Here is a 115343-nt window from a genome sequence, read left to right as displayed (position 1 = left end):
TAAGATTTGCGGAGGAGATGATATGGATGAGTACTCGCCGAAACGGCATGATATTGCTCAACTCAAATTCTTGTGTGAAAATCTGTACGATGAAGGCATTGCGACGTTGGGCGACAGCCATCACGGCTGGGTTAACGATCCGACTTCGGCCGTCAATCTGCAGCTGAATGAGCTGATCGAACATATTGCTTCGTTTGTGATGAGTTATAAAATAAAATACATGGACGAAAGTGACTTTTCAGAATTAGTCGAAGAGTACCTCGACGATACCTATACGTTATTTAGTAACTACGGTATTAACGATTCCGATCTGCGTCGTTGGCAAAAAACTAAACGGCGACTATTCAGAATGTTCTCAGGAGAGGTTTGCTGTACGAAAATGAAAACTTAGGGGATAATTACCCCAAACTATTTAACAATTTAAATAAGATTAGTAACTATAAGGCTATCATGACAAAAACCGACTACCTGATGCGTTTACGTAAATGCACCACTATCGATACGCTTGAAAGAGTGATTGAAAAAAACAAGTACGCGCTCTCTGACGATGAGCTCGAGCTGTTTTACTCCGCAGCCGACCACCGTCTGGCTGAACTCACCATGAATAAGCTGTATGACAAAATCCCGACGTCTGTTTGGAAATATGTAAGATAATCAGTCGTTCAACTGCGTTGAGCCGATGTCGCAGTCGGCCTCAATGGTAAATACTCCCTGGCTATCTTCTTATTTCCTCTCTAACCGTCCCGGCTTTGCCCCTGAAAGTTTTGTAAGAATAATTGGAAGCACGCTTCAATTAGCGGCGAACGAATTCCCTGTTTGGCGCGCATCAGTGCGACGCTGCGGCTCAGTAGCGGCTGCTGTAAATGGATGACCGTTAATTCATCATCATGCAAATGCGTGGTGTAAAGCTGCGGCAAAATGGCGATCGCCAGTTTCGAACGCACCAGCCCATATAGGGTCTCCAGAAAATCGACCTGATAACGGGCGGTGACATTAAGCCGCTGGGTTTCCGCCAGCGCCGTGACCAGGCGGCTGACGTTGCCTTTGGAAAAGAGCGCAATATCCCGGCCGATTAACTGCCGCCAAGGTAAATGATGGGATTCCGCCAGGGGATCGTCGCGACGCATCACCGCGACAAACGGATCTTCCCGCAGCGGATAAACCTCCAGCGTTGCCGGCACCGAGCGATCAAGGGCACCGATACCAAAATCAATTTGCCCATTCTGCAACTGCGTCAGCAACGCATCGTTGGTTTGATCGTGATATTCCACCTGCAGACGGGGAAAATGCTGCGCCAATAGCTGCGGCGCCGCAGGAAACAGCAGGCTGCCCACCGACGGCACCAGGCCAATACGCAGCGTCCCGTCGCCGCCGTCCTGCATGATTTTCTGCATATCGTCAAAGGTGGCCTGCGCCACATTCAGCAGCCGTTCGGCATGCGGCAAAATTGCCGCCCCCAGCTCGGTCAGCGTTACCGCCGACGCGGTGCGATTAACCAGCCGCCCGCCCAGCACCGACTCTGTCTGGCGTAAAGCGCTGCTCAGCGCCGGCTGGCTGATCGCCAGCCGGTGAGCAGTATCGGTAAAGTGCCGCAGCTTGGCCAGCGTGACAAAATACTGAATCTGTTTCAGGGAAAGCGCAGGAAGCCGGCGCCAGGGTTCAAACATCGCAACAGTCCGCCACATTGCAGGTAAACGTTTGCTACAGCATAAACGTTTCTTATCACGCGATAAAATAAATCATCTGTGCAAACTCAGCGCCGCCCCCTAGAGTAACAACCCTGTTATTTTGCAGGGTAATTATCATGACCGCTTCCTCCGTCAGCGCCCACGACCGCCAGCGCGCCATTGCCGCCGCGCTGGGAAAAACGCCGTTCGATCTGTTGCTGACCAACGCCCGCATCGTCGATATGGCAACCGGCGAAATCCGTCCGGCCGATGTCGGCATCGTCGGCGTCCTGATCGCCAGCGTACACCCCTGCGGCGCCTTCTCCGCCGCTCACGACACGCAGGATTTAAACGGCGCCTATCTCAGCCCGGGGCTGATCGATACCCACGTGCACGTTGAAAGTTCCCATTTACCGCCGGCGCGCTACGCGGAAATCGTTGTCGCACAAGGCACCACCACCATCTTCTGGGATCCGCACGAACTGGCCAACGTGCTGGGCGTCGCCGGCGTGCGCTACGCCATTGACGCCAGCCGCGATCTGCCGCTGCGGGTGATCTGCGCCGCACCGTCAAGCGTGCCGTCAACCCCCGGCCTGGAGATGTCCGGGGCGGACTTCGCCGGGCAGGAGATGGAAACCATGCTGGGCTGGCCGGAGGTGGCCGGCGTCGCCGAAGTGATGGATATGCACGGCGTGCTTAACGGCAGCGAACGAATGGTGGAGATCCTCAACGCCGGCCTCAACAGCGGCAAACTGATTGAAGGCCATGCCCGTGGCCTGAGCGGCGCGGAGCTGCAGGCGTACCTCGCCGCCGGCGTGACCTCTGACCATGAGCTGACCTCGGCCGATGACGCGCTGGAAAAACTGCGCGCCGGCCTGACGCTGGAGATCCGCGGCTCTCACCCTTATCTGCTGCCGGATATCGTCGCGGCGCTGAAAACCCTGCCCCATCTGTCATCACAGATTACCGTCTGCACCGACGACGTCCCGCCGGATATGCTGCTGGAAAAAGGCGGCGTTATCGCCCTGCTGAATCTGCTGATCGCACACGGCCTGCCGGCCACTGACGCCCTGCGGATGGCCACGCTTAACGCCGCCATCCGCCTGCAACGCAACGATCTGGGGCTGATCGCGGCCGGACGGCGCGCCGATCTGGTGGTGTTCGACAGCCTGGAACAGCTCTGCGCCCGCCGGGTCTACGTTTCCGGCCGCTGCAGCGCCCAGAACGGCAAGATGCTGACGCCGGTGGCCGCCAACCCGCAGCTTTGCGTACCGCGCGATACCCTGCGCCTGCCGCCGCCGACGCCGGAGGCGTTTGTCCTGAAGGTGGCAGGCATCAAACACGGGCAGGCCACGCTGCGCCATATCAAAGGCGCGCGCTTTACCCAGTGGGGTGAAACCACGGTAGAAGTACGCGACGGTCAGGTGCAGCTGCCGGCCGGCTTCAGCCTGATCTGGGTGCAGCACCGCCACGGCCGCCATCCGGCTGCGCCGCAGCTGGCGCTGCTGGAAGGCTGGGGAGAACTGCGCGGCGCCATCGCCACCAGCTATTCCCACGATTCGCACAATCTGGTGGTGCTGGGGCGCGATCCGCAGGATATGGCGGTAGCGGCCGATGCGCTGATCGCCAGCGGCGGCGGCATGGCGCTCAGCCAGAACGGCGAAATACTGGCGCAAGTCGCCATGCCGATCGCCGGCATGCTGTCGGACCTGCCGCCAGCCGAGCTGGCGCAGCAGTTCAAAAACCTGCGCGACCTCAGCGCACGGATTGCCGACTGGGAACCGCCTTACCGGGTCTTCAAAGCCATCGAGGGCACCTGTCTGGCCTGCAACGCCGGGCCGCACCTGACCGACCTCGGCCTGACCGACGGCACCACGCGGCAGATTGTCGATCCGCTGATCGCCTGCTGGGAAACCCCGGCCTGAAGATAAACATAATAATGATGATAGATACCCGGCCGCCACGGTGCGGGTAACAGTACAGGAGAGCCATAAATGGCCGACAATTCAGTGAATGCTCCAACACCAGGGAGCTGGTTACAACGGTGTTTTCAACTGCACGCCCGGCGCAGTACGGTCAAAAGGGAGTGTCTGGCGGGCGTCACCGGCTTTCTCGCCGCCGCCTATCTGCTGGTGGTGATCCCCGGCCTGCTGGCGGTCGGCGGTATGGATAAAGGCGCGGCGACCACCGGCACGATCCTGGTCTTTGTCGCCGGTACGCTGCTGATGGCGTTTTACGGCAACCTGCCGTTTATCGTCGGGCCGGGCATCGGCGGTTCGGTGCTGGTCGGCGTGACGCTGGCCGGCAGCGAGGGCATCAGCTGGCAGATCGGGCTGGGGATCGCCTGCTGGTCAGGCATCCTGTTCTTTGCGCTGACCCTGTTCGGGCTGCGGGAAGTGGTCACCCGTTCGGTGCCGCAGTCGATAAAGCTGGGCCTGACCGCGTCGATCGGCCTGTTTGTCGCCGTGCTGGGGTTCCGTAACGCCGGGCTGGTGCTGACCAACGCCAAATCCAACGCCCTGATGCTGGGAGATTTCACCGCGCCGGGCGCGCTGGTGGCGCTGGCCGGGCTGTTTTTAGCCATCGCCCTGCAGGCAAGGAAAATCCCCGGCGCCATCCTGTGGGCGATCCTGTTCGCCACGCTGATCGGCATTCCGTTCGGCGTCACCCAACTGCCCGGCAATTTTATCGCCGCACCGCACGCGTTGACGCCGGTCTGGGCGCAGGTGGATATGCTGGGAGCGCTGAACATCGCCTTCCTACCGTTCCTGTTCGTCTTTTTCGCCTCTGAGTTTTTCTCCACCATGGGCACCACGCTGGCGGTCGGCGGCGAGGCCGGCTTACTGGACGAACATGGCAATATGCCGCAGATTAACCGCCCCTTTATGGTGGATTCCATCGCCGCCGCGCTCGGCCCCTGGGTCGGCATTCCGGCGGCAACGGCGCTGATCGAATCTTCCGCCGCCGCCGAAGCCGGCGGCAAAACCGGGCTGACCTCGCTGGCCGCCGCCGTGATGTTCCTGCTGATGCTGCTCTTTACCCCGGTGGCGCTGATGATCCCGAAAGAGGCGACCGCCCCGGCGCTGATCCTGATCGGTCTGAATATGTTCAGCGGGCTGCGCAAGGTCGATTTAGCCAACTTTACCGACGGGCTGCCGGTGCTGATGATGGTGATGATCACCCTGATCGCCAACAGCTTCGGCACCGGGATCGCCGGCGGGCTGCTGTTTTATATCATTATCAAGGTGATTGCCGGGAAATGGCGCGAGGTGCCGGCTGGTCTGTACCTGCTGGCGATCCCGCTGATCTACTACTTTGCCACGCTGGTCAGGCATTAATCTCAGCGGCATCGGTGCAGACCGATGCCGTGATTTAATACTGCGCCGCCGCCTGCAGCACGCCGCCGTTATCCCGCCATACGGAAAACTGCACGGAAAAATCACGCCGGTGAGGAGTGATGTGTTTTTTTACCTTATCGGCGGAATAGAGTTCGACGGCAACGTTATACGCCCTGTCCGGTATAAACAGATAGTTTGCCGTGGGCACGCAGTTGTCCGCCGATACAACCGGCCGCTCGCTGCCGTTTTCCCCAAACCGCTGATCCAGCTTGCGGCTAACGTTGCCGACCTCTTCAATATAGATAGCGCCGATCGTTTCATCCCCTTCCGGTTGCACCCTGATGCATACCTGATTCGCCACGGCGCTGACCGTCGCCCGCTCCATCGGCGGCCGCGGATCGTTCAGCTGGCAGCCGGACACCACGACGGCTAGCAGACACAAGAGAGATTTTTTCATCCCTAATTACCTTTGGGTAAAGAAAAACGTGCCGCTATCAGATGATTTCCCCCGGCCGCTGTCAATCCGCAAAAGCTTTATGTTTCATCGTTAATTGATTGCATTACGCGTTTTTAAAACACCGTTTTTGCATGGTCTCAGACGATGGCAACAGCGCCCACCGCGCTAACGATAACAGGGCCGGCCGGCCCTGTTATTTCAATCAGGTATTACAGACTGCGTTCTAACGCGAGGTAGCGCGCTTCCTTCTTCTGTTTTATACGCCAGAACATCCACAGCATAATAAACCACACCGGCGTGGCGATCAGCGCCTTGCGGGTATCGGGATCAAACAGCATGATGAAGATGGTAAAGGCAAAGAACAGCAGCGTCAGCCGGCTCATCAACACGCCCGCCGGCATCTTGAAGATCGAGCGCTCATGCAGCTCGGGGGATTGTTTGCGGTACGCCAGATAGGCAAGCAGTATCATCATCCAGCTGTAAACCACCATAATCGCCGCCAGCGTCGAAACGATGGTGAACAGCGTCATCACGTTGGGCACCAGAAACAGCAGCAGCGTGCCGCTTAACATACAAAAACAAGAGAACATCAGGCTGCGCACCGGAATGCGCGTGGTGCGCGACAGGATGCGAAACTGCCAGTGGGCGTGCTTTTCCACCGACAGGCCGTACAGCATGCGCGTGCTGGAATAGACGCCGCTGTTCGCCGACGACATCGCCGACGTCAGTGCGACAAAATTGATCATCGCCGCCGCCGCCGGCAGGCCGGCTTTGTCAAACAGCGTCACAAAGGGGCTGCTGTCGGGGGAAATCCCCGACCATGAGGTCACGCCGATAATCACGATCATCGACAGCAGATAAAAAATAATGATCCGCAGCGGCAGCGAATTAATCGCACGCGGCAGGATCTTCTGCGGATCTTTGGTTTCCGCGGTCATCGTCCCCAGCAGCTCAATGCCGGTGCAGGAGAATATCGCAATCTGAAAGCCCGCCAAAAAGCCGCTGATGCCATGCGGCATAAACACCTGCGGATCGGTGATGTGGCTCAGCGAGGCCTGCACGCCATCCGGCGATGTCCAGCCGGAGGCGATCATCCAGCCGCCGGTCAGAATCAGCGCGATAATGGTGACCACCTTGATCAACGCAAACCAGAACTCCGCCTCGCCGAACATTTTTACCGACAGCAGGTTAAACAGACACAGCAGGCCAAGGGTGAATAACGCCGGGATCCAGGCTGACATTTCCGGAAACCAATACTGCATATAGCTGCCGCACACCACCACGTCGGCAATGCAGGTCACCACCCAGCTCAGCCAGTAGGTCCAGCCCAAAAAGAAGCTGGCGCGCGGGCCAAGGTAATCACCGACAAAGTCGGCAAACGAGCGGTAGTCCAGCTTTGACAGCAGCACTTCCCCCATCGCCCGCATCACCATATAGGTAAAGAAACCGACCAGTACGTAAATAATCAGGATCGACGTGCCGGAGATGGCAATATTTCTGCCCGCCCCCATAAACAGGCCGGTGCCAATCGCGCCGCCCAGCGCGATCATCTGGATATGACGCTCACCGAGGCCGCGCGTCAGTTTCTGCGGGGCAGAGGTCGCCCGCCCTTCAGGTGTATGGTGTGTCATGGCTATTCCTTCATCAATCTGGCAAAGCGAGATGCGGCGCGGCGGAGCGCAGCTGCAAACAGGTTGGTGATAGCGCGGTCAGCCCGGCGTGACGCCGTCGACCGCTCAATGCATTTCCGGCGCCCTAGCGCTGGAAATCATAGATGGAGCCAAGGCGTAAAATTTGCGTGAGCTCGTCAAGCGCCTGCCGCACCTCATACAACAGGTGGGGATCGGCCAGGTCGCGAGCGTGCAGCCGGTCGCGATAATGCTTTTCGACCCACTGCGTCAGGCGCTGGTAGCGCTCCTCATTCATCAGGCTGGCGGCATTGACGACGGCCAGTTCGGCATCGTTCAACGCCACCCGCAGGCGCAGGCACGCCGGCCCACCGCCGTTGCGCATACTCTCGCGCAGGTCAAAAACGGCGATCTCATCAATCGGCGAACGTCCGCCGCGCGTCAGCTCGCAGAGGTATTCCCAGACGTTGGCGCGCTGACGGCACTCTTCCGGCACCACAATCAGCATTTTCCCGTCCGGTTTGCTGAGCAGCTGGCTGTTGAACAGATATGACGCCACCGCATCGTCCAGGCTGACCCGCTCCTGCGGCACTTCGACGTTGATAAATGGCAGTTCCAGCGCATCGGCCTTTTCCCGCAGCTCCGCCAGCAGCGCCTGCTGGTGCAAAAACGCATGCTGGTGATGAAACAGCACGTTGCGGTTGCTGACCGCAATCACATCGTTATGAAACACCCCGCTGTCGATGGCGGCCGGGTTCTGCTGCGCATAGATCGTATATTCCGGCCGGAGCCGATGCAGCCGCGCCACCGCCTGGCTGGCCTCCAGCGTCTGACGGGCCGGATACCTGGCCGGCGCCGGTCCGCCGCCAAAAGCGCGACGGCCGTAAACGAACAGCTGCAGCCCCTGCTGGTGATAAGCCTGACACAGCCGGTTGTGGTTCGCCGCCCCCTCATCGCCGAAGTCGCTCTGCTGCGGCAGGGCATCGTGGTGGCAGAAAAAACGCTCATCGGCGAAGGTCGCGCGCAGGATTGCCGAGGTGACCGGCGCTTCCTGTGCGCGGTGCAGCTTGTTATTCAGATTGGCGACGGTGAAGTGCAGTTTGCCGTCCGCGCTGTCGGCGGAAGGGGACACCGTCGCGGCGTTGGCGGTCCACATCGACGAGGCCGACCCGTAGGCCGACAGCAGGTGCGGCGCATCAGCAGCGGCGCGCTGCACAACCTGCACATCCGTCCCGCTGAACCCCAGCGCGCGCAGCGCGGCGACATTGGGCCGCGGCTGCGGCGGCAGAATGCCCTGAATATATCCCCGGTCAGCCAGCGCTTTCATTTTATGCAGCCCCTGCAGCGCCGCCTGACGCGGGTTGGACAGCCCGTCGCGGTTGTTTTGCGAGGCCTCATTGCCGACGGAAAGCCCGGCGTAGTGATGCGTCGGCCCGACCAGGCCGTCAAAGTTGGCTTCAGCGCCCGACATCCGCTGCGTTTTTTCGGTCATAAGTATCTCTTTCTTAAGGGTTAAGTGTGAGCACGTGGAGCGGGTCCCGTTCGCCGCTTTGCAGCGCATCCAGCAGCGGCTGGTCAAGCGTCTGCGGCTCTTCCGCGGCGATCAGCAGCGCGCGGAAATGGGCAAACTGGTTGTTGGCGACAATCACCGGCGACTGCGGTGTGAGCGTCAGCTGATGCGCCGGCATGCACTGCGCGCGGCGAATCGCCTTGAGCTTATCGGTTTCGGCCTCCAGCACCGGGCCGGCATCAAAAATATCGACCGACCCTTCCCAGCGGAATCCCTCTTTTTCCAGGATGGCTCTGGCCGGCGCCGTCTGCGCGTGCACCTGCCCGATGGCCTTTTTGGCGCTGTCGGGCAGCAGAGTGACGTAAATCGGGTAGGACGGCATCAGTTCGGCAATGAAGGTTTTCATTCCGCTGCCGCTGAGACGGTCTGCTTCGGCGAAAGGAATAGCAAAAAAATGGTGGCCCAACGCATCCCAGAACGGAGAACCGCCGTTGTCATCAAGCAGGCCGCGCAGTTCGGCAAAAATATGGGAGGAGAACCAGCTTCTGAAGGCTGAAATAAACAGGAAACGCGCCTTGGACAGCAGCAGGCCATTACGATTTTTTTGATATTCCGGATCGAGGAACAGGGTGCAAAGCTCGCTGTGGCCGGTATGGTCATAGCTCAGATTGAGCAGCTCAATGTTCTTATAAACGCCCAACTCTTTTGAGGCGCGCACCGTACGCTGCAGGCGGAAATTGTAGAACGGTTCATCCAGCCCCACCGCGACCTCAATCGCGCTGACGCCCGCCACGCGCGCGGCCTCGGTGTCTTCCAGAACGAACAGAAACCCTTGCTGCGCACGCGGTAACCTACCGGCGAAGGTATCGATACTGCGGCGGATGCGCGCCGCCAAGCGCGCCCGGTCGTTGGGCAACGACGTCAGCCCGACGCCCGCGCGTGATGCCAGCCGCATGATGTCATTCAGGTCGTCTTCCCGTACGGGTCGAAAAATAATCACTAATGCGCTCCCAAACCAACCTGACGGAACGTAGCGACACGTCCGGCAGGAATAAAAAAAGCGGGTAACAAGCACCAACCGCGTCTTCGTACCCCGATTGCAGCGCGCTCCTTTCCATGATGAATGCCCACAGTCAAACCGTCGGCATCCCGGAGAGACGGAACGCCGCATGCGTTTTTTAATGCGCGCCAACCCATTGCGCTGAAAGACAATTTTCATCGCCACGGAGAGGGAACAGGAAAAACCAGACGGTCAGCAGGTCATTACCAATACCTTTTTGGTTGCGTACCTTAATGCTGTGTCGGCTAACGAAATAAAGTCAATATGAAAAAACACCAATTTATTCACTTTTTGATAACCTTCAATATTCTGAAAAATAGGCATAATTTCACAACTTATTCACTAAGTAGCGCGCAAAGTGAATGAATATGCGCACATGATGGGCGATATATATGACTTTTTATTCACTTAATCGTGCTGTCGGATGGCTTAAACGCAGTTATTTTCTCTACAAGGTGATAGCATATTTTTAAAATAGTGCTAACGTTAAGCGCGTATCGCTTATTGCACTAACTTTCCACGTCTACACAACATAATTTTTGGTAAAACAGGCCTATTATGGAAAAGTTATCTTACGCTTCCGACAGCTCCACCTCTCCTTGGGTAACCTATCTGCGCCAAATTGACCGCGTCGCGCCCCATCTGGGCGACCTGGCCCATTGGATCGAAACGCTGCGCCACCCTAAGCGCGCACTGATCGTCGATATTCCACTGCAAATGGATGACGGCACCATTCGACATTTCGAGGGCTACCGCGTACAGCACAACCTGTCGCGCGGCCCGGGTAAAGGCGGCGTGCGTTATCATCCCGATGTGGATCTCAACGAAGTGATGGCGCTTTCCGCCTGGATGACTATCAAGTGCGCAGCCCTAAACCTGCCGTACGGCGGCGCCAAAGGCGGCATCCGCGTCGATCCTTTCTCGCTGTCTGAAGGGGAACTGGAACGCCTGACGCGCCGTTACACCAGCGAAATCGGCCTGATTATCGGCCCGCAGAAAGATATTCCGGCTCCGGACGTCGGCACCAACGGCAAGGTTATGGCTTGGATGATGGATACCTACTCCATGAACCACGGCACCACCATCACCGGCGTAGTAACCGGCAAGCCGATCCACCTGGGCGGTTCTCTCGGCCGTGAAAAAGCCACCGGCCGCGGCGTATTTATTACCGGCTGCGAAGTCGCCAAGCGTTCCGGCATTGAGATCGAAGGCGCCAAAATTGCGCTGCAGGGCTTCGGCAACGTAGGCAGCGAAGCGGCTCGCCTGTTCGAGAAAGCAGGCGCACGCGTTGTGGCCGTGCAGGATCACTCGGCCACGCTGTACAACGAAGCCGGCATCGATTTAACCGAGCTGACCGTATGGCAAACCGAGAGCAAGCAGATTGCCGGCTTCCCGGGCGCGCAGGAAATTGCCAAAGAGGAGTTCTGGACGCTGCAGATGGATATTCTGATCCCGGCGGCGCTGGAAGGACAGATCACCCGTGAACGGGCAGAGAACCTCAGCTGCAAACTGATCCTGGAAGGCGCGAACGGCCCGACTTATCCGGAAGCGGATGACGTGCTGGCCGAGCGCGGAATTCTGGTGGTGCCAGACGTTATCTGTAACGCCGGCGGGGTAACGGTCAGTTACTTCGAGTGGGTGCAGGATATGGCCAGCTTCTTCTGGAGCGAAGAAGAAATCAACCAGCGCATGGACAAGATCATGACCGACGCCATCGCCCATGTGTGCGATAAAGCCGAAGAAAAGAACTGTTCCCTGCGCACCAGCGCCTATATCGTCGCCTGCGAACGTATCCTGCTGGCCCGTAAGGACCGCGGTATTTACCCGGGCTGATTGGCGCCACGCCGTCAGATGTCACACAAGGGCGCGGATCGCGCCCTTTTTTGTTGCCCGCCATTCAGCCATTATTACGCATCACGGCCCGTTGATAAGCCTCCCGCGCCTGACAACGCTGCAGGTACGCTTCCAGCGCCAGCGGCAGGGATATTCATCCGCCGTCCTTTTTCCAATAGGTTAATGATGAAACAGGCTACTCAGGGAGAACAGCACCAACAGCGTTCCCCCGCCGATATTGATGTACTTTTTCAGCGTCAGCGGATCGGCCTTTCTGGCGGAAAACACCAGCGCATAGCTGACGGCAATCAGCCAGGTGCACATCACGGCGATATGTACGGAAGCCAGCAGTAAATAGTTACCGATATCGCCATGCTGCCCGGCGAACTGCGACACCACCGTCAGATAAAACATAATCGCTTTGGGGTTCAGCACGTTGAGCAACCAGGCGCTCTTTAGCGTTACGCGCGTGCCGCCGCTGTTCAGCGCCAGCCGCCGCGCGGCAACGCCGCTGCGGATCAGTGAAATCCCCAACCAGAGCAGATACAGGCTGCCGACGATGCTCAGCACGCCGAACGCCGCCGGCGAAGCCACCAGCACGGCGGTAACGCCAAGGCCGATCAGTAATGCATGGGTGTAGATGCCCAGCGCCGTACCCAGCAGCGTGCGCAGCAGCCCCTGACGCCCGTCCGCCAGCGCGCCGTTCATCGCCAGCGTGAAACTCGCGCCGGGAGAAAGCGCAACGGGTAGCAGCGCAGGGATAAAACCAGGCAGGTTAATGTCCATAGACGAAGGATAATAGGTAACCGCCTGCGGCTTGGCAAGCCGGCAGAATATGCGTGCGCGCAGTGCAGAAGAACGGGAAAGTCCGTGGTGCCAGGCTAAAAAATAGGGGGAAACAGCGATTGGATGGCAGAAATGGTGGAGGCCCTGCCAGCTACATCCCGGCACACACGTCACCTGCTGCGGCTGCTTCCTTCCGGACCTGACCGAGTTCACAAGTTAGTGTTGCGGGAGAACCAACAGGGCCCCCATTGACGGCTTCCGTACTGCGAAGCGGTGGGCATTATCAATGATGATATCTGAAATAGCAAGCCAACCGGGGCCAACCGCTGTTTTCTTACCCAGCCGGCCTGTGGCACACTGCCACTCCGACAGCAACACGGCGTACTTATCTCTATGACATCCACAGATCCGACTTTCCGCCAGCGCGTCTTTCACGTCGTCGCCGCCATTCCCTGCGGCAAGGTGATCGCCTACGGCGAAGTGGCCGCGCTTGCCGGTTCGCCGCGCGCAGCGCGGCAGGTCGGCGGCGTTCTGAAGAAACTGCCGCCGGGCAGCACCCTGCCCTGGCACCGGGTGATCAACCGGCACGGCAAGATCTCGCTGCGCGGCGAGGACTTTCAGCGGCAGCGGCAGGCGCTGCTGGCGGAGGGGATTATGTTTGATGCCGAGGGCGCGGTGGACTTTGCCCGCTTCGGCTGGCGGCCATAAGCAGGCTGCCTTTAGCCGGCCGGCTAAAGGCAGCGAAAACGGTCAGGCCGCAGCGGTTACGGCATGGCGGCCGATGCCGCCTGTACCGGTACGTTCTGCACCGGCACCAGCTGCAGGTCGGCGCGCGTGCCATTGCGGTTGACGACTTCCTGAATCGTGTCGGTGATAAAGCTCAGCTGCCCGTTGACGGTGACCGCCGCGCTCAATATGACGCGGGCGTTCGGCTGAATGTCCGCCGGGTTATAGGGCACGGCGAAAGTGAACGGCGCCTGCTGGCCTTCGGTACGGATAGTGCGCTGGGCGATCACCTTGGACGGCGCATCCGCCAGCGAGGCATCGGACAGCGTGACCGTCAGCACCGCATGCGGCGGCAACGCGATGCGCTGGGCGATATTCACCGTCCCCGTCACCGCAGGACCGGTCACCTGCATTTGCTGTGCGGTCGCCGGGCTTCCTGCTGCCGATGTCGGGGCATCTACGCCATTCTGGGCGCAGCCGGCCAGCGTCACGGCAGCGGCCCCAGCAAGGATTTGCCAGAATTTCATCGAGCTGTCTCCTTCTTTATTATCAACAAATTGGCGGCTTACGCCGTCTTACCTCTTAAACCTAGCACAAAACTCTGAGACATTCCCACCCGTCTGCCGATTAATCAGCCGGCGCAACGGTGGGCCGTACGCGCACGCACATTGACACTGACAGCAGGAAAACGGGGTTGTACTATTGCCCGCAACGATCACCAGCCGGTACGAACGCGATGAAAAGTGATATGAACAGCATTCCGGTTTTTCTGGCCGCCGCTGAAGCCGGCAGCTTCTCGCGCGCCGCGGAAAATCTCTACCTGACGCGTTCCGCCGTCACCAAAACCATCGCCCGGCTGGAGACCCGCCTGGGCGTCACCCTGTTTAACCGCACCACCCGCAGCCAGAGCCTGACCGAGCAGGGCATGCTGTATTACGAGCACTGTCGGCGCGCCGTTAACGAGATCCAGCAGGCGGAAGATCTGCTGGCCGGCGATGGCCTGCAGCTCAGCGGACGTCTGCGGGTGTCGATGCCGGTACTGTTCGGCCACCTCTGCATCGCGCCGCTGCTGACCACGCTGGCGCAGCAGCATCCCGGGCTGCGGCTGGATATGGCGTTCAGCGATCGGGTGGTCGATCTGGCGGAAGAAGGGTTCGATCTGGCGATCCGCATCGGCGAGCTGGCCGACAGCAGCAGCCTGATCGCCCGCCGGTTGGCGGCGCACAGCATGGTGTTCTGCGCCGCGCCCGCCTATCTGGCGCGGGCCGGCGAACCAACATCAGCGCAGGATCTTGAGCAACACGCCGCCATTGCCTATACCCGCGCCGGCCGGCTGCAGAAATGGCGCATCGGCAGCGCGCAGGGAAAGGTGCTGGAAATCACGCCGCAGGCGAAACTGATGATGGATGATATGCAGGCGATCAAAGATGCCGCGCTCGCCGGCTGCGGCATTGCCTGGCTGCCCTACTGGCTGGTGCGCGATGCGTTAAGTACCGGCGCGCTGCAGGCCATTCTGACGGCAAACGACGGCGGCAGCTGGCCGGTTTATGCCGTCTGGCCGCGCAACGCACGGCTGCCGCTCAAGGTCAGAGTGGCGGTTGATCGCCTGATCAGCGAGCTGCCCGCCAGAATGGCGGCGGCGGAAGCCCCGTCGCCGGATGCGTAACGCTTACGCCAGCTGCGCAATAGTGGTCTGCGCCTGCGCGATCCCCTGCGCCCGGCCATGCGGTCTGGCATCCAGCCCCTCCGCATAAATAAACTCGACATCGTTCACGCCAATCAGCCCCAGCACGCCGCGCAGATACGGCGTCACCGCATCCGTCAACTGGCCGACATGCACCCCGCCGCGCGAACTGACGACGATCGCCTTCACCTCTGCAACCAACCCCACCGGATAATGAGCGGTATAGTTGAAGGTCATACCGGCGCGGGTCACCAGATCGAACCAGTTTTTCAGCTGCGTCGGCACATTCAGGTTATACATCGGCGCGCCAATCAGCAGCAGATCGCTCGCTTTCAGCTCGGCAATCAGCCGGTCGGATAGCGTCACCACCCGCTGCGCCCGCTCGCCAATCGGCTGGGCGCCGCGCAGGGCGGCGAACAGTTCACCGTCCAACACCGGTAACTCCAGGGCCGTCAGGTCATGTTCGATAATCTCGTCATCCAGCCCCTTTGCCCGCCGCGCCGCCAGAAAGTCATCAATCAGCGCGTTGCTCTGGGAGGCGTCCCCCATAATGCTGGATTTAAGCACCAGTAATTTACTCATCATATTTCCCGAATTTATTGTCTCTCACGGCTGCGCGCCGTACGGCGCAGGCCTCCATAGCGCTAGGCTAACACCGAAATAATGGAAACATTGTTGATATAACAGCACGACAATGGTGCCTAAAAGGCAACAATTTGCGATTACCGGGAATCGCTTTGCGACTCGCCGCGCGAAGTTCATACTAGAACGATGGCGGTTAGATTTAGCCTGTTGACGACTTAACGTGATCTTCCGCACACTACACAAAACAATTATTAGAAGGATCATCTTTTATGAGCCAGGCATTGAACAACCTTCTTGAGCTGCTCAAGTTGGAAAAAATCGAAGAGGGCCTGTTCCGCGGGCAAAGCGAGGATCTGGGCCTGCGTCAGGTATTCGGCGGTCAGGTCGTCGGCCAGGCGCTCTACGCCGCCAAAGATACGGTGCCGGCCGAGCGCAGCGTGCACTCGTTCCACAGCTACTTTCTGCGTCCGGGCGACAGCAGCAAGCCGATCGTTTACGACGTCGAAACGCTGCGCGACGGCAACAGTTTCAGCGCCCGCCGGGTCAGCGCTATCCAGAACGGCAAGCCTATCTTCTATATGACCGCCTCGTTCCAAAGCCCGGAAGCGGGTTTTGAACACCAGAACACCATGCCCGACGTGCCGCCGCCGGAAGGTCTGATGTCCGAATCAGAAATCGCCCAGCAGCTGGCGCATATGCTGCCGGAGAAAGTGCGCGATAAATTTATCTGTCAGAAACCGCTGGAAGTACGCCCGGTTAAATTCCATAACCCGCTGCAGGGCAAGGTGGACGAGCCGTATCGCTACGTCTGGCTGCGCGCTAACGGCGCCATGCCGGACGACGCGCGCATTCACCAGTATCTGCTGGGCTATGCCTCCGATCTGAACTTCCTGCCGACGGCGCTGCAGCCGCACGGCGTCGGCTTCCTGGAGCCGGGCATGCAGGTGGCGACCATCGACCACTCCATGTGGTTCCACCGTCCGTTCCGCATGGACGACTGGCTGCTCTACGCGGTGGAAAGCACCTCGGCGTCCGGCGCGCGCGGCTTTGTGCGCGGGCAGTTCTATACCCGCGACGGCGTGCTGGTCGCCAGCACGGTGCAGGAAGGGGTCATGCGCCGCCATACGGCATAACGCCGGCCACAAAAAAAGGCGATGTTTCCATCGCCTTTTTTGCTTCATCACTATTTTATTATCGATTTACTGGTTGTAGGCGCTCTCGCCATGGCTGTTGATATCCAGCCCTTCGCGCTCCTGCTCTTCCGGTACGCGCAGCCCCACCAGCACGCCGGCAATCTTGAAGGCGATAAACGCGGCGACGCTGGACCAGATCAGCGTAATGATCACGCTGAGCAGCTGGATCCACACCTGATGTCCCATGGTGACGCCTTCCGCATAACCGGAACCGCCCAGTGACGAGGCGGTGAACACCCCGGTCAGCAGACAGCCGACGATGCCGCACACGCCGTGTACGCCGAATACGTCGCAGGTATCATCCACATTCAGCCATTTCTTCAGCGTCACCACGCCCCACAGGCCGGCGATCCCGCCGACCAGGCCGATAATCAGCGCGCCGCCGACGCCGACGGTACCCGCGGCCGGCGTAACGGCAACCAGCCCGGCAATACAGCCGGAGCAGGCGCCCAGCAGCGACGGTTTACCGCGCACCAGCCATTCGGCAAACACCCAGGAGAGGATGGCGCCGGCGGTGGCGACCACCGTGTTCAGGAAAGCTAATGCGGCAACGCCGTTGGCCTCGCCGGCGGAACCGGCGTTAAAGCCGAACCAGCCGATATACAGAATCGAAGTACCGGTAAAGACCATCGGCAGGTTGTGCGGTTTGAACGCCTCCTTGCCAAAGCCCGCGCGCTTGCCCAGCAGATAGGCGCCGATCAGGCCGGCGCTGGCGGCGTTAATATGCACCACCGTGCCGCCGGCAAAATCCAGCGCGCCGTCGGCCGCCAGGAAGCCGCCGCCCCACACCATATGGGCAATCGGCAGATAAGAGAGGGTGAACCAGATCGCCGCAAAAATAATCACCGCGGAAAAGCGGATGCGCTCGGCAAACCCGCCGACCACCAGCGCCACGGTAATACAGGCGAAGGAGCACTGGAACGCCACGTGCACCAGCTGGCTATAGGAGCCGGTAATGCTGTCAATGCCGATGCCTTTCAACATTGCGGTGCCGAAGCCGCCGTAAAACGCATTGCCCTCGCTGAACGCCAGACTGTAGCCATACAGCACCCACAGTACGCACACCAGCGCAAAGGTCACCATCACCTGAGTGAGCATCGACAGCACATTCTTACCGCGCAGCAAGCCACCATAGAATAATGCGATACCTGGTAAAGTCATAAACAGCACCAATGCGGTGCAAATCATCATAAAGGCGTTATCGGCCTTATCGAGGGCCGCCGGAGCCGCCTGAGCCAGAGAGGGCGACAAGGCTGCCGCGCTCAGGCCCAACATGGATAAACGTTTTTTCATTATTGTCTCATCCCCATTTCAGTCGCTGAGTCGGTATTTACAGCGCGGCTTCATCGGTTTCGCCGGTACGTATGCGAATCACGCGTTGCAGTTCAGCCACAAAAATTTTGCCGTCGCCAATTTTGCCGGTGTAGGCGGCCTTGCTAATCACATCAACCACCTCATCCAATTGATCGTCGGCAATGGCAATATCGATTTTGACTTTGGGTAAAAAATTGACGCTGTATTCGGCGCCGCGGTACAGCTCGGCATGCCCTTTCTGGCGGCCAAACCCTTTGACTTCGGTGACGGTCAGCCCCTGAATGCCTACTGAGGATAGGGCTTCACGCACGTCCTCCAACTTGAATGGTTTGATTACCACGGTAACCAGCTTCATATTGCCCCTCCACAATTAAACCCAAACTCACCCCTGGTATCACTGGGTAAAGCAAAGGCTGTGCCATAAGTTGTGTTAGGAAAAAACGCAGCGGAGGAAACGGCTGCCGACGACGGCGGCAGGGAGAGAGGAGAGAATCGATCGTTTTTTGCGCACCACGATGGTGCGCGTTGGCGCATAAAGGTGCAAAGCACGGCATACAACCGCCAGCGCTGCCTGATCGTGGTGCGTTCCCCTGCGGCTACGCCGGGAAACGCACCGGGAGATTCAGGCCGGCTGGTCGTCTTCGCGGGTTGCCGCCGCCAGCTCTTCGCCCGCCAGCTGCAGCTGATACATCTGGTAATAGCGGCCCTGCTGCGCCAACAGCTGCCGATGGTTGCCCTGCTCCAACGCATGGCCGCGGTGCAGCACCAGAATGGTATCGGCATCGACGATGGTCGATAAACGGTGGGCGATCACCACCAGCGTGGTGTGCTCGCGAATCGCCCGCAACGCATGCTGAATCGCCTGTTCGGTACCGGAATCAATATTGGCGGTCGCCTCATCCAGAATCAGGATCTGCGGCGCCTGCACCAATACGCGCGCCATCGCCAGCAGCTGTTTCTGGCCGACCGACAGGTTATTGCCCTGCTCACCCAGCCGGGTATGGATCCCCTGCGGGAAGCCGCGCACCAGCTCCGCCAACTGCACCGTCTCCAGCGCCTGCCACACCGCCTCTTCGCTGATAGTGCGCCCCAGCGTCACGTTAGCCAGCACCGACTCGGCAATCACCACCGGATCCTGCTGCACCATGGCGATCCCCTGTCGCAGCGTACGGTGCGACAGGTTGGACAGCGGCCGGCCATCCAGGCGAATCTCGCCTTCGCTCACCGGGTAGTAGCCCATCAGCAGGTTGGCCAGGGTGCTCTTGCCGCTGCCGGTATGGCCGACCAGCGCCACAAAGCCGCGCGACGGCACGCTGAGCTGAATATTTTGCAGTACCTTCTTATCCGCACGGTAGGCAAAGCTCAGGTTATCGATATCGATGCGGCCGCTCTGCAGCGGGCGCTCATCGGCGCCATAGCGCTGCTGGCTGCGATCCATCAGCTCAAAGATACGCTCGCCGGCCACCACCGCCTGCTGCAGAATCGACTGCTGCGAGGTCAGCTCAATCAGCGGCTCATTCAGCCGGCCCAGGTAGTTGATAAAGGCGTACAGCACCCCGACGCCGATGCTGCCCTCGGCGCTAAAGCCGAACAGCATCAGCAGCCCGCATAACACCAGGGCGGAGAACAGGCTCAGCAGCGGCCGCAGCAAGAAGCCGTCCAGCCGCAGCGTCTGCATGCGGGCGGTATAGTGCGACCAGCTGGCGTTGCTCATCCGCTCGCCAAAACGCACCTGCTGGCGGAACTGCTGGATCACCCCCATGCCGTTAATCACTTCGTTAAAACCGTCGTTGATATCCGCCAGATAGCTGCGCACCCGCCGCACAATCGGCGTGCTGTAATACTGGTAAATCGCCATCACCAGCAATACCGCCGGGAAGATGCAGATCGCCACCAGCGCCATGCGCCAGTCGAGACTGAACATCGCCACCAGCATCGCGCCGATCAGCGCCGCGCTTTTCAGCACGGTGGACACCACCATCACGTACAGATCCTTGATCACCTCGGTGTCATTGGTGACGCGGGAGATCAGCTGGCCGACCGGCTGGGTGTCGAACGCGCTGAGCGGCTGGCGCAGCGCGGCATCCATCACGTCGGTGCGCAGACGCTGCACCACGCCGACCGCCGCGCGATTAAACAGCAGCGCCTGAAAGTAATGCAGCGCCGCCGCCAGCATCTCCAGCAGGACGTAAGCGCCCGCTAACCCGCAGACGATCATCAGCGGCAGCTGCCCTTTGGCAACGTAGTTGTCGATAAAGTAGCTGATAAGGACCGGGCCGGCCACTTCCGCCGCCGCCGCCACCCACAGCATCAGCACCGCCAGCCCCAGCGGTTTGCGATACGGCGAGCCGTAAGCCAGCAGCCGTTTCAGCGTCGGCCACAGCTTCTGAACTTTACTCATTGGTTAACATCTCCACGCCGATTTCCGGCGCCTCATCCAGCGCGGCCTCCAACTGCTGATAGCGATACATATCGCGATACCAGCCCGGCTGCGACGCCAGTACGGCGTGCTGGCCGCGCTGCGCCACGCTGCCGTGCTGCAGGACCAGGATTTCACTGGCCTCGGTCAGCGCCGACAGCCGGTGCGCGCTAATAATTACCGTGCGGTTCTGCCCCCAGCTGCGCAGGTTGTGCAGGATCTGGTGTTCGGTGCGGCCATCCACCGCCGACAAGGCATCGTCGAGGATCAGAATTTCAGCGTCCAGCAGCAGCGCGCGCGCAATGGAGATCCGCTGTTTCTGTCCGCCGGACAGCATCACGCCGCGTTCGCCCACTTCAGTTTCATAGCCCTGCGGCAGACGCAGAATATCGTCGTGCACGCTGGCCAGCCGCGCCGCCTGTTCAATCTCCGCCTGCGTCGCATCCGGTTTACCGAGCGCGATGTTATTCGCCACGCTGTCGGAAAACAGGAACGGCGTCTGGCTGACCACCGACAGGCGGGCGCGCCAGGCGTCCAGCTTCAGCGTCGTCAGCGGTAGCGCGTGGTAGCAGATCTGGCCGTCATCAATATCGAACTGGCGCTGGATCAGGGAAAGCAGCGTGGTCTTCCCGGCGCCGGTCGGGCCGCACAGGCCGAGCATCTGCCCCGGCTTAAGCCGCAGGGCGACGTCATGCAGCGCCGCGTGCTGATTTTCCGGGTAATGAAAACGGCGGATATCCACCGTCAGCTCGCCGCGTCCGGCGGGCAAATCACGCCCGCCGTCCACCACCGCCGGTGCCTCATCCAGCAGGCTGCGCAGACGGCTGTAGGCGGCGCTGCCGCGTTCGACGATATTAAACATCCACGCCAGCGCCAGCATCGGCCAAATCATCAGCCCCAGATACATAACAAAGCTGGTCAGTTGCCCCAGGGTCAGTGTCCCGTTCACCACCATCCAGCTGCCGCCGCCGATCGCCAGCAGGTTGGCCGCGCCGATGGCCAGATAGATGGTCGGATCAAAACGCGCGTCGACGCGCGCCACATGCATATTCTTCGCGCCGGTGCGCGCCGCCACCTCGGCAAACTGGTTGGACTGGTGATCCTCCAGCCCAAAGGCCTTGATCATGCGGATGCTGGTCATGCTCTCCTGCGCCTGGTCGTTCAGGCTGGAAAATGCCGCCTGCGCCGACTTAAAGCGCTGGTGCAGCTGGTCGCCGTAATACTTGATGACGATCGCCATAATCGGCATCGGGATCAGCGACAGCAGCGTCAGCTGCCAGCTGATTTGGGTGCTCATCACGATCAGCACCACCAGCCCCATCACCAGCGAATCCACCAGCGTCAGCACGCCTTCACCGGCGGCGAACACCACCCGGTCGACGTCATTGGTGGCGCGCGCCATCAGGTCGCCGGTGCGGTGGCGCAGATAAAACGCCGGGTTTTGCCGGCTCAGCTGGCGGTAGAAATTTTCCCGCAGCTCAACCGCCAGCTGATAGGAAGCGCCAAACAGCAGGACGCGCCAGACATAGCGCAGCAGATACACCAGGATTGCGGTGGCGATCATCAGCCCCAGCCATGCCAGCAGCACGCCGGTAGACATATGCTCTTTGGTTACGCCGTCCACAATCACGCCGACCAGCTTCGGCGGCAGCAGTTGCAGAATGGCAATAATGATCAGCAGCGCCACCGCACCCAGATAGCGGCGCCATTCGCGGCGGAAATACCAGCCGATTTGAGCAAATAATCTCACGCAGTGTTATTCCAGATATTTTGGTGTTGTCGACTCTGTCGTGTTCGGATCGTCACGCGTTACATGACGGTTAGCCGAGTAGGATACCACCGTTTCCCGGCCGATTTGGTGAACTTTTCACTCCGGTAACGGCAATGCGGTAGTATATTTGATTTTCTCCATGGCAAAACTCGAAGTAACATCAATCAATCCCGGTATGCCATTCACCAGACGTTTATAAAAACGGTCAAAGCTTTTCATATCCGCCACCTGCACCTGCAGCAGATAATCAAACTCCCCGGCCATGCGATAAAACGCCAGCACCTCCGGCATCTGGGCGGCCAGGTCAACAAACTGCTGATACCACTCGCGGCTGTGCTGCTGGGTTTTAAGCATCACAAACGCCGTCAGCCCCAGCCCCAGTTTTTCATTATCCAGCAGCGCCACCCGCCCGCGGATATAGCCCTCATCCTCCAGCCGCTTGATCCGCTTCCAGCACGGCGTCGAGGTCAGGTTTACCGCATCCGCCAGCGCCTGCAGCGACAGGGTGCTGTCCTGCTGCAGCATCGACAACAGCTTAAGATCGGTTCTATCTAACATTTGGTCACCACGGAGAAATATTTTCTCCTATTTGGCCGATATAAAGGCTAAATGGCAATCTTTTTCTCTTGGTATCCACGTAATGTATCTGATGCCACGATACTTGCCGACAGGACGCCGAGATGGACAACACGCTGAGAAATACCGGAATCATTATTATCCTGTTCGCCCTGGTCGCGCTGACCTGGGGCACCACCTGGATGGCGATGAAAATCGCCGTCGCCAGCGTGCCGCCCATTTATGCGACCGGGCTGCGCTTTCTTGCCGCGTCGCCGCTGTTGCTGCTGCTGGCTTATTTCACCCGCACGCCGCTGTTATTTCCTAAAGGCAGCCGCGGGTTCCAGCTGCTGGTCTGCCTGGCTTACTTCGCCATTCCCTTTACGCTGATGATTTACGGCGAGCGCTACGTCAGCTCGGCGCTGGCGTCCATCATCTTTGCCAATATGCCCGTCGTCGTGCTGATGGCCTCGGTGCTGCTGCTGGGAGAGCGCGTCAGCATCGCGCAGCTGATCGGCCTGATCGTCGGCGTCGCCAGCCTGTCCGGTATTCTGTGGCAGGAATCCAGCGTCAGCGGCGAGACCCGCTGGCCCGGCGTGGTCGCCCTGCTGGCGGCGGTGCTGATCCACGCGGTGATGTACGTGCTGAGTAAGAAGCGCGGTGAAAAAATCTCGGTGCTGACCTTCAATGCGCTGCCCTGCCTGGGTGCCGGTATCCTGCTGTTTATCGTCGGCTATCTCACCGAAAAACCGGATACCGCCGCGTTTACCAGCGCCTCACTGCTGTCCGTGCTTTACCTCGGCGTGGTGGCCGGCGTATTCGGCATCATGGCCTACTTTGCCCTGCAGCAGAAAGCCACAGCGTTTCAGGCTTCGCTGGTGTTCCTGGTGTTTCCGCTGATTGCCATCGCCGTCGAGAAAGCGGTGGATCACACCACCATCAGCACCGTCTCACTGTGGCTGCTGGCGCCGCTGCTGGCCGGCATCCTGCTGACGCTCTACAGCGCCAAGGGCGCAAAACCGGCCCGCAGCCTGCAGCGGCTGGAAACCTCATCCCAACAATAAAAAAAGCCGGGTAGCGAACTGCCCGGCCTGCTGCAAGGGGAACGCCCGCTATACGGGGGTATAAGGGGCGTAAGGTGAATGCAGCCAATGTGCCAAATAGTGAGCCACCGCCTGATCTTCGCAGTGGCCGATAACCGGCAGGTGGGGCAGCTGCACCTTAAGCTGCGGCAGCGCATTGCCCATCACCACACCATGCCCGACCGACGCCAGCATTTCCTTGTCGTTCATCGCGTCGCCGAACGCCATACACGCCTCCAGCGTCACGTCCAGATGCTCACTCAACAGGGCCAGCGCGCTGCCCTTGTTGCATCCCTGCGGCAGCACCTCCAGACAGTCATGGGCGGACAAACACAAATCCACCCGTTCGCCAAAATAGGCCCGCAGCCGTCCCTGCAGCGCCAGCAGTTCCTCATGCTCGCCGACAAAACAGATTTTGCTGTTGCCAAACGCTGGCAAGCGCCGCGGGTCAGTCAGCTGATAGCCAAAACCGCTCAGGTGGTGCGCCTGCAGCATCGCCGGCGTCGCGGCCTCGGTCAGCCAGCCTTCATCGCGAAAAACATGCATGCCGGCGGTGGTCTGCCAGTGGCGATGGATCACCGCTTCGGCCACCTCTGGCGGCAGATCGGTGGCCTGCAAGCACTGCCCGTGCCGATCGTAGATGCGGGTGCCGTTGCCGGTGATCAAAAAGCCCTGCAGGCCCAGCTGCGCCATAATGGGCTGCGCATCAAGATAATGGCGGCCGGTGGCAAAGGTTACGGTTATCTGCCGCGCCACCAGCTGGTTCAGCACCGCCAGCGTTTCCGGGCCGACCCGGTGATCCGGCATCAGCAGCGTCCCATCCATATCAAAAGCAGCCAGGCGATACATAACAACCTCGATCGTATGCAGAAGATGACAATGTCTGCAGTATGTGATGGTATTTACGGAACTAATAGTGAACAATTTATCAAAACCGTTCCGGATTTATCGCCATGCGTCTGATTCATCGCCTTAGTCAGTATCAACGCCTGTACCAACAGCTGGGAAGCGAGCCGGCGGCCGTCACCATGGCGCAGCTGGCGGCGCTGTTTTACTGCAGCGAGCGCCACGCCCGCACTCTGGTGCAGCAGTTTCAGGAGCAGGGCTGGCTCAGCTGGCGTTCACAGGCCGGCCGCGGCAAACGGGCACGGCTGCACTGTCTGAAAACGCCGGACGAACTGCGCGCCGCCCTGTTGCAACAGCTGCTGCTGCAGGGCGATCATCAAAACGCGCTGGAGCTGGCCCGTTTAGACCCGCAGCGTCTGCAGCAGCTGCTGGCGCCGCATTTGGGCGGCCAGTGGCAGGCGGGCAGTCCTACGCTGCGCATCCCCTACTATCGTCAGCTGGAATCCCTCGATCCGCTGGCGCTTAGCGGCCGTGCCGAACAGCATCTGGCCTCGACGCTGCATGCCGGCCTGACCCGCTTTATCACCGGCAATCCACAGCCCCAGCCGGATCTGGCTCACCACTGGCAGGTTGAGGACGATGGCCTGCGCTGGCGCTTCTTCCTGCGCAGCCAGCTGCGCTGGCATAATGGCGAGCCGATCACCGGCCAGCAACTGCTGCAGACGCTGGAAAAACAGCGTCGGCATCCGCGCGGGCAGGCCAGCCTGGCGAATGTCGCCGCTGTCAGCCTGCCGCACGCGCTGTGCCTGCAGTTCGATCTGCATAGCGCCGATTACTGGCTGCCTTACCGCCTGGCGGAGCTGCCCTGTCTGATGACCCACCCGGACGATGCCGCCATCGGCGCCGGCCCGTTCAAACTGGCATTGAATGAAACGCATCTGGTGCGGCTGGAGCAGCACCCGTTCTACCACCTGCAGCATCCCTATCTGGACAGCATTGAATATTGGATCACCCCCGAGCTGCAGACGGACGGCAATGGCAACACCACCAGCTGTCAGCATCCGGTGCGCATCACCATCGGCCAGCAGGACGATCTGGCGCTGGCGCGCCCGGTACAGCGCAGCATGAGCCTGGGCTGGTGCTATCTGGCGCTGAATCTGCGCCGCGGCGTGCTGAGCGAGGCGCAGGGGCAAAAACTGCTGATGTTAATCCAACGTTCGGGACTGCTGGCCGATCTGCCGCTGCCGAACGGCGTGATCATTCCCAGCCAGGAGATGCTGCCCGGCTGGGGGATCCCCAGCCATCAGGCCAGCGACGAGACGCCGCTGCCGGCCAAACTGACGCTGCTGTACCACCCGCCGGTTGAGCTGATCACGGTCACCGAGGCGCTGCAAGCGCTGCTGGCGGAACAGGGCTGCGAACTGGAGGTGCGCTATTTCTCCGGCAAACGCTGGCAGAGCAGCGAACAAATCGCCCAGGCCGACCTGCTGCTGGCGGATAACCTGATCGGCGAAGCGCCGGAGTCGACGCTGGAAAGCTGGCTGCGGCAGGACGTGCTGTGGCAGGGAATTCTGCCGCCTCGCCGCTGGCGGCAACAGCAACAAACGCTGCTGCGCATCCAACAGTTCCCGGATGAACAGCGGCGGATCCGCGAACTCAAAAGCTACTACCAGCAGTTGATGAGCGCCGCCATCATTACCCCGCTGTTTCACTATCAATATCAGATCAGCGCGCCGCCGCGCATGCAGGGCGTGAGGTTAACCGCGCATGGCTGGTTCGATTTTGGCCAGGCGTGGCTGCCGCCGCCGCTGAACTAATCCCGCAGCTACGCGGTTTTCCCCGCGTCTGCTACCATAGTGGTTCATATTTTTGGCCTCCCGAATGTGCATCGGGCCTGGCCGCAGCAAATAAGGTTTATTCTATGAAACGCGCAGTCGTTGTTTTTAGTGGTGGGCAAGACTCCACGACCTGCTTAATTCAAGCCTTACAGCAGTATGATGAAGTTCACTGCGTCACGTTCGATTACGGCCAGCGTCACCGCGCGGAAATTGATATCGCTCGTGAGCTGTCGCAGTCACTGGGCGCCAAGGCGCATAAAGTGCTGGATGTCGGCCTGCTGAATGAACTGGCCATCAGCAGCCTGACGCGCGACGATATCCCGGTGCCGGCGTTCAGCGCCGAGCAGGACGGGCTGCCCAGCACCTTTGTACCGGGACGCAATATCCTGTTCCTGACGCTGGCGGCGATTTACGCCTATCAGGTCGAGGCGGAAGCGGTGATCACCGGCGTGTGTGAAACCGACTTTTCCGGCTACCCGGACTGCCGCGACGAGTTTGTCAAAGCGCTCAATCAGGCGGTGGTGCTTGGCATCGCCCGCGATATTCGTTTTGAAACGCCGCTGATGTGGCTGAACAAGGCCGAAACCTGGGCGCTGGCCGACTATTACCAGCAGTTGGATCTGGTGCGGCAGCAGACGCTGACCTGCTACAACGGCATCAAGGGCGACGGCTGCGGTGAATGTGCCGCCTGCCACCTGCGCGCGAACGGCCTGCAGCAGTATCAGGGCAACCGCCCGGCGGTGATGGCCGAGCTGAAGCGCAAAACCGGCCTGGCCTAAACGCTGGCGGCAACGGGCGGCCCAGCGGCCGCCCCTCTTGCCGCTTTACAGCGCCTGCAGCTTTTCACGCAGCTCGCCGTCAATCGGCACCGCGCGCTGGGTAGTCAAATCCACGCAGACAAACGTCACCAGCGCATCCGCCACCTGAGCGCCGTCGCTTTCCCGGGTAATCCTCTGGCTTAACACCCCGCTTTTACCGTTCAGCTGCTCCAGCTGGCTCTCCACGCACAGCTTATCGCCCAGCAGCGCCGGCACGCGGTAGTTAATATTGATGTTCACCACCACAAACGCGATATTGTTGGCCATCATCCAGCGAAACTCTTCGCGGTTATCCAGCCAGTCCCAGCGCGCTTCCTCCAAAAACTCCAGATAACGGGCGTTATTCACGTGCTGATAAACATCAAGGTGAAAGCCGCGAACTTTGATATAGGTTTGCATAGTGGTGCTCCAGCCTGGTAATCGCCAAACGGGCGGGCGCCTTACCGGCCCCTGCCGCTGTTATTATAAGGTCGCACCAACTGGTACGACCTGTAAAAGGTAGCAGAGGAACGCGGCCGCCGAGTTTTTTTGCCCTGCGGCCGCGATCGGGATCACATTCTCAACCGCTCCCGGTTTCTCTCCAGCAGCGCCAGCCCGATGCCCGGCACCTCCTGCAGCTGTTCAATATCGCTAAACGGCCCGTTTTGCTCGCGATAGCGGACGATGGCCTCGGCCTTTTTCAGGCCGACGCCGTTCAGCGCCTCGGCAAGCTGCTCTGCGCTGGCCTGATTGATGCTGACCGTCTCCTGCCCGCCCGCCATACCGGCCGTCGCCGTCGGCTGTGCCCGTACCGCCGATGAGGTCTGCACCACGCCCGGCTTTTCCGCCGCCGCAGTCAGTGAAGGGAACAAGCACAGCGCGATGCTCAGCAGCGCGCCGGCGAGGGTTTGATGGCGTGCAAGCGCCAGGTTTTGGGTTAATGACATAGCTGTATCCTCCTTGTGTTGTACAGCCCGTCCACCTTGCGGCAAACCCCAAACGACGGCAAACGGCAAACCGCAGATATGGAAAAGGCCGCGAAAGCGGCCTTTGTCAGTTACATCAGGTTGCAAAGAAATGCGTGGCTTATTGCGGCTGTTGCTCCGCGCTGCCCATTTTGATCTTGGCGTCCTTACGCAGATTCGCCAGCAGGGAATCGAAGGTGACGCCGACCGAACCTTCCTGCATTTTATCGCTGAAGGTTTTCATCTCTTCCGCCGACAGCGAACCCGGTTTGACCGTATCCAGCGCGATCAGCACCACGTTGTCCTGGCGATCCTGCGACATGCCGTAAACCGGCTTGCCCTGCTGCGGATGCGGCAGCGCAAAGACGCTCTCTTCCAGCTGCACGCCCTGCCCGCTACGGGTCATCTTCTGCTCCGCGCCAAAGCTCAGGCCGGCCGCTTGCAGCGCCTGGTCGCCTTTACCCTGTTTCAGCTCGGTCAGCAGTTTCTCGCCCTGCAGCTTGGCCGCCTGCTCTGCCTTGTTGCGCTTCACCAGCTCGGCAACGCGCTCTTTCACCTTGTCGAACGGCTCTACGCCTTCCGCTTTGTGGCCGGTAACGCGCACCACGAAGGCGCGGTCGCCCTCAACGGTGATCACATCCGAGTTGCTGCCCGGCGTGCCGTTCTCGCCAATCAGCGAACCGTCGAAGACCGCCTGCACGACAGGTTTGAAGTTCAGCTCGGCCGGAACGTTATCGCGGGTAAACCAGGCGGTCTGCACCGCTTTGACGCCCGCAGCTTCTTCCGCCGAGGCCAGCGATTCATTATCGTTGGTCGCCGCTTCACTCACCTTCTGCTGCAGCGCAAAGTAGGCGTCCAGCCCTTTTTCCTGCTTCACCTTGGCGGCGATCGCGTCATGCACTTCGCTCAGCGGCTTCAGCTTCTCCGCTTCGATGTCGTTCAGACGCACAATCAGGTAGCCCACGGACGATTTCACCACGCCGGAAGTCTGGCCTTTTTCGGTCAGGTCGGCCTGCTTCAGTTCGTCGGCGGTGGTATCCGGCTCCAGCCAGCCCAGCTCGCCGCCGTTGCGCTTGGAGATGATATCGGTAGATTTCTCTGCCGCCAGCTTGGCGAAATCGGCGCCCTTGTTCAGCTCATCCAGCACCGCTTTGGCTTCCGCCTCGGTTTTCAGCTGAATCACGCTGTAGTTCTTGCGCTCCGGCTGGCCGAAGCTGCTCTTGTGCTGCTCGTAATAGCTGCTGATATCCGCATCGCTGACCGTGACTTTGCCCTGCATCGCCGCGGCGTCCATCGGGATATAGCTCACCTGCACCTGTTCAGGGGCGATGAAGCTGTTCTTGTTCTGCTCGTAATACGCGCTGAGTTCGTCATCGCTCACGCTCTGCTTGGCCTGCAGCGCCTTGAGATCGATGGTCGCCAGGCGAACGTCGCGCTCTTGCAGCATCAGCGCCGCCATCGCGTCAGACTCGGCCGGCAGTACAAAGCCGGAGTGGCCGAACGCCTGAATAACCTGCTGGTTCACCAGCTGCTGACGCATCGACTGCGCATAGTTATCGGCGCTGTAGCCCATGCGGGTAATCAAATCGAGATACTTGGCGTTATCAAACTGACCGTTGGTCTGGAAGTAAGGCGCTTTGCGGATAGCGTCCTTGACCTGGTCGTCGCTGATGCTCAGGCCCAGTTTCTCTGCGTACTGGTCGAGCAGCATGTTATCGATCAGCTGAGACAGCGTCTGACGACGCAGCTGCTGCATGTAGCCTTCATTACCGGCCAGCGCCGAGAACTGATCGCCCAGCTGCTGCTGCATGCGGCTACGTTCGCTCTGGAAAGCCTGCTCCAGCTTGGCGCGTTCGATCACCTGGCCGTTGACTTTCGCTGCATAATCGCCGGAACCGCCGATCAGGTAGTTACCTACCCCGGTCAAAACAAATGACAGGATGATCAGGGCCAGGATAATTTTGAGCACGACGTGGTTAGCAGCCGCGCGTAAACTGTCCATCATAGTGTGACAACACTCCGCTGTGATGTGGATTGACAACCCTTGTGGCAGGCTTCCCTGCGACAAAAATAAAAAAAGCGCATCAGTCCGATGCGCCTTGTATCTTACCTTACCCGCTCCGTTGCGTCAGGTGATTGTTTTAACGCAATCCCCCATGACGGCAACCGGCCAGACGCTGCAATCAGTTTACCGCGTCTTTCAGCGCTTTACCTGCGCGGAAGGCCGGTACTTTGGCAGCAGCAATCTTGATTTCTTTACCGGTCTGCGGGTTACGGCCGGTGCGGGCTGAACGCTCACGCACGGTAAAAGAACCGAAACCAACCAGAGCAACGTCGTCCCCTTCCTTCAAGGAGTCGGTAACGGATGCGATAATCGCATCTAAAGCACGTCCAGCTGCCGCTTTGGAAATATCAGCACCTGCGGCAATTTTGTCGATCAGTTGTGACTTATTCACTCTATCATCCCCTCTAGAATTCTCTCGTCGCACCGAAAAATCCCTACGGTATGCGACAGCGCAGCTGTTATATCAATCCCGTCGAAGCTTGGCAAGCCGCCAGCGGTAGCGCGGCTAACGCCAATCGACAGTGATCTAACTTAGCGGGACAAAAAAACGCTGGCAAGTACGAATTGACCTGCCAGCATAAGTTTTATCAATGTATTTTGCGATACGTCACTATTTCACCGCTACCGGCTGGGCGCCGAAGGCCGGATTCTGCAGCGCAATCTCCAACACTTCGTCGATTTTCTGCACCGGATGAATCTCCAGATCGGCGATGACGTTATCCGGGATCTCTTCCAAATCACGTTTGTTTTCGTAAGGAATCAATACCGTTTTGATGCCGCCGCGATGCGCCGCCAACAGTTTCTCTTTCAGCCCGCCAATCGGCAGCACCTGTCCGCGCAGCGTGATCTCGCCGGTCATCGCCACATCGGCGCGGACCGGGTTGCCGGTCAGGCAGGAGACCAGCGCGGTGCACATGGCGATACCGGCGCTTGGGCCATCCTTCGGCGTCGCGCCTTCCGGCACGTGCACGTGGATATCGCGCTTCTCATAGAAATCGGCGTTGATGCCCAGCTTCTCGGCCCGGGCGCGCACCACGGTCAGCGCGGCCTGAATCGACTCCTGCATCACTTCACCCAGAGAGCCGGTATAAGTCAGCTTGCCTTTGCCCGGCACGCAGGCGGTTTCAATGGTCAGCAGATCGCCGCCCACTTCCGTCCACGCCAGACCGGTCACCTGGCCCACGCGGTTTTCGGTATCCGCCCGGCCATAGTCCACGCGCTGTACGCCGAGGTAGTCTTTCAGGTTGTCGCCGTTGATTTCGATATGCTTGAGCTTCTTGTCCATCAACAGGGCTTTGACCGCCTTACGGCACAGCTTGGAGATTTCACGCTCCAGGCTACGCACCCCGGCTTCACGGGTGTAGTAGCGGATGATGCCGATAATGGCGCTGTCATCCACCGTCAGCTCATTCTTTTTCAGCGCGTTGCGTTCGATCTGCTTCGGCAGCAGGTGCTGCTTGGCGATGTTGAGCTTCTCGTCTTCGGTATAACCGGACAGACGGATCACTTCCATACGATCCAGCAGCGGCGCCGGGATATTCATCGAGTTGGAGGTGGCGACGAACATCACGTCGGACAGATCGTAATCCACTTCCAGATAGTGATCGTTAAACGCCACGTTCTGTTCCGGATCCAGCACTTCCAGCAGCGCCGAAGCCGGATCGCCGCGCATGTCGGACGACATCTTGTCGATCTCATCGAGCAGGAACAGCGGGTTCTTCACCCCGACCTTGGCCATTTTCTGGATCAGCTTGCCCGGCATGGAGCCGATATAGGTGCGGCGGTGACCGCGGATTTCCGCTTCATCACGCACGCCGCCCAGCGCCATACGCACATACTGCCGGCCGGTGGCCTTGGCGATCGACTGACCCAGCGAGGTTTTACCCACCCCCGGCGGCCCCACCAGGCACAGGATCGGCCCTTTGATTTTGCTGACGCGACTTTGCACCGCAAGATACTCAAGGATGCGGTCTTTCACCCGCTCCAGGCCGTAGTGATCGGTATCGAGCACTTCCTGCGCCTTGACCAGGTCTTTTTTCACCTTGCTGCGCGCGGTCCACGGCACCTGCAGCATCCAGTCGATATAGCCGCGCACCACGGTGGCTTCGGCCGACATCGGCGACATCATCTTCAGCTTTTGCAGTTCCGCTTCGGTTTTCTCGCGCGCCTCTTTCGGCATTTTCGACGCGTCGATTTTGCGCTTCAGCGCTTCATATTCGTCCGGCGCGTCGTCCATTTCACCCAGCTCTTTCTGAATGGCCTTCATCTGCTCATTCAGATAGTACTCGCGCTGGCTCTTTTCCATCTGCTTCTTAACGCGATTGCGGATGCGTTTCTCAACCTGCAGCAGGTCGATTTCCGACTCCATCATCGCCATCAGGTATTCGAGGCGCTCGGAGACGTCAGACATCTCCAGCACCGATTGCTTATCGGCAAGTTTCAACGGCATATGCGCGGCGATGGTGTCCGCCAGGCGCGCCGCGTCGTCGATGCTGTTCAGCGATGTCAGCACCTCCGGCGGGATTTTTTTGTTCAGTTTGATATAGCCTTCAAACTGATTGATTGCGGTGCGCACCAGCACTTCCTGCTCGCGCTCGTCGATGGCCGGCGAGTCAAGATATTCCGCCTGCGCGGCAAAGTGTTCGCCGCTGTCGGACAGCGTGGTGATGCGTGCGCGCTGCAGGCCCTCCACCAACACTTTTACCGTGCCGTCCGGCAGTTTCAGCATCTGCAGAATGGACGCTACGGTACCGACGGAAAACAGGTCGTTAATGCCAGGTTCATCCGTTGAGGCCTCTTTCTGTGCCACCAGCATGATCTTTTTATCGTGATCCATTGCGGCTTCGAGGCACCGAATCGATTTTTCCCGGCCAACAAATAACGGGATCACCATGTGCGGATAAACCACCACGTCGCGCAACGGCAGGACAGGGATTTCAATGCGTTCGGAACGCTCAGGGTTCATAGAGCTCTCTCTTAGTTTAATTTCCGCCAGGATTGAGGGGGAATCTCATGAGACGCAGGCAATCAACGTTTCATAAAACCATTTATTGAGTATATGGGGATGAATCGCCGACATTCAACGTCCAGAATGCAGGAAAAAAAAATGGGGGATAAAATCCCCCATTTTGCGATTAACCTGATGGTTTAACTGGCGAATTATTCGCCGGATGCCTGCGCTTCCGGCTTGCCGTAAATCAGCAGCGGTTTGGACTGGCCGTCAATCACCGACTCGTCAATCACCACTTTATCGACGCTTTCCAGCGACGGCAGATCGTACATGGTGTCCAGCAGCGCGCCTTCGACGATAGAACGCAGGCCGCGGGCACCGGTTTTACGCGCCATGGCCTTCTTGGCGATGGCATTCAGCGCTTCGTCGCGGAACTCCAGCTCGACGCCTTCCAGGTTGAACAACGCCTGATACTGCTTGGTCAGGGCATTCTTCGGCTCTTTCAGGATCTGAATCAGCGCCTCTTCGCTCAGCTCGCTCAGCGTCGCCACCACCGGCAGACGGCCGATGAACTCAGGGATCAGACCGAACTTGATCAGGTCTTCCGGCTCGGCCTGCAGCAGCAGCTCGCCTTCGGTGGCCTTTTCAGACTCGCCCTTCACCTTCGCGCCGAAGCCGATGCCGGAGCCGGTGTTGACGCGCTGGCCAATCACCTTGTCCAGGCCGGCGAACGCGCCGCCGCAGATAAACAGGATCTTGGAGGTGTCGACCTGCAGGAACTCCTGCTGCGGATGCTTGCGGCCGCCCTGCGGCGGTACCGCGGCAACGGTGCCTTCGATCAGCTTCAGCAGCGCCTGCTGTACGCCCTCGCCCGACACGTCACGGGTAATCGACGGGTTATCGGACTTGCGGGAAATTTTATCGATTTCATCGATATAGACGATGCCGCGCTGCGCTTTTTGCACGTCATAGTCACATTTCTGCAACAGCTTCTGGATAATATTTTCCACGTCCTCGCCCACGTAACCGGCTTCGGTCAGCGTGGTGGCGTCGGCCATGGTGAACGGCACATCCAGGAAGCGCGCCAGCGTTTCCGCCAGCAAGGTTTTGCCGCTGCCGGTCGGGCCGATCAGCAGAATGTTGCTCTTGCCCAGCTCGATACCGTTGCTGGTATCGCCGTTGCGCAGACGCTTGTAGTGGTTATACACCGCAACCGCCAGCACTTTCTTCGCCTGCTCCTGGCCGATAACGTAATCATCCAGGTGGTTGCGGATTTCGTGCGGCGTCGGCAGCGCACTGCGCTCACGATGCGGGGCAACTTCTTTAATCTCTTCGCGAATGATGTCGTTACACAGATCGACACACTCATCGCAGATATACACTGACGGACCGGCAATCAGCTTGCGCACTTCATGCTGGCTTTTGCCGCAGAAAGAGCAGTACAGCAGCTTTCCTGAACCGTCTTTGCGCTTATCTGTCATCAGTAAACCTCTTCTTTTGTCTTTGTCCCGCAGGAAAATCATGGCGGCAGTGCGCCCAAATAAATACCGGGGAACGCCGATAATGCTGCTCAGAGCGGAATCACCCGCTCTGATTACTATAGTCTATCGGCTCGCACTTAACGCTCGCCTACCGCGTAGCCTTAGCTGCGGTGCGTCAGAATGCCGTCGACCAGACCGTATTCTACCGATTCTTCCGCGGTCATAAAGCGATCGCGCTCGGTATCACGCTCGATCTGCTCCAGCGGCTGGCCGGTATGCTTGGCCATCAGCTCATTCATCCGCGCCTTCACGTTCAGAATTTCACGCGCGTGGATCTCAATATCCGTCGCCTGGCCCTGGAAACCGCCCAGCGGCTGGTGAATCATCACCCGGGAGTTCGGCAGGCAGAAACGCTTGCCTTTGGCGCCTGCAGTCAGCAGGAACGAGCCCATTGAACAGGCCTGCCCCATACAGATCGTGCTGACGTCCGGCTTGATAAACTGCATGGTGTCATAGATTGACATGCCGGCAGTGATCACGCCGCCCGGAGAGTTGATGTACAGGAAAATGTCTTTGTCCGGGCTTTCCGCTTCCAGGAACAGCATCTGCGCCACAATCAGGTTGGCCATATGGTCTTCAACCTGGCCGGTCAGGAAAATAATGCGCTCTTTCAGCAGGCGGGAATAGATGTCGTAAGAACGCTCCCCGCGTGAAGTCTGCTCCACCACCATCGGCACCAGTGCCATGTTCGGTGCAAATTGATCTCGTTCGCCACTGTATGACATTACCGTCTCCTAATAGAAATTGCCTTGGCGCCATTGTCTGCTGATTCTACTTGAGAACAGCCACGCTGACCATGCTCAACCATTCAACCTGCGCCACATGACCTGACGGTCGTTATCATCCCACGTGTCGGCAAACAACCCTCTGAATACTCCAGTTGGGGGCAGCGGCGGGAATTTCAAGCCCGGTGCGCCATTTTCCCTGCCGAACCTTGCGGCAACGCCACATCACTATCATGCCTGCAAATGTTGCAGGCAACAGGATAAATATAGTGCATATTACGGCGCTTAACCTGAGATTAATCAGCAACGTGGCAAAAAGAAAAGCCCGTAACCGAAGTTACGGGCTTTTTCAGATTACAGCCGGGAATGTCGCCATCGCCCGGCTCAGACATTACGCCTGTTGAGTCTGGTTCATCAGCTCGCTGAAGGTGGTCGCTTTTTCGCTCACTTTCGCGTTAGCCAGCAGGGTTTCCACCGCTTGCTCTTCCAGAGCCACGTTGCGCATGTTGTTCATCAGCTCTTTGTTTTTGCTGTAGAACTCGATAACTTCGCTTGGATCTTCGTAAGCGGACGCCATCTCTTCGATCAGCGCTTTCACACGGTCTTCGTCAGCTTTCAGCTCGTTGGTGCTGATCACTTCGCCCAGCAGCAGGCCGACAACAACGCGACGCTTGGCCTGTTCTTCGAACAGTTCGCGCGGCAGTTCCAGCGCTTGCTTCTCGTTGCCGCCGAAACGCTGTGCAGCCTGGCGGCGCAGCACGTCGATTTCACCGTCGATCAGCGCAGCAGGCACGTCGATGTCGTTAGCGTTGACCAGGCCGTCGATAACCTGAGTCTTGACACGGTTACGCACGGCGCCTTTCAGCTCGCGCTCCATGTTTTTACGCACTTCAGCGCGCAGGCCGTCAACGGAACCATCCGCCACGCCGAAACGCTGGATGAATTCTTCGGTCAGCTCAGGCAGCTCGCGCTCTTCCACTTTCTTCAGCACGATGGCGAACTTGGCGGCTTTACCCTTCAGGTTCTCAGCGTGGTAATCTTCCGGGAAGTTAACGTCGATGGTGAACTCTTCACCGGCCTTGTGACCAACCAGACCTTCTTCAAAGCCCGGGATCATGCGGCCCTGGCCCATCGCCAGTACGAAGTCCGCCGCTTTGCCGCCTTCGAACTCTTCACCGTCGATAGAACCGGTGAAGTCAACGGTCACGCGGTCTTCAGCTTCAACGGCGCGATCGGTGTCTTTCCAGGTCGCCTGCTGCTTACGCAGGGTATCGAGCATGGTGTCGACATCGGCGTCGTTGACTTCAACCACAGGTTTTTCAACTTCGATGTTTTCCAGGCCTTTCAGCTCAACGTCCGGATACACTTCGAATTCAACGGTGTAGCTGAAATCTTCGCCTTCCTTGTACTCGCCCGGCACGTAGTTTGGCGCGCCAGCCGGGTTAATTTTTTCTTTGATGATCGCGTCAACGAAGTTGCGCTGCATCAGATCGCCCAGCACGTCTTGACGAACAGAGGCGCCATAACGCTGCTCAACGATGTTCATCGGCACTTTGCCCTTGCGGAAACCGTCGATACGCACGCTTTTTGCTGCGTTGATCAGCTCTTTTTTCACTGCCTGCGCGATAACATCAGCAGGTACGGTGATAGAAAGACGGCGCCCAAGGCCTTGAGTGGTTTCTACTGAAACTTGCATCTTGTTACCTCAAAAAAATCACAGTGCTCGGTCAACTCCGTTCCAAGAACCAGGACGGCTGCATTACAGAACCGAGTTCCCTGATGCCGAGAGCGTCCCGAAACCATTCCGGAAAAATAAGACGCGACATTATAGCGGCGCATGCGGGGCGAGTCGAGGACAGCCGGGCGGCAGTAACGCGTTAAAATTCACACTTTTGCTGATTTTCGGCAAAAAAACGCGCCTGCCGACCGCTTTGACCGCGCAACCGTCGGCAAACCGCGTCGTCGTCAAAAACAGAAACGGCCCGCAGGCCGTTTCAAAATTCGTCAGTAGTAATACCCCAAATCGCGGCTAAAGTTCCACTGCCGCGTCAGCTTTATACGTCCGGCCAGGGTTCCGGCGTCGCACCGCGGCAAGGCGGCGAAGCGAGTACGGTATCCTGCAGTCCTTCCCACTCTTTCAGGGTATAGGTATGCAGCGCCAGCGCGTGCACGCCGTTGGCCAGCTCATCCGCCAGCTCGCCGTAGATCGCGCGGTGACGCGTCAGGAAGCGTTCGCCGACGAAGCGATCGCTGACCAATACCACCTTAAAGTGGCTCTCTGAACCCGCCGGAACGTTGTGACGATAACTTTCATCAACCACTTCCAGATACGCGGGCTCAAACGCCGCCCTTAACTTTGCTTCTATTTGCTCGCGAATCATAGGATCTCCTTACAGCTCCGGCAGAAGACATGTCATCTACTTCAATATTAGCCGGTTTTTCCCCGTGAGAATATGCCACATGTAAATTTCTCAGCCTTGCGGCGAAAAAACCGTCACAATCTCCCGGCGCTTGGGTTTTATCTTATTGAGAGCAACAAAAAAGCATGTTTTTATCATCCACAGCTAAAAAATTGCCATTCAGTAACCTTGGGACACTTCCCCCGGCCGGCGGCGATGCTATCATGTCGGCCAGATGATTGTTGGCAATACCATTCCGACTCAGACGAAAACGAGAGCGCTAACATGTTAAAAAAACTTTGTCTTCCATTATTAGGCGCGCTGCTGCTGGCCGGCTGCGCCAGCAGCAGCAATACCCTTAACGTCACGCCGAAGATCGTGCTGCCGACTCAGGATCCGACGCTGCAGGGCGTCACCATCAGCATCAACGGCGCCGACCAGCGCAAGGATCAGGCGCTGGCCAAGGTTAACCGCGACAGCCGTCTGGTCACCCTGACGCCATCGCGCGACCTGCGTTTCCTGCTGCAGGAAGTGCTGGAGAAACAAATGGGCGCGCGCGGCTATATGATCGGCCCGAACGCGCCGGTTGATCTGCAGATCGTGATGAACCATCTGTACGCCGACGTCACCGAAGGCAACCTGCGCTACAGCATCACCACCAAGGCCGATATCTCGATTATCGCCGTGGCGAAAAACGGCAACAAGCAGGTGAAAAACTACCGCTCGACCTATAACGTGCAGGGCGCCTTTAACGCGACCAACGATAAAATCACCAACGCGGTCAATACCGTGCTCGGCGACGTGATCGCCGATATGGCGCAGGACACCAGCGTCAACGACTTTATCAAGCAGAACGCGCGTTAATCTGACGCCTTGCGCCGCCCGGCGTGTCGGGCGGCGCAGACAGGGAACTCATGTCTAAACAGTACTTTGCGATTTTCACCCAGCGTAACTCGCTGATCCTGCTGCTGCTGGGGTTCGCCTCCGGCCTGCCGTTGGCGCTGACCTCCGGCACGCTGCAGGCCTGGATGACCGTCGAGAATATCGATCTGAAAACTATCGGCATCTTTTCGCTGGTCGGTCAGGCCTACGTCTTTAAATTCCTCTGGTCGCCGTTTATGGACCGCTATACGCCGCCGTTCCTCGGCCGGCGCCGCGGCTGGCTGCTGATCAGTCAGCTGCTGCTGGTGGTAGCGATCGTGGCGATGGGCTTTATGAACCCGGCGCAGCACCTGTGGTGGCTGGCCGCGCTGGCGGTGCTGGTGGCGTTCTGCTCCGCCTCGCAGGATATCGTGTTCGACGCCTACAAAACCGACCTGCTGGCGGCGGAAGAGCGCGGCGCCGGGGCGGCGATCTCCGTGCTGGGCTACCGTCTGGCGATGCTGGTGTCCGGCGGACTGGCGCTGTGGCTGGCGGACCGCTACTTCGGCTGGCAGGCCACCTACTGGCTGATGGCCGGGCTGATGCTGCTCGGCATTGCCGCCACGCTGCTGGCGCCGGAGCCTGACGACAGCATTCCCGCGCCGCGCACCATGGAACAGGCGGTCATCGCCCCGCTGCGCGACTTCTTCGCCCGCAACAACGCCTGGCTGATACTGCTGCTGATCGTGATGTACAAAATGGGCGACGCCTTTGCCGGCAGCCTGAGCACCACCTTCCTGATCCGCGGCGTCGGCTTTGACGCCGGCGAGGTCGGGCTGGTCAACAAAACGCTCGGTCTGTTCGCCACCATCGTCGGCGCGCTGTTTGGCGGCGTGCTGATGCAGCGCCTCTCCCTGTTCCGCGCGCTGATGCTGTTCGGCATGCTGCAGGCGGTGTCGAACCTCGGCTACTGGATCCTGGCGGTGACCGACAAAAACATCCTCAGCATGGGCAGCGCCATCTTCCTGGAAAACCTGTGCGGCGGCATGGGCACCGCCGCCTTTGTCGCGCTGCTGATGACGCTGTGCAACAAATCCTTCTCGGCCACCCAGTTCGCCCTGCTGTCGGCGCTGTCGGCGGTGGGCCGGGTTTACGTCGGCCCCATTGCCGGCTGGTTCGTCGAGGCGCACGGCTGGCCGCTGTTTTACCTGTTCTCTATCGCTGCGGCGATTCCCGGCCTGATCCTGCTGGCCATCTGCCGCCGGACGCTGGAGTACACGCAGAACACCGACGACTTTATGCCGCGCACCGAATTCCAGCGGGCCTACCGCTGGGCGCTGCGTCTGCTGAGCGTCGGCTGCAGCCTGCTGGCGCTGTGGCTGCTGCTGCTGATCAGCAACGCGCTGGGCTGGAGTACGCTGCCGCAGCTGGCCGACGCCGCGCTGCAGGCCGGCGCGGCCCTGAGCCTGGCGGGTATCGTCACCGGCAGCCTGCTCGACTATCTGGCGCTGCGCCGCACGCGCCTGGCGTAAAACCCCCGCAGACCGGCGCTGACGCCGGTCTGCGGAATGCATTGGTTAAATAATTTTATTTCTATGTAAAAATATAATTTCCGCCTGAATTATTTTTTTCACCCTCAGAAAAAGATTATAAATAAAATTAAATTCACCTGTATTAAACAAATATTTTACATTAAATATACTTTTATGCCCCATTCCCAAAAATCCCTTCTGAGCACTAAATCATCATACCTTTGTTTTTCCATAAGATAGCGTCCCCCCGGCACGATTCAGCATGCCAACGCATTGTTGCCATTGGGAAATTGTCACGTAGCGTTACATCTGTGACAACGTTAACAGAAAGTGTCAACGGGGCGCTGACACAAGCCTAAGCATGTTTACAGTACTGCAACCTTCCCGTAAAATGCCCGCACACATGAAACGACAATAGAGCCTTTGTAATTGAGGTCGTTAGATGAGACTTAAGAAATACAATAAAAGTATCGGGATGTTGTCATTATTCGCATCCACTGTAATGCTCAGTGGGTGCGATATGGTTTTGATGAATCCCAAAGGAGCAATAGGTGTTGAACAACGGACACTGATAATCACCGCTATCGCATTAATGCTGATCGTGGTGATTCCAGTCATCATCATGGCGTTCGGCTTTGCCTGGAAGTATCGCGCTTCCAACAAGGATGCCAAGTACAGTCCTAACTGGTCACACTCCAACAAGATTGAAGCGGTCGTCTGGACCATTCCAATCATCATCATCGCCATCCTTGGCACCATTACCTGGAAAACGACGCACGAACTGGATCCATTCAAGCCGATTGTCACCGACAAGAAGCCGATGACCATTGAAGTGGTGTCGCTGGACTGGAAATGGCTGTTTATCTACCCAGAGCAGGGTATTGCGACGGTGAATGAATTGGCCTTCCCGAAAGATGTTCCAGTCGAATTCAAGATCACCTCTAACTCGGTAATGAACTCGTTCTTTATTCCTCAGTTAGGTGGACAGATTTATGCGATGGCCGGCATGCAGACCAAACTGCATCTGATCGGCAACGAAGCGGGGCAATACGCAGGTATTTCCAGCAGCTTCAGCGGTCGCGGGTTCTCCGGAATGAAATTTAACGCCATTGTCACCCCAACCGAAGGCGACTTCGATCAGTGGGTTAACAAGGTGAAAGCGTCTTCCAAGAACCTCAATACCACCGACGACTTTAACAAACTGGCAGAGCCGAGTGAAAACAACCCGGTTGAGTACTTCTCCAGTGTCAAACCTAATTTGTTCAAAGAAACAATTGGCAAATTCATGGGCGACATGCACATGCACAAGGGCGCTGAAGCAAACGCGCACGAAGGCATGGACATGAGCCAGGGTATGAACATGGGTGAACATGCTCACGCCGGAGCCGAGGAATAATCTGATGTTGGGAAAATTAACGCTTGATGCGGTTCCGTACCACGAACCGATCATCATGGTCACCGTTGCGGCAATTATTGTTGGAGGCCTGGCTCTGCTGGCGCTGATAACATATTTGGGCAAGTGGAAATGGTTGTGGAGCGAATGGCTGACCTCCGTCGACCATAAAAAAATTGGTATTATGTACATCATCGTGGCGATGGTCATGCTGCTGCGCGGCTTTGCCGACGCCATCATGATGCGTAGCCAGCAGGCGCTTGCGTCTGCCGGCGAGGCCGGCTTCCTGCCGCCGCACCACTATGACCAAATCTTTACCGCGCACGGCGTAATCATGATCTTCTTCATGGCGATGCCTTTCGTGGTTGGTCTGATGAACGTGGTTGTACCGCTGCAAATCGGTGCGCGCGACGTTGCCTTCCCGTTCCTGAACTCCCTGAGCTTCTGGTTCTTCGTGGTGGGCGTCGTACTGATCAACATCTCTCTGGGGGTTGGTGAGTTCGCGCAGACCGGTTGGCTGGCGTATCCGCCGCTGTCCGGCAAGGAGTACAGTCCTGGCGTCGGGGTCGATTACTGGATCTGGAGTCTGCAGATTTCCGGTCTGGGCACCCTGCTGACCGGCGTTAACTTCTTCGCCACCATTCTGAAGATGCGCGCCCCTGGCATGCCTCTGATGAAGATGCCGGTATTCACCTGGGCGGCGCTGTGTACTAACGTCCTGATTATCGTTTCTTTCCCAATTCTGACCGTCACCATCGCGCTGCTGACCCTGGATCGCTATCTGGGCACCCATTTCTTCACCAATGATATGGGCGGCAACATGATGATGTACATCAACCTGATTTGGGCCTGGGGTCACCCAGAAGTGTACATCCTGGTTCTGCCGGTATTCGGTGTGTTCTCCGAAGTTACCGCAACCTTCTCGAAGAAACGCCTGTTCGGCTATACCTCTCTGGTATGGGCAACCATCGCGATTACCGTTCTGTCGTTCATCGTATGGCTGCACCACTTCTTTACCATGGGTTCCGGCGCGAACGTTAACGCCTTCTTCGGTATCGCCACCATGATTATTTCCATCCCGACCGGGGTGAAAATCTTCAACTGGCTGTTCACCATGTATCAGGGTCGTATTCAGTTCAACTCTGCCATGCTGTGGACCATCGGCTTCATCATCACCTTCTCCATCGGTGGTATGACCGGCGTTCTGCTGGCGGTGCCGGGCGCGAACTTCGTGCTGCACAACAGCCTGTTCCTGATTGCGCACTTCCACAACGTCATCATCGGCGGCGTGGTGTTCGGCTGCTTCGCCGGCCTGACCTACTGGTTCCCGAAATCCTTCGGCTTCACGCTGAACGAAACCTGGGGCAAACGCGCCTTCTGGTTCTGGATCATCGGTTTCTTCGTCGCCTTTATGCCGCTGTACGCGCTGGGCTTTATGGGCATGACCCGTCGTATCAGCCAGAACATCAACCCTGAGTTCCATCCGCTGCTGATGGTTGCTGCGGGCGGTGCTGCGCTGATTGCCTGCGGTATCCTGTGCCAGCTGATTCAGATCTTCGTCAGTATCCGTGACCGCGAGCAGAACCGCGACCTGACCGGTGACCCGTGGGGCGGCCGTACTCTGGAGTGGGCAACGTCTTCTCCACCGCCGTTCTATAACTTTGCCACCATGCCTGAAATTCACGACCGTGATGCATTCTGGGACATGAAAGAAAAAGGCGAAGCGTATAAGAAACCGGCCAAGTACGAACCGATTCATATGCCTAAGAACACCGGCGCCGGCGTTATCATCGGCTTCTTCAGCCTGATCTTCGGTTTCGCCATGATCTGGGAAATCTGGTGGATGGCTCTGGCCGGCTTCATCGGCATGATCGTAGTCTGGATCGCCAAGAGCTTCGACCAAGATGTTGACTACTATGTGCAGGTTGATGAAATCGAGCGCATTGAGAACCAACACTATGAACAAATCAGCAAAGCAGGCGTGAAACATGTCAACTGATACTCTGACTAACCACAACGCAGCCCATGCAGAGCATGGGCACCACGACGCAGGAGAGACCAAAGTCTTCGGATTTTGGATCTACCTGATGAGCGACTGTATTTTGTTTGCGAGCTTGTTCGCGACTTATGCAGTCCTGGTGAACGGGACCGCTGGCGGTCCCTCTGGCAAAGACATCTTCGATCTGAAGTTTGTTCTGGTTGAGACGTTCCTGCTGCTGTTCAGCTCCATCACCTACGGGATGGCGATGATCGGCATGAACAAAGGCAAAGTCGGCAGCGTTAACACCTGGCTGTTCCTGACCTTCCTGTTCGGTCTCGGCTTCGTGGCGATGGAAATCTATGAATTCCATCACCTGATCGCTGAAGGCTTCGGCCCGGATCACAGTGCATTCCTGTCCAGCTTCTTCGCGCTGGTCGGTACCCACGGTCTGCACGTGTCCGCCGGTCTGGTCTGGATCATCATCATGATGATTCAGGTGAGCAAGCGCGGTCTGACTTCAACCAACAAAACCCGTCTGATGTGCCTGAGCCTGTTCTGGCACTTCCTGGATGTGGTATGGATTTGCGTATTTACCGTTGTTTATCTGCTGGGGGTTATGTAATGAGCCATTCATCCCATGAAACCTCTCACGGCGGCGCAAGCCACGGCAGCGTTAAGTCATACCTGATCGGCTTTATCCTGTCGGTCATCCTGACGGTAATTCCATTTATGATGGTGATGAACGGCACTGCCTCTCACTCCACCATCCTGGCGGTTGTGGTCGGCATGGCGGTTATCCAGGTGATTGTTCACCTGGTTTACTTCCTGCACATGAACACTTCATCGGAAGAGCGCTGGAACCTGGTGGCATTACTGTTCACCGCTATGATCATCGGTATCGTTGTTGTGGGTTCACTGTGGATTATGTACAACCTCAACCTCAATATGATGGTCGATTAAGAGCCGAGCCGTAAGTAATGATGAAGCAATACCTGCAAGTAACTAAACCAGGAATTATTTTCGGTAATTTAATTTCTGTCGTTGGGGGATTCCTGTTGGCTTCCAAAGGAAGCATCGACTATCCCCTGTTTCTCGCCACCCTGGTGGGTGTCTCGTTGGTTGTCGCCTCGGGCTGTGTGTTTAACAACTACATTGACCGTGACATCGACAAGAAAATGGAGAGAACGAAGAACCGGGTGCTGGTTAAAGGCCTGATCGCGCCGAATGTCACCCTGGTTTATGCTACCGCGCTGGGTATTGCTGGCTTTGCCTTGCTGTATACCGCCGCCAACCCGCTGGCCATGTGGCTGGCGGTGATGGGCTTCGTGGTTTATGTCGGCGTTTATAGCCTGTATATGAAGCGCCATTCTGTTTATGGCACGCTGATCGGCAGCCTGTCAGGCGCCGCGCCGCCGGTTATCGGCTACTGCGCGGTGACCAACGAGTTCGATATGGGCGCGTTGATCCTGCTGGCTATCTTCAGCCTGTGGCAGATGCCGCACTCCTATGCGATTGCCATCTTCCGCTTCAAAGACTATCAGGCCGCCAATATTCCGGTGCTGCCGGTAGTCAAAGGCATCTCCGTCGCCAAGAACCACATTACGGTCTACATCCTGGCGTTTATGATCGCCACTCTGATGCTGACCCTGAGCGGCTACGCCGGGTACAAATACCTGGTGGTGGCGGCCGCAGTCAGCGTATGGTGGCTCGGCATGGCGTTACGCGGTTATAAAACCGAGAATGACAGCATCTGGGCGCGCAAACTGTTTGTGTTCTCGATTGTTGCCATCACCTCGCTCAGCGTAATGATGTCGATCGATTTTAGCGCCTCGGCGTCGCCGGAAACGTTGTTAACTTACGTCTGGTAACTCGCTATCCGTCAATGGGCCGCTGATGCGGCCCATTTTATTTTCACGCTTCTGCAGCCGGGAAATGCTGTAATATCTGCTAAATAACATTACGTTTACCCTCCCCTGCCCTTCACACTAAAATAGCCGCACCCCAAAAGTTATCCCAGCAGGCTCTGACGGCCAGAACCTGACGGGATAGTTTTTACTGAGGTTCGAAGTTTGCATGAACGATAATACGATGACCCCGCTGGAACGCCGGGCGACCTGGGGTCTGGGCACGGTATTCTCACTGCGCATGCTCGGCATGTTTATGGTGCTGCCGGTGCTGACCACCTACGGCATGGCGTTGAACGGCGCCAGCGAAACGCTGATCGGCATCGCCATCGGCATTTACGGCCTGGCGCAGGCGGTGTTCCAGATTCCGTTTGGCCTGATCTCCGACCGCATCGGCCGTAAGCCGCTGATCGTCGGCGGACTGCTGGTGTTTGCCCTCGGCAGCGCGATCGCCGCGCTCAGCGACTCCATCTGGGGCATTATCCTCGGCCGCGCGCTGCAGGGCTCCGGCGCCATCGCCGCGGCGGTGATGGCGCTGCTGTCCGATCTGACCCGCGAGCAGAACCGCACCAAGGCGATGGCGTTTATCGGCATCAGCTTTGGCATCACCTTCGCCATCGCCATGGTGCTGGGGCCGGTGATTACCCACGCGCTGGGGCTGCATGCGCTGTTCTGGATGATCGCCGCCCTGGCGCTGTGCGGCATCGTGATTACCTTACTGGTGGTGCCTTCCGCCGACCGCCACGTGCTCAACCGCGAGTCCAGCATGGTGCGCGGCAGCTTCAGCAAGGTGCTGAACAATCCGCGCCTGCTGAAGCTCAATCTCGGCATTATGTGCCTGCATATTCTGCTGATGTCGAGCTTCGTCGCCCTGCCGCTGGCGATGGAGAAAGCCGGCCTGGCGGCCAGCAGCCACTGGATCGTCTATCTGGTGACCATGCTGGTGTCGTTCGTGTCGGTAGTGCCGTTTATCATTTACGCCGAGAAGAAGCGGCGCATGAAGCAGGTGTTTATGGGCTGCGTGGCGGTGCTGTTCGCCGCCGAGCTGGTTCTGCTGATTTCCGGCCAGCATCTGTGGGGCATCATCGCCGGCGTACAGCTGTTCTTTATGGCGTTTAACGTGATGGAGGCGATTCTGCCTTCGCTGATCAGTAAAGAGTCGCCGGCCGGCTATAAAGGCACCGCGATGGGCGTGTACTCCACCAGCCAGTTTATCGGCGTCGCCATCGGCGGCAGCCTCGGCGGCTGGCTCTACGGCCTGCACGGCGCCGGCCTGGTGTTTATCGCCGGCGCGCTGATTGCCGCCGGCTGGTTTATCATCAGCAGCACCATGCAGGAGCCGCCGTACGTCAGCAGCCTGCGCATCACGCTGTCGGAGCTGGCGGCCAAAGACACCTCGCTGGCAAGCAGGCTGCAGGCCCAGCCCGGCGTGGCGGAAGCCATCGTCGTGCCGGAAGAGCGCAGCGCCTATGTGAAGGTCGATACCAAACAGACCAATCGCGGGCAGTTGGAAACGCTGGTCAATACGCTATAAACAATAACGCCGGGCAAGCCCGGCGTTATTATTCACATCACAACAATCAGTCGCGGAAGTTTTTAAACTGGAACGGCTGCCCCAGGTTACCGCCGCGCACCAGCGCCATCACGCTTTGCAGATCGTCACGGGATTTCCCGGTTACGCGCACTTCGTCACCCTGAATCTGCGCCTGCACTTTCAGCTTGCTGTCTTTAATCAGCTTGACGATCTTCTTCGCCAGTTGGGTTTCAATCCCCTGCTTCAGCTTGGCGTCAACGCTGTAGGTTTTACCGCTGTGCTCGAACTCTTCCGGGATCTCCAGCGCCGCGCCGTCAATGCCGCGCTTGGCCAGTTTTTCACGCAGGATATCAAGCAGCTGCTGAACCTGAAAATCGGATTCGCTGGCAACCTTGATGGATTCATTTTTTTCGTTCAGCTCAAAGCTGGCCGGCACGTTGCGAAAATCCCAGCGGGTGCCCAGATCGCGCGAGGCGTTCTCAACGGCGTTGCGCACTTCCTGCATATCTATTTCGGAAACAATGTCGAAAGATGGCATACTTCTTCCTCCTGAATGAGAGCCCAAACTATCAGGCGATTTCGATGGCGTGCATGATACCCGCTTTGCCGGTTAAGGCAAAATCCCGATGTCACGGCAACGCAAACGTCCACACACAGGAAAGTCTACAATTTATAGTGTCAGGTCAGCGGTTCGCCGATGGCGCTCAGCGCTCGGCGTATTGACCTGCTCCCCGGCAACACGATAACGGATAACGGCAATGCCCCGTTCCCCCCAAGGAGGATGGATGAAAATAACTGTTCTTGGTTGCGGCGCTCTCGGGCAGCTGTGGCTCTCCCGGCTGTATCAGCAGGGCCATGATGTACAAGGATGGTTACGCGTACCTCAGCCGTTTTGCGCCGTCGACGTGATTGAAACCGACGGCTCCCGCTTCAGTCAGAGCCTGCCCAGCAACGACGCCGAGCATCTGCGCAACAGCGAACTGCTGCTGGTGACGCTCAAGGCCTGGCAAGTCTCCGATGCGGTGGCGGCCCTGCTGCCAAAGCTCAACCCAGCGTGCGCCATTTTGCTGCTGCACAACGGCATGGGCACCCAGGATGAACTGCCGGCCAACGAGCGGCCGATTCTGCAGGGCACCACTACCCATGCCGCGCGCCACGACGGCCATACCATTATTCACGTCGCCGACGGCACCACCCATATCGGCCCGACCTCACCGGCGGCGGCGTCGCTCAGCCATCTGGCGGAAGTTCTGCACCAAGCATTGCCGGACGTCGCCTGGCACAACACGATTACCGCGGCGCTGTGGCGCAAGCTGGCGGTCAACTGCGTGGTCAATCCGCTGACCGCGCTGTATGACTGCCGCAACGGCGATCTGCGCCGTTATCCAGAACAGATCGCGCTGATCTGCAGCGAGGTGGCCGCCGTGATGGCCGTAGAGGGCCACCACACCACCTGCGACGGGCTGCAGCAATATGTGATGCAGGTGATAGAAACCACCGCGGACAACATCTCCTCCATGCTGCAGGATATTCACGCCCAGCGGCACACCGAGATCGACTATATTACCGGTTATCTGCTGCGGCGCGCCCGCAGCCACGGCATGACGCTGCCGGAAAACGCCCGGCTGTTTGATTTGGTAAAGCGAAAGGAAAATGAGTATGAACGTATCGGTGTTGGTCTGCCTGGCGCCTGGAAGTGAAGAGACCGAGGCGGTCACCGCCATCGATCTGCTGGTGCGCGCCGGGATTAAGGTCACGACCGCCAGCGTAGCCGGCGACGGCAGTCTGACCATCGTCTGCTCCCGCGGCGTTAAGCTGCTGGCGGACGCGGCGCTGGTTGAAATCGTCGATGAACCATTTGACGCCATCGTGCTGCCCGGCGGCCTGCAGGGTGCCGAATGCTTCCGCGACAGCCCGCTGCTGGTAGAGAAAGTGCGGCAGATGCATCTGCAGAGGAAAATCGTCGCCGCTATCTGCGCCGCGCCGGCGCTGGTGCTGCAGCACCACGATCTGTTCCCGGTCGGCAATATGACCGGCTTCCCCGGCCTGAAACAGCATATCCCGCAGGAGAAATGGATGGAGCGCCGGGTGGTGTATGACGCCCGCGTTAACCTGCTGACCAGCCAGGGGCCGGGAACCGCCATGGAGTTCAGCCTGAAGCTGATCGATCTGCTGCTCGGGAAAGCCAAGGCGGCGGAGGTTGCGGCGCAGCTGGTGCTGATTCCGGGCATGTACGATTTCAGCGACTAAGCGTTTATTTATGCGGCCACTAACTGAGACTTGGCTGTCATCAAGTCAGTGGCCGTGATGCACGCCGGCAACCAACAACGCTGAGGCGTATAAGACTCAGGGACGGTACACTTTAATATTGGTGTACCCCTGCTCCAGCAGATACAGCGCCTGCAGACGGCTCATCACGCCGCGCTCGCAGTACAGCAGGTAGGTTTTGCTCTGATCCAGATCGCCGAACTGGGTGCCCAGCTTGTAGAACGGCAGCGCTTTCACCTCTACCTGCTCCAGCTGCAGCGGCTTTTCGTCCTGCTCGTCTACGGAGCGGATATCCAGAATCACCTGGTCGGCATTAAACGCCGCCACGGTTTCTACTTCCGTGACCTGCTCCTGGGTTTCACTGGCGATGGTGCGGATATCTACGTTGCGCGCTTCGCGCACCACCCGCTCGAGGATCTCGAAATCGAAGTTGCCCTCTTCTTCCTCGATCTTCGCCTTCACCGCTTTTACCGTCGGGCTTTTAGAGATCACGCCGCAATATTCCGGCATGGTTTTGGCGAAGTCTTCGGTGCCGATCTGGCGCGCCACGTTGATGATGTGCTCTTTATCGTGAGAGATCAGCGGACGCAGGATCAGGGTGTCTGAGGCGTTGTCGATCAGGCGCAGGTTGGTCAGGGTCTGGCTGGACACCTGTCCCAGCGCTTCGCCGGTCACCAGCGCCTGTACGCCGTAGCGTTCCGCCACTTTGGAGGCGGCGCGCACCATCATGCGCTTGAGCACCACGCCCATTTGGCCGTCGTCGACTTTTTCCAAAATTTCGCCCACCACCGGCTCAAAATCGATCGCCACGAAGCGCACCTTGTGCGAGCTGCCGAAGCGGTTCCACAGGTAATGCGCCACCTGTTTAACGCCGATCTCATGCGCGGCGCCGCCCAAGTTGAAGAAGCAGTAATGCACCCGGCAGCCGCGACGCATCAGCATATAGCTGGAAACGCCGGAGTCAAAACCGCCGGAAATCAGCGACATGACGTCTTCCTGAGTGCCAATCGGGTAGCCGCCGATGCCTTCACGACGCGCTTTCACCATCATCAGCTTGTCATCTTCAATCTCAAGGTTGACCGTCACCTGCGGATGGTTCAGTTTTACCCGCGCGCTCTCGATATGCTGGTTCAGGCCGCCGCCGACGTAGCGTTCCACGTCCTGCGAACTGAATTCCTGCTTGCCGCGACGCTTCACGCGCACGCAGAAGGTCTTGCCTTCCAGCCGCTCGCGATAGGCTTCCAGCGTCTGCTCGAAGATATGGTGGATATCGGTGTAGGCGCGGTCTTCCACTTCCAGAATATGGTGGATGCCGGGAATGCGCGTCAGCGCGTCGGCAATCGCCGGCCGCTGGTTTTCGTCTTTGGCGCGGACTTCAATAAAGTCCCAGTGCCGGACCACCGCCAGGTTTTCATCATACTGCTTCAGGACATTACGAATGTTGGTGGTAAGAATCTTTATGAAGCGCAAGCGCACAGATTGACTCTTGATGGTGATTTCCGGGAACAATTTAATGATAAACTTCATGGCGGTCTTTATGGTCAGATAAAATTAACGGGGCGCAGTATATCACTTTCTGATGAAGCTCTGCGCACAAAACCACACGAGCACGCCATGATTTGCTAATCAAGATCCGCTAGGATAGGCTCTGGCCCCTCGGTTCACCTGATGACGTAACAAGAAAATTATGCCGAAAAAACCTGCACAATCAGACAGTACAGAGCAAAACGTTAGTTTTGAACACTCCCTGACCGAACTGGAAAGTATTGTGACACGCCTGGAAGCGGGCGAACTGCCGCTGGAAGAGGCGCTCAGCGAATTTGAGCGCGGCGTACAGCTGGCGCGTCAGGGTCAGCAAAAACTGCAGCAGGCGGAACAGCGCGTACAAATTCTGCTGAACGACGGCAACGACGACGATGCCGCCCTCACGCCTTTTACCCCGAACGCCGAGTAATGATTGATGTCTGACTTCAACAGCCAGCTACAGAGCTATCGTCAGCGTGCCGATCGCGCACTGCTGGACTTTATCGCCCCGCTGCCGTTTAACGACGGCCAGCTGGTGGAAGCCATGCGCTACGGCGCTCTGCTGGGCGGCAAACGCCTGCGCCCGTTCCTGGTGTACGCCACCGGCGAAATGTTCGGCGTACCGCCGGGCAACCTGGATGCGCCGGCAGCGGCGGTGGAATGCATCCACGCCTATTCCCTGATTCATGACGATCTGCCGGCGATGGACGACGACGATCTGCGTCGCGGCCAGCCGACCTGCCACATCAAATTCGGCGAAGCCAACGCCATTCTGGCCGGCGATGCGCTGCAGACGCTGGCCTTCTCTATTCTGGCCGACGCCGAGATGCCGGACGTCGCGGTGCGCGACCGCCTGGCGATGGTGTCAGAACTGGCGACCGCCAGCGGCGTGGCCGGCATGTGCGGCGGTCAGGCCTTGGATTTGGCTGCAGAGGATCGTCAGATTAATCTGGAAGAACTGGAGCAAATTCACCGCCACAAAACCGGCGCGCTGATCCGCTCAGCCGTGCGTCTGGGCGCGCTGGCGGCGGGCGAACCGGGGCGCGCGGCGCTGCGCGAGCTGGATCGCTATGCCGCGGCCATCGGTCTGGCGTTTCAGGTTCAGGATGACATTCTCGACGTCATCGGCGAAACTGCAAAAATAGGAAAACGCCAAGGTGCCGATCAGCAACACGGAAAAAGCACCTATCCCGCGCTGCTGGGCCTGGACAATGCCCAGGCCAAAGCCCGGGATCTGTATCAGGAAGCCTTGAGCGCTCTGGATACGCTGACGGCGCAATCATACAACACCGCGTCATTGCGCGCGTTGGCCAGCTTTATTATTGAACGCGACAATTAACGTGTGACGTTATCGCCATGTGACGCCGCCGCGGCCCCGACGCCGTGGCTATCGCGCAATGGCATACCTCTGATATGAGTATCGAATGAGTCTTGATATAGCCAAATACCCGACGTTGGCGCTGGCGGAAAACCCCGAGGAACTCCGCTCGCTGCCAAAAGAAAGCCTGCCGAAGCTGTGTGATGAGCTGCGGCAATATCTGCTGGACAGCGTCAGCCGTTCAAGCGGCCACTTTGCTTCCGGGCTGGGTACCGTCGAACTGACGGTGGCATTGCACTATGTATACCACACGCCGTTCGACCATCTGGTGTGGGACGTCGGCCACCAGGCCTACCCGCATAAGATTCTGACCGGACGCCGCGATCGCATTTCGACCATTCGGCAAAAAAATGGCCTGCACCCTTTCCCGTGGCGCGATGAGAGCGAATACGACGTCTTGTCCGTCGGCCACTCCTCCACCTCCATCAGCGCCGGTCTCGGCATGGCGGTGGCGGCAGAGCGCGAAGGTAAAGGACGCCGCACCGTCTGCGTGATTGGCGACGGCGCCATCACCGCCGGTATGGCGTTTGAAGCCATGAACCACGCCGGCGATATCGATCCGGACATGCTGGTGATCCTGAACGACAACGAAATGTCGATTTCCGAGAACGTCGGCGCGCTGAATAACCACCTGGCGCAGCTGCTCTCCGGCAAGCTCTACTCCACGCTGCGCGAGGGCGGCAAGAAGGTGCTGTCCGGCCTGCCGCCCATCAAAGAGCTGGTTAAACGCACCGAAGAGCATCTCAAAGGGATGGTGGTGCCGGGTACGCTGTTCGAAGAGCTGGGCTTCAACTATATCGGCCCGGTCGACGGCCACGACGTGCAGGCGCTGGCCACAACGCTGAAGAACATGCGCGACCTGAAAGGGCCGCAGCTGCTGCATATCATGACCAAAAAGGGGCGCGGCTATGCCCCGGCGGAAAAAGACCCGATCAGCTTCCACGCGGTGCCGAAATTCGACCCGGCCAGCGGCACGCTGCCGAAAAGCGCCGGCGGCCTGCCGACCTATTCCAAGATCTTCGGCGAATGGCTGTGCGAAACCGCCGCCAAAGACGACAAGCTGATGGCGATAACCCCGGCGATGCGCGAAGGCTCCGGCATGGTGCAGTTCTCGCGTGACTATCCGCAGCAATATTTTGACGTCGCCATCGCCGAACAGCACGCGGTAACCTTTGCCGCCGGCCTGGCGATCGGCGGCTACAAGCCGGTGGTGGCCATCTACTCCACCTTCCTGCAGCGCGCCTACGACCAGGTGATCCACGATGTGGCGATCCAGAAGCTGCCGGTGCTGTTCGCCATCGACCGCGGCGGCATCGTCGGCGCCGACGGCCAGACGCACCAGGGCGCGTTCGATCTCTCCTTCCTGCGCTGTATCCCCAATATGGTGATCATGACGCCAAGCGATGAGAACGAGTGCCGCCAGATGCTGTACACCGGCTACCACTATCAGGACGGCCCGAGCGCGGTGCGCTATCCGCGCGGCAGCGGTACCGGCGCCGCCCAGGAACCGCTGGCGTCGCTGCCGATCGGTAAAGGCATCGTGCGTCGTGAAGGGGAAAAGGTCGCCATTCTCAACTTCGGCACCCTGATGCCGGAAGCGCGGCAGGCCGCCGAGGCGTTAAACGCCACGCTGGTCGATATGCGCTTCGTGAAGCCGCTGGATGAAGAGCTGGTGCTGGAGATGGCCGTCAGCCATGAGCTGCTGGTCACGCTGGAAGAAAACGCCATTATGGGCGGCGCCGGCAGCGGAGTGAACGAACTGCTGATGGCGAAACGTCGTCTGGTGCCGGTATTAAACCTCGGCCTGCCGGACAGCTTTGTACCGCAGGGCAGCCAGGAGGAGATCCGCAGCGATCTCGGCCTCGACGCCGCCGGTATTCAGCGCCAGATAGAGAGCTGGCTGGCTGAATAACGAACCAGGGCGCCGCAAGGCGCCCTTTTTTTATCTCAGAACAGGCCGACCGGCCAGTGGTGGCCGAGCAGGTAGACCATCCCCGCGGCGATCACGCCGGCGACGATGTCATCAATCATGATACCCATACCGCCGTGCACATTGCGGTCAAACCAGCGGATCGGCCAGGGCTTCCACATATCCAGAATGCGGAACAGCACGAAGCCGATGGCGACCCAGCGCCAGTCATTGACCGGTAGCGCCATCAGCGTGATCCACATACCGACAAACTCATCCCAGACGATGCTGCCGTGGTCGTGTACGCGCATGTCCTTCGCCGTCTGGTGACACAGATAGACGCCGATACAGATACTGAACATCACAATCAGCGAATACAGCTGCCACGGCAGCTGTATCAGCAGCAGCCAGAACGGAATCGCCGCCAGCGATCCCATGGTGCCCGGCACCACCGGCGACAGCCCGCTGCCGAAGCCGGTCGCCAACAGGTGCCAGGGGTTGCTCATGCGCAACCGGCGTTTTGCTTCATCCACGCGGATTTCCCTATTTGCTGCTGAAATGGTCGAAGCCCCGCCAAGGCAGCTCCACCGCTTCATGGTCACGGAAGAATTTGACGCCTTCCGCTTCCGGGCCAATCTGACCGATGCAGGTGTAGTCGGCGCCCAAATGGCTCAGCGCCACGTCCAGCGCGCCGCGGTTAATCTCCGGCACCGTAAAGCACAGCTCGTAATCTTCACCGCCGGTGAGCGCCCAGCGCAGCGCCTGCTCGCCGTCGGTAGACTCGGTTAACGCCTGCGACAGCGGCAGCTCGTCCAGATCGATACGCGCGCCGCACTGGCTGGCGGTTAACAGATGCTGTAAATCGGAGATTAACCCATCGGAAATATCGATCGCCGCGCTGGCCAGATCGCGCAGCGCCTGCCCCTGCAGCACCCGCGGCTGCGGACGCAGATGACGGGCCAGCAGATAATCGCGCGCCGCCGCATCGTCCACCGTCAGGCGCTGTTGCAGCAGCGCCAGCCCGGCCGCGCTGTCGCCCAGCGTGCCGGTGACGTAAATCCAGTCGCCGATGCGCGCGCCGCCGCGGCGTAAAGCCCGCCCTGCCGGCACCAGGCCGTTGATGGTCAGGGTCATGCTGAGCGGCCCGCGCGTGGTATCGCCGCCGATCAGCTGCATGCCATAGTAATTCAGCTGCTCAAACAGCGCATCGCTGAAGGCCTTCAGCCAGGTTTCATCCACCTCCGGCAGCGTCAGGGCCAGCGACAGCCAGGCCGGATCCGCGCCCATGGCAGCCAGATCGCTCAAATTTACCGCCAGGGCTTTGTAGCCGAGATCGCCCGGATCGATATCCGGCAGGAAGTGAACCCCGGCAACCAGGGTATCGGTGCTGATGGCTAAAAGCTGTTTTTCTGCCACTGTCAGGAGTGCGCAGTCATCTCCAATGCCCAACTGTACGTCCCGGCGTAAACTCTTGAACCGGTCAAAATAGCGGGCAATAAGGTCAAATTCGCCGCATGCCATGGTAAATATTCCAATAAAGAATCGCAGTGCTGACAAGCCGGTCCGCGGCAATATGCCCAGCGGCCATGGCCTGCAGCCCGTGGTTAGCAAATGATTTTTACGGGCGTGAAGTGAGCCCTAACGTGCCACGACAGTGTTGAACAAACGCCGAAATAAAATGGGCCGCAGAGCGGCCACATCATTTATTTTTTCTTGCGGATATGAGGCGCCGCTTTATCCAGCACGCCATTCACAAATTTGTGACTATCTTCGGCGCCGAACACTTTCGCCAGTTCGATCGCTTCGTTAATCGCCACTTTGTAAGGGACATCTTCACGCATTTTCAGCTCAAACAGCGCCACGCGCAGAATGGCTTTTTCCACCTGGCCCAGATCTTCCAGCTGGCGGGACAGGTAAGGCGTCATCAGGGCGTCCAGCGTACCCGCATTCATCGCCACGCCGGACAGCAGCTCGCGAAAATAGGCGACGTCAACGTCTTTGACGTCCTGCTCCGTCAGGAACTGTAATTCAACATCGGCAACGTCATTTTTAGACAACTGCCAAGAGTAAAGCGCTTGAACAGCGCACTCACGAGCGCGGCGACGAGCAGCAGGTTTCACGGAATTCCCCTTAACTAAATTCAGGCTTTAACAGCTTTAATAACATTAATCATTTCAAGTGCGGTCAGGGCAGCTTCTGCGCCTTTGTTGCCCGCTTTGGTGCCGGCACGCTCGATCGCCTGTTCGATGCTTTCGGTGGTCAATACGCCGAAAGTCACCGGGATCTCGCTGCTCAGCGCCACGCTGCCCACGCCGGAGCTGGCTTCGCCCGCCACATATTCAAAGTGTGCGGTGCCCCCGCGGATCACTGTGCCCAGTGCGATAATGGCATCGTATTTGCCGGTGTTGGCCAGCACTTTTGCGGTCAGCGGCAGCTCGTAAGCGCCCGGCACCCAGACAACGGTGATATTGTCGTCTGCAACCTGGCCAATACGTTTCAGCGCGTCGATGGCGCCTTCCAGCAGGCTGTCGTTGATGAAATTGTTAAAACGTGCAATTGCGATCGCCACACGAGCATTAGGAGTAGCAACAACACCTTCGATAACTTTCATGGACTTTCCTTAAAAATGGGTTCAATACCCCGCAGGGGGGCGGATTCTATCATATTCTTTGACCGCCTGCGCGGCGCTTTTTGCAAAGCCGTCAGGCTATCACTGTTTCGCCGTCAGGCGCAGCCGCAAATCGGGCCCCACCTGCCGCACCTCGCTGAAGACGAACTCCGGCGCCTCCGCCAGCCGTTCCAGACCCGGCAGTTGGCACAGCCCGCGGGCGCTATCGCCGAGCAGCTTCGGCGCCACGTAGACAATCAGCTCATCCACCAGCCCGGCCTGCAGCAACGCGCCGGACAGCTGCGCGCCGGCCTCGACCCAGATTGAATTCACCTGGCGCTTGGCCAGCTGCATCATCATCACCACCAGATCGATACCGCCGCCGTGCGCCGGCAGCGCCAGCTGCTCCACGCCCGCCGGCCACGCCTGCTGGTCCGGCTGCAGCCGCGCCAGCCAGGTTTCGCCCGGCTGCTGCACCACCCGGTGCTGCGGCGTGACGCGGTTTTGACTATCGAGAATAATGCGCAGCGGCTGGCGCAGGTGTTCACGCGGGTAGAAACGCTGCGTGTCGGCGTCCAGCTCATCCCAGCGCACGGTCAGCGACGGGTCGTCCGCCAGTATGGTGGCGCTGCTGCTGAGGATCGCCGCGCTTTCCGCCCGCAGACGCTGCACGTCGCGGCGCGCCTGCGGCGAGGTAATCCACTGGCTTTCGCCCGATGCCATCGCGGTGCGTCCGTCGAGCGACGCCCCCAGCTTCAGCTGCACATAGGGAAAACCGGTGCGCATCCGCTTGAGAAAACCGCGGTTAACCGCTTCGGCCTCCGCCAGCATCAGACCATGGCTGACCTCGATGCCCGCCTGCTGCAGACGGTACAGGCCGCGCCCCGCCACCTGCGGATTCGGATCCTGCATCGCCGCAACCACGCGGCTGACGCCTGCGTTGATCAACGCATCGGCGCACGGCGGCGTACGGCCGTGGTGGCTGCAGGGCTCCAGCGTGACGTAGGCGGTCGCACCGCGCGCCAGCTCGCCCGCCATGCGCAGCGCATGCACTTCCGCATGCGGTTCACCCGCACGTAAATGGTAGCCTTCACCGACGATCTTGCCATCGCGTACGATCACACAACCGACGTTGGGGTTCGGCGCCGTGGTAAAACGGCCCAGGCGCGCCAGCTCAAACGCGCGCGCCATATACAGTTGATCGTTAGGCATCAGCAATCCTGTCAGTCTTGCAGTTTGGCGATCTCTTCGCCGAACTCGCGGATATCTTCAAAGCTGCGGTATACCGAGGCAAAGCGGATATACGCGACCTTGTCGAGCTTTTTCAGCGCGTCCATCACCAGATTGCCCACCATTTTGGTCGGCACTTCGCGTTCGCCGGTGGCGCGCAGCTGGGATTTGATATGGTTGATGGAGTTTTCGACGTCATCGGAGCTGACCGGACGTTTTTCCAACGCCTTCAGCATGCCGCGACGCAGCTTGTCTTCATTGAAGGGCTCGCGGACTTCATCGCTTTTAATCACCCGCGGCATGACCAACTCGGCCACTTCAAAGGTGGTAAAACGTTCGTTGCAAACCAGGCACTGGCGACGACGGCGCACCTGCGATCCATCGCCGACCAGACGGGAATCTATCACTTTGGTATCAACAGCAGCGCAAAAAGGGCAATGCATAACACGTCCTGATAAGCGTTCTCATAATGGGCCACAGTTTACCCCGAACTTTCGCCATAACAAAGGGCGCCGGGCATTTGTTGCCACGTACGGGCAAAACGTGCTTCATCCGCCGTCTCTGCCCGGCGGCAAACATGACTTTCCGCCGTATTCCGACTACGCTGATAACAGGAGCCATTGAAGAGGGAATCGCCGCCATGACAATCAGTTATCCTAAAGTCTGCCTGCTTACCGCCCTGATTCTGCTCGCCGGCTGCGCGCAAAACCGCGAGGTGCCGAACCTGCGCACCCAGGTCGGTGAGCTGAGCCAAAAAGTCACCACGCTGACCGAACAGGCCACCGCGCTGGAACGCCAGAAACAGCTGAATCAGGGATCGACCAGCGGTGTCTATCTGCTGCCCGCCGCCAATACGCCGGCCCGCCTGCAGAGCACCGTCGGCGAACTCAGCGTCGCGCTGGATCGGGTAAAAAGTGAAGCCAACGGCTCGCAGGCGGTGCTGCATATCCGCGCGCTGTCCGGCGAAACGCTGCCCGCGTTCAAGGCGATGGTGGAGTGGGGACGGCTGGATGAGCACGGCCAGCTGCAAAACGCCGACGCTCTGTCCCAGCCCATTCAAAACAACGACTCGCTGCTGCCGAGAACGGCGCAAAGTTTCGAGCTGCGCTTTAGCGACGTACCCCCGGAACAGCTGGGCTATGTCCGCCTGCACAGCGTTGAGCCGCTCGCTGCCGCAAGCCGCTGACCCGAACGGCCCCGCCCACGGACACGCATAAAAAAAGAGCGCCAATCGGCGCTCTTTTATTCCGCTGAACGTACAGCAGATTACGGCAGGATAGAAGGCTGGTCGGCGCCCTCTTTCTCCACTTTCTGCTGCAGCATGTGCTCGCGTTTCATCCCCAGTTTCAACGCCAGCGCAGAGGCGACGTAGATAGAGGAAATGGTACCGATGGAGACGCCGATCAGCATCGCCAGCGAGAAGCCGTGCAGCATCGCGCCGCCGAAGATGTACAGCATCAGCACCACCACCAGCGTGGTGCCCGAGGTCATCAGCGTACGGCTCAGCGTCTGGGTCAGCGACACGTTGACGATTTCGTAAGGCGTACCGCGGCGGATCTTGCGGAAGTTCTCACGAATACGGTCGGAAACCACGATGCTGTCGTTCAGCGAGTAACCGATAACCGACATCAGGGAAGCGATGATGGTCAGGTCAATCTCGATATGGAACAACGACAGTATGCCGAGGGTGATCACCACGTCGTGCGCCAGCGCGATAACAGCGCCGGCCGCCAGGCGCCACTCAAAGCGGAAGCCGACGTAGATCAGAATCGAGATCAGCGCCACCAGCAGCGCCATGCCGCCGGTCTGCGCCAGTTCGCTGCCCACGCTCGGGCCGACGAACTCGATGCGCTTCACGGTCGCATTCTTATCCACCGATTCGTTGATCACGCCGATCACTTTGTTGCCCAGCTCCTGGCCCGCATTGCCGGTAACCGGCGGCATGCGCACCATCACATCGCGGCTGCTGCCGAAGTTCTGGATAACCGGGTCCTGGAACCCGGCTTTTTCCAGCGTATCGCGCATCAGGTCAAGGTTCGCCGGCTGCTCCAGGTTGATTTCAATCACCGTACCGCCGGTGAAATCCAGTCCCCAGTTAAAGCCGCGCACCGACATAATGGCGATCGAGGCGATCAGCACCACAATCGAGATGCCGAAAGCCAGATAGTCCCAGCGCATAAAGTCATAGACTTTACGGCCGTAGTTGAGTTGCTCAACGGTATAATCCTGTGCCACAACGCACTCCTCAGATAGACAGCTTGTTAATGCGTTTGCCGCCGTAAAGCAGGTTGACGATGGCACGGGTACCGACAATCGCGGTAAACATGGACGTCGCCACGCCGATCGCGGTGGTAATCGCAAAGCCTTTAATCGAACCGGTGCCCACTGCGTACAGAATAATCGCGGTGATCAGCGTGGTGATGTTGGCGTCGATAATACTGGAGAACGCGCCCTTATAGCCCTCATGGATCGCCTGCTGAACGGAACGTCCGTTCTTCAGCTCTTCCTTGATACGTTCGTTAATCAGTACGTTGGCGTCAACCGCCACCGCCAGCGTCAGCACGATACCGGCGATGCCCGGCATGGTCAGCGTAGCACCCGGCAGCAGCGACATCACGCCGACAATCAGCACCAGGTTGACCACCAGCGCGCTGGTGGCGATCACGCCGAATTTACGGTACCACACCACCATAAACACGATGGACGCGACCAGGCCCCACAGGCAAGCTTCCAGACCCTGTTCGATGTTCTGCATCCCCAGGGTTGGGCCGATGGTGCGCTCTTCCACGATCTGGATCGGTGCAATCAGCGCGCCGGCACGCAGCAGCAGCGACAGCTGACGCGCTTCGTTCGGGTTGCCGATACCGGTAATGCGGAAGCTGTTGCCCAGACGCGACTGAATGTTCGCCACGTTGATCACTTCTTCCTGCTTCACCAGCACCGCGCGGCCGTTGGCGTCTTTCTTGCCGCTGTCCTTATACTCCACAAACAGGGTCGCCATCGGCTTGCCGATGTTGTCCTTGGTGAAGTTGGACATCGAGTTGCCGCCGGCGCTGTCCAGCGAGATGTTAACCTGCGGCTGGTTGTACTCGTCCATGGTCGACGTGGAGTCGGTGATATGGTCGCCGGTCAGAATCACGCGCTTGTACAGCACGATCGGCTGGCCTTCACGGGTGTTCTTCACTTCCGAGTCGCCCGGCACGCGGCCGTTGGCCGCCGCGGTGGCGTCAACGTTGGTATTGACCAGACGGAATTCCAGCGTCGCGGTAGCGCCCAGAATCTCTTTGGCGCGCGCGGTATCCTGGATGCCCGGCAGCTCAACCACGATGCGGTCAGCACCCTGACGCTGCACCAACGGCTCGGCGACGCCCAGCTGGTTGACGCGGTTACGCAGGATGGTGATGTTCTGCTGCACGGCGTATTCGCGCGCTTCGCTCAGACGCGCATCGGTCAGGGTGACCTTCATGGCGTTGCTGCCGTTCGAGGAGAACACGTAGTCGCGCTGACGCGGCGTCATGTAGCTGATGGCCCGATCGCGTGCGTCCTTGTCGCGGAAGCGCACTTCAACGCCGTTGTTGTCCAGCTTGCGGATAGACGCGTAAGGAATGCCCTTCTCGCGCAGGTCGCTGCGCAGGGTGTCGATGGTCTGCTCCTGCAGCTTGCTGAGCGCGGTGTCCATGTCAACTTCCATCAGGAAGTGCACGCCGCCGCGCAAATCAAGGCCCAGTTTCATCGGCTCGGCGCCCAGCATGGACAGCCAGCGCGGCGTCGCCGGCGCGAGGTTCAGCGCCACGACGTACTTGTCGCCCAGCGCCGACATCAGCGCTTCACGCGCCCGCAGCTGAACGTCAGGATCTTTAAAGCGAGCCAGGATGGCGCCTTCTTCCAGCGCGATCGACTTGCTCTCGATATGGTCTTTTTCTAATACGGTACGGACCTGGTCCAGCGTAGTTTCACTGGCGGCGACACCGCGCGCGCCAGTGATTTGTACGGCCGGATCCTCACCATAGATGTTGGGAAGCGCATAAAGCAGACCGACGGCGATCACCACGATCAGCATCAGATACTTCCACAAAGGATAACGGTTTAGCACGGCAATTCCCTTCGGGAAAAAAAATTACAGGGCCTTCATGGTACCTTTCGGCAGAACGGCCGCCACGAAGTCACGCTTGATCATCACTTCCGTGGTGTCGTTCAGCGCAATAGCGATAATGCCGGTATCGGCCACTTTGGTAACGCGACCGATCAGGCCGCCGGTGGTCAGAACTTCATCACCCTTGCTGATGGAATCCATCAGTTTCTTATGCTCTTTGGCGCGCTTCTGCTGCGGGCGCAGGATCATGAAGTAGAAGATCAGGCCGAATACCACCAGCATAATGATCAGAGAGTACGGGCTTCCCTGAGCCGGAGCTCCTGCGGATGCGACGGCGTCAGAAATGAAAAAGCTCATTGAAATTCCCTCATTAAGTTATCAATTATTAAACATTTAAAGGCGGAACCGGTTTACCGATCCGACCGTAGAAGTCCGCAACAAACGCCTCTAATTTACCCTCTTCGATGGCCTGGCGTAAACCCGCCATCAGACGCTGGTAAAAGCGAAGGTTATGAATGGTATTCAAACGGGCACCGAGTATTTCGTTGCAACGGTCGAGATGATGCAAGTATGCGCGGCTGTAATTGCGACAGGTGTAACAATCACACTCGCTGTCCAGCGGAGAAGTATCATCCTTGTGCTTGGCATTACGGATTTTTACCACACCGTCAGTCACGAACAGATGCCCGTTACGCGCATTACGCGTCGGCATCACGCAGTCAAACATATCGATACCGCGACGCACGCCTTCCACCAGGTCTTCCGGCTTGCCGACGCCCATCAGGTAACGCGGCTTATCCGCCGGAATTTGCGGGCAAACGTGTTCGAGAATACGGTGCATGTCCTCTTTTGGCTCACCTACCGCCAAACCGCCCACAGCGTAACCATCAAAGCCGATCTCCACCAGCCCTTTTACTGAAACATCACGTAAATCTTCGTAAACACCGCCCTGAATGATGCCGAACAGCGCATTTTTATTGTTCAGTTCGTCGAAGCGCTGGCGGCTGCGCTGCGCCCAGCGCAGCGACATTTCCATCGAGCGCTTGGCATAGTCCCAGTCGGCCGGGTACGGCGTGCACTCGTCAAAAATCATCACGATGTCGGAACCCAGGTCATACTGGATTTCCATCGATTTTTCCGGGCTGAGGAACACTTTGTCGCCGTTGATCGGGTTACGGAAGTAAACGCCCTCTTCCTTGATTTTGCGCATCGCCCCCAGGCTGAACACCTGGAAACCGCCGGAGTCGGTGAGGATCGGGCCCGGCCACTGCATAAAGTCATGCAGGTCGCCGTGCAGCTTCATGATCTCCTGCCCCGGGCGCAGCCACAGGTGGAAGGTGTTGCCCAGCAAAATCTGCGCGCCGGTCTCTTTCACTTCTTCCGGCGTCATGCCCTTCACGGTGCCGTAGGTGCCGACCGGCATAAAGGCCGGCGTTTCCACCACGCCGCGCTCAAAAATCAGCCGGCCGCGACGCGCGCGGCCGTCCGTCGTATCTAATTCGTACTTCACTTATCCTCCAGCATCAGAGAAACAGTCTGATGAGCTATAAAGGGGGCATATTCTAAACTAACAGCCAAAGCCGCACCACCAACCCGTCAATCAAATTGACCGCGGTCAGTTTTTGCAGCTGATTGTCAGCCCTTGGGCACGGCTTCATCACGGCGAAGGTGTTCAAATATTGCCCCATTACTGATGATGGGATAGGGTACATCCCACGCCAATCAACAAGGAAAAGTGATGGATACGGCTGAAGAGTTACATGGGAGATATTTCTATGGCGGCTTGCATAATCTTTCCGCCAGCGAGCTTTATTTTTGGATCTTCATTGATGTGACTGCAGAGCATTTTAGCGGCTCCAGCGCCGCTGCCCATGACCAGCTTGCCGCCTTTGCCATTTATTCAGGCAGAAACACCATACCGGTATCGGGCAAATTAGCAGACGCCAGGCCTGGCACGTCTAGAGCTTCGGTCTATTTTCGAAAGTTATTGCGGGGGAAGAAACTCCCGGTGCCGCTTCCGACGCTCGTTGCCCCTCCAGGGCTGGAAGTGATCATGACCAAAAAGCTGGGAACCTTTGTCGGGCGCAGCGTCCCGGTTGTCGGATGGACAGTGGTTGCCGCCGACATCACCTATATCACATTGAAAACAACCGCCAGATACAACACGATAGCCCGCGGGAGCGATAGATTATGGTAACTGACGTTGAAAAAGCCGTGTTTGCTCTGGTTGAAGAATATAACGGCTTCTGGTTCTGGTTGCTCAAACGGTATCCGCTCACGAAAAGCACCGATCTCCGCAAAGATTTTCGCATGGCGCCCGAAGATGCCTATGAATTATTGGAGCGCTACGCTGAACAATTCAATATCGATCCAAAAGAGATTGCCTTTTCCAAATATTATCCGCAGAGCAGCCAGTCACAGCGGGAAGCGCTTACCATCGAGATGCTTATTGAATCCGCCAAGGCCGGACGCTGGTTGTACTAACGCCCATCCGTGCCACAGCAGCCCAAAAAAGCCGTCTGGTGTCATCAATAATTGCAGTAGCGGGCCACGCACCCGCGCGGCCCGAACGCCTATTCGCCGACGGATTCTTGTTCCGCCTGCGGATTACGGCTGATAAACATCGCATCGCCGTAGCTGAAGAAACGGTACTGCTCGGCCACCGCCTGCTGATAGGCGTGCATGGTGTGCTGATAGCCGGCAAACGCGGAAACCAGCATGATCAGCGTCGATTCCGGCAGGTGGAAATTGGTCACCAGCGCATCGATAACCTGATAGTGATAGCCCGGATAGATAAAGATGCTGGTGTCGTCGAAGAACGGCGCAATCAGCGCGTCCTTGCTGGCGGCGGCGGCGCTCTCCAGCGAGCGCACCGAGGTGGTGCCCACGGCGACCACCCGCTTGCCGCGCGCCTTACAGGCCAGCACCGCATCCACCACCTCCTGCGGCACTTCGGCGTATTCGGCATGCATGATGTGGTCTTCAATGCTGTCCACCCGCACCGGCTGGAAGGTGCCGGCGCCGACGTGCAGAGTGACGAACGCCATCTCCACGCCCTTGTCGCGCAGCGCCGCCAGCAGCGGCTCATCGAAGTGCAGACCGGCGGTCGGCGCCGCTACCGCGCCCGGTTTCTCGCTATAGACGGTCTGGTACAGTTCGCGGTCGGCGTCTTCGTCCGGCCGGTCGATATACGGCGGCAGCGGCATATGGCCGACATCATTCAAAATGGCGAACACGTCGCGCTCATCGTTGAAGCGCAGTTCGAACAGGGCGTCATGACGCGCCACCATGGTCGCGGCGATGCTTTCGTCATCACCCAGCAGCAGTTCGGCGCCCGGCTTCGGCGCTTTCGAGGCGCGCACGTGCGCCAGCACCCGGCTGTCGTCCAGTACGCGCTCCACCAACACCTCAATCTTGCCGCCGCTGGCCTTGCGGCCGAAGATGCGCGCCGGAATCACCCGGGTGTTGTTAAACACCAGCAGGTCGCCGGCTTCCAATTTATCCAGCAGATCGGTGAATACGCCGTGCGTCAGTTCGCCGCTCGGCCCGTCCAACTGCAGCAGGCGGCAGCCGCTGCGCTGTGCTTGCGGGTAACGGGCAATCAAAGACTCGGGAAGTTCAAAGGAAAAATCGGCGACGCGCATGGTATTCACTTCAGCTAAAAAAATAGGCGCTATAGTCTAAAGCCATGGGGGAAAGGCGGCAAGGAATAAGGCGAATTTCCCGCGTCCCGCCGCCGTCAGGGCACAGAACGGCGGATAACGATGACGATTTTAAGGTATAGTGACCGGATGAATTTTCTTGCTCATCTCCATTTGGCCCAGCTGGCTGACAGCTCGCTGCTGGGCAACCTGCTGGCCGACTTTGTGCGCGGCAACCCGGCGGCGGACTATGCGCCCGAGGTGGCGGCAGGCATTATGCTGCACCGCCGCATCGACGCGCTGACGGACTCGCTGGCGCAGGTCAAGCAGTGTCGCGACTACTTTGGCGCCGACTATCGCCGCGTGGCGCCCATCACGCTCGACGTGGTGTGGGACCACTTTCTGGCGCGCCACTGGCAGCAGATTGAACCGACGCGTTCGCTCAGCGATTTCACCCGCCAGGCGCGCGATCGGATTGTCCCCCATCTGGCGCAGACCCCCGAGCGCTTCCAGACCCTGAACCACTATCTCTGGTCGGAACGCTGGCTGGAGCGCTACGCCGAACTGCCGTTTATCGCCCAGGTGCTGCGCGGCATGGCCAACCGGCGGCCGCGACTGGCGGCGCTGAGCGGCTCCTTTGCCGACGTGGAGCGCCATTATCATCAGCTTGAAACACAGTTCTGGCAGTTTTATCCGCAGCTGATGGCGCAGGCGCGGGCCAAAAGCCTGTAGCCGGGCCGGCAAGCGCACGTGACAGCGCCGCCTGAGCATAATTTTATCGTTAACGCTTGCCCTTTTACGGGAAAAGGTTATTTTTAAGGTCTGCTGGATTAATTACTGATATCGATAGATAAAAACTATCTCATCGATTGGCGCTTTTAGCCTTTATTCGCCAACGCAAGACCCCTATACTGACCCAAGTTTTTGCCCGCGGTTTACCACCACGGGCAGACATTAACCCTTAACTACTATTACAGGAGTAATCATGGTCCTGGTAACTCGTCAAGCCCCTGACTTCACCGCAGCTGCCGTACTTGGTAACGGCGAAATCGTTGAAAACTTCAACCTGAAAAAACACCTGAACGGCAAACCAGCCGTACTGTTCTTCTGGCCAATGGACTTCACCTTCGTGTGCCCTTCCGAGCTGATCGCATTCGATCACCGTTATGAAGAGTTCCAGAAGCGTGGCGTAGAAGTGGTTGGCGTTTCCTTCGACTCCGAGTTCGTTCACAACGCATGGCGTAAAACCCCTGTTGAAAACGGCGGCATCGGCGAAGTGAAATACGCAATGGTTGCTGACGTTAAGCGTGAAATCCAGAAAGCTTACGGCATCGAGCACCCGGAAGCGGGCGTTGCGCTGCGTGGTTCTTTCCTGATCGACAAAGACGGCATCGTGCGTTCCCAGATCGTTAACGATCTGCCAATCGGCCGTAACATCGACGAAATGATCCGTACCGTTGATGCGCTGCAGTTCCATGAAGAGCACGGCGAAGTGTGCCCGGCTCAGTGGGAAAAAGGTAAAGAAGGTATGGGCGCGTCTCCAGACGGCGTAGCTAAATACCTGTCTGAAAACGCTGCCAAGCTGTAATTTCAGCCCCGGCGTTACTCACCGGCCAGCCTTGCTGGCCGGTTTTTTTATGCCCTTTTGTTGTGCAAGCCCGCCGCGTTTTCCTTGTTTTGGTTCACATTCTCCCGTCAATATTCAGCGCGCACCGCGCCATGGCGCTACGCTGTAACCGCTGGCCTGTTCTTTGCAGAGCCTGATAATAAAAAAACTGACAGGGTAGGAATAACAATGCTTTTGAATAAATGGAGTAAACCCCTGACCATGGCGGCGCTGTTGGTCAGCGGCAGCCTGCACGCCGCCTCCAGTCCGGCGGTGGAAGCGCAACAGGGCATGGTGGTCACCTCGCAGCGCCTGGCCTCGCAGGTGGGCGTCGACATCCTGAAAATGGGCGGCAATGCGGTGGATGCCGCGGTGGCCGTGGGCTACGCGCAGGCGGTGGTCAACCCCTGCTGCGGCAATATCGGCGGCGGCGGCTTTATGACCGTCCACCTGGCCGACGGCACCGATACCTTTATCAACTTCCGTGAAACCGCGCCGGCGGCGGCCAGCGCCAATATGTATCTGGAGGCCGACGGCAAGGTGAAGAAAGACGCCAGCCTGTACGGCTATCTGGCCGCCGGCGTGCCGGGCACCGTGCTGGGGATGGAAACCGCACGCAAAAAATATGGCAAGCTGAGCCGTGAGCAGGTGATGGCGCCGGCCATCAAGCTGGCGCGGGAAGGCTTTGTGCTGACGCGCGCCGATACCGATATCCTCGACACCACCGTGGCGCGTTTTAAACAGGATCCGGAAGCGGCCAGAATCTTCCTGCGCAAAGACGGCAGCGCGCTGCAGCCGGGCGACCGGCTGGTTCAGAGCGACCTGGCCAATACGCTGGAAGCTATCGCCAAGCAGGGGCCGGACGCCTTCTACCACGGCAAAATTCCGCAGGCGGTGGAAGCGGCGGCCCGCAAGGGCGGCGGCATTCTGACCGCCGATGACTTCGCCAACTATAAAGTCACCGAAACGGCGCCGATTACCTGCAGCTACCGCGGCTATAAGTTCGTCTCATCGCCGCCGCCCAGCTCCGGCGGCGTCACGCTGTGTGAAACGCTGAATATCCTGGAAGGTTACGATCTGAAGAGCATGGGCTTTAACTCGGCGGCGGCCATCCACACCATGACCGAAGCCATGCGCCACGCCTATATGGATCGCAACACCTACCTCGGCGACCCGGCCTTTATCAGCAACCCGATCGACCGGCTGGTCAGCAAAAGCTACGCCGAGCAGATCCGCAAGCAGATTGTCCCCGGCAAGGCGACGCCGTCGACCAACGTGCAGCCGGGCATGGAGCCGCATGAAAAACCGGAAACCACCCACTACTCCATCGTCGATCATGACGGCAATGCGGTCTCCACCACCTACACCGTCAACGGCCGCTTCGGCGCGGTGGTGATCGCCCCCGGCACCGGCTTCTTCCTCAATGACGAAATGGATGACTTCACCGTGAAGGTCGGCGAGAAAAACCTCTACGGCCTGGTGCAGGGCACCGCCAACGCCATCGCCCCCGGTAAGCGCCCACTATCGTCGATGAGCCCGACGCTGGTGACCAAAGACAATAAAATCTTTATGGTGCTCGGCTCGCCGGGCGGCTCACGCATTATCACCATCACGCTGCAGACCGCGCTTAACGTCATCGACCACGGCATGGCGCCGCAGGAGGCGGTGGATGCGCCGCGTATTCACCACCAGTGGCTGCCTGACGAGGTTTATTACGAACAGCGCGGCGTCTCTGCCGATACGCTGAGCCTGCTGCAGAAGATGGGCTACAAGATGGTGGAGCAGACGCCGTGGGGCGCGGCCGAGCTGATTCTGGTCGGTCTTCCGGGCGCGGCGGGCGTTGCGCCGGCCAACTCCGGCAATGATTCGGCGGTCTCCGGCAAGGTGCGCGAAGGTTATCTGTACGGCGCCAACGACGTACGCCGTCCTGCCGGCGCGGCAATCGGCTACTGATCCTGTTCCGGGGGCCGTTCGGCCCCCGTTTTACGCCGTCACAGCCGCCAGACGCTCGCCGACTCCGCCATCAGACGCAGCGTCACCCCCTCGCCCTGCGCCAACAGTTCGCCCTCGCCTTCCAGCTTCTGCCAGTCGCCCGACGTTAACAGCGGGCTGTACGCCAACCGCAGCGTCGGATTAGCGCCGCCGCGCTGCAGCGCCACCAGCACGCGCTCCTGCTGGTAAGTACGTACAAACACCAGCGTCTCCCCCTGCGCGAACAGTACCTGACAGCCGCCGCGCCGCAGCGCCAGGCTCTGTCGGCGCAGCGCCGCCATACGCTGGAACAGCGTCAACAACGGCCGATCCCAGCGCGCCTCATCCCAGGGGAACGGCTTACGACACAGCGGATCGTTATCGCCGTCCAGTCCCACTTCATCGCCGTAATACAGGCAGGGCACGCCAATCCAGCTCATCAGCCACACCGCCGCCATGCGCATCCGCGCCATATTGCCGCCCAGCAGGGTCAGAAAACGCGGCGTATCATGGCTGTCGAGCTGATTAAACATCATCAGCTGGCGGTTATGCGGCAAACCGGCGCGGTAATCATCCATCCATGCCGCAACGGCGGCGGCGTCCAGCTCAATCGGGTGACGCGCCACATCAACGCCCGCCAAAAACGCCCGCAGCGGCAGGGCAAAGCCCATATAGTTCATCGCCGCGTCTTCCACGCCGGCATGCAGCCAGCGGCGCGCATCGCCAAAATGTTCGCCCACCAGATAGGCGGCGGGATTTTCCTCTCTGGCCGCCTGATAGATGCCCGCCAGATGGCGCAGGTTGCCGCCGGCGCCGCCGTTCTCCCCGAGCATATGCACCACGTCCAGCCGCCAGCCGTCGATGCTGTACGGCGGCTTCAGCCAGTAACGCACCACGCTGTCGGCATCGCCATAGATCGCCGCCGCCACCTGCGGCTCGGCGTAGTTCAGCTTCGGCAGGCTGGCGTTGCCTTTCCAGGTTAATGCGGTGCCGTCAGGGTAAAAGTTAAACCAGTGGCGGTAGCGGGAATCCGCATGATGACAGGCGCCCCCTTCGCCCTGCCGGTGGCGGTCAAACCACGGGTGCGAGTCGCCGGTATGGTTAAATACGCCGTCCAGCAGCAGTTTCATGCCAATCTTGTGAGTGCTTACTCGCAAACGCAGCAGCGCCGCGTCGCCGCCCAGGTACGGATCCACCTGATAGTAATCCTCGGTATCGTATTTATGCACGCTGGGCGCGGTGAAAATCGGGTTAAGGTATAACGCGGTGACCCCCAGCTGCTGCAGGTAGGGCAGCCGCTGGACGATGCCGTCCAGATCGCCGCCGTAAAAGGTCGAGGCCGCCAGCCGTTCGTCCAACGGCTGTTGCCAGCTGCGCCGCTCCACCTGCGTGCCGGCCGCGTGATGCACATAACTGCCGCTCTGGATCCCATGCTCGCCGCCGCTGCTGGCGAAGCGATCGGGAAATATCTGGTAAAACAGCTGGTCCGCCACCCAGCCCGGGCCGTCGTCCGGCTCATCGAGCGCAAACTGCGCCAGCTGCGGCAGCGGCGTCAGCGACCAGCCCCGCGGGCCAAACCAGCGCTGGCGGTCGGCCCACAGCAGCTTAAAGCAGTAGCGCCGCGTCGCCTCCCCCTCATTCAGCGTCAGGCTGGCGCGATAGCACAGCCGGCCGTCAACCGCCTGCGCCGCCATCGGCAGCAGCCACTCTTCGTTATCCGGTTCCGCGCGCAGCAATACCTGCAGAGGCGGCGCTTCCGCCTGCACCCACAGCGTAATCTCCAACTGCTGCCCATTCTTAACCACAAACGGCGGTACCGGCAGATGCCAGGCTTCAAGCATAACTCTCCTCCTGCTGTTGTCAGCGCCAATAACACGATAGCTGGCGCCACCATGCCACGTCGCTCAGCGGCGTCCCTCATCTGCTGACGCTAAAAACGGGGGAGGAGCCGGGAGGCTGAGAGGAGGAAATCGTGCTAACTTAATGTAAAAATTGGTAAACCGGTACACATTGTGCGGCGCGGGCTTTAGGCTTACGCCCCTGCCCGTTTCGTGGCTATCGTTAACGCATTTTATGGAGGTGCTATGCAACAACGGATTGCTCAATGGTTAGATCAGTTTGGTATCGAATTTACCGACATCATGTCGCTGGTGCTGGTACTGGTGCTGATCGCCCTGATCTCGGTGGTTATTCACTTTATCCTGCACCGCGTGGTACTGGCGGCGATTCAGCGCCGCGGCCAGCAGTCGCAGCGCGTCTGGCAGCAGGCGCTGACCCAGTACAAGCTGTTCCAACGCGCGGCGCTGCTGCTGCAGGGCGTGATCATCAACCTGCAGGCGCTGCTGTGGCTGCACAGCGGCAGCCAGACCCAGGCGGTGATCGTTACCGCCGCGCAGGTGTGGATCATGGCCTACGCCCTGCTGACGCTGTTCTCGCTGCTGGATACCCTGCTGGCGGTGCTGCGCGAAAGCCCGGCCGCCAATCAGCTGCCGCTGCGCGGCATCTTCCAGAGCGTGAAGCTGATCGCCGCCATTTTAATCGGCATCATGATCGTCTCGCTGCTGATGGGGAAATCACCGCTGCTGCTGCTCAGCGGCTTGGGCGCCATGACCGCGGTGCTGATGTTGGTATTTAAGGATCCGATTCTGGGCCTGGTGGCCGGTATCCAGCTGTCCGCCAACGATATGCTGAAAATCGGCGACTGGCTGGAGATGCCGAAATACGGCGCCGACGGCGCGGTGACCGATATCGGCCTGACCACGGTCAAAGTGCGCAACTGGGACAACACCGTCACCACCATCCCGACCTATGCGCTGATCTCCGATTCATTTAAAAACTGGCGCTCGATGTCGGAGTCCGGCGGCCGTCGCATCAAACGCAGCATCAATATCGACACCACCAGCGTGCACTTCCTCTCCGAGCAGGAAGAGCAGCGTCTGAACCGCAACCCGCTGCTGCAGCACTACCTGAATCACAAAACGGAAGAGCTGGATCAGTACAACCAGCAGGCGCAGGTGGATCTCAGTTCGCCGCTTAACGGCCGCCGCCTGACCAACCTCGGCACGCTGCGCGCCTACCTGGAAGCCTACCTGCGCGCCCATCCGCATATCCACCAGCATATGACACTGATGGTGCGCCAGCTGGCGCCGACGCCGGAAGGGGTGCCGCTGGAGATCTACGCCTTTACCAACACCACGGTCTGGGCGCAGTACGAAAGTATTCAGTCGGATATTTTCGACCATCTTTTTGCGGTGATTGGCGAGTTCGACCTGCGTATTTGCCAGACGCCGACCGGCCATGACATGCGCAGCATGCTGACAGAAGTCCGTCCGGCGGCCGACGTTTCCTGAACCAACCTGACGTAATTATTTCTGCTGGTAATTATTCGGCTCTGATTGCCAGCAGATATCTCCCAGCTCTGTTCTTTTCACGGCAAAACGGCGTTAATGCGGCAAGACTCAACCATTGGGGAACACGCATGCGCCTGACACGGCTCAAACACCGCTTTTTCACCCTGCTCAGCACGCTGCTGTTTATCGGCTGCCTGCACAGCGCCGCGCGCGCCGAAGGGCATCTGCAAACCACGCTGCAGCCGGTGCTGAGTATCGTAAGCAGCGATATGCAGGATATCCGTGAAGCGCTGACGCGCTATGCAGGTGAAGACGATGACGCCCCCACTCCCCTCTCCCGCGCCGAAACCCGCACCGCCGAACACAGAGGCTCGGAGGAAGAGTTATAAAGCCGATGCCGGGCCTTACCCTGTCAGGATATCTCTTAACATCAACATGATGGGTTAGTTTTCCCGGTAGCCACAGATTCGGGTGTTGACCTTTAGCGCGCATCACGGGCTGCCGAACAAGGAACCCGAGCCAGGGGCAACCGGACAGGGATGTCCGGTTGAGGCGACACAGGCAAGGATGCCTGTAGAGCCGACCCGCCCGGCGACGGTGACGCAGAGAGGGTACCCGCGTAGCGGGCAGAACGTGCCTAAGCGCGGGCGCGGGTGCAGGGGCCGCGCCTACGGCCCCTGTAATTGCCGTCCACAGTCGTTACAGAGAAATACCGCTCGTTTACGGCAATTCTTCCCGCTCAATAACTTACAGAAAACGAAAAAATGCCGGTCAGTAAAAACTGACCGGCATACGGATATCACATCATATTAAATCGTACTAAAGCGCTAGAAAACCTTACGCCGTCTGCGCCCGCTTCTTCTGACGATTCACCTTCACCCAGTACCCCGCCAGCAGCAGCACCACCCACACCAGCCCGGCATACAGCGACACGCGGGTCGTCGGGAAGTAGCCAATCAGACCGATAATAAAGGCCAGGAAAATAATCGCGATAACCGAGGTAAACACCCCGCCGCGCAGCGGGAACGCCAGTTCTTTCACCTGCTGTTTGTTCAGCGTGCGGCGGAACGCAATCTGTGAGAACAGGATCATAATCCACACCCACACGGTGGCGAAGGTTGCCAGCGAAGCAATCACCAGGAACACGCTTTCCGGCATGATGTAGTTGAGGTACACCGCAATCAGCAGCGCCGCCATCATCACCACCACCGTCACCCACGGAATGCCGCGTTTGGAAACCTTACTGAAGATTTTCGGCGCGTGGCCCTGCTCCGCCATGCCGTGCAGCATCCGGCCGACGCCGAACACATCGCTGTTAATCGCCGACAGAGAGGCGGTAATCACCACAAAGTTGAGGATGCCGGCCGCAACGGTGATGCCCATATGCTGGAAGGTGAGAACAAACGGGCTGCCGTTGGTGCCGACCTGGTTCCACGGATAGATCGACATAATCACGAACAGCGTACCGACGTAGAACACCAGAATTCGCCACGGCACCGAGTTGATGGCCTTCGGAATCGATTTTTTCGGGTCGTTGGCCTCGCCGGCGGTGATGCCGATGATCTCAATACCGCCGTAGGCGAACATCACCAGCTGCAGCGACAGAATCATGCCCATCACGCCGTGACTGAAGAAGCCGCCGTTGCTCCACAGATTGTGAATGCCGGTCGGCTGCCCGCCGTTGCCGATGCCCCAGATGATAATGCCGATACCGGCGGCAATCATGATAATGATGGTGGCGACTTTAAAGAACGAGAACCAGAACTCCAGCTCGCCGAACACCTTCACGCTCATCAGGTTGATGGCGCCGATAATCAGCACCACGCTCAGCACCCAGATCCAGTGCGGCACCTCGGGGAACCAGACGCCCATATAGATGCCGAACGCGGTCACGTCGGCGATGGCGACGATCAATATCTCAAAGCAGTAGGTCCAACCGGTGATATAGCCGGCCATCGGGCCAAGATAATCCTGGGCATAGCGCGAGAAAGAGCTGGCCTGCGGGTTATTGACCGACATCTCCCCCAACGCGCGCATAATGATAAAGGCGATCACGCCGCCAATCAGATACGCCAGCAGAACGCTGGGCCCCGCCATTTTGATAGCGTCGGCGGAGCCGTAGAACAGCCCGGTGCCGATCGCCGACCCGAGCGCCATAAAGCGGATGTGGCGCGTGCTGAGGCCACGTTTCAACTTATTGGCGGCGGGTGTTACTGATTCCTGTTGCATTTAAAGACCTGTCTTCTTATACACAAAAAAGCCACGGACAAGTCCGTGGCCTCAAAATCAGACCGGGAAAAATTAATGCGCGGTCGCTTCAGAGCGCGAGCATACCCGATCGTAGATGGCGGCCAGTACCAGCATCAGTACGGAAGGCGGCAGCCATGCCAATCCCTGACCTGCCAGAGGCAGGTGCGTGCTCCATGCCGGCAGCAGATTTTCGAAGCCGGCGGCCTTCACCGCGTCAAGGATACCAAACAACAGGCTGACGAGCATCACCGGCGCAATCACCTTTGGCGCACTATTCCACATCCGCATGGTAAAGCTCAACACTACCAGCACGATGCACGGCGGATAAATGGCGGTCAGCACCGGGATCGACAGGTGAATCAGATGGCTCAGGCCCAGGTTGGAGACGAACATCGAGAACAGGCCCAGAATAAACACCAGCGTTTTATACGAGAACGGCAGGTATTGGGCAAAGAACTCGGCGCAGGCGCAGGTCAGGCCGACCGCGGTCACCATGCAGGCGATAAAGATCAGCGCCGCCAGGAAGAAGCTGCCCAGGCCGCCGAAGGTGTTCTGTACGTAAGCATGCAGGATCACCGCGCCGTTGGTCGCCTCCGGCACCAGCACGCCGCTGCCGGAACCCAGCTTGAACAGGCTCAGGTAGACCAGCGTCAGGCCGACGCCGGCGATCAAACCCGCAAAAATGGTGTAACGGGTCAGCAGGCCGTTGTCTTTCACCCCGCGCGAGCGCGCGGCGTTAACGATAACGATACCGAATACCATCGCCCCCAGCGTATCCATGGTCAGATAACCATTTACAAAACCGGAAGAGAAAGGCACATGCTGGTAGCTATCCACCGCCGGGATCGGCGAGCCGGCCGGCCAGATCAGCGCGGCGATGCCCAGCACGCCCAGCGCGACAATTTTCAGCGGCGCCAGAATATGGCCGACGGTATCGAGCAGGCGGCCCGGATAAAGGGAAATACCGATCACCAGCGCAAAGTAGACCAGGCTGTAGACCAGCAGCGGCATTGCGCCATCGCCGGTCAGCGGAGCAATCCCCACCTCAAACGACACGGTCGCGGTGCGCGGCGTTGCAAACAGCGGCCCGACGGCCAGGTAGCAGACGGTCGCCAGCAGCAGACCGGCGGTGCGGCCGATCGGCGTACTCAGGGCATCCACGCCGCCGCCGACGCGCGCCAGCGCAATCACCGTCATCACCGGCAGGCCGACAGCGGTAATCAGAAAGCCCAGCGCCGCGATCCAGACGTGCTCGCCGGACTGCAACCCCACCATCGGCGGGAAAATAATATTCCCGGCGCCGACAAACAAGGCAAAGGTCATAAAACCTAATGCCAGAATATCTTTTGACGTTAAACGATGACTCATAGGATGTCGTGTTGCCTGTTCAAATGAAAAAAAGTGTTCTTTTAACGGCGGTTCGCCATTCGCTGTCGGCCTGCCATTTCATCACAAGAGCAATAAGAGCAAGAAAACGCAGACCGCTCGGGCGTTTTGTCCTTATGCAAAATTGACCACTCTTGAAGATGGGCAGAATGTTAGAAGTTATAAAATGGAGGATTAGTCCAACAACGGAGGGTAAGTAAAACGTTTATAGCGCCAAAAGGCAAGGCTCACGGGGAAATGCAGAGCGATCGACCAGATAAATATTCATCACCAGTCGATCGCACCAGTCTTCAGGAAATATGCCCTACATGATTTGTATCATTTTTAACCAACACGCTCACAAAACGTGAAGCATTGCGGGTTAAACCGCGCGAAAACGCCAATATCAGCGGCATTTCCGCGCAGAACAAACGGGCGGCCGGCGGTTACCAGACCTGGCCGGCAATGCTGACCACGCTGCTCAGTTTATCCCACTGCTGCTGCTCGCTCAGGCTGTTGCCCTCTTCAGTCGAGGCGAAGCCGCACTGGGTGCTCAGGCACAGCTGCTCAGGGGCGACGTACTGCGCCGCTTCCTGCAGACGCTGCTTAACCTGCTCCGGGTTTTCCAGCTCGCCGTCTTTGGTGGTGATCAGCCCCAACACCACTTTTTGCTGGCCGGGCTTGATAAAGCGCAGCGGTTCGAAGCCGCCGGAACGCTCGTTATCGTACTCCAGGAAGAAGGCGTCGATATTCACCTGGCCAAACAGGATCTCCGCCACCGGCTCATAGCCCCCCTCCGAGATCCAGGTGGAGCGGAAGTTGCCGCGGCAGACGTGCAGCCCGATGGTCAGATCGTCCGGCTTACCGGCGATCGCCGTATTCAGCACGTCGGCATAGATGCGCGCCAACTGGTCGGGATCTTCGCCGCGCTCGCGGATCTGGCGGCGCTGATCGTCAGAACAGAGGTAGGCCCACACCGTATCGTCCAGCTGCAGGTAGCGGCAGCCAGCGTCATAAAACGCCCGGATCGCATCGCGATAGGTTTGCGCCAGATCGGCAAAGTAAGCATCCAGCTGCGGATAGACCGCGCTGTCGATCGCCTGACGCCCGCCGCGAAAATGCAGCACGCTCGGGCTGGGAATGGTCATCTTCGGCTGCGCATCGCCGGCAATCTGCTGCAGGAAACGAAAATCCGCCAGCATCGGGTGCTGCGGGTTAAAGCCCAGCTTGCCCGTCACCTTGATGCTGCGCGCCTTGGTCTGCACGCCGTTGAACTGGATGCCCTGTTCGGCATCGTAACCCTGCACGCCGTCCAGCCCCTCAAGAAAATCAAAATGCCACCAGGCGCGGCGAAACTCACCGTCGGTCACCACCGCCAGCCCCAGCTGACGCTGTTTGTCCACCGCCTGGCGGATCTGCTCGTCTTCCACCGACCGCAGCTGCGCCGCATCAATCTCACCGCGCTGAAACTGCTGACGCGCGCTTTTCAGCGCCGCAGGACGTAATAAACTGCCGACAACGTCAGCGTGAACGGCATGATTGCAATTGCACATCTTTTCCACTCCCGGAGTCCGACAGATGCAGAGCGTGCGCCCGCCGGAATGATTTACACATTAAATGATTACGCTGGGTTACAATTGGACATCCAGACGTCTAAATAGCTAAAATCATCCTGTCATGGGTGATACCCGGCGGCAATGGAGAAATTTTCATGGGTGTTGAAATAAATTCATGATGACGGGCATGCCCCGGCCGCAGTACCCGGCGTACGGCGGCGGAGGCGGCTACTTCAGCCCCAATTCAAGGCGGGTTTTACGCAGGGTTTCCGGCGACAGCGGCAGATAACCGTCCTGATTCACCAGCGCCTGCCCCTGCGCGGACAGCACCCGGTCAAGAAACGCCGCCGTCAGCGGCTCCAGCGGCCGCTGCGGCGCTTTGTTGATGTAGATATACAGATAGCGCGCCAGCGGATAGCTGCCGTTGCGCACGTTGGCGACGCTGGGCGGCACGTAGCGATCGCCCCGCTCCGCCAGCGGCAACAGTCGGACGCCGCTGGCGCGAAAACCGATGCTGGCGTAGCCGATGCTGTTCAGCGACCCGGACACCGCCTGCACCACCGACGCCGAGCCGGGCAGCTCGTTCACCCGCGCCATAAAGTCGCCGCCGCACAGCGCGCGCAGTTTGAAATAGCCGTAGGTGCCGGAAGCCGAGTTGCGGCCAAAGCGCTGAATGCTGCGCTGCGCCCAGGCGCCCGGCAGCGCCAGCTGGCCCCAGTTGTCCAGCGCCGCAGCGGCGCCGCAGCGGCGAGTGGCGGAGAAAATCTGATCCAGTTGGCCAAGGTTCAGCCCCGGCAGCGGGTTGTCCTGATGCACCAGCACCACCAGCGCATCCACCGCCACCGGCACCGCCAGCGGCGCATAGCCGTAGCGCTGCTCAAACGCCGCCAGCTCCGCCGCCTTCATCGGCCGGCTCATCGGCCCCAGCTGCGCGGCGCCGGCGGCCAGCGCCGTCGGCGCGGTCGATGAACCGGCGGCCTGCATCTGCAGGTTGATATTCGGGTAGTGCTGGCTGAAATCCTGCGCCCACAGCGACATCAGGTTCGCCAGCGTGTCGGAACCGACGCTGGAAAGATTGCCGGACAGCATGCCGTCCGGCTGCGCCCGCAGGCCGAAGCTGCACAGTAACAGCAGGCAGAGCCCTATCCCTCGGGTCAGTCGCATAGCGGTGCCTCACACATTAATTGTTCAGCGCATTCTCTGACAAAGCGCCCGGTACAATCAACCGGTTAGGCAGGGTAAAGATAAAGCGGGTGCCGCTGCCCGGCTCGCTGAGCACCTCCAGGCGCGCATCGTGATGGCTGAGGGCGTGCTTGACGATCGCCAGCCCCAGCCCGCTGCCGCCGGTCTGCCGCGAACGCGCCTTGTCCACGCGGTAAAAGCGCTCGGTCAGGCGCGGCAGGTGCTCGGCGGCGATGCCCGGCCCGTTGTCGCTGACCTGGAACTGCGCCCCCTGCGGCGTCCGCTGCCAGCTTACCTCGATATACGTGCCTGCCGGCGTGTGATTCACCGCGTTATACACCAGGTTGGACACCGCGCTGCGCAGCTGGTCATCGTTGCCGTAGACCTTCAGCGCCTCGTTAACGCGGAAACGAATCTCATGCCGGCCGCCGCTGAGCGACTGCGCCTCACGCTGCAGCACTCGCAGCATCAGGGGCACGTCCACCGTCTCATTCATCTCGACAATCGGCGCCGCCTCGATGCGCGACAGCGTCAGCAGCTGCTTCACCAGCCCGTCCATGCGCCGGGTTTGCTCCTGCATGGTGGCCAGCGCCTTGCCGCGCAGCGAACCGTCCGGCTCGTCGTCGCCCATCATTTCCAGATAGCCCTGCAGCACGGTCAGCGGCGTGCGCAGCTCGTGGCTGACGTTGGCGAAGAAGTTGCGCCGCGCCCCTTCCAGCTGGCGCATCTGCGTCACGTCGCGCGCCACCATCAGCAGCTGCCCTTCCGAATACGGCATTACGCGGAATTCCACGTAGTGCTCATTATTCAGCTGCAGCGTCAGGGGTTTATCAAAGGACTGCTGTTGCAGATAGTGGCTGAATTCCGGGTAGCGCAGCAGGTTGAGAATATGCTGGCCGTTATCCTCCGGCCAGCGAAAGCCGAGCAGATGCTGCGCCAGCCCGTTGCACCAGAAAATATTGCCCTCTTCGGTGGTCATCACCACCGCATCCGGCAGCGATTCGGCACCGCTGCGAAAGCGTTTGATCAACAGCGCCAGTTCGCGCCGCCGCCGGCGGTTGCGCTGCTGCATCTGGTACAGGCCGTAAAACAGCGGCTCCCAGCTCCAGCGGCCCGGCGGCGGCGTCATGCTGCGGTCGACCCACAGCCAGTGGGACAGCTTCAGCTGGTTGTAGAAGTTCCAGCCCAGCGCCGCCAGCACGGCGATCAGCAGTAACCAGGGGAGATAGCCGAAAATCAGCCCCAACAGCAGGGCAGGCAGGCAAAAAAGGGCCAGCTCAAGAGCCAGCCTTTTCCAGGAAAGGCGTTCTAGCACGGCATGCTCTCCGACGCGGCGCGGTTAATAGCGCGTTGAAAAGCGGTAACCTGTGCCGCGAACGGTTTGAACCATTTTGTCATGACCACTGCTCTCCAACGCCTTGCGCAGCCGGCGGATATGCACATCAACGGTGCGGTCTTCCACATAAACGTTAGTGCCCCAGACGTGATTAAGCAACTGTTCGCGGCTGTAAACGCGCTCCGGGTGGGTCATAAAGAAATGCAGCAGTTTGAATTCGGTGGGCCCCATATCCAGCGGCTGTTCATTGGCCATCACCCGGTGCGATGACGGGTCGAGACTCAGCCCCTGCATCTCGATCACCTCTTCCACCGCCATCGGTGAAATACGGCGCATCACCGCCTTGATGCGCGCCACCAGCTCCTTCGGTGAGAACGGTTTGGTGATGTAATCGTCGGCGCCGACTTCCAGGCCGCGCACCCGGTCTTCCTCTTCGCCGCGCGCCGTCAGCATCATCACCGGAATGTCGCGGGTCAGCGCTTCGCGCTTCATATGTTTGATAAATTGAATGCCGGAACCGCCGGGTAACATCCAGTCCAGCAACACTAAATCGGGGAACGGCTCAGACAGGCGCGTTACGGCACTGTCATAATCTTCGGCTTCCAACGGTTGGTAACCATTCTGTTCCAACACAAAGCACACCATCTCGCGAATCGGCGCTTCGTCTTCCACCACCAGTATGCGTCTTGCCATCGTCAATCCTGCCAATGTGTTAGCGTTCACAATTTGTTTGCGGGCGCCATTATGCGTCAGTTTTGTGACAGATTTATGAAATTAACCACTCAGTAACATTCACAATATAAATGATTCTTACCATGGCGGGCGCGTAACCGCCGGAATAGATAGAAATAGCATATTTTTACCCGCCAACCCGTATAATCATCGTCAACGTTTTACCGCCGCCGCGTTTCGCCCCGGCCAAACGGCGGCCTATTCCCGGGAGAGTCATGCGCCTGATACACACCTCTGACTGGCATTTGGGTCAGTACTTTTTCACCAAAAGCCGCGCCGCCGAGCATCAGGCATTTCTGCGCTGGCTGATTGCGCAGATCGAACAGCACCAGGTGGACGCGTTGATCGTCGCCGGCGACCTGTTTGATACCGGTTCGCCGCCGAGCTACGCGCGCGAACTGTACAACCGCTTTGTGGTGGAACTGCAGCAGACCGGCTGCCAGCTGGTGGTGCTGGGCGGCAACCACGACTCCGTGGCGACGCTGAATGAATCCCGCGAGCTGCTCTCCTGTCTGAATACCACCGTGATCGCCAACGCGCAGCCCGACGCCGGGCAGCAGATCGTGACGCTTAATCGACGCGACGGCCAGCCCGGCGCGCTGCTGTGCGCCATCCCGTTCCTGCGTCCGCGCGATTTGCTGACCAGCCGCGCCGGCGAATCCGGCACGCAGAAGCAGCAGGCGCTGCAGGAAGCCATCGCCGACCATTATCAGGCGCTGTATCAGGCGGCCTGCGCGCAGCGCGAGGCGCTCGGCCTGACGCTGCCGATCGTCGCCACCGGCCACCTGACCACCGTCGGCGTCACCACCTCGGATTCGGTGCGCGATATCTATATCGGCACGCTGGACGCCTTCCCGGCGCAGGCCTTTCCGCCGGCGGACTATATCGCCCTGGGGCATATCCACCGGGCGCAGCAGGTGGCCAAAAGCGAGCATATCCGCTACAGCGGCTCGCCGATCCCGCTCAGCTTTGACGAGCTGGGCAACGCCAAAAGCGTGTTTATGGTCGACTTCGCCGACGGCGGGCTGCAGCAGGTCACCCCGCTGCCCGTCCCGCTCTTCCAGCCGATGCAGCTGATCAAGGGCGATCTGGCGCAGATCGAACGGCAGCTGCAGCAGTTTGCCGATTATCAGGGCGAGCTGCCGGTATGGCTGGATATTGAGGTGGCGACGCAGGATTATCTCAGCGATATTCAGCGCCGTATCCAGGCGCTGGCAGATAACCTGCCGGTGGAAGTGGTGCTGCTGCGGCGCAGCAAGGAGCAGCGCCGTCAGGCCATTGAGCAACAGGATAAAGAGACGTTGAACGAACTGAGCGTGGACGAGGTGTTTGAACGCCGGCTGGCGCAGGAAAGCGAACTGGAAGAGGCGCGGCGCGGCCGGATGCGCGACATGTTCCGCCAGACGGTGAACGCGCTGCAGGATGAGGAGCCATCGGCATGAAAATTCTGAGCCTGCGGCTGAAAAACCTCAACTCGCTGCAGGGCGAGTGGAAAATAGACTTCAGCGCCGAGCCGTTCGCCAGCAACGGCCTGTTCGCCATCACCGGCCCGACCGGCGCCGGTAAAACCACCCTGCTCGACGCCGTCTGTCTGGCGCTGTATCACCAGACGCCGCGGCTGCACGTCTCCCCCAGCCAGAACGATCTGATGACGCGCCACACCGCCGAATCGCTGGCCGAGGTGGAGTTCGAGGTCAAGGGCGTCGGCTACCGCGCCTTCTGGAGCCAGCGCCGGGCCAAAAACGATCCGAACGGCAATCTGCAGGCGCCGAAGGTCGAACTGGCGCTGCTGGCGGACGGCAAGATCGTCGCCGACAAGGTGCGCGACAAACTGGAGGCGGTCGCCGCCATCACCGGCCTCGACTTCGGCCGCTTTACCAAATCGATGATGCTGTCGCAGGGGCAGTTCGCCGCCTTCCTCAACGCCGACGCCAACGACCGCGCCGAGCTGCTGGAGGAGTTAACCGGCACCGAAATCTACGGCCGGCTGTCCGAGCGGGTGTTCGAACAGCATAAACAGGCCAAACTGGAGCTGGACGCGCTGCACCAGCGCGCCAGCGGCATTGAGCTGCTGAGTGACGAACAGCGCCAGCAGCTGGACACGCAGCTCGAGGCGCTGCGTCAGGAAGAGACAACGCTTAATCAGCGCGATGAACAGCAGCGGCAGACGCTGGGCTGGCTGCAGCAGTGGCAGCGCCTGCAACAGCAGCGACAGCAGGGCCAGCAGCGCTTACAGGTGCTGCAGCAGGAGCAGGAACAGGCCGAACCGCAGCTGCAGACGCTGGCGCGCAGCGAACCCGCCGAGCGGCTGCGTCCGCTGCACAATGAGCGCCAGCGCTGCCGCGATGAGCTGCAGGCGTCGCAGCAGCAGCTGACCCGGCTCGACCAGCAGCTACAGCAACAGACCGCACAGCTGGCGCCGCTGCAGCAGGCGCTGGAGCAGGTGCGCGCCGAACAGCAGAAACAGGCGGAGCACCGCCAGCAACAGCAGCAGCTGATCGACGAACAGGTGCTGCCGCTCGATCACCAGATCGCACAACTGAGCAAAAGCCGCGCTGAACTGCAGCAGAACCGCGACGAGGCCGTGCGCCAGTGCGGGCAACAACAACAGACGCTGGAGGCGCTGCGCGCCGAACGCGCCCAGCTGGCGACGCAGGCCGAACAGCATCAGACGCAGCTGAGCGCCCTGACCCAGGCGCTCGCCGCGCAGCAGCAGCAACAGAGCGCGCTGGAGGCCGAAACGCCGCTGGCCGCCCTGCGCCAGCGCCAGCAGCAGCTGAGCGATCTGCGCCCGACGCGCCAACAGCTGGCGACCCTGTCGTCGCTGGCGCAGCAGCTCGACCAGCGGCTGACGCAGCAGCGGCAGGAACTGCTCGCCGGTCAGCAACAATTGCAACAGCTGGCGCCGCAGTTAGAGCAGGCCAGACAGCAGTATCAGCAACATAAAACCTTGCAGGCGGAGGTGGAAAAAACCCTCGAGCTTGAGCAGCGCATCGTCAGCCTGGAAGCCGAACGCGCCCGGCTGCAGACCGGCGCGCCCTGCCCGCTGTGCGGCTCCACCGAACATCCGGCCGTCACCGAGTACCAGACGCTCAACCCGTCGGCCAGCGCCCGGCGTCTTGATGAACTACGCCAGCAGACCGAGACGCTGTATAAAAGCGGCGTCGAACTGCGCGCCCGTCACGACGGCCTGCAGCAACAACAACAGCGCCAGCAGCAGGCGCTGGAGCAGGACGAGCAGCAGCTGGCGGCCCACCGGCAGCGCTGGAGCGCCCTGACCGCCGAACTGGCGTTTGATTTCGATTTGCAGGAGAGCGAACGCCTGCAGCAGTGGCTAAGCGACTGCGACCGCGAAGAGCGGGAAGGCCAGCAGCACCTCAGCCGACATGAGCAGGCGGCACAGGCGGTACAGCAGGCCAAAGACGCGCTGAGCGCGCTGCAGAGCGCGCAGCAACAGGCGCAGCAGCAGACGGCGCTGCTGAATGAACGCCTGACGCTGCTGGACAAACAGTATGCCGACGCCCGGCAGCAGCAACAGCGTCTGCAGCAGCAGTGGCAGGACAACGAGGAGCAGCTTGTCGCCCAACAACGGCAGCGGCAGGCGCTGTTTGGCGAGCAGCAGGTGGCGCAGGCGCGCGAACAGCTGCGCGTCCGGCAGGCGGCCTGCGAACTGGCCAGCCAGCAGGCCGCCGAACGCTGGCAGCAGGCGCAGGAGCAGCGCGAACGCCTGAACGGTCAGTTGGCGGGGCTGCAGCAACAGCTGGCGCAGCAAACGCAGCGCGCCGAGCAGGCGCAGCAGCGCTGGCAGCAGGCGCTGGACGCCAGTGAATTTACCGATGACGCCGCCTTCCAGGCCGCCCTGCTGGACGATGGGCAGCGTCAGCAGCTACAGCAGTTGAAAGAGCAGCTGCAGCAGCGTCAGGTGGAAGCCCGCGCGTTGCTGGCGCAGGCCGAGCAGGCGCTGGAGCAGCACCGACAGCAGCGCCCGCCGCAGGCGGATGAAGAGCACGCCGATCTGGAGGCGCTGGCGCAGCAGCAGCAGGCGCTGACGCAACAGCTGAAGACGCTGCAGCTGCGTCAGGGCGAGCTGCGCAACCAGCTCACCAGCGACGCCGAGCGCCGCGGCAACCAGCAGGCGCTGTTCGCGCAAATCGCCCAAAGCCAGCGGCAGTATGACGACTGGAGCTATCTCAACCAGCTGATCGGCTCAAAAGAAGGCGACAAGTTCCGCAAGTTCGCCCAGGGGCTGACGCTCGATCACCTGGTCTATCTGGCGAACAACCAGCTCAGCCGCCTGCACGGCCGCTATCTGCTGCAGCGGAAAAACAGCGATGCGCTGGAGCTGCTGGTGGTGGATACCTGGCAGGCGGACGCGCAGCGCGATACCCGCACGCTGTCCGGCGGCGAAAGCTTCCTGGTCAGCCTGGCGCTGGCGTTGGCGCTGTCCGATCTGGTGAGCCATAAAACCAGCATCGATTCGCTGTTCCTCGACGAGGGCTTCGGTACGCTGGATGCGGAGACGCTGGACACCGCGCTGGACGCGCTCGACAGCCTTAACGCCTCCGGCAAAACCATCGGCGTGATCAGTCACGTTGAGGCGATGAAAGAGCGCATTCCGGTGCAGATAAAAGTGAAGAAGGTCAACGGACTGGGCATCAGCCGGCTGGAGCCGCAGTACCGCGTCGAGGGTTAAGTATACGCCGGGGCGGCGTCGCCCCGGTGATCATTACTGCTGCGGCCACAGCCAGGCGGCGCCGCGCACCCCGCTGGAATCACCGTGCACCGCCTTACGGATCGGCGTGGCGAACTCGCCGCCGAATACCCACTCGCTGACCTTCTGCGGTACCTGCCGGTACAGCCGTTCGACGTTGCTCATGCCGCCGCCCAGCACGATCACATCCGGATCGAACAGATTAACCGCATGCGCCAGCGACTTCGCCAGGCGCTGCTCATAACGGGCGATCGCCCGCTCGGCGATCGGATCCTGCTGCGCCGCCAGCGCCATGATCGCCTCCCCTTTCAGGGCGTTGCCGCTCAGGCGCGCGTAATCGGCGGCGAAGCCGGTGCCGGAGATAAAGGTTTCGATACAGCCGGACTTGCCGCAGTAGCAGGGCACTTCATCGCGAAAGCGCAGTTCATCCTCATCCGGCCAGGGCAGCGAATTATGCCCCCACTCGCCGGCGATGCCGTTGCCGCCGGCGTGCGCCTTGCCGTTAATCGCCACGCCGGCGCCGCAGCCGGTGCCGATAATCACCGCAAACACCACCGCCTTGCCCGCGCCGGCGCCGTCGGTGGCTTCCGATACCGCCAGGCAGTTGGCGTCATTCGCCAGCCGCACCTCGCGCTGCAGCAGCGCCGACAGATCTTTATCCAGCGGTTTACCGTTCAGCCAGGTGGAGTTGGCGTTTTTCACCAGGCCGGTAAACGGCGACAGCGTGCCGGGGATGCCGACGCCCACCGTGCCGCGTTCGCCGGTGTGCGTTTCCGCCAGCTGCACCAGCCCGGCGATGGCCTGCAGCGTCTGCGCATAGTCATCGCGCGGCGTGGCGATGCGGTGACGAAACCGCTCGCTGCCGTCGTCCGCCAGCGCAATCACTTCAACCTTGGTGCCCCCTAAATCAATGCCAATACGCACTCTTTTCTCCTTCTGTACGGCGCGATCGTTTTTTGCTGCCACCGAGTGTGCCGCAATACGGATCCGCGCGCAAATCAGAGGAAGCAGGCGATTTTTCAGCGCCGATTGGGTATCATGCCGCCCTGCTTTTGATGAACCAGCGTGCGAACGGCACGCCCAGTCAGGGATAACATTATGCTGTGGTTTAAGAATTTGATGGTTTACCGTTTGAGCCGCGACGTTGCGCTAAATGCGGATGAAATGGAAAAACAGCTCAGCGCCTTTTCCTTTACGCCGTGCGGCAGTCAGGATATGGCGAAAACCGGCTGGGTCTCCCCAATGGGCTCGCACAGCGACGCGCTGACGCACGTGGTCAACGGCCAGATTATCATCTGCGCGCGTAAAGAAGAGAAGATCCTGCCCTCGCCGGTGATCAAACAGGCGCTGCAGGCGAAGATCGACCAATTGGAAAGCGAACAGCACCGCAAGCTGAAGAAGACCGAAAAGGACGCGCTGAAGGACGAAGTGCTGCACAGCCTGCTGCCGCGCGCCTTCAGCCGCTTTAACCAGACCTTTATGTGGATCGACACCGTCAACGGCCTGATTATGGTCGACGCCGCCAGCGCCAAGCGCGCGGAAGACACCCTGGCGCTGCTGCGCAAAAGCCTCGGCTCGCTGCCGGTGGTGCCGCTGACGATGGAAAGCCCGATCGAACTGACGCTGACCGAATGGGTGCGCTCCGGCGAACTGCCGACCGGTTTCGCCATTCAGGACGAAGCGGAGCTGAAGGCGATTCTGGAAGAGGGCGGCGTAATCCGCTGCAAGAAACAGAACCTGATCAGCGACGAGATCGCCGTGCATATTGAGGCCGGCAAGCTGGTGACCAAGCTGGCGGTCGACTGGCAGGAGCGTATTCAATTGGTAATTGCCGACGACGGCTCTATCAAGCGCCTGAAGTTTGCCGATGCGCTGCGCGAGCAGAACGACGACATCGACCGCGACGACTTCGCCCAGCGTTTCGACGCCGACTTTATTCTGATGACCAGCGAACTGGCGGCGCTGATCCAGAACCTGATCGAAGCCCTCGGCGGCGAAGCCCAGCGCTAAGCCCGTAAACAACCAGGGCGCTGTCGCCAGCGCCCTGCTCTTACTACTTGCTCAAATAGCGGCACAAATAGGCCGTGGCGTCCGCCACCTGCACGTTGAACTCGCTGTGGCCCGGCACAAAGAACTTCTCACCCGGCATAAACACCTGCCAGTCCGGCGCGCCCGGCAGCAGCACCCGCAACGCCCCGGTAATCACCGTCATCTCTTCCGGCTGATTGGTGCCGAAGGTGTACTCCCCTTCTTCCATCACCCCAACGCTGGTACGACCGATGCTGCTACTGTCAAAACCGATCGATTTCACTTTTCCGGCAAAATACTCACTTACATTCAGCATAGACTGGCACCCGCGTAGTTATCCGTATTGGAAACTCCATATTGGGGCATCGCCCGGCGGCTGTCACTGCTTTTCCCGCTAAAATGCGATCGTTATGCGCCGTCGCTCAATAGCGGCCGCCGAGATCGCGATCGGCATGCTCGCCCGATAGCTGACGCGTCAGTTCATCGCAGGCGATAATCTTGCCGTCGCGCAGCGTGAAATGCGCCATCACCTGGATTTCGCTGCGCGCGCCGTCGCATTTTTCCACCTCGACCCGGTGATGGCTCAGCACGCTGTTTCCCTGCGCCGCCAGCGCCTGCACCTGTAGCGTCATCCGCCGGGTAATCTGCTTGAGCAACGCCATATGGCTGACGAACTGCTGATAGTCCAACGATTTTCCGTCCACCGTTTGCCGGTAGTCGTCGGCGAAAAACTCGGCGATCACCGCCGGCTGATGCAGCGGCTGCGCCACCACCTGCTGCAGCGCCTGCAGCACGATATCTTGCGGGGTTAATTGCGTCATTATGGCTCTCCGTCAGAGGAATCAGGCTGAATTCTAGCCGGCGCAGCCCGTGGCGTGATAACCTGATTAAGCCTAAATATAACGTTAATCGGCCAATATCATGATCCTGCACGGCATACCGTTATCTCACCCCAACCGCCACCTTACCCCCTGGCACCAGCATGATGACGGGCAGATTTACCTGCTGACGCACGGCGCTATCGCGCTGGAAACCGAGCAGCGCCAGTGGGCGATGACCGCCGGCACGCTCGGCTGGCTGCCGCCGCGCTGCCGCCATCAGGCGCAGTCCTGCGGGCAGGTGGAGGGATGGCTGCTGTTTCTGTCGCCGGCAACCTGCCGCCCTCTGCCCGGCAACGCGCGGCTGCTGGCCGCCAGCGGCCTGGCGCAGGCGCTGGTGGCGCGCATCGCCGGTTTGCCGCCGTCGCCGTTACGGGCGCCGCAGCGACGCATGGTGCAGGTGTTGTTGGATGAAATGCAGGGGGAAGAAGAAACGGCGCTACAGCTGCCGATGCCGCAGGATGCGCGGCTGTTAAAGATCGCCCGCGCGCTGCTGGATGACCCCGCCAGCACGCGGCGGCAGAGCGAATGGGCCAGCTGGGCCGGCATCAGCGTGCGCAGCCTCAGCCGGCTGTTTATGGCGCAGACCGGCATCGGCTTTGCCCGCTGGCGTCAGCAGGCGCGCATCATTCGCTCGCTGGAAGCGCTGTCGCGCGGGACGCCGGTCGCCAGCGTCGCCGCCGACTGCGGCTATGACAACGTCAGCGCCTATATCGCCGCCTTCCGCCGCCATTTCGGCGTCACGCCCGGCGGCTATTTTGCCGCACCGCCCGCCTAACGGCGTCTATTTCACCGCCTCCTGCAGGCGCAGCATCTCCAGGATTTGCGCCACCACCCCGTGCGGATCCTGCGCGGCGTCCAGCACATGGTGCGCCGTCTCCTGATACAGTGCTTCACGCGCGGCCAGCACCTCCAGCATCTCTTCGGCGATCGGCCGGCCGGTCAGGGTCGGGCGCTGCGCGTCCTGCGGAAACGCCTCCAGCCGCTGCGCCAGCACTTCCGCCGGCGCGCGCAGGTAGATCACCGTGCCGTGCTGCCGCATAAAGCGGCGGTTCTCCTCCGCCAGCACCGCGCCGCCGCCGGTGGCAATAATGGTTGACGGTTTGGTCACCGCCTGCAGGGCGAGGCTTTCACGGCGGCGAAATCCCTGCCAGCCCTCTTGGGCCACGATCTCGGCGACGCTCATCTGCGTCGTCTGATGCATAAACAGATCGATATCAATAAAGCGATAGTCCATCGCCTGCGCCAGCGCGCTCCCCACGGTAGTTTTTCCTGCTCCACGAGCGCCTACCATGAAAATGGTTTGTGTCATTACGGCTGTACCCTATACGGTGACTGAGTGGCGGTGCTGTTGTGCATCATACCGCCCGCTGCGTGTATTTCAATCTTTACAACAGTGTAAATTTCATCGCACAGCGGCTGCCAAGCGGCAGCCCGTGCTCGGCCTCAACGGCCATCTGTTCGCGCAGACGCGGCGACAGCGCCACCGTGGGGATAATTTCAAACCCCAGCCGCTGGTAATACGGCGCATTCCACGGCACGTTGCGAAACGTGGTCAGCGTCAGCTGACGGACGCCCTGGTGGCCGGCACAGTCGGCCACCGCTACGATCAGCCGGCGTCCGATGCCGCGCCGCTGATGCTCGGCCGCCACCGACAGCTCGGCGATGTGCCACTCTGTCCCGTCGCGCCGTACGGCGATAAAACCGGCGATCGCCGCGCCGTCCTGCGCCAGCCATACGCCCTCTTCGGCAATCAGCGCCGCATGCTGCGCCGCCGACATAATGTCGTCATCGGCAATAAACGCCCACTGCGGCAGCTGGCGGAACAGCGCCGCCGCCGAACGTTCCGCCGCCATCATCGCATCGATATCCGCAGGCTGCGCCAGACGAATCGTCACGCTCATCACACTCTCCTTAACCGCCGGCCGTCGGGCCGGTTTAAAAATCTACGCTGGCGCGCAACACCACCTCGCGGGGTTCGCCGACCGCTACCCGCAGGTTGCCGCCGCTGGACGGGTAATAGGTTTTGTCGAACAGATTATTGACGTTCAGCTGCCATTTTACCCGATAGCCGTGCAGCGGCATGCTGTAGGCGGCAAAGGCGTCGGCCACGGTGTAATTGTCCAGATAGAAGCTGTTGGCGGCATCGCCCGGCCGGCGGCCGACATAGCGCGCCCCGGCGCCGACGCGCAGCTCATCGCCGCTGTACAGCCCCGTCGACCCCAGATTCTGCGTCAGGAACAGCGAAGCGGTGTGGCGCGCCACGTTGGCCATCTCTTTGCCTTTGTTAGCCGGGTCATCCACCACCCGCGCGTCGGTATAGGCGTAGGCGCCGATCAGGCTGAGGCTGTCGGTAATATTGCCGGCCACGTCCAGCTCGACCCCCTGCGACCGCACGCGCCCGGCGGTGCGGGTGACGCTTTCACCGTCCACCAGCTCGCTGACCATCACGTTGCGCTTGGTGATATCAAACAGCGCCAGCGTGCCGGTAATGCCGTTCGGCAAGGCGACCTTACCGCCCATCTCCCAGGATTTCCCCTGCTCCGGCGGCAGCGAGCCAATCTGGGTGGCGATGGAGGAGTTAGGCTTAAAGGACTCGGTATAGCTGCCGTACAGCGAGACGTACGGCGTCAGCTTGTACACCACGCCGGCGCGCGGCACCAGTTTCGCGTCCGAGCTGTCGGTATTGACGTTAAACGGCCGCCCTTTGCCGGCATACACGTCAAACGTATCGTAGCGCAGCCCGCCCATCAGCAGCCAGTTATCGGTCAGTTGCACGGAATCTTGCATAAACCAGCCATAGCTGGTCAGGTTTTCCCGCTGGTCGCTGTCTTTGGCGCTGACCGCCGTCGAAGGCGGCATCTGGCCGTATACCGGATCATAGATATTGAAATCGCTGTTTTTGCTGCCGCGGATCATATCGCCGCGGTAGGTGCGGCTGTCTTCAAAATCGAAGCCGAACAGCAGCTGATGGTTGATCCGCCCCCAGTCCACATCGCCGTTCAGCGTCAGCTGCACCGCGTTGGCATGGCTGACCGCATGGGCGGTAGCGTCCGCCTGACGCGTCAGCGTGCCGCTCTCCGGGTCCAGCTTGGTGGCGCGCGCCTGATTGTCGCTGTAGCTGTTGCGGTTATAGGCGTAGGTCAGCGAGCTTTTCCAGCGATCGTTCAGCACCTGATCGATCTGCAGCGTCACGCTGTCCTGATCGCCGCGGGTGGCGTTGTAGGCCTCATCGAAGCGGCGATCGCGCGGCGTATTCACCGGCTTGCCGGTGCGCGAATCGATAATGGTGCCGCGGTCGAACGGCGTCAGGTACTCCATATGCTCATACGCCAGGCGCACCGTGGTGCTTTCGCCGTACCACATCAGCGACGGCGCGATGGTCGTCTGGCGGTTGCGGCCGAAATTGCGCCAGTAATCGGTTTCATCATGGTCGACGATCATCCGATAGGCGAAGCCTGAGGTGCCCAGCGGGCCGGTCACGTCCAGCTGGCCGCCGCCGCCCTTGAAGCTGCTGCCCCAGCCTTCCACGTGCGTATGCTGCTGCAGCTGCGGCTTTTTACTGATCATATTGATCATGCCGCCCGGCTCGCCCATGCCGTACAGCATCGACGCCGGCCCCTTCAGCACCTCAACCCGTTCGGTGGTCGGGGTAAAGTTGCGCGCCTGAACGGAACGCACGCCGTCGCGCAGAATGGAGCCGTCGCGGTTGTCGCCAAAGCCGCGCTTCATCACCGCGTCCTGCGTACCGCCCAACGTATTGCTCTGGGTAATGCCGCTGACGTTGTACAGCGCCTCATCCAGGCTGCTGACCGCCCGATCGGTCAGCACCTGCGTCGGCACCACGTCAACCGCCTGCGGCACGTTCAGCAGGCTGGTTTCGCTGCGGGTGCCGGTGACGCTGGTCAACGGCTGATAACTTTCGGCGGCCGGCGTCCGACCGCTGCCAATGACCAGCATCGTCTCTGATTTATCGTTCGGGGTTTCGGCCCCGACGGCCGGCCATACGCTGCCGGCCGCCAGCGGAATGGCGCACAGCCAGCCGCGTTGATAGTTATTCACCTGTTAACTGACTCCAATAGGTCCCTGAAAATGGCAGCGGCAAAAATTGCTGGTAAAGCTGCTGAAAAGTGTGTTGCGGATCGAGATCGGCAAACAGCTGCGGATAAAACGCCTTGGCAAACATCTCGACCGCCACCACGTGGTACGGGCTGAGATAAAAGTTGTGCCAAATGCTCCAGGCCCGCTGGTTTTTTACCGCGTTCAGCCCGGCGATCATCGGTTGTTGTTGCATCAGGCGGCGGAAGCTGTCGTCCGCCTGCTGACGGCTGACCTGCGGCCCCAACAGCAGATCGGAATAGCGTTTGCCCTGCACGCCGGCCATGCCGGTGGCCAGATACACGTCGGGGTTGGCGGTGAGCAGCGTTTCCGGGTTCAGTTCGCCGTACACGCCCTTGATGCTGGCGTTGGCGATGTTCTCGCCGCCAGCAAAGGTCACCAGATCTCCCAGGTTGCCGTGCGCGGCGGTGGTGCAGCAGGTGTCGCGCCGGCCAAGGTGCAGATGCAGCATCACTTTAGGCCGTTCGCCGTGATAGGCGGCCAGCCGCTCGCGGACCGCCGTCATATGCTGCTGATAGAAGGTGATAAACGCCTCGGCGCGCGCCTGACGATTAAGCAGTTCCCCCAGCAGGCGCACGCTCGGCACGGTGTTATGCAGCAGGTCGATACGCAGATCGACATACACCACCGGGATCCCGGCCTTGCCCAGGGCCGACACCAGCTGCGCCTGATCGCCGTCCTCGCGCGCATAGCGCGCCAGGATCACCAGATCCGGCCGCAGCTGGATCAGCCGCTCAGGGTTGATCTGGCGAAAGTTGTCGCCGCTGATCGTCGGGATCTGCGCCATATGCGGGAATTTCTGGCTGTACAGCTGCCAGCTCTGGGCGTCATAGCGCGCCAGATCGCGCGGCCAGCCCACCACGCGCCGGGCCGGATCCCCCGTCTCCAGCAGCGCCAGGGTATACAGCATGCGGCTTTCCCCCAGCACGATGCGCTGCGGGTTATCGGGCACGTCAACGCGACGGCCCAGAATATCCGTCACCGTTTTCGCCTGGGCGCAGGACAGCACGGAAAACAGCAGGGAAGCCAGTAACAACAGAAAGGATTTACGCATGATGGTGCCGGAAAGGAAAAATATCCACGCATGATAATCACTCTCATTATCAGTTTCAATCGTTCGCCAGCGGTATGGCGTGAAACAGCGTGATTTTTCAGTTTTCCGGCTAAAACGCCGAAAACCCGCAGGAAACGGCGTTTAAAAAGTTAAAAAAGTGGCGGCGTCAGCAGCGAATCAGCCGTTTAACGCGGGGTGCAGACGTACACCAGCGCCGGCGGGAAATTACGCACCACGCGCTGCTTCTTCCAGTGGAAATAGCGCGACAGCAGCTTTTCCGACAGGTGGCTGTACTGGAACAGCACCAGCGTGCCGTTGCGCCCCTGCAGATTCTCCCGCGCCTGCTGCAGAATGCGCATGCTGATCCTGAGCGGTATCGACAGCAGCGGCAGGCAGGAGAAAATCACATCGTACTCCCGCTCCAGCTTTTCCGCCGACTGCGCCATCACCTGCAGGCGCGGCTCCTCAATCTGCTGCAGCCGCCGGACAAAGTTCGGCTGGATTTCATAGGCGTCCAACCCGGCGTCGGCGCGCATCCGGCCGATAATACGCTTGGTCAGCACGCCGTCGGCCGCGCCCAGTTCGGCGATGGACAGCGTCCGGGTCCATTCGATCTGATCCAGCATTGCCTGGCACAGCCAGGGCGAGGATGGCGCCAGCGTGCCGACGGTGCGCGGCGAGGCCATAAACTGCTGGATATAGGAAAAGCGGTGTTTCAGTTGCAGCCGTGTCGCATTGATCATTCGAGGCTCCTTAACATGAACCCCTTAATCTGGGCGGAAAAGCTTAAAGATTCATTAATACCATTCCGAAAGCGGGCGCTACAGTTGTAATAAAATGCAACAGCAATAAAAAAACGGCGGCGATCGCGATCGGCCAGCCGGCGCCCTATCGCCGGCTGCGGACCCGTTCACCGCCGCCTTGTCATGCCATTAGCGCTTAGCGGTAGATTTCCGCATTGCCACGCCACAGGCTGGAATCCCCCGGCGTGTCGAGACCGATAATGCGGTAGTGGGAAGCGCCCTGATCTGCGGCTTTTTCCTGCAGCTTCCTGACCGCGTCATCCGACGTGCCGGCCACGCCGGACACCGAAACCGCGCCCAGGCTCTGCAAGCCGGCAGCCTGCTGGTTATTGACCGCCGTAACGCTGAGCGGCGCGGCAAGCGCAGAAAATGATGCGCCGGCCAGCAGTGCAGCTGTGAGGTAAGAATAAAGGTATTTCATGATGGCTCCTGTTGCTTATTGGTTATTTATTTCATCGCAACGTTAATTATCTGTCGCCCGATGAAAACGGACGTCATGCAATGTAAAGAAGCTCAATCATTGTGAGAGGATTAAGGAGAATCTGTAGCGGGAGATAAACGGAGACGCGCAGCAGGCTGCGCTACAACCAACATAGCGCAGCCTGCGCGTGAATAAAACGGCGACTATTCCTAATCGCCGTGCGGCGGCGACAAAAAGCGCCGGCGTAACCGGCGCGTATCAGAACGCGCGATGCCGCCGCGTTATTTCCCGCACTGTTTATCCATCGCGATCAGAATCTTGATCGCTTCACAGGCGGTATCGATCGCCTTCGCCACCTCGGCGGCCTGATCCGGCGCATCCGAGAACGCCATCACGCCGGACGCGCGGCAGCCGCGAATCGAGGAAATAACAAAAATAGCCGCCGACTCCATCTCGGAACACATCACGTTGGCGCGCTGCCAGATTTTCTGCCGCGCCTGCCACAGCTCGCCCGCCGGCACCGCGTCAGGGAACACCTGGGTGTAGAACGAATCTTTCGAGTGCGTGATGCCCTCCAGGAAGCGGTAGCCCAGCGTGTCCGCCGCCTCGGCCAGCGCCTGCACCACCCGCCGGTCGGCAACCGCCGGGTATTCAATCGGTAAATATTGCGTAGTGGTGCCTTCATCGCGGATCGCCGCCGTGACGATCGTGCCGGAAACGCCGCCGTCATGCGCCGGCGCGGCCACCCGGCCGGCGGTGCCGACGCGGATAAAAGTATCGGCCCCGGCGGCGATCAACTCTTCAACGGCGATAGCCGTCGACGGACAGCCCATACCGGTTGAGGTGACCGACACCTTTTCGCCGTTTAACGTCCCCGTCCAGGTTTTATGCTCGCGCTGATGGGCCACCAACCGCGGATTATCCAGGCTCTGCGCAATGGTATCGGTGCGGAACGGGTCCCCCGGCAGCAGCACATAACGCCCGACGTCCCCTTCCTTCAGGCCAATATGGTAAAAAACGTCACCCTTTTTATACATATTATTATCCTTCGTCGGTTTTTTATTATCTGGGCGACTATTCTGCCGGCTGAATTCGCCGGGTGTATTGATCTGCTTTCCACAATACGATTTTTATCCCCCCTGACGCCGCACGCGGAGATTTAACCATCAACCACAGGGAATAGTCTGAGTATTTCTCAGCGTAAAGAATGACAATTACGGGTTAATGGCCGTAATCCTATTTTTTACATGGACAAAAGCGCACGGCGGAGATTTAATAGCGCGCGCGTTTAAATACCCATAAAGAAAATGGTCAAAACGTCCGCGACAAATTAAAAAGGTGTTCTATAGTTTTTAGTGCTAACAGCCGTTAGCTATCCCGATAGGATGGAGTCTATGTTAAAGCGATTCTTTGCCGAATTTTTTGGCACATTTTGGTTGGTGTTTGGCGGTTGCGGCAGTGCCGTATTAGCTGCAGCCTTTCCTGAATTAGGCATCGGTTTTGCCGGCGTGGCGCTGGCATTTGGTTTAACCGTTGTCACCATGGCTTATGCCGTTGGCCATATTTCCGGCGGACACTTTAACCCGGCGGTCACCGTAGGCTTATTTGCCGGCGGCCGTTTCCCGGCAAAAGACGTTATCCCGTATATCATTGCTCAAGTCATCGGCGCTATTGCCGCTGCCGCCGCGCTGTATTTTATTGCCAGCGGTAAAGCGGATTTCGATGCCACCGCCAGCGGTCTGGCCTCCAACGGCTTCGGCGAACATTCGCCGGGCGGTTATTCCCTGCAGGCGGCGATCGTGATTGAATTATTATTAACCGCCTTCTTCCTGATTATTATCCACGGCGCCACGGACAAACGCGCACCGGCAGGTTTCGCGCCGCTGGCCATCGGTCTGGCGCTGACCCTGATTCACCTGATCAGCATTCCGGTCACCAATACCTCGGTCAACCCGGCGCGTAGTACCGGCGTCGCGATTTTCCAGGGAACCTGGGCGCTGGAACAGCTGTGGGTATTCTGGCTGGTGCCGCTTGCCGGCGGTATTATCGGCGGCCTGATTTACCGCTGCCTGCTGGAAGAGAAGCAATAAGCACGACGTTAATCCGTCGGTGTATACCCGTCCTACTTCAAGCTGCAGGTGCGTTGGCTGTAACTCGAAGTATTTAGGGTATAAATGACAAATACGCGTAAGGCTGCCATCACCGGCAGCCTTATTTTTTTAACCGCGTCGCGCCACCAGCATCATAATATCGCTGGTAAAGGTTCCGTCCGGCTGAATGGCGAAGTGCCTGACCACCTCTTCGGACATACTCCGCTGGAATTCCCGGATGGCGGCCACCAGCGTCTCCGGCGTACGCATCCGCGCCACCCAGCTGCCGAACTCCAGCGGCAGACGGTCGGCGGTGACCTCTTCCACCAGCAGCCCTGCCGCCGTCAGCATACCTGTCCACTCACCCGGCGCGTAGTTGCGCACGTGCGAGGTATCACGCAGCGCCTCAACGGTCTGCAGATAGATATCCAGCAACGGGTGCCCCGGCGAAACCACATCCATCATGATCGCCCGGCCGCCCGGCTTCAGCACCCGCTTCACTTCACGCAGCGCCTGTCCGACATCGTGCCAGTGGTGCGCCGAATAGCGGCTAATCACCAGGTCAAATTCACCGTCGGCAAAGGGCAGCGTCTCCGCCATGCCCTGCTGCGTCTGAATATTGTCCAGCCCCCGCGCCTGCGCCGCCTGCGCCACTACCGCCAGCATCTGCGCCGACAGGTCGTAGGCCACCACCTGCGCCACCTGCGCGGCCGCGGTAAAACTGGCGTGCCCGGCGCCGCAGCCCAGATCCAGCACCCGCGCCTGCGGGTACGCCGCCAGCAGCTGGCCCAGCCGTTGCAAATCATTGCCCTGCGCATGCACCGCGCTGGTTAAATAGGCGTTTGCCTGCGCGCCAAACTGGCGGTCGACGACATCATGGTGATTGTTATTGCTCATAACGGCTCCTGACGGGTTGTGAATCACTGTCAGCGACTATAATCTGCTTACTATACGGGTACAATATAAGCATTTATCCTGGTATAAGAAGGTACCATGCTATGACATCAGAAGCCTTGTCAGGCCCGAAGGCCTTAGGCGCATTCCTGCGCGCCCACCGGGAACGCATCACGCCGGAGATGATCGGCCTGCCCAGTTCACCGCGCCGCCGCACCAGCGGCCTGCGGCGGGAAGAGCTGGCGCAAATCAGCGGCATCAGCGCCACCTGGTATACCTGGATTGAGCAGGGGCGCGAAGTGTCGATTTCCCCGCATACGCTGGCGCGCATCGCCAAGGCGCTGCGTCTGGGCCATGCGGAGCGCCACTACCTGTTTACCCTGGCGCGCGTGGCCGACCCGCAGCAGACGCCGCAGCAGGACGGCGTCAACCAGCTGCTGTTGCACAGCGTAAACGCGGTAACGGTTCCCTGCTATCTGCTGGACATAACCTGGAATGTGCTGGCCTGGAACGCCGAAGCGCAGGCGCTGTTTGCCGGCTGGCTGGGCCAGGAAAGCCAGCCGAATCTGCTGCACTTTATGTTCTTCCATCCGCTGGCGAAAACCCTGGTTGATGACTGGCCGGATCGCGCCCGCCGCGTGGTGGCGGAATTCCGGGCGGAAACCAGCCATCACCAGAGCAGCGAGACGATGCGTGCTTTTGTGCGCCAGATGACGCACCACAGCGAGGATTTCAACCATTGGTGGCAACAGCATGACGTGATGGCGCGCGCCGGCGGGGAGCGCAGTTTCCACCATGCGGATCGGGGCCTGGTGTGCTACCGGCAGCTGACCCTGCACCCGGCGGAAAACGGCGCGCTGAAGCTGGTGATGCTGATGCCGCAGCCGTAATTGGTAACAAATTTGCAGCCAGCTTTACCGACGTGCTATTTATTGCCGCCGCTAAAGCGGCTAACGTGACAACGATTAACCTCTATTTTTCCTGGAGTCATCCGATGCAATCAGAAGAACAACGCCTTATCGACAGTCTGTTCGGCCGCCTGAAAGAGGCCGAAACCAAGACGGGACAACGGGATGCTCGGGCAGAACAGCAAATCAAGCAGCACCTGAGCGAGCAGCCCGCCGCGCCTTACTATATGGCGCAGGCGATCATTATTCAGGAAGCGGCGCTGAAACAGCTGGACCAGCGGGTCAAAGAGCTGGAAGGCCAAATCGCCCAGCTGCAGCAAAATGGCGCCGGCCAGCAGAGCAGCGGCGGTTTTCTCGCCGGCCTGTTCGGCGGCCGCAGCGCTCCCAGCCCGCAGGCGCAGGCTCAGGCGCGCCAGCAGAACAACGCCGCGTGGAATAATCAGCCGCAGGGCGGCTATGCCCCACAGCAGCAGCCGCAACAGGCTGCGCCGTCGCGCGCCGGCAGTTTCCTCGGTGGCGCGCTGCAGACCGCCGCAGGGGTGGCCGGCGGCGTGATGCTGGCAGATATGCTGACCGGCATGTTCCGCCATACCCAGCCGGAAGAGATTGTGAACATCATTAATGAAACGCCCGCCGACGATGCGCAGAACGCCGCGCTGCAGGATGACAGTGCGATGCGTGAGTTTGATGCGTCCAATAACCTCGACACCTTTAACAACGGTGACGGCAGCTTCCTGTCACAGGACAGCGGCTGGCAGAATGCCGATTATCAGAGCGATGACTTCGCCGACGATGACGGCTTCAGCGATGATGATGATTCATTTCTTTAACGATTAACGCCGCCCGTGATGCCAGCCAGCGCCGTCTGTCTGGCATTTTTATTGCCTGGCGTACAGGGGGCGGTCAGATGCGCAGCACGCCGGGGCGGATAGCAGCCCGCCGGCGCGATAGGAGTGAGGATTACTGCGGAACTTCGTCCGTTTCAATACGCGCCAGCGCGCGACGGTAGGACTTAACCTTCTGGCGCTTTTTCAGCCAAATGGTGGTGGAGACCAAAAACATGGCGCCGGACATGGCCAGTACGCCGGTCGGATGGCCGTAAAAGACCATTAAAACAAAATATACCGCCGAAACAATCGCTACCCACTTCGCCACATTACCGATGGCGTGTTTCTCCTGACTTTGGCGACGAATATACTCTTCTTCACTGATTCCCATATGCCTCTCCTTTTATCGTCGAATCATCATTATATGGGGATCAACTGCTGTAATTTCAAGCAGATTCTACGTAAAGAAGCGTAAACGAGAGCAGTCTGAAGGTAGGCCGACCGGGCTATTCCGGCCGGCTTGGTCGTGTTAAGGGGCAGGCGGCGCCGGCGGGTGATCCGGCAGTTCCACCACCGACACGCGCACTTCGTAGCGTTTGGCTTTGCCCGCCGGAATCACCGAGGTCAGCTTATTGATGGTTTCCGTCGGGTTATCGCTCAGCGACGAGGCGCAAAACAGCTCACCGCCGTGGCAGAAGCCAGGCATCGGATGCGGCCCCGGGAAAGGCGGGTGCCCTTTCCCCGCTATCTGCGGCGCAGGCGCCTCCTTGGCAGGCGGTGCCGATATCGCGCCGCTGCTGAACAATACCGCGGCGGCCAGCGCCAGGATCCTTAATTGCATTTTCACTCTACCACTCCTTTTTGAACGGGAACGTCCCCAACCTACTCCACGCCGATACGCCGAGAAAGCGGCTTTTCGCTACCTTTTCACCGCGTTGCGATTCACTTACATCCCGCAGAATTATGTAAGCAAAATGTCTATCGCGCCAATAAAAAACCGGTCAGCATACGCTGACCGGCAAGAGGGCGAAATAAGCGGTTATTTCAACGTTACGGCTGTGTTTCCACCGGCGGCATAACGCCAAACTCGCCGCTGTTGAAGTCATGAAACGCCTGCTGGATCTCCGCTTCGCTGTTCATTACAAACGGGCCGTAACCGACGATCGGTTCATCAATCGGCTCCCCGCTGAGCAGCAGCAGACTCACGTCGTTGTTCGCCTCAATGGTGAAACTGTCGCCGGCGCGATCCAGCCGCACCATCTGGGTTTCACGAACGATCTGCTCATCGTTGACCAGCACCGCGCCGTGCAGGATCACCAGCGCCAGCGTATGGCCTTCCGGCACCGTCAGCTGCGTGCGGTGGCCGGCGTTCAACGTCATATCCCAGACGTTCAGCGGGCTGAAGGTGCGCGCCGGGCCGTCGTGGCCGGCAAAATGACCGGCGATCACCCGCACCTGACCGGCGCCGTCCGCCAGCGGAACCTGCGGAATGGCCTGGTTCAGCAGCGTCTGATAACCCGGCGCCGCCATTTTGTCTTTGGCCGGCAGGTTCACCCACAGCTGCACCATTTCAACGGTGCCGCCGCGGCGGGAAAACGCCGTGGAGTGGAACTCTTCATGCAAAATGCCGGAGGCCGCCGTCATCCACTGCACATCGCCGGGGCCAATCACCCCGCCGCCGCCGGTAGAGTCGCGGTGTTCCACTTCGCCCTGATAGACGATGGTCACGGTTTCGAACCCGCGGTGCGGATGCTGGCCAACGCCGCGCCGCCCGGTGGTTTCACGAAACTTGGTCGGCGCCGCATGATCCAGCAGCAGGAACGGGCTCATTTCGCTTCCCAGCTCGTTATACGAGAACAGGGAATTGACCAGAAAACCGTTGCCGACCCAGTGCGCCTGCGGGCTGTCATACACGCCAAGGATCTTTTTCATCACATTTCTCCCGTTGCGGACCTCACGGCCCTACTTGATGACGACAGTGTAATTCAGCCCGAATTGCTCAGGTAGTCGGCAAGATATACACTCAGCGTTCTACCAGTGGAACAATGGAGCGACGGTGTTGGTTGATTTAAACGATCTGTTCTTTTTTGCCAGCGTGGTGGACCACAAAGGGTTTGCGCCGGCCGGCCGGGCGCTCGGCATTCCCAAATCCAAGCTCAGCCGCCGGGTGGCGCTGCTGGAAGAGCGCCTTGGCGTACGGCTGCTGCAGCGCTCGACGCGCCGTTTCTCCGTCACCGAGGTCGGCCAGAGCTATTACCGCCACTGCAAGGCGATGCTGGTGGAGGCCGAAGCGGCGCAGCAGGCGATCGACCAGACCCGCGCCGAACCCTGCGGCACGGTGCGCATGAGCTGCCCGGTGGCGATTCTGCACACCCGCGTCGGCGATATGCTGGCCGCCTTTATGGCGGACTATCCGCAGGTCACGCTGCATCTGGAAGCCACCAACCGCCGGGTCGACGTGGTGGGCGAAGGGTTGGATCTGGCGCTGCGAGTACGGCCGCCGCCGCTGGAGGACAGCGATCTGGTGCTGAAAGTGCTGGCGACGCGTCGCTGGTGCATCGCCGCCAGTCCGGCGCTGATACGCACGCTGGGCGAAGTGCGCCGGCCGGAAGACCTGCCGCGCTATCCCACGCTCGACCTCGGCCCGGCGCGCGCGCAGCACCAGTGGACGCTGTACGGCCCTGCGGACGCCACTTTCCGCTGGGAGCACCATCCGCGGCTGGTCAGCGACGATATGCTGATGCTGCGTAAGGCGGCGATCGCCGGCGCCGGCATCGTGCAGCTGCCCCGCATGATGATGCACGATGAAATGCTGCGCGGTGATTTAACCCCACTGCTGCCCGACTGGCACCCCGAAGGCGGCATCGTGCATGCGGTCTACCCGTCGCGCCGCGGCCTGCTGCCGGCGGTGCGGCTGCTGCTGGATTATCTCGGCCAGCAGTTCGCCGCGCTGGAAGAAGAGTAATCTCCGCCGCGATGTTGGCTATACTGTGCAATAACAACGTTACCGCAGACGTAACGGTTTGGGCGCTAAAGGAAAACTATGATACTGAGAATCGCAAGGTGGCTGTTTCAATTACCCGGCAGGCTGTTTGGCATGGTATTCAGCCGCCGACTGACGACCTTTATCTTTTTTATGCTGGTGGCGCTCGGCGCGATCGCCGTGAAACGCTATCTGCGCACCGATCCGCAGGCCGAGCCGCTCTCTCCGGCAGCGCAGCCCCACTATGATATTCAGCGCGACGTGTCGCCGCGCGAGGCGCGCGGACAGTGCGGCGGGCCGCTGCACGACAATCAGGGCAGCCCCTGGCCGGATTCCGCCGGCTATTTACGCCAGCCCGACGCGCAGGAGCGCGGCCGGACGCAGCGCATCACGCTGGATAACCAGCATAACGCCTTTGCCGTACGGGTAAAGTTGAGCAGTGCGGAAAACCCACAGTACGTCGCCGACCTGTTTATTCCCGCCGCCGCCAGCTTCAGCATCCAGACCAGTGCGGCGGAACGCTATGTGATGAAAGTAAAAAATATCCAAAGCGGCTGCAGCTACCGCTCACAGCCCTTTGCGCTGGCCAGCGATCACAACTGGCGGCTGCCCATCAGCCTGCACAGCCACGGCAAGGTGCAGTTTCAGGCCATCGACGCCGGGCAATTCTGACCGCGCCGGAACGCTATTTTTTCACCGGATGGTCGCGGCGGAACAGCTGCCAGCTCTCAATCTCTTCGCCGTTCGGCAACGTGCAGGTGGCATACTGGCCGTGCTCGTTCTCTTTGGGGTTCAGCTTGCCGCCGATCTTCACGCAGTAGACATCGGCCGGGTTAGCCATGCCGATAGCCCGCGGCGGCGGTGGCGCATCATCATTGGTTTTCATCTGACATCCTTGCAGCAGCGCTGCGCCTGCGAGCAGGGAAAGCAACAACGTTTTTTTCATCATTTCACGAAGATCCGGTCCGCGCCGTACAGCGCGAGGGGTAAAAACAACGACGCTGCGGCGCATCACGCCCCGCAGCGTCAGTTAACATCGGGGGCTTAGGAGATAAAGGATTTACCCTGCTTCAGCACCAGATCGCAGGCTTTCTGCTTCACTTTCTCGGTGATCTGCGAGGTGCCGAGGTTGTTCAGGTCCAGGCTCTTGCCTTCGCCGGTTTGCAGCAGACCGCCCAGCCCCTGCTGGTAGTCTGCGCTTTTGGCGTCAGAGTCGCTGCTGATGCCCAGTTTACCCAACAGTTTGTCTTTCACATCCGCCGCGCCGCTTTCCGACAGGACGTTGTTTTTCACGCAGTACTGCAGAATACCGGCCGCGTTGGTCATGCTGCCGGAACTCAGCGCCTTGTCGCCGCCGTTCAGCAGACCGGTCAGGGTCGACAGCGACGTACCGCCGCTTTCACCACCGGATTTGCTCAGCTCGCCGGCAGCGTTGCTGACGGAATCCATCAAACCGGCCTGCGCCGCGCCAGCGCTTAACGAGGTGGCCAATGCCAGCGCCAACAATACACGATGCTTATTATTCATAGTGCTCAAACTCCTGTCTTCTCTTCGGTAAGCGGCGATATCGCCGGAACATACATTCGGACGCTGCGCGCGTCGACAAGTTCCCTTTAACTGTTCGCGCAGAAATTTTTAGGATTATGAGCAAGCTGCGGCAGCTTAAAACTGCCAGCGCAGCCAGGCGAAGAATACGTTGCCGTTATTATAGGTGCCGGGAATGTAGGTCGCCTGGAACGTCAGTTTTTTATAGCCGACGGACGCCAGCGGCAGCGGTGCAGGGATCGGGATATAGTTCCAGTTATCGCGGGCGGTCACGCTGGCGGTAAAGCCCAGCCCCAGGCGGAAATCCTTGTCGTCCAGCGGGCGCCAGATTTTCTCATAGGCGTAGCCGCCGATCGGCTCCCATTTATTAAAGGAGTCTTTAAACGCCATAATATAGATGCCGTGCCAGTCGCCGTCCTGGTCGAAGCGCGAAATGCCGTAGCCGGCGCCCCATGGCCGCTCGTTGTACTTGTCGATATGCTCATCGTCGTACGTCCAGCGGTTGTGCCAGGTGATCGCCGGGATATAGAGGTCATGGTTCGGCGAGTTGTTCCAGGTTTCCGCTACATTATCCGTAAAGCGCTGCCACAGGCCCGGTTTTTCCGCCGGCGCGACGGTGCTATTTTCTGAACCAACCTCAGCCAGAGAAGGCAGTGCAGGAAATATCAACGCTATACAACCGGCCAGGCATGTCCGTTTTAACAACATAAAATAACTCCTGTACAAATTACGGCCGAGGATTCTTACCGATTGCACCTGCAAGATCAAGCCAAGGCAACACTTTCCCGCCGCAAACCGCCGTTCGTTGTCTTTTCGTTAAGTTTAGCCGCTGCTCGCCAAACCTCGGTTTTATCCCGGTAAAACCGGGCAAACCGACGGTAAAAATCGCCCCCGGCAGCAGCGTGAAAAAATATTTACCCCGCTCAAAAATCAGAATGTGATCGCAGGCGGCAGCGGCGGCCTGACCTGTTGTCGCAATTGTTAACTGCCGCACAATTTTTACCCGTCGGCGCACAGTTAATTATATGTAAAACATTTGTGACATATTGTGTAGGGAAAATAATTAGCACGGTTAACTATTGATTTATCGCCGCTTCACGGCCGTTTCCCGTCATGCAGATATTAATCACCGTGCGCTCACATCGGCGCCTGCCGCAGCAGAACAATAGCGGCGGGTAAAAGTACCGGTCTCGCAGCCCTTACCCTGACGGCACGCCGCCTGACCGCATAAACAGCGATTACCCCTCACAATCCGGCCGCTGAAAAATACCCGCATCAGATTATCAGCCTGCCAATTTATCGTTTTCAGATAGTTGCATACGTAAAGCTTCCCATACATTCCCCGCCCCGCGCATCAGCCCCGCTTATCTTGAAGGCCGCCGGCGTTTACATAACTGTTATAGCAACGGACGCAGCGCCACTGATGCCTCGCGGCCTCTGTATACCGACAACTACAACATCGCCAGCAACCACGCTTGCTGATTTCTACCTGAAACAAAAAAGACAATGAATTCGGAGCTAGAGATGAAAATCACTATCGGACAATTTCTCCTGCAACAACTTCGCGCCCTGAATATTGAGCATATCTACGGCGTGCCCGGCGACTATAATCTGGCGCTGCTGGAAATGATTGAACATGACGATAGCGTGCAGTTTGTCGGCAACTGCAACGAGTTGAACGCCTCTTACGCCGCCGACGGCTATGCTCGTCTCAACGGCGCCGGCGCGCTGATTACCACCTACGGCGTCGGCGATCTGGCCGCGCTGTCCGGCATTGCCGGCGCCTACGCCGAGTCGTCGCCGGTGATCTGCCTGGCCGGCACCCCGCCGCTGCACGCGATGAAGGATCACGCCCTGCTGCACCATTCGCTGGCGGACGGCAACTTCGACAACGTGATGAACTGCTTTAAACAGTTCACCGTCGCCCAGGCGCTGATTACGCCGGAAAACGCCGCCCGGGAAATCCCGCGGGTGATTGCCGCCGCCTGGACGGAGAAAAAGCCGGTCTATCTGCAGCTGCCGTCGGATATCTGCGAGGTGCAGATTGATATCGCCGAGCCGGTTGCCCCGCCGCAGCAGCCCGCCAGCGACGCCCACAACCTGCAGCTGGCCGCCAAGGCGCTGCTGCAGCGGCTGCGCGCCGCCAAATACCCGCTGATGCTGGTCGATCAAATGGTCGACCGCTATCAGCTGCAGCAGCTGACCATCGCCGTGGCGCAGCGCTTCGGCATTGCGCTGACCAATATGCCGACCGCCAAATGCATCATTCCGGAAACCACCGCCGGCTGGATGGGCGGCTACAGCGGCAACCTGTCGCGCCCGGAGCTGTTTGAGCTGATGGCCAAATCCGACTGCGTGCTGAGCTTCGGCGTACGCCTGGTGGATTCCACCACCGGCTATTTCTCCCATCAGATCCCGGCCGCAGCGCAGATTGATATCCAGCCCTACTCGCTGAAATTCGACAACACCGCCTACCCGGCGGTAGCGACCGCCGATCTGCTGCAGGCGCTGCTGGACGCCGACGAGGGGCCGCACGCCGCGCCGATGGCGGTACTGCCTAATCCGCACGCGCAGCTGGCGGCCCCCGGCGACGCGCCACTCGATCAGGCCTATTTCTGGCAGCGGATGAGCCGCTTTATTCGTGAGGACGACGTACTGGTGGTGGAAAACGGCACCTCGGGCGCCGCAGTCGGCGGCATGCGCATGCCGGACGGGGTGAAAGTGGTTAACCAACCGATCTGGGGCTCCATCGGCTATACCCTGCCGGCGCTGCTCGGCACGCTGATGGCGGCGCCGCAGCGACGCCATATGCTGTTTATCGGCGACGGCTCCTTCCAGTTAACCGCGCAGGAGGTCTCCACCCTGCTGCGCTACGAGCAGAAGCCGATCATCTTCCTGATCAATAACGACGGCTACACCATTGAGCGCTACATTTTGGGGGAAAATTCGTCTTACAACGATATCGGCCCGTGGGACTACGCCAAACTGCCGGCGGTGCTTAATACCCAGGCGCGGCCGTTCTGCGCGGCGGTGGAAACCAGCCAGCAGCTGGAGCTGGCGCTGGAGCACGCTTCACGTCAGGAAACGCTGGCGTTTATCGAGGTCAAACTGCCGATGATGGATACGCCGCCGGTAATGAAAGAGTTCTGCAACCGCTGCAACAGCTTTAACTTCGGCCTGACCAACCCGCGCCGCAGCGCATAACGCGTCCGGCGGTCGGCGTAAGATTCCCCCCGCCGGCCGCCTCCCCGCTTAACGGGCGCGCGCCATACAGCTTTGACGCCGGTCGTCCACCCGCTTGGCAAACCAGGCGGTGGTCAGCTTACGGGTGATTTTCGGGCTTTCCAGGGTAATGCCCGGCAGCATCTCACGCGGCAGTTTTTTCCCGGCGGTTTTATCCGCCAGCGCAAACACCTGCCGATACAGATCGGTGTCTTCAAACTCCAGCGTGTCGCCTTTCTCCAGCGCGCGACGAATAGCGGAATGGCTGATATCCAGCCGCTTCGCCAGCGTGCGCACCGCCAGTTCAGTGGTGCCCGGCTTATCGCTGCCGTAAATAATCAAATCGCCGTCCAGCGCCAGCGGAATGCCGCTGGCCTGGCTGACCGCGCTCTGGAAGGCGGCGTTACGGCTGGCGTACCAGCCGGCGTTAAAGTCGGCGAAGCGATACAGCGAGCGGCTGTAATTGGCCGGATAGCCCAGCAGATGCATAATGCCGAAATACATGCCGCCGCGGCGGCTGAACACTTCGCGGCGAATCGAACCGTCGATCGGGTACGGGTAGCCTTTGGCATGCGCTTCGGCAAAGGCGATGCTGACCTGCATCGGCCCGCCGGTGCGCACCGGGTTTAGGCTGCCGAACAGGCGCTGCCCCATCGGCACCATATCGATAAAGTCGTCGAAGATGGCGCTCAACTCTTTTTCACTGCGCACCTTGTCCAGACGCTCGCTGTAGCTTTTGCCGTTGGGCGACTTGAGCAACAGTGCGGTACGCACCACAAAGTGCGGAATATGCAGCTTATCGGCGCGGCGATCGATCTCCTGCCAGGCGATCTTCGACAGCCCCGGCACCTGCGGGTCGGCGTGGAAGGTCGACTCCTGCCCGGTCACCGCCAGCACCGCGCACAGGTTCTCGTCGCTGGGATCCAGCCCCTGGGCGGCGAACGCGGCGGTGATATCGCCGGCCCACGCCTGTTTGTTCTGCGCGTTGGCCGGCATCAGCCTGACCACCTGCGCCTTCACCTCCGCCGGGCTGCGGCTGGGCGCCTGCGGCGTGATATTGCTGGTACAGCCGGCCAGCGCCAGCAGCGCGGTCAACGTCAGCGCGCGACCGGTGAAAATTCGATAATTAGGCATCTTTTCCCTGATCGTTAAGGTATCTGCGCTCAAGACGTTATCCCAGCCGCGCCGGATGATCCAGCCCCGCGGAGGGAAAAGCCGGCATAGCGATTCTGCGATGGCAGAGCGGCGCAATAAGGTGTATTTTACATGCAATTTAAAAACTCAATCCGTACAAGGAGCCCCCCATGTCTGCAGACATCCAGCCAGAAGACTATTTTCATCAGAGATATGGCCTGACCCGCACCCATTCGGAAGTGGTCGCCGCCGCCGGCGAGATACCCGCCGGCAAGGCGCTGGACCTGGGCTGCGGCGGCGGACGCAACGCGCTGTATCTGGCGCTGAAGGGGTTTGACGTCACCGCCTGGGATAAAAACGCCGTGGCGGTCGCCGAGCTGAACCGCATTATCGATGCCGAAGGGCTGAGCAATATCCGCGCCACGGTGCAGGATCTGAATAGCCTGCGCTTCCAGGGCGACTACGATTTTATTCTCTCCACGGTGGTGATGATGTTTCTGCAGCCTGCGGCAATCCCGTCGATCATTCAGGATATGCAGGCCGCCACCGTCAGCGGCGGCCATAACCTGATCGTCGCCGCGATGGATACGCCGGACTTCCCCTGCCCGCTGCCGTTCCCCTTCGCCTTTAAGCCCGACGAGCTGAAGAAGTACTACCGGGAGTGGCAAATCGTAAAATACAATGAAGACGTCGGCGAGCTGCATAAAACCGACGCCAACGGCAACCGCATCAGGCTGCGCTTCGCCACGCTGCTGGCGCGCAAGCCCGCCTCTCTCTGACGGCGCGCCGCTGTCGCGCGGCAATCTGTGCGCTAACGCGGGAATCGCGTTGCCAATCTCGGCGCGCGGCGTTAGGATCGCGCCCGGCCAAAAGACGGGCCAGGGATTACGCCGCGCTGCTTCACGACGATCAACGCGCAGGTGCGGCCAGGCATTTTGAGAGGTTATCGTGTTAGAAAGTTTCGGCGTCCTGAATTTATGGACCTACCTGGCCGGGGTGATATTTATTATCGTGCTGCCCGGCCCCAATACCCTGTTCGTACTGAAAACCGGCATCTCACGCGGTATCCGCGCCGGCTACACCGCCGCGCTCGGCGTATTTATCGGCGACGCCGTTTTGATCTTCTGCGCCTACATCGGCGTGGCTACGCTGATCCGCACCACCCCGCTGCTGTTTACGCTGGTGCGCTATCTGGGGGCGTTCTACCTGCTGTTCCTGGGCGTGAAGATCCTCTACGCCAACTTTGTGCAAAAGACTCAGCCGGAGCACCAGGCGCTGGAAGGCGGCCACAGCATTCTGCGCAAGGCGCTGACGCTCAGCCTGACCAATCCCAAGGCGATTTTGTTTTACGTGTCGTTCTTCGTGCAGTTTATCGACTTTAACTACGCGCATACCGGGCTGTCTTACACCATCCTGGCGCTGATTCTGGAGTCGGTCAGCTTTATCTATCTGAGCACGCTGATCTTTGCCGGCAGCATGCTGGCGCACTTCTTCAGCCATAAAAAACGGCTGGCCAAGCTGGGCAATGGCCTGATCGGCCTGCTGTTCCTCGGCTTCGCCACCCGCCTGGCGACGCTGAGTTCCTGAGCCGCGCCACAACCGGGGCGCTCTGACGCCCCGGCCCTACCACCGCCATTTTGTCACGGCGGACAAACCGACTGTCAGACAGAGCAAATTTTCCTCCCGCCATCGCGCGTATGCTAAATCGGTGCAATTTTTCCCGATCGTTCTCTTCGTATGACAGGAGGGCATATGCCTGATACTACCGTAGCAGTGATGGACAACGTGTTGCGCTTTCTCGAACGTCAACACGGCTTGTATATCGATGGGCAATGGCAAAGCTCGCAGTCCGCAGCGCGCCTGCCGGTGTATAACCCCGCCGACGGCCGGCAAATCGCCACCACCGCCGACGCCAGCGCCGGCGACGTCGACCGCGCGGTGCAGTCCGCCCATCGGGCATTTCGCGACGGCGTCTGGTCGCGGCGTCTGCCGGCCGAGCGCGAACGTATTCTGCTTCGCTATGCCGATCTGGTGGAACAGCACGCCGAAGAGCTGGCGCAGCTGGAAACGCTGGAGCAGGGAAAATCCATCAATATCTCCCGCGCGTTCGAAGTAGGCTGCACCCTGAACTGGATGCGCTATACCGCCGGGCTGAGCACCAAAATTACCGGCCAGACGCTGGACGTTTCCATCCCGATGCCGCCGGGCGCCAATTACCAGGTCTACACCCGCAAAGAGCCGATTGGCGTGGTGGCCGGCATTGTGCCGTGGAACTTCCCGCTGATGATCGGCATCTGGAAAGTGATGCCGGCGCTGGCCGCCGGCTGTTCGATCGTGATTAAACCGTCGGAAACCACGCCGCTGACCCTGCTGCGGATGGCCGAGCTGGCCAGCGAAGCCGGCGTGCCGCCGGGGGTATTCAACGTGGTGACCGGCAGCGGCGCCGTCTGCGGCAAAGCGCTGACCGAGCATCCGCAGGTCGCCAAAGTCAGCTTTACCGGTTCAACCGCCGTGGGCAAAGGCATTGCCCGCGCCGCCGCGGACCGGCTGACGCGCGTCACGCTGGAGCTGGGCGGTAAAAACCCGGCTATCGTGCTGAAAGACGCCGATATCCCGCAGGTGGTCGAAGGCCTGATGATGGGCAGTTTCCTCAATCAGGGCCAGGTGTGCGCCGCCAGCTCGCGTATCTATATCGAAGCGCCGATTTACGACCAGCTGGTCGCCGGCTTTGAGCAGGCGGTGAAATCGCTCAGCGTCGGGCCGGGCATGGATCCGGCGGCGCAGATCAACCCTCTGGTTTCCCGCGCGCACCGCGATAAGGTCGCCGCCTATCTGGCAGACGCCAGAAACAAGCGCGCCGAACTGATCAGCGGCGCCGACGGCCCGGCGGGCGACGGTTTCTATATTCCGCCAACCCTGGTGGTCAACCCGGACGACAGCCTGAACCTGACGCGCGAAGAGGTGTTCGGCCCGGTGGTCAACCTGATCCGGGTGGCGGACGGTGAAGAGGCGCTGCAGAAGGCCAACGACAGCGATTACGGCCTGACCGCCAGCCTGTGGACCACCAGCCTGCAAACCGCGATGTCCTATACGCCGCGCATTCAGGCCGGTACGGTGTGGGTCAACACCCATACGCTGATTGACGCCAATATGCCGTTCGGCGGCTTTAAACAGTCAGGCAGCGGCCGCGACTTCGGGCCGGACTGGCTGGACGCCTACACCGAAAGCAAATCCGTCTGTATCCGCTACTGAGCGGCTTTCCCCCGGCCCGTCCGGGGGATTACTGATAGCGCCTGCGGTATTCACTGGGCGAAACGCCAAAGTGCGTTTTAAACGCGGTGGAAAAATGGCTGTGGTCGCGAAATCCCCAGTCATCGCTGAGGTGGGAGAGTTTCTGCCGCGGCGGCGCATGGCGCAGCGCCTGCGCGCACAGCTCCAGACGCCGATGCTTAATATACTGCGCCACCACCAGCCCGTGGCGGGCGAACAGCCGGTACAGCGTGCGCAACGACATGCCGCTCTCCTCCGCCACCCACTCCGGCCGCAGATGCTCGGATTGAATATGACGGTCGATAAAGCTCAGCGCCTGCTTAAAACCGCGCTCGTTCTCCGCGTCCGCCCCCTCTCCGCCGGCCAGCAGCGGACGCAGCAGGCTGGCCAGCGCGCTCAGCGTCGCCTCGCTCTCTGCCGCTGCCAGCGTTGGGCTGTCGAGATAGCCACGCACCAGCTGATGGCTGAATCTGACCAGCGAACTGCCGGCCTCAAGACGCACGGCGCACTGAACCTTGCCCTGCCGCGCCGGCGCTTCGAGGTAATCGCGCGGCAACAGCAGCGAAATTTGCTGCGAGTCCTGCTGGAACAGAAAATTGCTGGGCTGCCCGGCGTCAATCAGCGTCATATCACCGGCCGACAGACTGGCGCGCCTTTCGCCCTGCTCCATCAGGGCGCTGCCGCGCAGCTGAAATACGGTAAAAAAGTAGCCGCCGTTGCTCTGGGCAATCTCCCGCCGGGTGCGGTACAGTTGCGCCTGCGCCGCATCCACAATACTCAGCCGCAGCGCATGCGTATGGTAGGTCCGCATCGCGCCGCTAAACCCCGGCCCCAGCGTATTGGCGCAAAAACGCCCGCAGGCCGCGTTGATGCTTTGCAGCCATTCATCAAAACCGGCACTCCGGGCCTGTACGGAAACCGCCATATGTCCCCTTCCAGCTATCAGCAGTGACGCAGATAACAGCGGCGTCGATCATGCTGCAAACATAGTCACTCGTTAACCGTTAAGCAACAACGGACGGGAGATTTAACGGTGCGATCACAAGTTTGCACCCGACAGCGGCGTACGACGGGAAGATAACGGATAAAAAACGGGTACGGCAATGCTGCCGCACCCGGGATTGTTACAGGAATTGCCCGCATCAGCAGGCGCAAATTTTAAGGCGTTGTAGGCTGGGTAGGGCAGTAGTTCCTGGCCACAACGTTTATCGTCTTGCGCGGTACGCCATACTTATTGCGGCACTCTACGACCGAATAGCATAAATTGCTATCTCCCCCAGCGCCCCATTCAAATTTTTCCTGGCTACAGAAACGAATATAACCGCCGATGACCTTATCAGCTTTTTTCATGCTCATTTTTTTCATTGTGATATCCTTATATGATGATATTGATATATCAAATAAGAAAAACGTCAAACCCGAAAATACGGAATACATTAAATGATGTTTTCCTTACGTCGTTAATTCTAATCACTAAAAAATAAAGAGTAAAACATTGCCGTAATAAAGAGACGATAATGGGATATGACTGAACAATTCAAAGGAATAGTCGCGCTACTCAAGGAGGACAGGAATTAATATAAATGAAATATATATCTCAACCTGGAAATAATAAAGTGAAATACGCGAAGCAAGGCACCCAGCCGATATTGGTCAAGGATAAGATTGTCAGAGATGATGCGGATGGGAATGGGCGTATAACAGAAATGTAATAGAGTTCAGCGATCGGGTGCGGCAACGCGCCGCACCCGGTAAAACAGCTTACGGCGTCGTTGGAGGCGGGGTAGTGCCGCCACCGGTCGCAGCGCAGTTGCTTACTGGCACGTAGAACATCACTTTGGTCGGCTGACCAAATTTGTTGGTGCAGTTTCTGACAGCGGTACAGGTGTCAGCGCCGCCCACCGTGGATTTTTCATAGGTGGTTTCGGAGCAGTTAAAGTAACCGCCGATGATGTTTGATGATTCCATCATGGTCATCTTTTTCATTTTGATATCCTTAACAATGATATTGGTGTGTTTGCACAAGAAAACGCCTTGGCCGATTAATAATCATAACCAAGGCGAATATTACTCTCACGCGAATTGATTATAGATAGCGATAAAAAAAAGAGTCAATTCCATTCTCCGCCACCGAAAGATAAACAGATAACACCCAAATAATTAATAAGAATAGTCACAGAAAAATAGCTAATTAAATTCATCAATAAAATAACGGCTAACGCTATAAAGTAAATTTTTATCGTTTAGTCAACGTCCCACGGTAAGACTGCATCACCACACCGGTATCTCTGACCCGCTCCCCCAGCATCGGCATCGGCCCCGATACGCCACACCACCGCCCTGCGCACAGATCCATGGCTCCTTCTCGGCTAGTCTGAAAAGTGATAACAACCAGTCACTAAGGAGAAAATTATGGACCATCTGCCTGCCGCCACGGACTTTCGCCAGTTTATCGCCTATCTGCGCGCACATCAGGAGCTGCTGGATATCGACGTCACCGTCAGCCCTGAGCTGGAAGCCGGCGCGATTACCCGCAAGGTGTACGAAACCGGCGCGCCGGCGCCGCTGTTTCAGGCGCTGGAGGATAACCCGCACGGCTTTCGGATCCTTGGCGCGCCGGCCGGGTTAAGCCGTCGCGACGGTCAGCGCTATACCCGGCTCGCCGCCCACTTCGGCCTGCCAAAACAGGCCACGCCGCGCGAAATACTGGAGACCATTATCGCCGCCGGCGATCGGACGCCCATCGCACCGCTTCGGGTCAGTAGCGCCCCCTGCCAGCAGAACGTGCTGCTGGGCGACGATGTCGATCTGCTGCGCTTCCCTATTCCGCTGCTGCATCAGGAAGACGGCGGCCGTTACTTCGCCACGTACGGCTTCCACGTGGTGCAATCCCCCGACGGCCGCTGGGACAGCTGGTCCGTGGCGCGCGCCATGCTGCACGACCCGCGCACGCTGGTCGGCCCGGCGATGGCGCAGCAGCATATCGGCATGATCCACCAAATGTGGCGCGAACAGGGCAAAAATACCCCCTGGGCGATGGTGCTGGGCGCACCGCCGGCGGCCATGGCGGTGGCCGGCATGCCGCTGCCCGCCTGGGTCAGCGAACCGGGCTATATCGGCGCGCTGACCGGCCGGCCGGTAGAGGTGGTCAAATGTCAAACCAACGACCTGTACGTGCCGGCATCGGCGGAAATCGTGGTGGAAGGCGAAATCAGTATCGATCAGACTGCGATGGAAGGGCCGATGGGCGAGTACCACGGCTATGCCTTCGCCGAAGGAAAGCCGCAGCCGCTGTTCCACGTTAAGGCGGTGACCTACCGCGACCGCGCCATTTTACCCATCTGCGTCGCCGGCACGCCGCCGGAAGAGAACCACACGCTGTGGGGCACCATGATTTCCGCCGAGGCGCTGAAGCACTGTCGCCAACAGCAACTGCCGATCGATATGGCCTGGTGTTCCTATGAGGCCGCCACCTGCTGGCTGGTGCTGTCGGTGGATGGGGCAAAACTGGCGGCGCT

Annotated in this window: 111 protein-coding genes and 1 other RNA gene (1 of these 112 only partly in view); 46 read left to right on the top strand and 66 right to left on the bottom strand. The window is 59.6% G+C overall.

Translation table 11 applies throughout. From position 1 onward, the window contains the following. Positions 1-22 precede the first annotated feature (22 nt). Positions 23-391, top strand: a complete 369-nt coding sequence (gene tomB, locus I6G83_RS12265) for an Hha toxicity modulator TomB (protein ID WP_061324804.1) — start codon at positions 23-25, stop codon at positions 389-391. 59 nt (positions 392-450) lie between these two features. Then, the gene (locus tag I6G83_RS12260) at positions 451-654 is read left to right on the top strand and encodes an HHA domain-containing protein (RefSeq protein ID WP_015671220.1); all 204 of its coding nucleotides are present in this window, start codon (positions 451-453) and stop codon (positions 652-654) included. Positions 655-734: 80 nt separating this feature from the next. Here I6G83_RS12260 and I6G83_RS12255 read toward each other — a convergent pair whose 3' ends face one another. Further along, positions 735-1667: a LysR family transcriptional regulator gene (locus I6G83_RS12255; RefSeq protein WP_054305425.1), complete on the bottom strand. Its 933-nt coding sequence runs from the start codon at positions 1665-1667 to the stop codon at positions 735-737. Between the two features lie 137 nt (positions 1668-1804). On the opposite strand from I6G83_RS12255, the gene I6G83_RS12250 reads away from it, so the two are divergent. Further along, positions 1805-3592 (top strand): adenine deaminase, encoded by a 1788-nt coding sequence (locus I6G83_RS12250; protein ID WP_054305426.1) that lies wholly within the window; start codon positions 1805-1807, stop codon positions 3590-3592. A gap of 69 nt (positions 3593-3661) precedes the next feature. Continuing rightward, on the top strand, positions 3662-5005 hold the full coding sequence (locus I6G83_RS12245) for an NCS2 family permease (RefSeq protein WP_054305427.1): 1344 nt from the start codon (positions 3662-3664) through the stop codon (positions 5003-5005). A 34-nt stretch (positions 5006-5039) separates the two neighbouring features. Here I6G83_RS12245 and I6G83_RS12240 read toward each other — a convergent pair whose 3' ends face one another. The 4 genes from I6G83_RS12240 to astA all read right to left on the bottom strand — a co-directional run bounded on the left by I6G83_RS12240 (position 5040) and on the right by astA (position 9597). Further along, positions 5040-5462: a putative T6SS immunity periplasmic lipoprotein gene (locus tag I6G83_RS12240; protein ID WP_015671216.1), complete on the bottom strand. Its 423-nt coding sequence runs from the start codon at positions 5460-5462 to the stop codon at positions 5040-5042. 209 nt (positions 5463-5671) lie between these two features. Continuing rightward, positions 5672-7093, bottom strand: coding sequence for an amino acid permease (locus I6G83_RS12235; protein WP_054305428.1), 1422 nt, complete (start codon positions 7091-7093; stop codon positions 5672-5674). A 124-nt stretch (positions 7094-7217) separates the two neighbouring features. Beyond that, entirely contained in the window at positions 7218-8561 is a 1344-nt protein-coding gene (gene astB / locus I6G83_RS12230; RefSeq protein WP_054305466.1) for an N-succinylarginine dihydrolase, read from the bottom strand. A gap of 34 nt (positions 8562-8595) precedes the next feature. Continuing rightward, positions 8596-9597, bottom strand: coding sequence for an arginine N-succinyltransferase (gene astA / locus I6G83_RS12225; protein ID WP_232037742.1), 1002 nt, complete (start codon positions 9595-9597; stop codon positions 8596-8598). Positions 9598-10218: 621 nt separating this feature from the next. Here astA and I6G83_RS12220 point away from each other — a divergent pair. Then, entirely contained in the window at positions 10219-11493 is a 1275-nt protein-coding gene (locus I6G83_RS12220) for a Glu/Leu/Phe/Val family dehydrogenase (protein WP_015671212.1), read from the top strand. Positions 11494-11673: 180 nt separating this feature from the next. Here I6G83_RS12220 and I6G83_RS12215 read toward each other — a convergent pair whose 3' ends face one another. Together I6G83_RS12215 and ffs are read right to left on the bottom strand one after the other, a co-directional pair. Further along, the gene (locus tag I6G83_RS12215; protein WP_054305429.1) at positions 11674-12279 is read right to left on the bottom strand and encodes a LysE family translocator; all 606 of its coding nucleotides are present in this window, start codon (positions 12277-12279) and stop codon (positions 11674-11676) included. A 142-nt stretch (positions 12280-12421) separates the two neighbouring features. After that, an RNA gene (ffs, locus tag I6G83_RS12210) (signal recognition particle sRNA small type) lies at positions 12422-12518 on the bottom strand. 154 nt (positions 12519-12672) lie between these two features. Here ffs and I6G83_RS12205 point away from each other — a divergent pair. Beyond that, positions 12673-12987, top strand: coding sequence for an MGMT family protein (locus tag I6G83_RS12205; protein WP_015671210.1), 315 nt, complete (start codon positions 12673-12675; stop codon positions 12985-12987). A gap of 56 nt (positions 12988-13043) precedes the next feature. On the opposite strand, the gene I6G83_RS12200 is transcribed toward I6G83_RS12205, so the two are convergent. Further along, entirely contained in the window at positions 13044-13532 is a 489-nt protein-coding gene (locus I6G83_RS12200) for a YbaY family lipoprotein (RefSeq protein WP_015671209.1), read from the bottom strand. 209 nt (positions 13533-13741) lie between these two features. On the opposite strand from I6G83_RS12200, the gene I6G83_RS12195 reads away from it, so the two are divergent. Then, the gene (locus I6G83_RS12195; RefSeq protein WP_054305430.1) at positions 13742-14671 is read left to right on the top strand and encodes a LysR family transcriptional regulator; all 930 of its coding nucleotides are present in this window, start codon (positions 13742-13744) and stop codon (positions 14669-14671) included. Positions 14672-14674: 3 nt separating this feature from the next. Here I6G83_RS12195 and I6G83_RS12190 read toward each other — a convergent pair whose 3' ends face one another. After that, on the bottom strand, positions 14675-15271 hold the full coding sequence (locus tag I6G83_RS12190; RefSeq protein ID WP_054305467.1) for an NAD(P)H-dependent oxidoreductase: 597 nt from the start codon (positions 15269-15271) through the stop codon (positions 14675-14677). A gap of 272 nt (positions 15272-15543) precedes the next feature. On the opposite strand from I6G83_RS12190, the gene tesB reads away from it, so the two are divergent. Further along, complete coding sequence (gene tesB / locus I6G83_RS12185) at positions 15544-16407, top strand: acyl-CoA thioesterase II (RefSeq protein WP_054305431.1); 864 nt, start codon at positions 15544-15546, stop codon at positions 16405-16407. Positions 16408-16473: 66 nt separating this feature from the next. Here tesB and amtB read toward each other — a convergent pair whose 3' ends face one another. The 5 genes from amtB to I6G83_RS12160 form a co-directional block, all read right to left on the bottom strand. Next, positions 16474-17760 (bottom strand): ammonium transporter AmtB, encoded by a 1287-nt coding sequence (amtB, locus tag I6G83_RS12180; RefSeq protein WP_015671205.1) that lies wholly within the window; start codon positions 17758-17760, stop codon positions 16474-16476. Positions 17761-17797: 37 nt separating this feature from the next. After that, the gene (gene glnK / locus I6G83_RS12175; protein ID WP_004949337.1) at positions 17798-18136 is read right to left on the bottom strand and encodes a P-II family nitrogen regulator; all 339 of its coding nucleotides are present in this window, start codon (positions 18134-18136) and stop codon (positions 17798-17800) included. Positions 18137-18403: 267 nt separating this feature from the next. Continuing rightward, the gene (locus I6G83_RS12170; RefSeq protein ID WP_054305432.1) at positions 18404-20182 is read right to left on the bottom strand and encodes a SmdB family multidrug efflux ABC transporter permease/ATP-binding protein; all 1779 of its coding nucleotides are present in this window, start codon (positions 20180-20182) and stop codon (positions 18404-18406) included. After that, positions 20175-21950 (bottom strand): SmdA family multidrug ABC transporter permease/ATP-binding protein, encoded by a 1776-nt coding sequence (locus tag I6G83_RS12165; protein WP_054305433.1) that lies wholly within the window; start codon positions 21948-21950, stop codon positions 20175-20177. The genes I6G83_RS12170 and I6G83_RS12165 overlap by 8 nt, the downstream gene beginning before the upstream one ends. Positions 21951-22067: 117 nt before the next feature. Beyond that, complete coding sequence (locus I6G83_RS12160; RefSeq protein ID WP_054305434.1) at positions 22068-22529, bottom strand: Lrp/AsnC family transcriptional regulator; 462 nt, start codon at positions 22527-22529, stop codon at positions 22068-22070. Between the two features lie 122 nt (positions 22530-22651). Here I6G83_RS12160 and I6G83_RS12155 point away from each other — a divergent pair, with 122 nt between their 5' ends. Then, entirely contained in the window at positions 22652-23590 is a 939-nt protein-coding gene (locus I6G83_RS12155) for a DMT family transporter (protein ID WP_054305435.1), read from the top strand. A gap of 48 nt (positions 23591-23638) precedes the next feature. On the opposite strand, the gene cof is transcribed toward I6G83_RS12155, so the two are convergent. Then, on the bottom strand, positions 23639-24457 hold the full coding sequence (gene cof / locus I6G83_RS12150; protein ID WP_054305436.1) for an HMP-PP phosphatase: 819 nt from the start codon (positions 24455-24457) through the stop codon (positions 23639-23641). Between the two features lie 104 nt (positions 24458-24561). Between cof and I6G83_RS12145 the strand changes: the two genes are divergently transcribed. Both I6G83_RS12145 and queC read left to right on the top strand, forming a co-directional pair. Further along, entirely contained in the window at positions 24562-26271 is a 1710-nt protein-coding gene (locus I6G83_RS12145; protein WP_054305437.1) for an SgrR family transcriptional regulator, read from the top strand. A 104-nt stretch (positions 26272-26375) separates the two neighbouring features. Next, positions 26376-27071 carry a 7-cyano-7-deazaguanine synthase QueC gene (gene queC / locus I6G83_RS12140; protein ID WP_054305438.1) on the top strand — a complete coding sequence of 232 codons (696 nt, stop codon included), beginning with the start codon at positions 26376-26378 and terminating at the stop codon, positions 27069-27071. Positions 27072-27116: 45 nt separating this feature from the next. Here queC and I6G83_RS12135 read toward each other — a convergent pair whose 3' ends face one another. The 9 genes from I6G83_RS12135 to bolA form a co-directional block, all read right to left on the bottom strand. Continuing rightward, positions 27117-27509, bottom strand: coding sequence for an acyl-CoA thioesterase (locus I6G83_RS12135; protein WP_015671197.1), 393 nt, complete (start codon positions 27507-27509; stop codon positions 27117-27119). Positions 27510-27661: 152 nt separating this feature from the next. Next, entirely contained in the window at positions 27662-28036 is a 375-nt protein-coding gene (locus tag I6G83_RS12130; RefSeq protein WP_054305439.1) for a ComEA family DNA-binding protein, read from the bottom strand. A gap of 139 nt (positions 28037-28175) precedes the next feature. Further along, complete coding sequence (gene ppiD / locus I6G83_RS12125; RefSeq protein WP_054305440.1) at positions 28176-30059, bottom strand: peptidylprolyl isomerase; 1884 nt, start codon at positions 30057-30059, stop codon at positions 28176-28178. A gap of 178 nt (positions 30060-30237) precedes the next feature. Continuing rightward, a complete protein-coding gene (gene hupB, locus I6G83_RS12120) occupies positions 30238-30510 on the bottom strand; it encodes a nucleoid-associated protein HU-beta (RefSeq protein WP_004954599.1) in 273 nt (90 codons plus the stop codon). A gap of 219 nt (positions 30511-30729) precedes the next feature. Next, positions 30730-33084 (bottom strand): endopeptidase La, encoded by a 2355-nt coding sequence (lon, locus tag I6G83_RS12115; RefSeq protein ID WP_054305441.1) that lies wholly within the window; start codon positions 33082-33084, stop codon positions 30730-30732. A gap of 194 nt (positions 33085-33278) precedes the next feature. Continuing rightward, the gene (gene clpX, locus I6G83_RS12110; RefSeq protein ID WP_015671193.1) at positions 33279-34550 is read right to left on the bottom strand and encodes an ATP-dependent protease ATP-binding subunit ClpX; all 1272 of its coding nucleotides are present in this window, start codon (positions 34548-34550) and stop codon (positions 33279-33281) included. Positions 34551-34711: 161 nt separating this feature from the next. Continuing rightward, positions 34712-35335: an ATP-dependent Clp endopeptidase proteolytic subunit ClpP gene (clpP, locus tag I6G83_RS12105; RefSeq protein WP_015671192.1), complete on the bottom strand. Its 624-nt coding sequence runs from the start codon at positions 35333-35335 to the stop codon at positions 34712-34714. 391 nt (positions 35336-35726) lie between these two features. After that, a complete protein-coding gene (gene tig, locus I6G83_RS12100) occupies positions 35727-37031 on the bottom strand; it encodes a trigger factor (protein ID WP_054305442.1) in 1305 nt (434 codons plus the stop codon). Between the two features lie 358 nt (positions 37032-37389). Continuing rightward, complete coding sequence (gene bolA / locus I6G83_RS12095; RefSeq protein WP_015671190.1) at positions 37390-37716, bottom strand: transcriptional regulator BolA; 327 nt, start codon at positions 37714-37716, stop codon at positions 37390-37392. A 303-nt stretch (positions 37717-38019) separates the two neighbouring features. Between bolA and I6G83_RS12090 the strand changes: the two genes are divergently transcribed. The 8 genes from I6G83_RS12090 (at position 38020) to I6G83_RS12055 (ending at position 46939) form a co-directional block, all read left to right on the top strand. Beyond that, the gene (locus I6G83_RS12090; protein ID WP_015671189.1) at positions 38020-38598 is read left to right on the top strand and encodes a lipoprotein; all 579 of its coding nucleotides are present in this window, start codon (positions 38020-38022) and stop codon (positions 38596-38598) included. Between the two features lie 50 nt (positions 38599-38648). After that, the gene (gene ampG / locus I6G83_RS12085; protein WP_054305443.1) at positions 38649-40127 is read left to right on the top strand and encodes a muropeptide MFS transporter AmpG; all 1479 of its coding nucleotides are present in this window, start codon (positions 38649-38651) and stop codon (positions 40125-40127) included. A 442-nt stretch (positions 40128-40569) separates the two neighbouring features. Next, entirely contained in the window at positions 40570-41523 is a 954-nt protein-coding gene (gene cyoA / locus I6G83_RS12080) for a cytochrome o ubiquinol oxidase subunit II (protein ID WP_015671187.1), read from the top strand. Positions 41524-41527: 4 nt separating this feature from the next. Beyond that, entirely contained in the window at positions 41528-43519 is a 1992-nt protein-coding gene (gene cyoB / locus I6G83_RS12075) for a cytochrome o ubiquinol oxidase subunit I (RefSeq protein ID WP_015671186.1), read from the top strand. After that, positions 43509-44123: a cytochrome o ubiquinol oxidase subunit III gene (locus I6G83_RS12070; RefSeq protein ID WP_015671185.1), complete on the top strand. Its 615-nt coding sequence runs from the start codon at positions 43509-43511 to the stop codon at positions 44121-44123. Before cyoB ends, I6G83_RS12070 begins: the two co-directional genes overlap by 11 nt. Next, a complete protein-coding gene (locus tag I6G83_RS12065) occupies positions 44123-44461 on the top strand; it encodes a cytochrome o ubiquinol oxidase subunit IV (protein WP_015671184.1) in 339 nt (112 codons plus the stop codon). The genes I6G83_RS12070 and I6G83_RS12065 overlap by 1 nt, the downstream gene beginning before the upstream one ends. 17 nt (positions 44462-44478) lie before the next feature. Then, positions 44479-45369: a heme o synthase gene (gene cyoE, locus I6G83_RS12060; RefSeq protein WP_015671183.1), complete on the top strand. Its 891-nt coding sequence runs from the start codon at positions 44479-44481 to the stop codon at positions 45367-45369. A 205-nt stretch (positions 45370-45574) separates the two neighbouring features. After that, positions 45575-46939 (top strand): MFS transporter, encoded by a 1365-nt coding sequence (locus I6G83_RS12055; RefSeq protein WP_054305444.1) that lies wholly within the window; start codon positions 45575-45577, stop codon positions 46937-46939. A 46-nt stretch (positions 46940-46985) separates the two neighbouring features. Here the strand turns inward: I6G83_RS12055 and I6G83_RS12050 are convergent, their stop codons facing one another. Beyond that, on the bottom strand, positions 46986-47477 hold the full coding sequence (locus tag I6G83_RS12050) for a YajQ family cyclic di-GMP-binding protein (RefSeq protein ID WP_054305445.1): 492 nt from the start codon (positions 47475-47477) through the stop codon (positions 46986-46988). A 247-nt stretch (positions 47478-47724) separates the two neighbouring features. On the opposite strand from I6G83_RS12050, the gene panE reads away from it, so the two are divergent. After that, a complete protein-coding gene (gene panE, locus I6G83_RS12045; RefSeq protein ID WP_054305446.1) occupies positions 47725-48639 on the top strand; it encodes a 2-dehydropantoate 2-reductase in 915 nt (304 codons plus the stop codon). Next, positions 48599-49189: a protein deglycase YajL gene (gene yajL / locus I6G83_RS12040; RefSeq protein ID WP_054305447.1), complete on the top strand. Its 591-nt coding sequence runs from the start codon at positions 48599-48601 to the stop codon at positions 49187-49189. Before panE ends, yajL begins: the two co-directional genes overlap by 41 nt. A gap of 96 nt (positions 49190-49285) precedes the next feature. On the opposite strand, the gene thiI is transcribed toward yajL, so the two are convergent. Beyond that, entirely contained in the window at positions 49286-50734 is a 1449-nt protein-coding gene (gene thiI, locus I6G83_RS12035; RefSeq protein WP_054305448.1) for a tRNA uracil 4-sulfurtransferase ThiI, read from the bottom strand. A 160-nt stretch (positions 50735-50894) separates the two neighbouring features. On the opposite strand from thiI, the gene xseB reads away from it, so the two are divergent. From xseB to dxs, 3 genes are all read left to right on the top strand, one after another. Further along, complete coding sequence (gene xseB / locus I6G83_RS12030; RefSeq protein ID WP_054305449.1) at positions 50895-51161, top strand: exodeoxyribonuclease VII small subunit; 267 nt, start codon at positions 50895-50897, stop codon at positions 51159-51161. Positions 51162-51167: 6 nt separating this feature from the next. Next, positions 51168-52070 carry a (2E,6E)-farnesyl diphosphate synthase gene (gene ispA / locus I6G83_RS12025; protein ID WP_054305450.1) on the top strand — a complete coding sequence of 301 codons (903 nt, stop codon included), beginning with the start codon at positions 51168-51170 and terminating at the stop codon, positions 52068-52070. 85 nt (positions 52071-52155) lie between these two features. Next, positions 52156-54021, top strand: a complete 1866-nt coding sequence (gene dxs / locus I6G83_RS12020) for a 1-deoxy-D-xylulose-5-phosphate synthase (RefSeq protein ID WP_054305451.1) — start codon at positions 52156-52158, stop codon at positions 54019-54021. A gap of 35 nt (positions 54022-54056) precedes the next feature. Here dxs and pgpA read toward each other — a convergent pair whose 3' ends face one another. From pgpA to nrdR, 6 genes are all read right to left on the bottom strand, one after another. After that, positions 54057-54524, bottom strand: a complete 468-nt coding sequence (pgpA, locus tag I6G83_RS12015) for a phosphatidylglycerophosphatase A (protein WP_408015228.1) — start codon at positions 54522-54524, stop codon at positions 54057-54059. A 37-nt stretch (positions 54525-54561) separates the two neighbouring features. Then, positions 54562-55539, bottom strand: coding sequence for a thiamine-phosphate kinase (gene thiL / locus I6G83_RS12010; RefSeq protein WP_054305452.1), 978 nt, complete (start codon positions 55537-55539; stop codon positions 54562-54564). Positions 55540-55721: 182 nt separating this feature from the next. Next, positions 55722-56138 carry a transcription antitermination factor NusB gene (gene nusB / locus I6G83_RS12005; protein ID WP_015671171.1) on the bottom strand — a complete coding sequence of 139 codons (417 nt, stop codon included), beginning with the start codon at positions 56136-56138 and terminating at the stop codon, positions 55722-55724. 20 nt (positions 56139-56158) lie between these two features. Then, positions 56159-56629 (bottom strand): 6,7-dimethyl-8-ribityllumazine synthase, encoded by a 471-nt coding sequence (ribH, locus tag I6G83_RS12000; protein WP_015671170.1) that lies wholly within the window; start codon positions 56627-56629, stop codon positions 56159-56161. 99 nt (positions 56630-56728) lie between these two features. Further along, on the bottom strand, positions 56729-57838 hold the full coding sequence (ribD, locus tag I6G83_RS11995) for a bifunctional diaminohydroxyphosphoribosylaminopyrimidine deaminase/5-amino-6-(5-phosphoribosylamino)uracil reductase RibD (RefSeq protein ID WP_054305453.1): 1110 nt from the start codon (positions 57836-57838) through the stop codon (positions 56729-56731). Between the two features lie 11 nt (positions 57839-57849). Next, a complete protein-coding gene (nrdR, locus tag I6G83_RS11990; RefSeq protein WP_015671168.1) occupies positions 57850-58299 on the bottom strand; it encodes a transcriptional regulator NrdR in 450 nt (149 codons plus the stop codon). 197 nt (positions 58300-58496) lie between these two features. On the opposite strand from nrdR, the gene I6G83_RS11985 reads away from it, so the two are divergent. Continuing rightward, positions 58497-59042 (top strand): SadB/YajI family lipoprotein, encoded by a 546-nt coding sequence (locus tag I6G83_RS11985; protein ID WP_054305454.1) that lies wholly within the window; start codon positions 58497-58499, stop codon positions 59040-59042. 80 nt (positions 59043-59122) lie between these two features. Here I6G83_RS11985 and secF read toward each other — a convergent pair whose 3' ends face one another. Genes secF through tgt form a run of 4 tightly spaced genes read right to left on the bottom strand, consistent with a single transcriptional unit; the run spans position 59123 to position 63459 of the window. Continuing rightward, on the bottom strand, positions 59123-60091 hold the full coding sequence (gene secF / locus I6G83_RS11980) for a protein translocase subunit SecF (protein ID WP_015671166.1): 969 nt from the start codon (positions 60089-60091) through the stop codon (positions 59123-59125). A 10-nt stretch (positions 60092-60101) separates the two neighbouring features. Continuing rightward, positions 60102-61949 (bottom strand): protein translocase subunit SecD, encoded by a 1848-nt coding sequence (gene secD / locus I6G83_RS11975; RefSeq protein WP_072186087.1) that lies wholly within the window; start codon positions 61947-61949, stop codon positions 60102-60104. Positions 61950-61973: 24 nt separating this feature from the next. Continuing rightward, a complete protein-coding gene (gene yajC, locus I6G83_RS11970) occupies positions 61974-62306 on the bottom strand; it encodes a preprotein translocase subunit YajC (protein ID WP_015671164.1) in 333 nt (110 codons plus the stop codon). Positions 62307-62334: 28 nt separating this feature from the next. Next, on the bottom strand, positions 62335-63459 hold the full coding sequence (gene tgt / locus I6G83_RS11965) for a tRNA guanosine(34) transglycosylase Tgt (RefSeq protein WP_054305456.1): 1125 nt from the start codon (positions 63457-63459) through the stop codon (positions 62335-62337). A 228-nt stretch (positions 63460-63687) separates the two neighbouring features. Between tgt and I6G83_RS11960 the strand changes: the two genes are divergently transcribed. Together I6G83_RS11960 and I6G83_RS11955 are read left to right on the top strand one after the other, a co-directional pair. Beyond that, a complete protein-coding gene (locus I6G83_RS11960; RefSeq protein WP_054305457.1) occupies positions 63688-64146 on the top strand; it encodes an STM2901 family protein in 459 nt (152 codons plus the stop codon). Beyond that, on the top strand, positions 64140-64433 hold the full coding sequence (locus tag I6G83_RS11955) for a DUF1493 family protein (RefSeq protein WP_054305458.1): 294 nt from the start codon (positions 64140-64142) through the stop codon (positions 64431-64433). The genes I6G83_RS11960 and I6G83_RS11955 overlap by 7 nt, the downstream gene beginning before the upstream one ends. 89 nt (positions 64434-64522) lie before the next feature. Here the strand turns inward: I6G83_RS11955 and queA are convergent, their stop codons facing one another. After that, positions 64523-65593 carry a tRNA preQ1(34) S-adenosylmethionine ribosyltransferase-isomerase QueA gene (queA, locus tag I6G83_RS11950; protein ID WP_054305459.1) on the bottom strand — a complete coding sequence of 357 codons (1071 nt, stop codon included), beginning with the start codon at positions 65591-65593 and terminating at the stop codon, positions 64523-64525. Positions 65594-65740: 147 nt separating this feature from the next. On the opposite strand from queA, the gene I6G83_RS11945 reads away from it, so the two are divergent. From I6G83_RS11945 to ggt, 3 genes are all read left to right on the top strand, one after another. Beyond that, positions 65741-66322, top strand: a complete 582-nt coding sequence (locus tag I6G83_RS11945) for an acyl carrier protein phosphodiesterase (RefSeq protein WP_041411721.1) — start codon at positions 65741-65743, stop codon at positions 66320-66322. 253 nt (positions 66323-66575) lie between these two features. Further along, positions 66576-67178 (top strand): peroxiredoxin C, encoded by a 603-nt coding sequence (locus tag I6G83_RS11940; protein ID WP_054305460.1) that lies wholly within the window; start codon positions 66576-66578, stop codon positions 67176-67178. Positions 67179-67385: 207 nt separating this feature from the next. Next, positions 67386-69149, top strand: a complete 1764-nt coding sequence (gene ggt / locus I6G83_RS11935; RefSeq protein WP_054305461.1) for a gamma-glutamyltransferase — start codon at positions 67386-67388, stop codon at positions 69147-69149. A 38-nt stretch (positions 69150-69187) separates the two neighbouring features. On the opposite strand, the gene malZ is transcribed toward ggt, so the two are convergent. Beyond that, on the bottom strand, positions 69188-71008 hold the full coding sequence (malZ, locus tag I6G83_RS11930) for a maltodextrin glucosidase (RefSeq protein WP_054305462.1): 1821 nt from the start codon (positions 71006-71008) through the stop codon (positions 69188-69190). 243 nt (positions 71009-71251) lie between these two features. Between malZ and I6G83_RS11925 the strand changes: the two genes are divergently transcribed. Both I6G83_RS11925 and I6G83_RS11920 read left to right on the top strand, forming a co-directional pair. After that, positions 71252-72517: a mechanosensitive ion channel family protein gene (locus tag I6G83_RS11925; RefSeq protein ID WP_054305463.1), complete on the top strand. Its 1266-nt coding sequence runs from the start codon at positions 71252-71254 to the stop codon at positions 72515-72517. Positions 72518-72645: 128 nt separating this feature from the next. After that, positions 72646-72906 carry a hypothetical protein gene (locus tag I6G83_RS11920; protein WP_054305464.1) on the top strand — a complete coding sequence of 87 codons (261 nt, stop codon included), beginning with the start codon at positions 72646-72648 and terminating at the stop codon, positions 72904-72906. A gap of 448 nt (positions 72907-73354) precedes the next feature. Here the strand turns inward: I6G83_RS11920 and proY are convergent, their stop codons facing one another. The 6 genes from proY to phoB form a co-directional block, all read right to left on the bottom strand. After that, positions 73355-74746 carry a proline-specific permease ProY gene (gene proY, locus I6G83_RS11915; RefSeq protein ID WP_054306856.1) on the bottom strand — a complete coding sequence of 464 codons (1392 nt, stop codon included), beginning with the start codon at positions 74744-74746 and terminating at the stop codon, positions 73355-73357. 72 nt (positions 74747-74818) lie between these two features. Further along, positions 74819-76135 carry a branched-chain amino acid transport system II carrier protein gene (gene brnQ, locus I6G83_RS11910; RefSeq protein ID WP_054306855.1) on the bottom strand — a complete coding sequence of 439 codons (1317 nt, stop codon included), beginning with the start codon at positions 76133-76135 and terminating at the stop codon, positions 74819-74821. Positions 76136-76578: 443 nt separating this feature from the next. Continuing rightward, entirely contained in the window at positions 76579-77685 is a 1107-nt protein-coding gene (locus I6G83_RS11905; RefSeq protein WP_054306854.1) for a cobalamin-independent methionine synthase II family protein, read from the bottom strand. A gap of 231 nt (positions 77686-77916) precedes the next feature. Continuing rightward, positions 77917-78852, bottom strand: coding sequence for a PstS family phosphate ABC transporter substrate-binding protein (locus I6G83_RS11900; RefSeq protein WP_054306853.1), 936 nt, complete (start codon positions 78850-78852; stop codon positions 77917-77919). Between the two features lie 16 nt (positions 78853-78868). Next, positions 78869-80185 carry a phosphate regulon sensor histidine kinase PhoR gene (gene phoR, locus I6G83_RS11895; protein ID WP_054306852.1) on the bottom strand — a complete coding sequence of 439 codons (1317 nt, stop codon included), beginning with the start codon at positions 80183-80185 and terminating at the stop codon, positions 78869-78871. A gap of 24 nt (positions 80186-80209) precedes the next feature. Beyond that, on the bottom strand, positions 80210-80899 hold the full coding sequence (gene phoB / locus I6G83_RS11890; RefSeq protein WP_015671148.1) for a phosphate response regulator transcription factor PhoB: 690 nt from the start codon (positions 80897-80899) through the stop codon (positions 80210-80212). A 254-nt stretch (positions 80900-81153) separates the two neighbouring features. Here phoB and sbcD point away from each other — a divergent pair, with 254 nt between their 5' ends. Together sbcD and sbcC are read left to right on the top strand one after the other, a co-directional pair. Next, complete coding sequence (sbcD, locus tag I6G83_RS11885; protein WP_054306851.1) at positions 81154-82380, top strand: exonuclease subunit SbcD; 1227 nt, start codon at positions 81154-81156, stop codon at positions 82378-82380. Next, a complete protein-coding gene (gene sbcC, locus I6G83_RS11880; RefSeq protein ID WP_062779212.1) occupies positions 82377-85631 on the top strand; it encodes an exonuclease subunit SbcC in 3255 nt (1084 codons plus the stop codon). Before sbcD ends, sbcC begins: the two co-directional genes overlap by 4 nt. Before the next feature lie 33 nt (positions 85632-85664). Here the strand turns inward: sbcC and mak are convergent, their stop codons facing one another. Then, the gene (gene mak / locus I6G83_RS11875; RefSeq protein ID WP_054306573.1) at positions 85665-86573 is read right to left on the bottom strand and encodes a fructokinase; all 909 of its coding nucleotides are present in this window, start codon (positions 86571-86573) and stop codon (positions 85665-85667) included. A gap of 174 nt (positions 86574-86747) precedes the next feature. Here mak and rdgC point away from each other — a divergent pair, with 174 nt between their 5' ends. After that, a complete protein-coding gene (gene rdgC / locus I6G83_RS11870; RefSeq protein ID WP_054306572.1) occupies positions 86748-87659 on the top strand; it encodes a recombination-associated protein RdgC in 912 nt (303 codons plus the stop codon). 43 nt (positions 87660-87702) lie between these two features. Here the strand turns inward: rdgC and ppnP are convergent, their stop codons facing one another. Beyond that, positions 87703-87993, bottom strand: a complete 291-nt coding sequence (gene ppnP / locus I6G83_RS11865; RefSeq protein ID WP_015671143.1) for a pyrimidine/purine nucleoside phosphorylase — start codon at positions 87991-87993, stop codon at positions 87703-87705. A gap of 106 nt (positions 87994-88099) precedes the next feature. Next, positions 88100-88498 (bottom strand): nuclear transport factor 2 family protein, encoded by a 399-nt coding sequence (locus tag I6G83_RS11860; RefSeq protein WP_054306571.1) that lies wholly within the window; start codon positions 88496-88498, stop codon positions 88100-88102. A gap of 100 nt (positions 88499-88598) precedes the next feature. Between I6G83_RS11860 and I6G83_RS11855 the strand changes: the two genes are divergently transcribed. Continuing rightward, on the top strand, positions 88599-89333 hold the full coding sequence (locus tag I6G83_RS11855) for a helix-turn-helix domain-containing protein (RefSeq protein WP_128144309.1): 735 nt from the start codon (positions 88599-88601) through the stop codon (positions 89331-89333). Positions 89334-89339: 6 nt separating this feature from the next. Here I6G83_RS11855 and aroL read toward each other — a convergent pair whose 3' ends face one another. The 7 genes from aroL to I6G83_RS11820 all read right to left on the bottom strand — a co-directional run bounded on the left by aroL (position 89340) and on the right by I6G83_RS11820 (position 95989). Next, on the bottom strand, positions 89340-89867 hold the full coding sequence (gene aroL / locus I6G83_RS11850) for a shikimate kinase AroL (protein WP_054306569.1): 528 nt from the start codon (positions 89865-89867) through the stop codon (positions 89340-89342). Positions 89868-89943: 76 nt separating this feature from the next. Then, a complete protein-coding gene (locus tag I6G83_RS11845) occupies positions 89944-90459 on the bottom strand; it encodes a GNAT family N-acetyltransferase (protein ID WP_054306568.1) in 516 nt (171 codons plus the stop codon). Positions 90460-90493: 34 nt separating this feature from the next. Next, positions 90494-92617 carry a TonB-dependent siderophore receptor gene (locus I6G83_RS11840; RefSeq protein WP_054306567.1) on the bottom strand — a complete coding sequence of 708 codons (2124 nt, stop codon included), beginning with the start codon at positions 92615-92617 and terminating at the stop codon, positions 90494-90496. Beyond that, positions 92610-93728, bottom strand: coding sequence for an ABC transporter substrate-binding protein (locus tag I6G83_RS11835; protein WP_054306566.1), 1119 nt, complete (start codon positions 93726-93728; stop codon positions 92610-92612). Before I6G83_RS11835 ends, I6G83_RS11840 begins: the two co-directional genes overlap by 8 nt. 185 nt (positions 93729-93913) lie before the next feature. Beyond that, positions 93914-94471, bottom strand: a complete 558-nt coding sequence (locus I6G83_RS11830) for a class I SAM-dependent methyltransferase (protein WP_054306565.1) — start codon at positions 94469-94471, stop codon at positions 93914-93916. 196 nt (positions 94472-94667) lie between these two features. Then, positions 94668-94952 carry a YdgH/BhsA/McbA family protein gene (locus I6G83_RS11825; protein ID WP_054306564.1) on the bottom strand — a complete coding sequence of 95 codons (285 nt, stop codon included), beginning with the start codon at positions 94950-94952 and terminating at the stop codon, positions 94668-94670. 281 nt (positions 94953-95233) lie between these two features. Continuing rightward, positions 95234-95989, bottom strand: coding sequence for a nucleoside phosphorylase (locus I6G83_RS11820; RefSeq protein ID WP_054306563.1), 756 nt, complete (start codon positions 95987-95989; stop codon positions 95234-95236). 357 nt (positions 95990-96346) lie between these two features. Between I6G83_RS11820 and aqpZ the strand changes: the two genes are divergently transcribed. After that, positions 96347-97042: an aquaporin Z gene (aqpZ, locus tag I6G83_RS11815; protein ID WP_054306562.1), complete on the top strand. Its 696-nt coding sequence runs from the start codon at positions 96347-96349 to the stop codon at positions 97040-97042. A gap of 129 nt (positions 97043-97171) precedes the next feature. Here aqpZ and I6G83_RS11810 read toward each other — a convergent pair whose 3' ends face one another. Further along, entirely contained in the window at positions 97172-97939 is a 768-nt protein-coding gene (locus I6G83_RS11810; protein ID WP_054306561.1) for a class I SAM-dependent methyltransferase, read from the bottom strand. A gap of 101 nt (positions 97940-98040) precedes the next feature. Here I6G83_RS11810 and I6G83_RS11805 point away from each other — a divergent pair, with 101 nt between their 5' ends. Beyond that, on the top strand, positions 98041-98826 hold the full coding sequence (locus I6G83_RS11805) for a helix-turn-helix transcriptional regulator (protein WP_054306560.1): 786 nt from the start codon (positions 98041-98043) through the stop codon (positions 98824-98826). A 104-nt stretch (positions 98827-98930) separates the two neighbouring features. Beyond that, entirely contained in the window at positions 98931-99674 is a 744-nt protein-coding gene (locus I6G83_RS11800; RefSeq protein ID WP_054306559.1) for a DUF2076 domain-containing protein, read from the top strand. 130 nt (positions 99675-99804) lie between these two features. Here I6G83_RS11800 and I6G83_RS11795 read toward each other — a convergent pair whose 3' ends face one another. The 3 genes from I6G83_RS11795 to I6G83_RS11785 form a co-directional block, all read right to left on the bottom strand. Continuing rightward, positions 99805-100062 (bottom strand): hypothetical protein, encoded by a 258-nt coding sequence (locus I6G83_RS11795; RefSeq protein WP_054306558.1) that lies wholly within the window; start codon positions 100060-100062, stop codon positions 99805-99807. Positions 100063-100200: 138 nt separating this feature from the next. Beyond that, on the bottom strand, positions 100201-100518 hold the full coding sequence (locus tag I6G83_RS11790) for a hypothetical protein (RefSeq protein ID WP_054306557.1): 318 nt from the start codon (positions 100516-100518) through the stop codon (positions 100201-100203). A 203-nt stretch (positions 100519-100721) separates the two neighbouring features. Then, positions 100722-101603: a pirin family protein gene (locus I6G83_RS11785; protein ID WP_054306556.1), complete on the bottom strand. Its 882-nt coding sequence runs from the start codon at positions 101601-101603 to the stop codon at positions 100722-100724. A gap of 127 nt (positions 101604-101730) precedes the next feature. Here I6G83_RS11785 and I6G83_RS11780 point away from each other — a divergent pair, with 127 nt between their 5' ends. Both I6G83_RS11780 and I6G83_RS11775 read left to right on the top strand, forming a co-directional pair. Continuing rightward, entirely contained in the window at positions 101731-102636 is a 906-nt protein-coding gene (locus I6G83_RS11780) for a LysR family transcriptional regulator (protein ID WP_225365495.1), read from the top strand. A gap of 78 nt (positions 102637-102714) precedes the next feature. After that, positions 102715-103326 (top strand): hypothetical protein, encoded by a 612-nt coding sequence (locus I6G83_RS11775; RefSeq protein WP_015671125.1) that lies wholly within the window; start codon positions 102715-102717, stop codon positions 103324-103326. 13 nt (positions 103327-103339) lie between these two features. Here I6G83_RS11775 and I6G83_RS11770 read toward each other — a convergent pair whose 3' ends face one another. From I6G83_RS11770 to I6G83_RS11755, 4 genes are all read right to left on the bottom strand, one after another. Further along, positions 103340-103600, bottom strand: coding sequence for a putative hemolysin (locus I6G83_RS11770; protein ID WP_054306578.1), 261 nt, complete (start codon positions 103598-103600; stop codon positions 103340-103342). Between the two features lie 98 nt (positions 103601-103698). Next, on the bottom strand, positions 103699-104181 hold the full coding sequence (locus I6G83_RS11765) for a DUF2501 domain-containing protein (RefSeq protein WP_054306554.1): 483 nt from the start codon (positions 104179-104181) through the stop codon (positions 103699-103701). Positions 104182-104316: 135 nt separating this feature from the next. After that, positions 104317-104907 carry a lipid IV(A) palmitoyltransferase PagP gene (pagP, locus tag I6G83_RS11760; RefSeq protein WP_054306553.1) on the bottom strand — a complete coding sequence of 197 codons (591 nt, stop codon included), beginning with the start codon at positions 104905-104907 and terminating at the stop codon, positions 104317-104319. A gap of 19 nt (positions 104908-104926) precedes the next feature. After that, a complete protein-coding gene (locus I6G83_RS11755) occupies positions 104927-105193 on the bottom strand; it encodes a hypothetical protein (RefSeq protein WP_138111358.1) in 267 nt (88 codons plus the stop codon). A gap of 530 nt (positions 105194-105723) precedes the next feature. Between I6G83_RS11755 and I6G83_RS11750 the strand changes: the two genes are divergently transcribed. Beyond that, positions 105724-107403, top strand: a complete 1680-nt coding sequence (locus I6G83_RS11750; protein WP_054306552.1) for an alpha-keto acid decarboxylase family protein — start codon at positions 105724-105726, stop codon at positions 107401-107403. Positions 107404-107451: 48 nt separating this feature from the next. Here the strand turns inward: I6G83_RS11750 and I6G83_RS11745 are convergent, their stop codons facing one another. Beyond that, positions 107452-108555 (bottom strand): DUF1615 domain-containing protein, encoded by a 1104-nt coding sequence (locus I6G83_RS11745; RefSeq protein WP_054306551.1) that lies wholly within the window; start codon positions 108553-108555, stop codon positions 107452-107454. Between the two features lie 170 nt (positions 108556-108725). Between I6G83_RS11745 and tehB the strand changes: the two genes are divergently transcribed. The 3 genes from tehB to I6G83_RS11730 all read left to right on the top strand — a co-directional run bounded on the left by tehB (position 108726) and on the right by I6G83_RS11730 (position 111807). Beyond that, complete coding sequence (tehB, locus tag I6G83_RS11740; RefSeq protein ID WP_054306550.1) at positions 108726-109334, top strand: tellurite resistance methyltransferase TehB; 609 nt, start codon at positions 108726-108728, stop codon at positions 109332-109334. Between the two features lie 169 nt (positions 109335-109503). Further along, positions 109504-110142, top strand: a complete 639-nt coding sequence (gene leuE / locus I6G83_RS11735) for a leucine efflux protein LeuE (RefSeq protein WP_054306549.1) — start codon at positions 109504-109506, stop codon at positions 110140-110142. Positions 110143-110307: 165 nt separating this feature from the next. After that, positions 110308-111807: an aldehyde dehydrogenase family protein gene (locus I6G83_RS11730; RefSeq protein ID WP_054306548.1), complete on the top strand. Its 1500-nt coding sequence runs from the start codon at positions 110308-110310 to the stop codon at positions 111805-111807. Between the two features lie 28 nt (positions 111808-111835). Here I6G83_RS11730 and feaR read toward each other — a convergent pair whose 3' ends face one another. The 3 genes from feaR to I6G83_RS11715 form a co-directional block, all read right to left on the bottom strand. After that, entirely contained in the window at positions 111836-112750 is a 915-nt protein-coding gene (feaR, locus tag I6G83_RS11725) for a transcriptional regulator FeaR (RefSeq protein WP_054306547.1), read from the bottom strand. Positions 112751-112983: 233 nt separating this feature from the next. Then, positions 112984-113190, bottom strand: a complete 207-nt coding sequence (locus tag I6G83_RS11720; RefSeq protein ID WP_128144305.1) for a DUF4762 family protein — start codon at positions 113188-113190, stop codon at positions 112984-112986. Between the two features lie 396 nt (positions 113191-113586). Further along, positions 113587-113811 carry a DUF4762 family protein gene (locus tag I6G83_RS11715; protein ID WP_128144304.1) on the bottom strand — a complete coding sequence of 75 codons (225 nt, stop codon included), beginning with the start codon at positions 113809-113811 and terminating at the stop codon, positions 113587-113589. Positions 113812-114237: 426 nt separating this feature from the next. On the opposite strand from I6G83_RS11715, the gene I6G83_RS11710 reads away from it, so the two are divergent. Then, positions 114238-115343 carry the 5' portion of a UbiD family decarboxylase gene (locus I6G83_RS11710; RefSeq protein ID WP_054306545.1) on the top strand. It continues 382 nt past the right edge of the window, so only the first 1106 of its 1488 coding nucleotides appear in the window; it begins with the start codon at positions 114238-114240; the stop codon falls past the right edge of the window.

This window comes from Serratia rubidaea (genome assembly GCF_016026735.1).
Lineage (GTDB): Bacteria > Pseudomonadota > Gammaproteobacteria > Enterobacterales > Enterobacteriaceae > Serratia_B > Serratia_B rubidaea.
The sequence above is the reverse complement of the archived record's forward strand: the minus strand, read 5'-3'. Positions and strand labels throughout refer to the sequence as shown.

Coding starts and splice junctions, on each gene's coding strand:
- tomB (WP_061324804.1), top strand. CDS start 23: ATGGATGAGTACTCGCCGAAACGGCATGATATTGCTCAACTCAAATTC.
- I6G83_RS12260 (WP_015671220.1), top strand. CDS start 451: ATGACAAAAACCGACTACCTGATGCGTTTACGTAAATGCACCACTATC.
- I6G83_RS12255 (WP_054305425.1), bottom strand. CDS start 1,667: ATGTTTGAACCCTGGCGCCGGCTTCCTGCGCTTTCCCTGAAACAGATT.
- I6G83_RS12250 (WP_054305426.1), top strand. CDS start 1,805: ATGACCGCTTCCTCCGTCAGCGCCCACGACCGCCAGCGCGCCATTGCC.
- I6G83_RS12245 (WP_054305427.1), top strand. CDS start 3,662: ATGGCCGACAATTCAGTGAATGCTCCAACACCAGGGAGCTGGTTACAA.
- I6G83_RS12240 (WP_015671216.1), bottom strand. CDS start 5,462: ATGAAAAAATCTCTCTTGTGTCTGCTAGCCGTCGTGGTGTCCGGCTGC.
- I6G83_RS12235 (WP_054305428.1), bottom strand. CDS start 7,093: ATGACACACCATACACCTGAAGGGCGGGCGACCTCTGCCCCGCAGAAA.
- astB (WP_054305466.1), bottom strand. CDS start 8,561: ATGTCGGGCGCTGAAGCCAACTTTGACGGCCTGGTCGGGCCGACGCAT.
- I6G83_RS12220 (WP_015671212.1), top strand. CDS start 10,219: ATGGAAAAGTTATCTTACGCTTCCGACAGCTCCACCTCTCCTTGGGTA.
- I6G83_RS12215 (WP_054305429.1), bottom strand. CDS start 12,279: ATGGACATTAACCTGCCTGGTTTTATCCCTGCGCTGCTACCCGTTGCG.
- I6G83_RS12205 (WP_015671210.1), top strand. CDS start 12,673: ATGACATCCACAGATCCGACTTTCCGCCAGCGCGTCTTTCACGTCGTC.
- I6G83_RS12200 (WP_015671209.1), bottom strand. CDS start 13,532: ATGAAATTCTGGCAAATCCTTGCTGGGGCCGCTGCCGTGACGCTGGCC.
- I6G83_RS12195 (WP_054305430.1), top strand. CDS start 13,742: ATGAAAAGTGATATGAACAGCATTCCGGTTTTTCTGGCCGCCGCTGAA.
- I6G83_RS12190 (WP_054305467.1), bottom strand. CDS start 15,271: ATGAGTAAATTACTGGTGCTTAAATCCAGCATTATGGGGGACGCCTCC.
- tesB (WP_054305431.1), top strand. CDS start 15,544: ATGAGCCAGGCATTGAACAACCTTCTTGAGCTGCTCAAGTTGGAAAAA.
- amtB (WP_015671205.1), bottom strand. CDS start 17,760: ATGAAAAAACGTTTATCCATGTTGGGCCTGAGCGCGGCAGCCTTGTCG.
- glnK (WP_004949337.1), bottom strand. CDS start 18,136: ATGAAGCTGGTTACCGTGGTAATCAAACCATTCAAGTTGGAGGACGTG.
- I6G83_RS12170 (WP_054305432.1), bottom strand. CDS start 20,182: ATGAGTAAAGTTCAGAAGCTGTGGCCGACGCTGAAACGGCTGCTGGCT.
- I6G83_RS12160 (WP_054305434.1), bottom strand. CDS start 22,529: ATGTTAGATAGAACCGATCTTAAGCTGTTGTCGATGCTGCAGCAGGAC.
- I6G83_RS12155 (WP_054305435.1), top strand. CDS start 22,652: ATGGACAACACGCTGAGAAATACCGGAATCATTATTATCCTGTTCGCC.
- cof (WP_054305436.1), bottom strand. CDS start 24,457: ATGTATCGCCTGGCTGCTTTTGATATGGATGGGACGCTGCTGATGCCG.
- I6G83_RS12145 (WP_054305437.1), top strand. CDS start 24,562: ATGCGTCTGATTCATCGCCTTAGTCAGTATCAACGCCTGTACCAACAG.
- queC (WP_054305438.1), top strand. CDS start 26,376: ATGAAACGCGCAGTCGTTGTTTTTAGTGGTGGGCAAGACTCCACGACC.
- I6G83_RS12135 (WP_015671197.1), bottom strand. CDS start 27,509: ATGCAAACCTATATCAAAGTTCGCGGCTTTCACCTTGATGTTTATCAG.
- I6G83_RS12130 (WP_054305439.1), bottom strand. CDS start 28,036: ATGTCATTAACCCAAAACCTGGCGCTTGCACGCCATCAAACCCTCGCC.
- ppiD (WP_054305440.1), bottom strand. CDS start 30,059: ATGATGGACAGTTTACGCGCGGCTGCTAACCACGTCGTGCTCAAAATT.
- lon (WP_054305441.1), bottom strand. CDS start 33,084: ATGAACCCTGAGCGTTCCGAACGCATTGAAATCCCTGTCCTGCCGTTG.
- clpX (WP_015671193.1), bottom strand. CDS start 34,550: ATGACAGATAAGCGCAAAGACGGTTCAGGAAAGCTGCTGTACTGCTCT.
- clpP (WP_015671192.1), bottom strand. CDS start 35,335: ATGTCATACAGTGGCGAACGAGATCAATTTGCACCGAACATGGCACTG.
- tig (WP_054305442.1), bottom strand. CDS start 37,031: ATGCAAGTTTCAGTAGAAACCACTCAAGGCCTTGGGCGCCGTCTTTCT.
- bolA (WP_015671190.1), bottom strand. CDS start 37,716: ATGATTCGCGAGCAAATAGAAGCAAAGTTAAGGGCGGCGTTTGAGCCC.
- I6G83_RS12090 (WP_015671189.1), top strand. CDS start 38,020: ATGTTAAAAAAACTTTGTCTTCCATTATTAGGCGCGCTGCTGCTGGCC.
- ampG (WP_054305443.1), top strand. CDS start 38,649: ATGTCTAAACAGTACTTTGCGATTTTCACCCAGCGTAACTCGCTGATC.
- cyoA (WP_015671187.1), top strand. CDS start 40,570: ATGAGACTTAAGAAATACAATAAAAGTATCGGGATGTTGTCATTATTC.
- cyoB (WP_015671186.1), top strand. CDS start 41,528: ATGTTGGGAAAATTAACGCTTGATGCGGTTCCGTACCACGAACCGATC.
- I6G83_RS12070 (WP_015671185.1), top strand. CDS start 43,509: ATGTCAACTGATACTCTGACTAACCACAACGCAGCCCATGCAGAGCAT.
- I6G83_RS12065 (WP_015671184.1), top strand. CDS start 44,123: ATGAGCCATTCATCCCATGAAACCTCTCACGGCGGCGCAAGCCACGGC.
- cyoE (WP_015671183.1), top strand. CDS start 44,479: ATGATGAAGCAATACCTGCAAGTAACTAAACCAGGAATTATTTTCGGT.
- I6G83_RS12055 (WP_054305444.1), top strand. CDS start 45,575: ATGAACGATAATACGATGACCCCGCTGGAACGCCGGGCGACCTGGGGT.
- I6G83_RS12050 (WP_054305445.1), bottom strand. CDS start 47,477: ATGCCATCTTTCGACATTGTTTCCGAAATAGATATGCAGGAAGTGCGC.
- panE (WP_054305446.1), top strand. CDS start 47,725: ATGAAAATAACTGTTCTTGGTTGCGGCGCTCTCGGGCAGCTGTGGCTC.
- yajL (WP_054305447.1), top strand. CDS start 48,599: ATGAACGTATCGGTGTTGGTCTGCCTGGCGCCTGGAAGTGAAGAGACC.
- thiI (WP_054305448.1), bottom strand. CDS start 50,734: ATGAAGTTTATCATTAAATTGTTCCCGGAAATCACCATCAAGAGTCAA.
- xseB (WP_054305449.1), top strand. CDS start 50,895: ATGCCGAAAAAACCTGCACAATCAGACAGTACAGAGCAAAACGTTAGT.
- ispA (WP_054305450.1), top strand. CDS start 51,168: ATGTCTGACTTCAACAGCCAGCTACAGAGCTATCGTCAGCGTGCCGAT.
- dxs (WP_054305451.1), top strand. CDS start 52,156: ATGAGTCTTGATATAGCCAAATACCCGACGTTGGCGCTGGCGGAAAAC.
- pgpA (WP_408015228.1), bottom strand. CDS start 54,524: ATGAGCAACCCCTGGCACCTGTTGGCGACCGGCTTCGGCAGCGGGCTG.
- thiL (WP_054305452.1), bottom strand. CDS start 55,539: ATGGCATGCGGCGAATTTGACCTTATTGCCCGCTATTTTGACCGGTTC.
- ribH (WP_015671170.1), bottom strand. CDS start 56,629: ATGAAAGTTATCGAAGGTGTTGTTGCTACTCCTAATGCTCGTGTGGCG.
- ribD (WP_054305453.1), bottom strand. CDS start 57,838: ATGCCTAACGATCAACTGTATATGGCGCGCGCGTTTGAGCTGGCGCGC.
- nrdR (WP_015671168.1), bottom strand. CDS start 58,299: ATGCATTGCCCTTTTTGCGCTGCTGTTGATACCAAAGTGATAGATTCC.
- I6G83_RS11985 (WP_054305454.1), top strand. CDS start 58,497: ATGACAATCAGTTATCCTAAAGTCTGCCTGCTTACCGCCCTGATTCTG.
- yajC (WP_015671164.1), bottom strand. CDS start 62,306: ATGAGCTTTTTCATTTCTGACGCCGTCGCATCCGCAGGAGCTCCGGCT.
- I6G83_RS11960 (WP_054305457.1), top strand. CDS start 63,688: ATGGATACGGCTGAAGAGTTACATGGGAGATATTTCTATGGCGGCTTG.
- I6G83_RS11955 (WP_054305458.1), top strand. CDS start 64,140: ATGGTAACTGACGTTGAAAAAGCCGTGTTTGCTCTGGTTGAAGAATAT.
- queA (WP_054305459.1), bottom strand. CDS start 65,593: ATGCGCGTCGCCGATTTTTCCTTTGAACTTCCCGAGTCTTTGATTGCC.
- I6G83_RS11945 (WP_041411721.1), top strand. CDS start 65,741: ATGAATTTTCTTGCTCATCTCCATTTGGCCCAGCTGGCTGACAGCTCG.
- I6G83_RS11940 (WP_054305460.1), top strand. CDS start 66,576: ATGGTCCTGGTAACTCGTCAAGCCCCTGACTTCACCGCAGCTGCCGTA.
- ggt (WP_054305461.1), top strand. CDS start 67,386: ATGCTTTTGAATAAATGGAGTAAACCCCTGACCATGGCGGCGCTGTTG.
- malZ (WP_054305462.1), bottom strand. CDS start 71,008: ATGCTTGAAGCCTGGCATCTGCCGGTACCGCCGTTTGTGGTTAAGAAT.
- I6G83_RS11925 (WP_054305463.1), top strand. CDS start 71,252: ATGCAACAACGGATTGCTCAATGGTTAGATCAGTTTGGTATCGAATTT.
- I6G83_RS11920 (WP_054305464.1), top strand. CDS start 72,646: ATGCGCCTGACACGGCTCAAACACCGCTTTTTCACCCTGCTCAGCACG.
- proY (WP_054306856.1), bottom strand. CDS start 74,746: ATGCAACAGGAATCAGTAACACCCGCCGCCAATAAGTTGAAACGTGGC.
- brnQ (WP_054306855.1), bottom strand. CDS start 76,135: ATGAGTCATCGTTTAACGTCAAAAGATATTCTGGCATTAGGTTTTATG.
- I6G83_RS11905 (WP_054306854.1), bottom strand. CDS start 77,685: ATGTGCAATTGCAATCATGCCGTTCACGCTGACGTTGTCGGCAGTTTA.
- I6G83_RS11900 (WP_054306853.1), bottom strand. CDS start 78,852: ATGCGACTGACCCGAGGGATAGGGCTCTGCCTGCTGTTACTGTGCAGC.
- phoB (WP_015671148.1), bottom strand. CDS start 80,899: ATGGCAAGACGCATACTGGTGGTGGAAGACGAAGCGCCGATTCGCGAG.
- sbcD (WP_054306851.1), top strand. CDS start 81,154: ATGCGCCTGATACACACCTCTGACTGGCATTTGGGTCAGTACTTTTTC.
- sbcC (WP_062779212.1), top strand. CDS start 82,377: ATGAAAATTCTGAGCCTGCGGCTGAAAAACCTCAACTCGCTGCAGGGC.
- rdgC (WP_054306572.1), top strand. CDS start 86,748: ATGCTGTGGTTTAAGAATTTGATGGTTTACCGTTTGAGCCGCGACGTT.
- ppnP (WP_015671143.1), bottom strand. CDS start 87,993: ATGCTGAATGTAAGTGAGTATTTTGCCGGAAAAGTGAAATCGATCGGT.
- I6G83_RS11860 (WP_054306571.1), bottom strand. CDS start 88,498: ATGACGCAATTAACCCCGCAAGATATCGTGCTGCAGGCGCTGCAGCAG.
- I6G83_RS11855 (WP_128144309.1), top strand. CDS start 88,599: ATGATCCTGCACGGCATACCGTTATCTCACCCCAACCGCCACCTTACC.
- aroL (WP_054306569.1), bottom strand. CDS start 89,867: ATGACACAAACCATTTTCATGGTAGGCGCTCGTGGAGCAGGAAAAACT.
- I6G83_RS11845 (WP_054306568.1), bottom strand. CDS start 90,459: ATGAGCGTGACGATTCGTCTGGCGCAGCCTGCGGATATCGATGCGATG.
- I6G83_RS11835 (WP_054306566.1), bottom strand. CDS start 93,728: ATGCGTAAATCCTTTCTGTTGTTACTGGCTTCCCTGCTGTTTTCCGTG.
- I6G83_RS11830 (WP_054306565.1), bottom strand. CDS start 94,471: ATGATCAATGCGACACGGCTGCAACTGAAACACCGCTTTTCCTATATC.
- I6G83_RS11825 (WP_054306564.1), bottom strand. CDS start 94,952: ATGAAATACCTTTATTCTTACCTCACAGCTGCACTGCTGGCCGGCGCA.
- I6G83_RS11820 (WP_054306563.1), bottom strand. CDS start 95,989: ATGTATAAAAAGGGTGACGTTTTTTACCATATTGGCCTGAAGGAAGGG.
- aqpZ (WP_054306562.1), top strand. CDS start 96,347: ATGTTAAAGCGATTCTTTGCCGAATTTTTTGGCACATTTTGGTTGGTG.
- I6G83_RS11810 (WP_054306561.1), bottom strand. CDS start 97,939: ATGAGCAATAACAATCACCATGATGTCGTCGACCGCCAGTTTGGCGCG.
- I6G83_RS11805 (WP_054306560.1), top strand. CDS start 98,041: ATGACATCAGAAGCCTTGTCAGGCCCGAAGGCCTTAGGCGCATTCCTG.
- I6G83_RS11800 (WP_054306559.1), top strand. CDS start 98,931: ATGCAATCAGAAGAACAACGCCTTATCGACAGTCTGTTCGGCCGCCTG.
- I6G83_RS11795 (WP_054306558.1), bottom strand. CDS start 100,062: ATGGGAATCAGTGAAGAAGAGTATATTCGTCGCCAAAGTCAGGAGAAA.
- I6G83_RS11785 (WP_054306556.1), bottom strand. CDS start 101,603: ATGAAAAAGATCCTTGGCGTGTATGACAGCCCGCAGGCGCACTGGGTC.
- I6G83_RS11775 (WP_015671125.1), top strand. CDS start 102,715: ATGATACTGAGAATCGCAAGGTGGCTGTTTCAATTACCCGGCAGGCTG.
- I6G83_RS11770 (WP_054306578.1), bottom strand. CDS start 103,600: ATGAAAAAAACGTTGTTGCTTTCCCTGCTCGCAGGCGCAGCGCTGCTG.
- I6G83_RS11765 (WP_054306554.1), bottom strand. CDS start 104,181: ATGAATAATAAGCATCGTGTATTGTTGGCGCTGGCATTGGCCACCTCG.
- pagP (WP_054306553.1), bottom strand. CDS start 104,907: ATGTTGTTAAAACGGACATGCCTGGCCGGTTGTATAGCGTTGATATTT.
- I6G83_RS11750 (WP_054306552.1), top strand. CDS start 105,724: ATGAAAATCACTATCGGACAATTTCTCCTGCAACAACTTCGCGCCCTG.
- I6G83_RS11745 (WP_054306551.1), bottom strand. CDS start 108,555: ATGCCTAATTATCGAATTTTCACCGGTCGCGCGCTGACGTTGACCGCG.
- tehB (WP_054306550.1), top strand. CDS start 108,726: ATGTCTGCAGACATCCAGCCAGAAGACTATTTTCATCAGAGATATGGC.
- I6G83_RS11730 (WP_054306548.1), top strand. CDS start 110,308: ATGCCTGATACTACCGTAGCAGTGATGGACAACGTGTTGCGCTTTCTC.
- feaR (WP_054306547.1), bottom strand. CDS start 112,750: ATGGCGGTTTCCGTACAGGCCCGGAGTGCCGGTTTTGATGAATGGCTG.
- I6G83_RS11720 (WP_128144305.1), bottom strand. CDS start 113,190: ATGAAAAAAATGAGCATGAAAAAAGCTGATAAGGTCATCGGCGGTTAT.
- I6G83_RS11715 (WP_128144304.1), bottom strand. CDS start 113,811: ATGAAAAAGATGACCATGATGGAATCATCAAACATCATCGGCGGTTAC.